Raw genomic sequence first — 115,343 nt, forward strand, 5'->3', positions numbered from 1 at the left:
TGAACGATAAGCCGATAAAAATCAAAAGAATAAGGATGATTTTGTTCATACAAATTGTGATAATTAGGGATAATCAAATTAAATAATAAATTGGTATATTAAATAAATTAAAAAATTTATTCTGCTGATTAATTTTAGGACATTTGCAACCTTTGCATCTCTGAATACTGACAAATGAAATTAAATTTAAAACGCCCCCTGGCTTTCTTTGATCTTGAAACAACAGGTACTAATATTGGTGCCGACCGTATAGTTGAAATATCTGTTATCAAGCTTAATCCTGATGGCAGCGAAGAAGTGAGAACATGGCGTGTTCACCCGGGCATTCCTATCCCGCTCGAGTCATCACTGGTGCACGGCATTTATGACGAGCATATCCAAAACGAAAAACAATTTAAAGAGCTTGGCCAGGAAATAGCCGACTTTATTGGCGACAGCGATTTGGCTGGATATAATTCGAATAAGTTTGATATCCCCATGATCATGGAGGAGTTTTTGCGTGCCGGCGTTGATTTTAACCTGGATGCCCGCCACTTTGTTGATGTACAGAACATATTCCACCAGATGGAGCAGCGCACATTAAAGGCTGCTTACCAGTTTTATTGCAATAAAGTAATTGAAAACGCCCATTCGGCCGAAGCAGATACCCGCGCTACTATGGAAGTTTTGCTGGCGCAGATTGAGCGTTATGAAAATGTAGAGTGGGAAGATAAAAAAGGTAATAAAATAATCCCTGTTGTGGGCGATGTTGAAGCACTGCATGCGTTTACCAACCTAAGCAAGCCGGTTGATTTTGCAGGCCGTATGGTTTACAATGAACAGGGTGAGGAGTTGATCAACTTTGGCAAACATAAAGGTAAACGTGTTGAGGACGTATTGAACGCCGAGCCAAGCTATTATTCATGGATGATGCAGGGCGATTTCCCGCTTTATACCAAGCGCAAACTCGAAGAAATTTATACCCGCTGGAATGCTAAGAAAATAGCCGAGCGCCAGGCAAACAAAGCAGCCCAGCCAAAACCGGCAGATCAACAGCCTGCTGCCTCTAAGCCTGAGTATCAGAAAAAAGAGTACACCAAACCCGACCATACTAAAAATCAGCATTATCAAAACAAACCTTTTAAAAAGAAGGATGAGCCAGCCCAACCGGTTAACGATGATATGCTGCAGCAGCTTGCGTTGAAATTTAAAAAAGGTTGATTAAGTCTGAATCAGAATTTTCAGAATTAAAGAATTTTCAGAATTTTATATTGAAACCCTTGCAGTTATTTATGCAGGGGTTTTTTGTTGATAATATTCTGAAACCTAAGTTTCATGGATTCGTTCCACTTTAGCCTTTAGCCTTTAGCCTTTAGCCTTTAGCCTTTAGCCTTTAGCCTTTAGCCTTTAGCCTTTAGCCTTTAGCCTTTAGCCTTTAAAAAGTCGATATTTCTTTTTAACCCACTAAACTTCGTGCGTTTAACGGCCGAATTTTTAAATACTTTTTGAAAAATATCCTGGGTGATATCGTGCCAGTCGGCAGTTTTTAGGTGCAACAAATCAGGGTGTGGAGTAAAGGCCGGCTCTGTATTTAGTACCGAGAAACGATTCCAGGGGCAAACATCCTGGCAAACGTCGCAGCCAAACATCCAGTTATCCATTTTGCCCTTAAACTCCTGCGGAATCTCGTTTTTAAGCTCGATGGTTAAATAGGAGATGCAACGGCTGCCATCAACCACATACGGGCCTACAATAGCATCAGTAGGGCAGGCATCGATACAATTGGTGCAGGTGCCGCAATGATCGGCTGTGGGTGCTATATCATATTCCAGTTCAAGGTCGATGATCAGTTCGGCCAGGAAAAAGAATGAGCCGGCTTTTTTGTTAAGCAGGTTGCTGTTTTTGCCGATCCAGCCCATACCTGCCTTGCGTGCCCATGCCTTGTCAAGCACCGGAGCCGAATCAACAAATGCACGGCCGCCTACTTCTCCAATTTGATCATTAATGATTTGCAGTAATAGCCTTAGTTTATCTTTAATTACCGTATGATAATCGATACCATAGGCGTATTTGGAAATTTTGGGCGATAAAGGATCATCCTGTTGCTGATCGGTATAGTAATTTATACCAAGCGAGATAACCGATTTTGCTCCATCAACAAGCAAACGAGGATCGAGGCGCTTATCGAAATGGTTTTCCATGTACGTCATTTCGCCATGCATGTTTTTATTTAGCCAGGTTTCAAGGCGCGGGGCTTCATCTTCTAAAAAATCTGCTTTGGCAATGCCACAAAACAAAAAGCCAAGCTTTTGTGCCTCGTTTTTAATGAGTTGACTGTATGTGGCTTTGTGATGCTGCATTTATGCAAAGATAGTATAAATTGAAATTGGTGCGTGTACGGTGATGCGTTTCAATAAGGTTTAATCAACCATGATATATACTTGCACACGGGGATTATTCGTTATTATAGTTTACTCCGTTTCGCTATAAAATAACTATTGGTGCAGTTTTTGTATCTGATTAAAAAGTAGGGATTTATAGCATGCTCGAGCATATCAGATACTTGCCCGCTCATGTATTAGGAATGCATGCGGTTGGCCATGTTACTATTGGGGATTATGAAAAAGCCTTGACACCATTGCTTGAACAACAGGTGAAGCAAACCGGGCGGATAAACTTTTTATTGGTGCTGGAAACTAATATTAAAAATTTTACAGCCGGAGCCTGGTGTGGCAATATCAGGCTCGGACTTAAGTATTTTACCCGGTGGAACAAGGTAGCCGTTGTAACTGACCAGGACGGCGTGCGTGAGTTCAGCCATCTGTTTAAATATATTTTACCCGGCAAGTTTGCAGGTTATAAACTTGAAGAATTGGACGAAGCTGTAAAATGGGTAACAGGAATTAAATAAATATCATTATGGAAACTATAGATGAAAGAGCAGCTATGAATAATGACGATTCAGATCTGCACAACGATGAGTTAGGTGAAAATACCGGTGATGATACCATAATAGCCGAAATAGTTCATTTAAAGCCCGACGAAAAGGATATCAGCAAAATGCCGTCATCAAACAAAGGTCAGGGACCGGCAGGGGAGAACTTGTAATTTGCCCTCCTGCCCCTAAAGGGAGTTTTTGATTTGCATATTGCCTATCTTCATATGGCGATAAACAAAAAACGCCTTACTAAAGAGCAAGGGATTTTTTGTTTAATATTATCGGAACCTCCCCTTCAAGGGGCGGGGGCTAAAAGCTGTTCCTGATGCTGTTGCTTAAAGTTTTAGTGCTCCAGTACCCGCTATCCAAAATACGGCGTACGGTCATTAACGGATCTGTCTGATCGCGTTTATCAGCTAATTGAAAAGCCATTTTGAAACCACGTTTTCTAAGTTCAGGTAAAGCGGCTTTGTTCCAGATGCCAAAGGGATAAGCAAAGTAATCCATTTTTTTACCAGTGATCTCTTCCAAAGTTTTGGTTGGTTTTTCAATTTGGGTAACCCAATCATCAACCGGGCGATTGGTTATTTTGCCGTTTTTACCAATGATTTTAAGGGTTGATGTATGTGAATAACGGTCAACACGGTGGTGGTCCCAGGTGTGGCTGGCGATAACATTACCTTCATCAGATAACTGCTTTACCTGTTCTTTGGTCATGTAATGCGGACGGCCCAATGATACAGTCATCACAAAATAAACTGCTTTAAAACCATATTTTTTTAGGGTAGGGTTGGCGATGGTGAACTGGTCAAGGTCGGTATCATCAAACGTAAGCATGATGGGCTTTTTAGGAAGCGGCGCACCCTTGGTAAGGTATGCATAAAGCTGATCGGGCAATATGGTATGATAACCACTGTCGGCCAGCATTTTGATGTGCTCTTTAAAAGCAGCAACCTGTACTATGTAATCTTTAGCATTTTTTGAATCTGTTGGCTTCCAGTCGCGGATTTGGTGGTAGCAGAGAATAGGTACCTGCTTGCGGGCTAAAATGGCGGCCGCATCACCCTGTGAAGTTGCATTGGCAGTTGGAACTTCAGCAATTGGAACGGCAGTAGTTGATTTATCTGATGGCTTTGACTGGCATGAAACAGCGCCAAAAGCACAAAGGGCCAACATGGCTAACGTTTGTTTTATCATATTATAGGTTGGTTTTATTCCTTAATTAACGCCGGCTAAATTAATAATTATATAATACGCAAGCCCTGCGATGTAAATAAAATTAATTAAGACTTTAAGTATGATATCCGGATAATTATTCGCTTTTACTGATGATCTGCTTAAGGCCCGGTTCGCAGGTAAGCAGGTGCCATCCGCCAAAAACTACAAATACTTTATCATGCGTTTTAAGGAGGTTGTCGATAGTGCGAAGCAGGTTTTGATCCCTGATCTCTTTGGAAGCCCGACCAATTTCCTGGAATTTCCCTTTCGGGTCAAAGGGATTGGTAGGTTCCAGCTCCTCGAGCTTAAAAGGACGGTTAAGCAGTTTCTGATAGCTTGCCTCAAAAAAATTCAGGGTTTGTTCCTCCGGCGAAAGTTTGACGCCTCCTGTTTTCATGATATAGCCTTGTATAAATTTGGCGTAGTTTGCTTTAAAGGCCACACTATCGGTAATTGGAGACCGTTGACCCCACATAAAGCGTTCGGTAACTATATAAGCTAAAAACTCGCCGGTGGTGTATCTTTTCAACAGCTCTTTAAATTCGAGGCTGTCGGTCATGTCGCCGTTAACGGTTTTTATTTTAAGGCTGTCGGCAAGGACTTTGGTAAGTCCTATTTCACCATCCTTTTGTATGGCTTCTTTTTTTGAGCTGAAAACCTTTTTTGAAACATCGCCTCCTTCGTTAACGCATACATCTGGTTTAAATTCAAAAAAAGCTTTTTCGATCGCCTTAAACATCTGGTTTTCGGTATCGTTGTTATCAGGCAGATGGTTAACACCACAAAAAACGATCTCTTTTTTGTGGTGTTTGAATCTTAAAATATACGGGTTTGCAGGCAGATGCCCGGCCGCATCAAGTTTGATCTTTAAGTAACTAACTGTAGGGTAAACCTCAGCAGGTGCTTTGTCCTCTTTACTTCCGCAGCCTAACAGGGCCGAGGAAAATAACAGTAGTAGCGTTATGTATTTCATCGGTCCCATTGTGTTTAATTATAAAACTATGCGTTTTCCTTCTTTTATTGACCGCTTGGCAGCATCCAGGATCTGCATTACTATCATATTGTATTTTAATGATGAACGATCGTCCGGGTGCCTGAGCGGATTTGCAAGGGCCGAAGTAAAATAGGCTACCGGCGCATCGGCAGGGGCTACCAGCGGTGCCGCTTTATAGCCTCTTACGCGGTTATCAACTTTTATTTCAACACTATCCTTGTCAAAAGCATGAATATAGCCTTTAGCGCCAAAAATTTCCATGTCCTTAATGCCAAACGGCCAGTTCCATGAGGCTTCTATCTGCCCGGTGGCATTGGCATATTCAACCAATATAGTAGCGTCATCTTCAACCTTTGGATATACATTGGGTTTGTAATGCCTTGCAATAGCAGTTACCGCTATGGGGCGCTGGCCTTTCATTAACCAGGTCATTAAATCGGCACCATAGCAGCCAAAATCATTAAGTGCGCCTGCTCCATTCAAAACAGGATCTGTAAGCCAGCTCAGGAAATCTTCGCTGCAGCCTATTTCACGCGGGCCCTGGTGACCATCATGTACCACCATTTTACGGATCATGCCTACGCTATCAAGTTTAACCGTGTTGTAAGCATCCTGGAAGGAGGGGTACCAGGTGGTTTCGTAGTTGGTTAAAACTTTAACATAATATTTGAGCGCCAGAAACTCCATGCGTTTGGCCTGCTCTAAAGTGGCTGCTAAAGGTTTTTCAACCATCACTGAGATGCCAAGCGGTGCGCATGTTTCAACAATGTCCACGTGTTTACCCACCTCGTTATAGCCTAATACAATGGCAGGCTTGCGGGTTGTACACATTTTTTTCAGGTCATCAAAAAACAGGGAATCGGGTAGGTTATATGCCTTGCCAAATTTTTCCCAGAGTTTTTTGTTTGGTTCGGCAATGCCTACAATATTTACGTTGCCTTTGCGGTATTCGCTTAATATAAGGTGGATATGGTCATGGTTTAAGCCCATGATGCCTACTTTTAAAGTGGGTACAGGCTTATGTACAACAGGTATAGTATCTTTTTTTGCCTTGTTAGTTGTGTCGGCAGGTAGGGTAACGGACTGGGCTGGTGTAGGCGCAGCAACCGGTGGTGGCGTTGTTTGTGCCCATGTAATAGTCACTCCACTTAAAATAAACGCAGTTGTAGCTAACAGTAGTTTTAATTTGGTTTTCATGATTGGTGGCGATGGATACGTATGTAGATTTATATCAAAATAAGGATGGGTTTCCCCCCAGCTTTATTTTTCCTAAATGTTTGTAGGCGGCTTCGGTAACTTCGCGCCCGCGGGCGGTGCGCATGATAAAACCTTCCTGTATCAAAAACGGTTCATAAACTTCTTCAATGGTACCCTCATCTTCACCAACCGCAGTTGCCACGGTTTTTAAGCCCACAGGTCCTCCTTTAAACTTATCAATGATGGTAAGGAGTATTTTGTTGTCCATTTCATCAAGGCCGTGGCTATCTACGTTGAGGGCGTTGAGGGCATACTGGGCAATTTCGGTATCAATTTTACCATTGCCTTTAATCTGCGCAAAATCGCGCGTGCGGCGAAGTAAGGCATTGGCTATACGTGGTGTACCGCGGCTGCGACGGGCAATTTCGTAAGCGCCTTCATCGGTAATAGGGGTTTTTAATATCGAAGCAGAGCGTAGCACAATGGTGGTAAGCAATTTGGCATCGTAATATTCCAACCGCGAATTTATACCGAACCTCGCCCGTAATGGTGCGGTAAGCAGGCCCGAACGAGTGGTAGCCCCAACCAGGGTGAATGGATTAAGTGAAATCTGTACCGAACGGGCATTGGGGCCGCTTTCCAGCATGATATCTATCTTAAAATCTTCCATGGCCGAGTACAGGTATTCCTCAACCAGCGGACTTAAACGGTGAATCTCGTCAATAAAAAGAATATCGCCGGTTTCGAGGTTGGTAAGCAAGCCGGCCAAATCACCGGGTTTATCCAAAACAGGCCCTGAAGTGATCTTGATGCCCACACCCATTTCATTGGCGATGATGTGGGATAGGGTGGTTTTACCCAAACCCGGAGGGCCATGTAGCAACACATGGTCAAGCGCCTCACCACGCTGGCGGGCCGCCTGTACAAAGATCTTTAAGTTGGCTAATATTTTATGCTGACCGGTAAAATCCTCAAATTGCTGAGGCCGTAACACTTTTTCAATATCACGTTCGGTATTGCTGAGGCGTTCGCGGTTAGGATCAAGATGCTCGTTCATTGCCAACGAAATTAGTAATTTTTGGGGATATGAGATATTAGATTTGAGATGTGAGACAAACTTTTTACCAGATATAAATTCTCATGTCCCAAATCTCATGTCTCATATCTAACCTTCGGGGTATTTCCTGAAAATGCTGTTGATCTTCATCTGGATCACGCCTAAAAATGCTTCGCGGAAAATACTGGTTGACATTTTAGAAGTGCCGGCCGTGCGGTCGGTAAATATAATGGGGACTTCCACCAGCTTAAAGCCATGTTTAACGGTGGTATATTTCATCTCTATCTGGAAGGCATAGCCAACAAACTTGATTTTATCCAGCTTAACAGTTTCAAGTACTCTGCGTTTATAGCACATAAAGCCCGCGGTGGCATCCTGTACCTTCATGCCGGTTATAAAACGCACATAAACTGAAGCGAAATAACTCATAAGCACCCTGCTCATAGGCCAGTTTACTACATTTACACCGGTTACATAACGGGAGCCTATCGCTGCATCGGCGCCATCAATACAGGCTTGCCTAAGTTTCAGCAGATCATCCGGATTGTGCGAAAAATCAGCGTCCATTTCAAAAATATAGTCGTAATGGCGGGCTATACACCATTTAAAACCATGTATGTAGGCGGTACCTAATCCCTGTTTGCCAGCGCGTTCTTCTATAAAAAGGCTGCCATCGTATTCGGCTTGCAGGCTTTTTACTATCTGCGGCGTACCGTCAGGTGATCCGTCGTCAATGATCAGGATATGAAAGTCATGAGGCAAAGAGAATACCTTACGGATCATCCGTTCGATATTTTCCTTTTCATTATAGGTGGGTATGATTACGACGCTATCAGGCACTGAACAGTATTTTAGAAAATGAGTTAAATGTTTAAGCTGCGAAAATAATCAATTTACAGAGCATCAAAACAAAAAAACAGGAAAGCGTACGCAATCCTGTTTTTTCGAAGTTATATTTTAAAGGTTATTCGTATCGGCAATAACCTCATTTTCCACGTAAGGATCGGTAATATAGTTTCTTTCTTTAAGGCGTGGTGCAACAAACATGAAGATGATGATAAACACCGCGATAAAGCTTACAAAAAACCACTCATAATTGGCGCCCGCAAGATTTTTAGCCCACCAGCCGCCGTCTTCGATAAGTCCGTTAACAAGGGCCGTAATCAGGTTCCCGAACGAAACAACCAGGAACCAGATTCCCGACATGGTGCTTTTCATTGATTTTGGAGAATGGGTATAAGCGTATTCCAGGCCGGTAATTGATACCAATACTTCTGCAGCTGATAGTATTAAAAAGGCCAGCACCTGCCACCACATTGACGGTGAGCCACCATGGTCAATGCTAACGTGTGTAAAACCGATAACTACAAATGATAATGCTGTTAAAACCAAACCGGCACCAAGCCTGCGTAAAGGTGTTGTTTTTAGCCCGATCTTATCTAAATTCGGATAAATCACATAGTTAAATAGTGGTATAAATAACAGCAGGAAAATAGTATTAAAGGTTGACATTGAACCTGGTTCTATCTGGAATGAAGTAAAACCAAGATTGATGTTCCGGTCCATTTTTGCAGCATAAAGCGTCCATTCTGAAAGGCACTGATCCCATACAGCCCAAAACGCCAGCGCAAAGAAGAATACGGAAATTACCCGGTATACTGCTTTAACTCCTTCAACCCGTTCAGGATCATAACTCTCTTTGGCTATATCAAGTAATGATTGGCCGGGTTTCTTTTTACTTAAATGGGTGAGCGCGTACCAGGTAATAAACACCAAATTGTTTCGGTTTACGCCCTGAGGAGGCACCTTTACATATTTTTTGCGGCCCATAAAAAATATTAGCGTTGCTAATGCCATCAAAAGCCCGGGAACGCCAAAAGCCCATTTAGGACCATAATATTTGTAAATGGTAGGGATGGCAACCGTTGATAACATAGAGCCGGCATTGATGCTAAAGTAAAACCAACCGTAAACTTTTGAAAGCAAGTCCTGGTTGCTGGCATCAAACTGGTCGCCCACGTTGGCCGAAACACATGATTTGATACCGCCCGCACCGATGGCGACTACAAGCATACCTATCTCAAAACCACTAAGGCTTGTATCAAACATGGCCAGCAACAGGTGCCCGAAGCAATATACTATGGAAATATAAAGGATAAGCTTGTATTTGCCGGTAAACCAGTCGGCTACCATGCCGCCCACAAATGGCAAAGCGTAGGCCACCATAACAAATAAATGGTTCAGTTTATTGGCATGGGCATCAGCCTGTTGGGCTAAAGCAGGGTTAGCTGCAGGGTTAAAGAATTGTTTTACCAAAAAAAGGGTAAGTATGGAACGCATGCCATAAAAGCTAAAACGTTCAGCGGCTTCATTGCCAATAATGTAAGGGACGCTCTTGGGGAATCTTGGTTTTGTTGGAGCAGTTTTTTCTTGCATCAGTTAACTTAAAAATTTGCTAAAGGTAATATAAATCTTACAAACCGAAATTTAATACTGAAAGTGAGATACTTTCTGTAACAAAATGGTTAATTTTTGATTATTGTTGTTATTTAATTTCTTAATGCTTTGCCGGTAACAGTGCCCGATCTTTTGCGGCCTGTTTTTTAGGATCAATATATTGACTATCGGTACCGGTACCATCGGCAATGTTGCGCATGTCAAGGTCTTCTACATACGTCCAGCGGCCATCTTTTAGTTTATAACCGTCGTAACTAAGGTCAGGGCCAAAGGTTTCTGGCTTGTCCTTACTCCGGCCATCAGGTGCCGAAAGATGGTCAAACACAATGATGTTTTGTTCGGGTACAAACCTTAACAACATGGAAACCTGCCGGGCATATTCAAATACCACCCTGTTGCGGGTTTTGCCATTACCATTAAATATAGGCATCCCAAATTGTGGTACACCATTATTAAAAAAAATGACATCAATTACTTTTTTGGTAGATTTTACCGTGTTGCCTTTCCAGCCTAATAATACATAGTAAGGCTTAGGGCCGTACACCGCTATTATCTTATAGTATTGAGCGCCATACCATTTATGGGTGTCTGTTACCGAATCTTCGGGGTTTTTCAATAACGGCGAGTAATCCTCAAGCGGAAACATCTTAAGCGCGCCCCCGGTATTTATTTGCACTGTACCATAAAAGCGATAACTGCCGTCGAGGTTTGTTACGTGCCAGCTCAAGATCCTGAAACGGTTATCGGGTGAGTTAACAATGCTGATACTCTTAACTGAATCAAACGGAAACAGAAAAGAGTTGTTAATTTTTAACGCCTGCACCAATGTTTTAATAAACTGGTAATTGGCGTTTTTGCGCTCCATATCGTTCTCATCATTTACAATCTTTTTGCCGAGACGGGTGAGACTGTCCTGGTATTCGTTAAGTTTTTTGAGCCTTGTACCTTCGTCATAGTATTGCGCAAAAGTTTGCATGCAAAGCAATATGGAGAAGATAGTTAGAAGAGCTTTTTTTGTCACTATTTTAATTTAATTGGTTGAGCTTTTTGTTTTTTATTGCGAGGAACGAAGTAATGAGCCTCACCCAACCCTCTCCTCCGGAAAGGGCTTTGAAAATTTTTAAAGTTTTCCCTTCCGGGGGAGATTTAGAGGGGGGTAATCGCTTCGTGTTTTATTAATTACTTGCTTGTGAGTTTTTGATTATCAATATGTTTTATTATCCATTTTATATAACGTGGGCGTTGCCTGCGGCCCGGGCTTTCCGTTACAAGTCCTCGCTTTTTCTGCCCGCAACCCAAACACACGCTGTGGGCTTTACACTGCAATCCCTAACGCGCCCCTCGCACAACATCATTAAAATATAATTTTGCTTATAATAACGTCTTTATAAAACACTAACGTAAATTTTCGATAACCATTGCGCTGGCGCCACCGCCACCGTTGCAGATACCTGCAGCACCATATTTGCCGTTATTTTGCTTTAGTACGTGTAAAAGGGTAACAATGATTCGTGCACCCGAAGCGCCAAGAGGATGGCCCAATGAAACTGCACCTCCATTAACGTTTACTTTTTCGGGATCGAGATTTAAAGTTTGATTATTTGCTATGGCAACAACCGAAAACGCTTCATTGATCTCAAAAAAGTCGATATCGGAAGTTTGGAGGCCTGCCCTCTGCAAAGCCAGCGGGATAGCTTTTGATGGAGCGGTGGTAAACCATTCGGGGGCCTGCTGAGCGTCGGCATAGGAAATTATTTTTGCCAGGGGAGTTATACCCAGCTCATTGGCTTTTTCAAGGCTCATAAGCACCACAGCTGCGGCACCGTCATTCAGTGTTGATGCGTTGGCAGCCGTAACTGTACCGTCTTTTTTAAATACCGGTTTTAATGATGGGATCTTGTCAAACTTAACTGTTTGGGGTTCTTCATCTTCGGCAAACATGGTTATATCGCCTTTTTTGTCTTTAAGGCCAACAGGTGTTATCTCTTCTTTAAACTTACCGTCTCCCTGAGCTTTTTGAGCTCGTTGATATGATAAAATGGCGTAGGCATCCTGCTCTTCACGGCTGATGTTGCAGTCAGTAGCACAAAGTTCGGCCGCCGAGCCCATATGATAGTCGTTGTAAACATCCCAAAGCCCATCTTTTACCAAGCCGTCAATGATCTGTCCGTTGCCTAACCGGTAGCCGTTACGGGCTTTATCCAGGTAGTAAGGCACATTGCTCATGCTTTCCATACCGCCGGCCACCACAATATCGTTTTGACCTATGGCAATACTTTGAGCAGCCAGCATAATTGCTTTCATGCCCGATGCGCAAACTTTATTAACGGTTGTAGCAGGTAGATAGGGGAGCCCTGCAAATATAGCGGCCTGGGTTGCCGGTGCCTGCCCAACATTGGCCGACATTACATTGCCCATGTAAACTTCCTGTACCTGATCAGGCCTTAAGCCTGCTTTTTCCACTGCCGATTTGATGACTGCTGCGCCCAGTTGTGTGGCGCTGATGGCTGCTAAACTGCCTCCAAAGCTGCCTATTGGAGTACGTGTGGCAGCTACTATTACTACTTCTTTCATGTGTCCCTCATTAAAATTGGTGGGCAAATTTAATGATTTGAACGAAAGAAAATACTATGCATGCATAATAAGATTATTGAGCGAGAGATTAGAGGTTGGAGGTTAGAGATTAGTTGGTTTTGCGCATATCCGAGTCGGCGTTAACGGAATTGAGAACGCCTGTTTGCCTAATCTCTAACCTCCAACCTCTAATCACCATCTTCCTTTTTCTTTTTAGAACTCCCCTTTTTACGCGCATGCAGGGCTTGTTGCATGAGGTATTCGATCTGGCCGTTGGTGCTTCTGAATTCTTCGGCTGCCCAACTCTCAATCTCCTTCAGCATGTCGGGGTTGATACGTAATACAAATGCTTTCTTTTCGGCCATATTAAGTTGTGGCCGCTGCCTCGGCCTGTTTTAACAAAACTAAATTTATGCCCAGTAACGCCAACAGGGGCAGCTCTGGTACTTTTTTGATCATATCCGGATCAATTTTTACAACAAAGGGCTGTTTACGGCTCCAGAGTTTGGCTTCTACGTTTAAAATATCACCCAACTGATCGTTTACCCAGGTGTAGGTACGCGATAGGATCTTTTTGTTATAAAATATTGCGGTAAGGCCATTATTTAACTCAAGGGTTATTTTCCGGCTCCAGATTTCGGGTGTTATTATACCAATTTCTATTCCTTCGGGCTGTTCAATTATAAGTTTTCGGCCTATCCAGCTTTTGCGTTTTACTATCCAGTTTCCGCTATTGGTTTCAAGTGTACAGATACGTTTTAAAGCACCTGTGTACGTGAGCTTGCCGTAGCTGAACTGTCCGTCGCTAAGTTCATACCATGGTCGCCAAAAGCCGTGCCTTAATACCGGTAATTCCGTTAAGCGGAGCTGGTTAAAACTTCTGAATTGGTCCATCATATTAATGGTATAAAGTGCCGGTATTTACAACAGGGTTAACAGCTTTATCACCGCATAATACAACCAATAGATTGCTAACCATGGCCGCCTTGCGTTCTTCATCAAGTTCAACAATGTTCTTTTCAGATAGCTTGTTCAACGCCATTTCAACCATGCCAACGGCGCCTTCAACAATAAGTTTACGGGCAGCTATGATGGCCGATGCCTGCTGTACCTGCAGCATGGAATGTGCAATTTCGGGCGCATATGCCAAATGCGAGATCCGGGCTTCCAATACTTCAATGCCGGCGCGGTCGAGCCTTTCATTCAGTTCTTTTTCCAGCATCGCGCTTACCTGCTCGGCGCCGCCGCGAAGGGTAATGGCGGCGGTTTCGTCTTCCAGATTATCGTACGGGAATGAGTTTGCCAAATGTCTTACCGCAGCTTCGCTTTGGATGTTTACATACTGGATATAATTTTCAACCGCAAATACTGCAGCAGCAGTATCTTTTATCTGCCATACAATAACAGCGGCAATTTCAATAGGGTTACCAATGCTGTCGTTTACTTTTAGTTGCTGTCCGTTAAGGTTAAATGCCTTTAATGATACCTTCTTTTTAACAGTAAAGGGATTAACCCAGAAAAAGCCGTCGGTTTTTACAGTACCAACATACTTGCCAAAAAGGGTAAGCACTTTTGATTCGTTAGGATTAACAACGATGATGCCGGGAAGCAAAAATATGACGCTCACCGGAATTAATATGAAGCCGATAACTTCCAGGCCGCTGCTTAAGCAAAAAACGGCCGCAATTAATAAAACAATAGCCAAAATAAAAACGGAAAATCCGGATGGCGGGTTGATAGTTTTTTCAGGATTCATGATTTAGTTTGATTTTAAAATGATATCATAAAGATATCAAATTTGTTTTTACAAATGCAAGAAAAACTGTACATAACAGAAACTTATATTATTTTTGGCAGGTTAATCATTTAAATGGCAAAACTATCCACTTCGCGCCAAAAGGCTTTACTGCGCAAATACGCCCGTAATGTTAAGTTTTTGATGATGCTGCTCAGTGTCATACTTATTGTTTACTTTTTACCAAAGCAGGCAAAATTTAGCTACGAGCATGAAAAAGGCAGGATCTGGAACCAGAAAGATCTGGTATCCCCCTATAATTTCGCCATATTAAAAACACCTCAGGAAATCATGGCCGATCAGAAATCGGCCCTGGAAAGCATAACGCCAATATACCAGCTGGATGCTGCTATGCAAAACCAGCAAATTGATGGTTTTAAAGCCGATCTGGAAATTAAATGGCATAATGCCGGTATCAATGATAAGTTGAAGCCAAAATATATTGCTGCCGGTACCGATTTATTGACCGAAATTTATCAGACAGGCGTTTTTAAACCCAATGCCAAGTACCAGCAAAGCTCTGAGAATTACCCGGTAAGGATCCTGGATAAAAATGTTGCCACTGATAAAAATACGAGTGAGCTGTTCACTAAAGAAAAGGCGCAGGCATATTGCGACAAAGTGCTTAGCAAACACGCAGACCTGGACAAGGCTTTTCTGCTCGACCTGATCAGTAACCGCCTGCAAAATAACCTTGCTTATGATAATAACCTTACCTCAAGGTTAGAGAAAGAGGTTATTGATGGTCTCTCAGTAACCCGTGGGATGGTGCAAAAGGGGGAGGTGATAGTTTACAAAGGCTCGGTAGTTAATGATGATGTTTATCAAAAGCTGGAATCGTTTAAAAAAGCGTTTGAGGATAATGCCCGGGTTAACGGTAACCGCAACCTGGTGCTGTTGGGGCAGTTTTTCCTGGTAGCTATAGCATTATCATTACTGATGATATTCCTTTACCTGTTCCGAAAAGATATTTATGCAGATAACAGGCTGGTAAGTTTGATATTGTTGGTAATTACCGCCATGCTGGCTACCTTGTCGCTGGCTATTAAGTTGCAATTTCCTACCAATCTGTACTACATTCCTTATTGTATTGTACCTATCATTATCCGCATATTGTTTGATACGCGTTTGGCGCTTGAAATTCATTTGTTGGTTGTACTGATAGCCGGCTTTTTTGTACCCAATAGTTTTGAGTTTGCCTACTATGAGATTACAGCAGGTATGGTATCCATTTACAGTATTAAGAACCTTGTACGCAGGGAGCAATTCCTGATCTCGGCGGTAATTATCATTTTTACCTACTTCGTAGCATTTTTAGGGATTACTTTTATCCGCGAAGGTGATTTCCTGAATATCGACTGGATGGACTTTTTACCGTTTGTAGTGAGCGTGCTGCTTACCTTGTTGGCTTACCCGCTTATTTACCTGTTTGAGAAAGTATTTGCTATTACATCAGAAATTACGCTCATCGAACTTACCAATACCAATGCGCCTTTATTGCGTGAACTTGCCTTTAACGCTCCAGGCACCTTTCAGCATTCATTACAGGTAGCCAACCTGGCCGAAAACGCTATTTATGCCGTTGGGGGTAATGCGCTGCTGGTTAGGGCAGGGGCGCTTTACCATGATATAGGCAAAATGGAGAACCCGTTGTTCTTTATCGAAAACCAAAGCTCGGGCTTTAACCCGCATGATAAGCTGCCTTACGAAGAAAGTGCCCAGATTATCATCCGCCACGTGAGCCGGGGGATTGAAATGGCGCGTAAGGCCAACCTGCCCGAGGTGGTGATCGATTTTATCCGTACCCATCATGGTAATACCCGGGTTGATTATTTTTACCAGTCGTCATTAAAAAATTTTCCTGAAAAGTTCATCAACGAGAATATTTTTCGCTATCCCGGGCCTATTCCTTTCACCAAAGAAGGTGCAGTTTTGATGCTTGCCGACTCGGTTGAGGCCGCTTCGCGCTCATTGAAAGAGCCGGATGAAGAATCAATTAGCGTACTGGTAGATCGCATTGTAAAATACAAGCTTGATCAAAACCAGTTGAAAGACAGTAATATAACTTTGAAAGATATTGAAACTATTAAGGCTATTTTTAAGCGGATGCTGATGAGTATTTACCACGTGAGGATAGATTATTAGAAAAAAAATATTTTTTTTGACGGGAGGCTTGAATTACTATATTTGCAGTCCCTGAAAAACGGGACAATAGCTTAAGAAGCAAAACGGAGAGGTGCCTGAGAGGCCGAAAGGAACAGTTTGCTAAACTGTCGTACTGGAAACGGTACCGAGGGTTCGAATCCCTCCCTCTCCGCAAAAAAGCCCAAACAGGGCTTTTTTTATTTATGATGACATGATCGTAGCATTGAATTAGTTGATGCTATAGATTTTGAAACCCGGAGAGATGCCTGAGAGGCCGAAAGGAACAGTTTGCTAAACTGTCGTACTGGAAACGGTACCGAGGGTTCGAATCCCTCTCTCTCCGCTACCCCAGGAAGACCCGGCTTTTGCCGGGTCTTCCTGTTTCATCAAATGGACAATACATATTACCATTTTACAAGTCTCCTTATCCATTTTAAAGATATGTTGGCAACAGCACAAACAAGAGTGAAAACTGCATAACGATATCAGTGGTTCCAAACAGTGATTTTTTTATGATCAATAGGTGAAGATACTTTCTTTTTCTATTTTAGGATCAACCAGTATGTGGTGTATTACATGGAGAAAATAAAAACTACAATTCCTTATTACACAGAAATAAACGATTTTTTGGACTCTATTCCATGGCCGGGGCGAACAACTGATCCTGATTTTTACTGTTTGAGGTTAAAGCCACTCGATCAGGGTCGGCAGGTATACAGGCCACCTTTTAAACGTTCATTCTATTTTTTTGCCCTGCTATTCAATTCCGGCAGGATCCAAGTTAACTATGGCGATCAGACTATTCATGATCCTGAGTCTTATCTTGTCTTTCATTCGCCTAATCTCGTGTATAGCTTTGCTCATAACAATGCTTTGGAGGGTTATGTGATTTACTTTAAGCCGGAATGCTTTTCGTTCTTCAAACCAGATTTTCATCAGCAATTCCGCCTGTTTGATGTGTTACATACCAACCTGTTTAAGTTTGATCTGGCCACATTTAAACAATTGGTTCCGCATTTTGAAGCTGTATTTGCAGCTTATGAAAGGTCGGCCAAAGTACAGCATATTGAAGCACGGATAAAGTTGCTCGGTTTGCTTTACTATCTGGAAGACTTTGCCCTGGAAAAGAAAGAAGATATCCGCCTGGCTACAACGCAACAAATCCTGTTGCGTAAATTTATTCAGTTAATTGATAACCATTATATCAATAAGCGCACCGTGCAGGAATACGCGGATATGCTTTCTGTTACCGCTAATTACCTCTCCCAATCTGTCAAACATGCTTCGGGAAAAAATGCACTTACTTTTATTGCCGAACGCCTGGCCGCCGAAGCCCGTTCGCTCATTCAATACACCGATTTAGAGGTGACCGAGATCGCTTATCAACTCAACTTTTCAGACCCCGCTAACTTTGGTAAATTTTTCAAAAGGCAGGTAGGCTTGTCGCCCACAGAGTTCCGGAAACAACGCAAGTAATTAAATTGACCTGTTTATCCAAGTTTTAAACCAAATCTTTTGTGACTGGCTAAGTTTCTTTGTTCGATTGAATTAAATGGTAAATATCTAAAAATCAAACTTTATGAATTACAATCCTGCTGTGGATGCTTATATAGCTAATTCCGAAGACTTTGCAAAACCCATTCTTGAGCATTGGCGCCGGCTTATTCACGAAAATTGCCCGGGTGCCGAAGAAGCGATAAAATGGAGTTTTCCGCATTTTGATTATAAAGGCGATAACATGTGTGTAGTGGCATCCTATAAAAAACACTGCTCCTTTACATTTCTGAAAGCCGAACTGATGACAGACTTACGCCTGAAAGCAAACAAGGACTTGAAGCCGATCCAAAGATTTTTGGGGAAGATCAGTAAAATAGGTGACCTGCCTCCTGACGATGAATTTATAGCAATGCTTAAAGAAGCCATGCAGCTAAACGAAAAAGGCATCAAGATAAAAAGGGACAAGCCGGAATCTGATAAACCCAAGGTATTGGAAACCCCCGATTATCTGCTGGCTGCATTAGTAGCTAACCCCAAAGCAAAGGATGTTTTTGAAAGCAAATCCAACTCCTTCCGTAAGGAATATATTATTTGGATAACCGACGCCAAAACTGCCGAAACACGGCAAAAAAGAATAAGTGAAGCTTTAGAATGGATAGCCGAGGGAAAAGGCAGGTTTTGGAAGCATCAAAAATAAAGATTCTAAATTTATTATTGCCAGAATCTCATTTAGGTGTTTTAACCGGCTCTCTTTATCTCCGCCAGGAAAAAGAGCTTTACTCTAAATTAAAAACCTCGCTGCAATAAGGCAACGAGGTTTTTTGCTTTTCTGCATTCTACAGCCAGTTAACGGCTTCCAAATTTTGATTATAGTCATAAAAGAGAATTAGTATACAACTATCCGGTATTTGTATTAACACCAACCCTCATATCCGTCAGACCTTTGTACTATCAATTTGAAATAGCGAAAAAAATGAAAAAAGTAATCTTAGTTACAGGTGCAAGTTCGGGGATGGGTAAAGAAGCTGCCAGGAAGCTTATCAACGAAGGTCATACTGTTTATACCGTTGCACGAAGAATTGACCAGATGCAGGACCTAAAGGCGTTAGGCGGGTATCCAATGAGGATGGATGTAACTAACGAGGAGGATATTCAAACTGTTGTTGACACTATTATTGAAAAAGAAGGGAAGATTGATGTGCTGTGGAACAATGCCGGTTATGGTCTTTATGGTTCGGTAGAAGATGTATCGTTAGCTGAGGCAAGGAAACAAATGGAAGTAAATGTTTTTGGACTTGCCGCGGTATCGCAAATAGTAGTTCCCCACATGCGTAAAGCAAAATCAGGATTAATCAGCGATTTGATTAAAGGCAAATACAACAACCACGTGCCTTATCCTAAAAATATACGGGATGCGAAGGCGTTTGTAGAACAATATAAAAAATATGCAAAGTTCCCGGAGCGATCATGTTAAACTCCTATGCCCGCTTACTAATGATAATAAAGGATAAATAGTTATAGCTCCCCGTTTTGTAACCAAAGTTGAGCTATCTTAGGCAAATGGAAGCGATAATATTTTGCGGTATTCAGGCAACTGGAAAGACTACTTTTTTTAAAGAGAAGTTTTTTAAAACGCATATACGTATCTCATTAGATCAGTTAAATACCAGAAATAAAGAACTCAAGTTTATTGAAACCTGTATCCTTACCTTTCACCCTTTTGTAATAGACAATACTAACCCCTCTCAAGAAGAGAGAGCAAAATATATTGCCATTGCAAAGGCAAATAAGTTTAAAGTGATCGGCTACTATTTTCAATCAAAATTGACCGACGCATTAGAGCGTAATAGCCTGCGTTTTGGTAAAGAGAAGATTCCTGAAATTGGAATAAAAGGAACTTACAGACGATTGAGCTTGCCATCTGTCGACGAGGGTTTCGACGAACTATATATTATGTGACTGCTGAAAATAATACATTCACCGTAAAAGAATGGTCAAATGAAATTTGATGATTTAGATGTTAAAATGAGGGTTTATGAAACCTCGCAAGATCGTTGTGTTTTACCTGAAATGTACATTGTAGCCAGAATTGATGGACGGGGTTTTACCAGGCTAACTAAAGAAGTTCATCAGTTTGAAGCCCCATTTGATGAAAAATTCCGCGACCTGATGGTGGAAACGGTAAAGCATCTTATGAACTGCGGTTTCAATGTGATTTACGGTTATACTGAAAGCGATGAAATATCATTGTTGTTTCATCCTGAAGAAAATCTATTTGGGCGTAAGACCAGAAAGTATATTTCTATTTTGGCAGGTGAAGCCAGTGCTAAATTTTCTTTTCTTCTTGGAAGTGTAGGGGCTTTTGACTGCCGTATTTCTGAGCTTCCAAACAAGAGGTTAGTAGAAGATTATTTCAGATGGCGTAACGAAGATGCGCATAGAAATGCGTTGAATGCACATTGCTATTGGCGTTTGAGGCAAGACGGTTATACTGTAAACGAAGCTACTTCTAAGATTGGAGGTATGAGTATCGCGGCAAAGAACGAACTGCTGTTTCAATATGGTATTAATTTCAACAATACTCCTGCCTGGCAAAAGAGAGGAATAGGCATTTATTGGAAAGATGTGAAAAAAGAAGGGTTTAATCCCAAAACCAACGAACATGTTTTGGTTGACAAGCGAGTCCTGCACGTTGATTTAGAGTTGCCCATGCGCGAAGAATACAATAAATTCATATATGATCTGTTAGGGAAGTACGAAGCGTCTGTCCTATAGCCTATTAATCCCTACTACGAGACCTTTTTAAAACTACAGAATACAAAGTTCTGAGTAGTACCAAATGGTGTAACGTGATCGTGGCGCATACAGCTTAACGGTTTAAACGCTTTTGTAAATGTATTTTGCAAGCCTTGTTCATCATAACGTGACACGGGCAGCCCACTGCATTTTTCTGGTCCCTGGTCCGAAAATGTCCCAACAATCAGGTAGCTGTTAACCCAATTTGTTACCAGTTCCTGGTAGTGTTGAATATCTTTCTGTTCGGTCAGGAAATGAAAAACCGCGCGGTCATGCCACAGGTCAAAACTTTCATTGGGTTCGAAGTTTAAAATATCAGCAACTATCCAGTTGATTTTGTAGGCCTTCTCACCAAGGCGTTTTTTAGCCTTTTCGAGACTGGCGCCTGCTATGTCAAGTACGGTAATATTTTGGTAGCCGGCGGCTAATAAATGATCAGCCAGGGTGCTGTCGCCGCCACCGCAATCAATAATGCGGGCACTTTTTGGCAAATTCAACGCAAGGATCAGGCCGAGCGATGGCTGAGGTACCTGTTGGGTCCAGCTTACTTGTTCTGGTCCTTTGGTTTCATAAGATTTTTGCCAGTGTGATGCTTTTTCATTAGTCATATTGCAAAAAAACAAAATATTTAAATGCCTGTTTTTTCTAATTTAGTGCCGTGAAACGACTATCAGCGATTTTACTTATTCTGTTTTACTCGGTATCTGTTTTTGGGTTTACCATAAACAGGCTCTACTGTTGCGGTAAACTGGCTGATGTATCGCTATCTGCCGCCGCTGTGTGCAAAATGGAGCATAAGACAGGCGATTTATCCTGCTGTAAAAGTGTTAAAACAACGCTCAAGGTAAAGGATAACCACGTTGCGGCCCGTACAGCACAGTCGCTCAAAAATACCTTTGCAATTGTTGCCCCTGTGTTTTTTCTTCCCGCTTCTTCGGAAGGAGTAATACGGAGTGTTTTACATGCTTACAACAGCCAGGCACCGCCCTGCTGGCAACAGCCACTTTATATCCTTTACGCCAACTACAGAATTTGATCCCTTCCCGGTATTTTCCGCCATATCGCCTGACAGGCCCACGCCAATCATTATTCAGGCAATTTTCTCATTAATCAATTTTTTTACTGCTTTATTGCCGGGTGATTTTCGGCAATGAGCATCAACATATTTTCGAAAATGAAAACTATCAAATTTTTAATTGTTTTGTTTGGCCTGTTCCTTTCAGCATCATTGGTTCAGGCAAAACCTTTTAGTGCCAAAAATATTTCTTCTGCACAGGATTTGCCGGTGGCCGTAAAAAATCCCCGCGTATCTGATTATAAAATAGTCGACAACGGCCCGATCATTATTTATGAGCGCAGTCGCCCGGGCGATAAACTGAATCTTTTTAAACCAATTATTACTCACTATTTTAGCGTGAAGGGAACAGACAAAGTTTATTTGCTTACCCTGGATAATTTGAAAAAGATATACAAAAGCAGGCCTCATTTTGATATGCTGGATACGCGTTTCAAAACAGATAGCGACCTGCTCACTTACGACAGTATACACGGGCAATATAGCGTCAATTACTATTTGTCAAAAGCAGATGCTGCCCAACTTTAAAATTTGCAATTAATCATCAAAATCATAACAAATCAAACTCATGAAAAAAGTAATGTTAATGGCTGTGGCCATCCTTTTCTCGGTTACCGGCGCATTTGCCACTCACAACAGTACGATGTTGCCCGACACAACCAAAACCAAAAAGGTGAAGCCGGCAAAAGTGCAATATACCTGTACCATGCACCCGGAAGTACTGAGTGACAAGCCCGGTAAATGCCCTAAATGCGGCATGGCCCTGGTTAAAAAGGAACCTGCAAAGAAGAAAGCAGATACCATGAAGATGAAAATGTAAATAAGCTAAGCCCGGAGCAATTGCTCTCAATCAATAGCTTAAATTTCAATAAAAAAGCGCCCTGGAATTTCTTTTAGGGCGCTTTTTTTATTAAACGGACTTCTGTAATCGCCGGTACCGCAATACTACCCTAAAAATGCTTGTCGACTGTAAATAGTATTACCTGGCAAGCTTTTACCTATCTATGAAACACAAAGCTTCATGGCCGGTTCCATCTGCGTTAAAACCCCTGTGCTTATCTACTTCCAGTCCTGTATGTGAAAGCTGCACCGGCAATCCGGACAATTATTTAAAAAAGTTTGTTTGTATTTAAAAAGTTTCTACTTTTATAAAATAATAGACCAGAATAGACCAATAAAATCAAAATTGAATTATGAAAAGAAAAGTACCTAAAAAACTGGGGCTTGTTATGTTTTGCTGTGTCATGTTATGCAGTATTCAGCAAGCATTTTCCCAACAACTTAAATCAATTTCGGGGAGGGTAAAGGATGAACAGGGTTTACCCATGCCATCGGTAAGCGTTAGTTTAGTTGGAACCTCACAGGGCACCACAACCAATGCCGATGGGGTTTACAAGATCAGCGTACCCGAAAACGCTACGCTGTTGTTTTCCTTTCTCGGTTATGAAAAGCAAACCATAAAGGCTACTGCTAACTGGAATGGGAATGTATCAATGTCGCCCGATAAAAAGGCGAAAGACCTGAACGAGGTTGTTGTGGTGGCTTACGGCACGCAGAAGAAAGCCAACTTAACCGGTTCCGTAGCCGCAATAGGGGCAAAGGAGTTGCAGGACAGGCCCGTTACCAACCTTAATGATGCCTTGCAGGGCACCATGGCCGGCGTTACTGTTACAACAACCGGCGGACAGCCCGGCACAACCGGTAATATTAATGTTCGTGGTATCGGGACATTGAACAATAGTAACCCAATGGTTGTAGTAGACGGAATCATCGGCAGTTTATCGGATGTAAACCCGAACGATGTGCAATCTGTTTCGGTATTGAAGGATGCGGCTTCAGCTGCAATTTATGGATCAAGGGCTGCCAACGGCGTTATACTGATTACCACTAAGCGGGGTAAAAGCGGCAAAATGCAGGTAAATTACACAGGCTACGCCGGTAAGCAAAAAGCAACAAACCTGCCCGACTTTTTACCCTCATGGCAGGCGGCTACCTTGTACAATCAGGCCCTGGCAAACGAAGGGCAGGCCCCTTACTGGACAGCCGAGGATATCACCCTGTTTAAAAATCAAACCGAACCTGATACACATCCCAATACCAATTGGCAGGGTTTCCTTTATAAAGGCAGCGGTTTTCAACAAAACCATGCTGTGAACATCAGCGGCGGTGACGAAAAAACTCAATATGCTTTTTCCTTAGGCTATTTTCAACAGGATGGTATTATCCAGAAATCAACTTTCAAAAGGTATTCCACCCGCATGAATATCAATTCGGCCATAACAAAGAATTTTAGCGTTAATGCTAATCTCTCGTTTTTATATGCGCCAACCCAGGCGCCGGATGGTTTAGGCGGAGGCGACATCGGTGGTATTATCGGAACAACAGCTGCCATGAACAGCACAGTTGTAAACCAGTACAAAAACGGTGTATATAACTATCTGTCGTTCGGTAACCCAATTGCCTGGCTCAATTCGCCAGGTTACAACAATAATCAGAATACGCTTTTTACCGGTAACGTAGGGGCCGACTGGGAATTTGTTAAAGGATTACATTTCAGGCCATCGTTTGCATACCGGTATAATGCAAACCCTGCACAGGAGTTTAAGCCAGCCGATGTTTACTACGATCCAAAAAATCCTTCAACAGTACAGACAACTATCAGCCAAAGCTCATTGGCCAACGCTAATGTTGTGAACAGTTATTACAATCTGCAGGGCCTGCTGGAATACGACAGGCATTTTGGAAAACATGCTATAGATATATTAGCCGGTGCCTCGCAGGAGCTTACCAATTATCAGTATTTATATGCCTACAGGCAAAACTTTCTGAATAGTTCGCTGTCGCAAATCAATGCGGCACCATCGTTAGGGCAACAGAATGCCGGTACAGCAAGTCAGCTGGCGTTGGTTTCATATTTCGGCCGTGCCAGGTATTCATATGATGATAAGTATTTACTGGAGGCTAATATTCGCGATGACGGTTCTTCCCGTTTTGCAGCGGGCCATCAGTGGGGGGTATTCCCGTCTTTCTCTGCCGGCTGGAATATTTCTAAAGAGCCCTTTTTCGAATCATTATCAAATACAATACCCCTGCTTAAGTTAAGGGGCTCATGGGGCAAACTGGGTAACCAAACGCTGGTAAACACCAACAGTGGTAATCAAACGCTGGCAAGTTTGGGTGGTTTAAATATCATTAGCCCTTATCCTGCTATTTCGGTTATTTCGGGCGGGCAAAATTATTCGTTCAACCAAACGCTGGCACCGGGCATAGCGCTTAACAATGGAGCAAACCCGCTTATCACCTGGGAAAAATCGACTACTACAGATGTAGGCTTTGATATGGAACTGCTGAATAGCAAGTTGACTTTCACAGCCGATTACTTTGTTAAAAATACCAACGATATCCTTTTACAATTACCGGCCAGTAAGGTTTATGGCTTTACTACGCCGTACCAAAACGCAGGTGCCGTACGTAACAAAGGCTGGGAATTTGCCGCTGCGTACCGCGACAAGATCGGCGCCGTTTCTTACAATATCGCCATAAACGCATCATTCATCACCAATAAGATAACCGATTTGGCCGGTACGGGGTCTATCTCAAGCGGCCTGGTTGTAGGGGAGCCGATCAAAGCATTTTACGGATACCAGGTCGAGGGTATTTTCCAAACACAACAACAGGTAAATCAGCACGCCAAACAAAGCGGCGGCGTTATAGGCCCAGGCGACCTGATGTATAAAGATATCAGCGGGCCAAACGGTAAACCCGATGGCGTTATTGATGGCAACGATCGTGTATATCTTGGTACACCCTTCCCTAAAACAGCATTTGGCTTTACGCTTGGCGCAGGTTGGAAAGGTTTCAACGTAAGTGGCTTTTTCCAGGGAGCTTTGGGTGTTAAAAACTACGTTCAGGGTTTTGAATTGGGATCATTGCAGCAGGCAAACATTGGCAACCCAACCAGCGCCCTGCTTGATGCCTGGACACCATCCAACACATCAGCTACCTTCCCAAGGTTATGGTCAACTTATTCACAAAATAATCCGCAAAGCTTTGTATCCTCATTTTGGGTGCGGAATGCATCATACCTAAGGTTAAAGAATTTACTGGTGAGCTATAATTTACCTGCCAAATCGCTTGAACGTTTAGGTGTAAAAGGTGTAAGGATTTATTACAGCGGACAGAATATCCTGACGTTCACCAGTTTCTATAAATGGGTGGATCCTGAAACCAATGCCGGAAACAATGCCTACGGCTCGTATCCGCAGTTAAAAACAAATACGCTTGGCCTTGAGGTAACATTCTAATTATTAAAGAAATCGTCGATGAAAAAATTAATCATAACCACAATTATTTTAGGCTCACTGGCAGCATCCGGATGCCGAAAGAGTTTCCTGGACAGGGCACCTTTAGATTCCTATACCAATAATGTACTTTGGAAGTCCTCCAATGATGCAATTGCTGCCTTAAATGGCTGTTACTCCAAATGGGGCGGCGGCAACAATGGCTATTACGGGGTTTTTGCCGATAATAACTCTGACAATACGTTCGATCAGTTCCCCTGGGAAAACTGGCTGTCCCTGTCTGCAGGTATAGCAACACCAACTAATACCGGTTATTCCAAATGGAACTACAGCTGTATCCAAACCTGCAACTGGTTTTTGGACAATGTTAGTGCTACCAATATGGACGCAACGCTGAAAGCCAGACTGATAGCTGAAGCCCGCTTTTTAAGGGCCTATGAGTATTTTACGCTCAGCCAGTTATATGGAGCCGTGCCCCTGGTTGAACATAATATTACGCCTGATGAAGCTAATAAGGTAACACAATCAACCAAGGCTGATGTTGTTGCCTATATATTGAAAGAGCTTACCGCAATTGCACCTGATCTTCCGGTTAAATATTCCGGTTCGGATGTTGGCCGTATAACCAGCGGTGCCGCCATCGCTTTAAAGGCGCGGATAGAGCTGTTCAATAAAATGTATCCGGAATGTATTGCCGATTGTCAGAAACTGATGGCCCCGCCTTATAGCTATGCAATATATCCAAGCTATGTTGATCTGTTCCGTCAGCCTTTTGCCGATAACCAGGAGGTGATCCTCGACGTTCAGTTTAAAGCAAGTGACAACAATTTTGGGTGGGCCAGAAACATGACCATCAATTCGTTGGGAGGGTATAACTCAATAGCGCCAACACAAAGCCTGGTTGATGCCTATGAAACAGCAAACGGTAAAACCATCGATGATCCTGCATCAGGATATGATGCAACGCAGCCTTACAAAAACAGGGACCCGAGGCTTACCGCAACCGTTTTTTACCCAGGTACGCAATACAGCAGTAAATTACCTTATGGCTCATACTACGATCCAATTTCAAGCAGTCCTAAAACTTTAGATCATTGGGGCGATAACAACTGTAGCCCTTCAGCATATGGTTTGCGGAAATATACCCCGGTAATAGCCGATTTTCCTAATATGGACCAGGTAGGTATGGATGTTATCCTGATCCGTTATGCCGAAATAAAACTGATGGATGCTGAAGCTAAGATTGAAAGCAATAAAATTGATGCTACGGTGTATGATGATATCAACTCGGTAAGGAAACGGCCTGATGTAAATATGCCCGCTGTTGATCAGTCGAAATATAACGATCAGGCAAGCTTACGTACATTGTTGCGCCGGGAGCGTAGGGTTGAATTGGCTGTTGAAGGGCTTCGCTGGTTTGATATTCAGCGCTGGCAGATAGGCGCCCAGGTAATGAACGGGCAAGTTACCGGCAGCTTGCTGGGTACTGTAAACCAAACCAATGGTGCAATAGCCCTTACACCGGGAACAACCATTAAAGTAGGCACACCGCGTGTATTTGATGCGGCCAAAAATTACCTGTGGCCAATACCGCAAACAGAGATTGACCTGAATAAAAACCTGAAACAAAATCCGGGTTATTAATTAAAATATAAGCTTGTTTAGCAGCGTAGTTGCTAAACAAGCTTTTCAAATGCCAAAGAGATTTAAACAACCTGACTTTTGATATTAAAGAAAAAGAACAGTAAGCTTGCTGCCTTTTTTCTTACTTTGGCTAAAATGTACCGGTATAATGGATAGAATTTTTCAAGAGATTAAGAAACTGACAGATATTCCCTCATATTCAAAGCATGACAGGTTTGTGCAGGGCATCATTAATGCCATTAACGAAAAGGTTATAGGGCAGGATGAAATGCTGCCCTCTGTAAATAAGCTGATTAAGGAGCTGGGCTTTTCGAGGGAAACGATCATCAAGGGATACCGGGATCTGATTAGCAGGGGTATTGTAGAGTCGAAAAACAGGCATGGTTATTTTGTAGCCAACAGTAATGCTGAGCAGACACTGAACGTTGCCCTGCTGATGTATAACCTGGATAGTTTTGAGGAGCAATTTTATCGGAACTTTCGTCAGGAGCTGGGCCCTAACATCCGTTTGAATCCTTACTTTCATCACGGTGATATTGAGATATTTGAAACTATCCTTAACCAGATAAAGGGGAAATATGGGATGTATGTAATAGCACCCATTCCACACCCAAAAACAAAAGAGTTGCTGGAAGCTATTCCGCGAAATAAATTCCTGATGTTTGACCGTTATGAGCCGCTTGAAGGCGAATTTAACCACATTACCCAGGAGTTTGGGGAATCATCATACCGGATCCTGGCAGAGCTCGCACCTAAGATCAGGAGGTTTGACGAGATCATATTTTACCATTCGCCGGCCTCGCTTGATCCGAAGGAGATTGTGCCGTCTTTCAAAAAATTTCTGAAAGATTTCAATATCAAAGGCCGTATCATTAAGGAATATACACATGGTTCGGTTGAAAAAGGGAAAGTTTACTTTACGCTGGACAACTTTGCACTATGGCAAATCATGCGCGATTGCAAAAGCCAGCAGCTGGTTCCGGGTAAGGACGTTGGTGTGCTTTCAAGTAATGATGAGCCTGCAAAAGAAATTATTGGTGTTACCACATTTTCTGCTGATTTTGCAAGCATGGGGAAACTGGCCGGGCAGGCCATAGTGAATAAGGATAAGATTAGCTTAACAGTTCCGACTATCTTATTTGAACGGAATACACTTTAAAAATTTAACCTAAATCAGGAAAAAGTGAACGGGCTTATACTAACCAGCTTTCTTTTTTTTACAGGTATAGTAGGTTTGGTGTCCTGGATTAAATTGCGAAAAAGCAGGCTTAATACGCTCAATAGCTTTTTTTTGGCCGATAGAAGCCTGAGTTTTTTATTAGTAGGCGGGGGATTGTTGTTTACCAATATCAATACGGCCACCATTATTGGCGAAAATGAGCTTGCCTATTCGCATAACATGTCGGTTATGGCCTGGGGCATAACTTCGGTGCTGGCAATGCTGCTGGTTTCTGAATTTTTGATGCCGCTTTATCTCAAGCTGGGCATCGCCACCACGCCCGATTATCTGACAGCCCGTTACGGACAGGGAATAGGGAAGTTGGTTTCCTGTATCTTTTTACTTAGCTACATTGTTAATCTGTTGCCCTCAGTTTTGTATAGTGGTGCGGTTGCCTTCAATGGCTTGTTCCATTTTTCAGAAGTTTGGAAAACCGATTATTGGACAACCATCTGGATCCTGATTTGGGTGATGGGGACGGTTGGCTGTCTTTATTCATTATTGGGCGGTTTAAAAGCAATATCAGTTTCTGATACTTTACTGGGCTTCGGCATATTCGCGGGCGGGCTTTTGCTGCCGTTTTTTGGCCTGAGATACCTGGGGCAGGGCAATATGATGCAGGGATTGCACATTTTATTGCATAACAAACAGGAACATTTAAACAGTATAGGAGCAGCAACCGACCCTATCCCTTTTGGTACATTATTTACCGGTATGCTGCTGGTTAACCTGTATTACTGGGGTACAGAGCAATATATTGTTCAGCAGGTGCTGGCTTCAAAAGATCTTAAAAATTGCCAAAAGGGGATAGCTGTTGCCTGTGCAGGTAAATTGATATCACCGTTGCTGCTAAATGTGCCCGGGCTTATTGCAGTACATATTTTTACACATCTGGACAACCCGGCCGAAGTATTTCCGAAGCTGGATAGCCTGGTGTCGCCACCTTTTATAGCGGGGTACATAGCTGCAATTATTTTTGGCGCTGCTTTAACAACATTCAATGCGGGGCTAAATAGCTCAAGTACCTTATTTGTATTGAACATCTATAAACCCTGGACTGAGAAACGAGGTAAACCGGCCGACGAAAAACATATGATAAGCACGGCTAAAATGTTCGAGATCCTGATCTGTTTGCTGGCGATGTTCATTGCTCCCTTTATCATTTTTGTTAAAAATGGCTTTTATACCTATGTGCAAATGGTAAACGGTTTTTTCAATGTGCCCATCTTTACCATTATGTTCATTGGTTTTGTAACCAAAAAGGTACCAGCCATAGCTGCCAAAATCGGGTTGATGTTTTTTATTGTTAGTTATGCGCTTACCCAGCTGGTTTTTGATCTGCATATCCATTTTCTGCACATCCTGGCCATATTATTTGTGTTAACATGTGGGCTTATGTTGTTTATCGGCAGGCTTTATCCTATGCCGGTACCTTACAAACAGCAGCTTAATACTATGGTAGATATAAAGCCATGGAAAAACCGGCACATCTATAGCTGCATACTCTTACTGCTTATGATCCTGATGTTTATCATATTTTCTCCACTCGGACTTGTAAAATAAGTTTTGGACAATAAATAAAATTATCTATTTTTATAAAATAGACCAGAATAGACCAAATTAACTCAACTACATGAATACTATGGCTTCATTGGCATGCAGGCTATCTACCACTGTGGTAATGCTGTGTATGTTTCTCACATCTGCGGCTTTTGCTCAGGATGTAAAATTTACCTCATCTGATAAAAAAATAGAACAGGCTTTTGATTGGGCCAAAAGCATGGCCCTGCACTATAAAGGGCATCCTGCCGACCCGGTAGGTCCCTGGTATGAGTCGGCATTGCCGCCGCGTGATGCTTTTTGTATGCGCGATGTATCACACCAAAGCATAGGTGCGGAGATTTTGGGTTTGCAGCGCGAAAACCATAATATGCTTACCTTATTTGCCCGTAATATATCAGCCTCAAAAAACTGGTGTTCTTATTGGGAAATGAACAAATCAGGCAAGCCTGCTCCGGAGGATTACAGAAACGACCGCGAATTCTGGTACAATCTCCCTGCAAATTTTGATGTGCTTTACGCCAGTTGGCGGCTTTATTTATGGACTGGGGATAAGTACTATATTAATGACCCCACATTTGTTCATTTCCAGGAAAAAACGGTTAAAGATTATATTGATGCCTGGGTACTTGCAGCCGACTCCATGCTGAACAGGCCCGCCCATCCAAATGCACCGGTACCTTTTAATGAAAGTGATGCTTTTCATCGCTGCCGCGGTTTACCTTCCTATTCGGAAGGGGTACCTAACCTGAAAACCGGTGCCGATCTCGTAGCCGCACTTTATAGGGGATTGTTAACCTATTCAGCCATACAGGCCAGTAAAGGTAAGCAGGCAGAAGCGTTAAAGTATGCTGCCAAAGCCGAAAAGTACAGGCAACAGTTAGAGGCAGACTGGTGGGATGCAAAAGAGAATTTATACTTTACTTACTACAGTAATGATCATCATTTCGGGAGGGATGAGGGTGAAACTTTTTTGCTTTGGTTTGATGCCCTGAAAGATAGCACACGTATTAAACAAACCCTCGGACACCTCAGTTCTAAAACCTGGAATGTAGAAAATACATCCTACCTGCCGTTGATATTTTATAATAATAGCTCATGGCAAAAGGCCCGGGACTATATACTTTATCTGTCGGATAAAAACACTGAAAGAAGAGAATACCCGGAGGTTTCATTTGGTGTAGTAGAAGGTGTTGTTCAGGGCTTGATGGGGATCACACCCGATGCGCGTTCAGAAAGCGTTAGCACTATTTACAAAACAATTGATAATAGTAACGCTACCATTACCAACTTACCATTGCTTGGCACTGTTGTTAATGTTTCTCATCAAAATGCACAACAATCTTCCCTTACTAATACAGGCAAACGGCAATTGAAATGGAAAGCCATGTTTTATGGCAATTATAAACATGCATTTGTGAATGAAAGGCAAATGCCTGTCAAACAATTTACAGATGGCAGCGGAAAACGTATATCCTTTGTAGAGGTTGTTGTTAAACCGGGACAACAGGTAAAAGTGAGCGTGAAATAATAAAAATCAATAACATCCTTATTCCAACCATATTTAATGAATTCTTATTTGCGTCAATTTTGCTTCGCTTTATTTATATTTTTTGCACAACTGCATTTTGCATCTGCCCAACAATTAGTGCTGCCACAGCAGAGCAACAGATGGAATTTACAACCGGATGGCAGCATCACCTGGAACATTAATGATCGGCTGCCTCATGCCGATCATATTGAAATGTCGGGCGAGAAAGTATCATTGTGGGTAGCCTACCAGGTTGATAAAGCAGGCCTGTGCCATTTGTCACGTACTGTGGTTTTCCCAACATTTCGGATGCTTCCGGATGATACCAGGAGCCATATAGCCTATACTTTTGATGATAATGCCCTGCCGCGAATGTATGTTGATGATGAACTATTGTGGCCGGATGTGGCAAAAGGCGGCGTAGATTTGTCCGCCAAAAGTATCAATCAGCATGGCATCATGCGTATCTCATACCGTACAGATAAGTTAAAGCAGGTTAAAATAGAACATAGTTTATTTCCATCAACAGAAAAGCCACTGGCCCTTGAAACCTATCAATTTACCAACGTGAGCAATAAACCGGTAACAGTGTTTATGGAGCATTTGAAGCGTGAAGTAACAACAGATACACTCAGAAGCAAAGTATCGCCGCATACCGTTGTTGTACAATCTGTAAATGACGGCCGCAGGATCCTTCAGCCTGGTCAGTCATATACTTTTGCGGTTGGTTACCTGGCAACTGATCATCCGCAATCGCTGCAGCCCATTGTGCCCGATTTAGAAGAGAAAGCCAGGCAGCATCGTATTGCCGAAATCGAGGCTCCCTTACAACTGCAAACTCCCGACAGCATTTTAAACGCGATGTTTGCTTTTGCCAAGATCAGGGCTACAGAAAGTATTTTTAAAACAAAGGCCGGCTACATGCACGGGCCAGGCGGTTTATCGTATTATGCCGCTATCTGGGCAAATGACCAGGCGGAATACGTAAGTCCGTATTTTGCTTTTTCGGGCGATAGCATCGGCGTTTTATCGGCCATGAATTGTTACCGCCTTTTTGCAAGTTATATGAACCCGCAATATAAACCGATCCCCAGCTCAATAGTAGCCGAAGGCGATGCCGTTTGGGATGGTGCGGGCGACAGGGGCGATCAGGCTATGATAGCTTATGGCGCATCACGATTTGCATTGGCTTATGGTAAAGCAGATTCGGCCCGGAAATTATGGCCGCTGATAAGCTGGTGCCTGGAATACAGCCGAAGGCATATCAACCCGCAGGGTGTAGTTACGTCTGATGCCGATGAGCTGGAGGGACGGTTCCCGGCGGGTAAAGCCAATCTATCTACCAACTGCCTGTATTATGATGCGCTGATATCAGCCGCTCTGTTGGGCAAACAATTAAATGTTCCTGCTAAAATTACCGATGGATCTCAGAAAGAGGCTGCGCAGCTCAAAACGGCAATTGAAAAATACTTTGGGGCAACCATCGGCGGATACAGTACCTACAAATATTACGAAACCAACAACACGTTACGGGCCTGGATCTGTATGCCTTTGGCCATGGGAATTTATGAACGGAAAGAAGGTACCGTTGAAGCGCTGTTTTCACCGCAACTTTGGACGGCCGACGGGCTCGCCACTGAAGCTGGAAAGGAAACTTTTTGGGACCGCTCAACTTTGTACGCCCTAAGGGGAGTGCTGCAGGCTGGTTTAACCGATAAGGCAATAGCTTATTTGCATTATTATTCTGTCCGCAGGTTATTGGGCGAGCATGTGCCATACCCGGTTGAGGCTTATCCTGAAGGTAACCAACGACATTTATCTGCCGAGAGCGGCCTATATTGCCGGATATTTACCGAAGGTTTGTTCGGCATAAGACCTACTGGCTTCCGGAGTTTTGACTGCACGCCCAGGCTGCCTCAAAGCTGGAATAACATGGCCATGAATAATATCAATGCGTTTGGCAGTACTTTTAATATTGAAGTATCCAGGTTGCCTGGCGGAAAGATGCAGATTAAGGTTATTGAAGGAACCATGCAGCGTACTTATTTAAGTAAGAGCGGTGAAGCTGTTAAAATTACGTTGCGGCATTGATTTGCTGTTCCAATCAGTTTTGGGAATGCCCCGATTATTTTACCTGATGATGGTGACGTTCCCACTATAAGTTTTTTGCCCGTTCCCCGGAATCACAATATAATAGTAGGTACCCGACGGAACATCCCTGCCGTTATACTGCCCGTTCCATGGTTGTGAATAACCGGTACTGCCGTATAATTTTATGCCATACCGGTTAAAAATGGAAACAGTTGCCTTTGGATAATCCTTAAGATTAGGAATTTCCCAAAGATCATTTATACCATCGCCGTTCGGCGTAAAGGTGTTGTAGATGATTGGCGGCAGTAGCACTTTAACATTGATTTGAGCATATGCAGTGCATACTCCATTTGATACCTCAACCTGGTAGGCGGTGGTGCTTACCGGGGCAACCCTTGGGTTGGCAATTGCATAGTCATCAATACTGATAGCCGGGCTCCATCTATAGCTTAGGTTTTGACCCCGGTAAGCTGGTTTTAAAATAAGATCATTTCCTTTAAGGATATAAACTTCGGATGGTAAGGCTGCATCCGGAGTTTCAAGCACATTTATTTGCCTGCTAATGGAACTTGCACATCCTGATCCTGTGACAAAATGATAGGTTAAAGTATGCAATCCTACTCCTGCACGATCTGGATAAAAAACGCCATTTGCTGATGTTCCCGGTCCTGTAAAGGTTGCAGTGCCACCTGTAAGCCCCGTAATTTCTTTAGCTCCGGTAATTTGTATCGGGCCGGCATCTGCGCAAATGTCATTTAATTGATCAAATTGCAGCTTAGGCATTGCAAACAGGTTTATATTTTCTGAATATTCATCATAGCATTTCTCACCCGAATAGGCAACCAATTTAATTCGCCGTGGTACAGAAGCAACGGGGCCGTAAAACTGAGTATAGGTGTGGCTGTAAATTTGCCCTGTCTGGGGATGGATGATCTCAAGTTTGTCGGTAAGGTCTTCTTCAGCATTGAAATACCAAACAAGCCGGGTTATTGTACCAACGTTTGCTACTGTTGACAAATCTTTCAGAAACACCTGTTCCCCGCTGCAAACAGATTGCGGGTTAAGTATTTTGAAACCGGCCTTCGGCGAGCTGTTTACCGTAAATGTTTTGGTAACTGTTGAGTCGCAGCCGTTAGATGACGTAACGGTGAGTGAAATAGTATATGCTTTTGCTGCTGTAAACAGGTGTCCCGGGTTAGTAAGGGTAGATACATCTGGATTCCCTGCGGTGGCATTATCGTCATTGAAATGCCAGGTATAGGTAAGCCCGGTCGTTTCTCCGTTTCCGGGTTTGCTTTTATTAATGAATGTAGCTGTTCCATCGGTAACGCAAATGTCGGGTAAATCAAATTCAGGGATAGGTTTAGCGCTTATCTTAATAGTTTGTTCAGTTGTTTCGCTGATGCAGTTTTGCGTACTTTTCAATACCAGCTTAATTTGGTAACTACCGGCGTTTTTGTAGCGGTGTGTAATTACAGCTGATGCAGAGCTTGTTGATTCGCCATCCCCAAAATCCCAACTGCGGGTAATTATCTCAAAGCCGGGAGTGTTTTGGCTTTTATCGGTGAACAAAACAAGTTCGCCTTCGCAGTTGTTGGGCTCCACCTGCAAAACTGGTGTTAACCTGCTTTTTATAATCACCTGCTTTTTTAAAATTGCATCGCATCCATTAGGTGAACTAACGGTAAGTGTTACAGTATAAGTGCCGGGCTTACTAAAAGTGTGCTGCGGTGCTTCATCGGTTGAGTTATTGGTTGCGGCGTTTAGTTCATCCCCAAAATTCCATAAAAGGGACAAGGGGATACCTGGTTTGTTGCCGGTGTTCTTAAAGCTAACGTCAAAATTGCAGTCATTAGTGATCACGTCGAACGAAGCTGAAGGCAACTCGATTACTTTGAAATTTCCATTTATCACTTGTTTCCCATTGCTGCAATCTATTATAGAGGCAGGATAATCTGCTGTGACCTGGTATTCGTGAACACCTGCTGAAGAATAGGCTGGCGTCTTGGCTAATTTATAAGTATAAGCTTTACGGCCGTTAATGTCAACCATAGTGGCGGCAGGGTTTATTTGTATGACTGGAGCTTCGGAATTATCCATTTTCCAGGATATTTTAGGCGAAATGTAAGGAAGCGTTAGTCTGAAAAAGAAATCGTCATTTAAGCAGGCAGAATCAATCGGTAAACCCGTCGATGTTTTAATGCCAGAAAGCGACTGGTTGGATGCGAGATTGGTACCTGCCGAATAGGCGTACGATTCAACATCGCCAAGGCCATAAGCAATCGCATTAAAGCCTGCATCGGCAGTAAGATGGAAATTGGAGGTGTTGAATTTTTTCAGATCTAATTGAAGGTAACTATACTGCGGTTGTAATGGCATTGCCGAAAACCCCGTCTGGGGCTGTCCGTTAACCCGAAAGCTTGCCGCGGCTGCCGATGAAATCAGGATATTTAAATATTGCTCGCTGATGTTTTCGCGGGTTGATGAATAAACAGTAATATCTTCAATGCTGTAGTTGATAGGGTTCAGGAATACCATATCGGGGTCGCTGAAACCATAATTATTACCATTTATATTGGCGCACGCCTGGGAAAGTGCAAATTGAGCTACCATCACCGGTTCGGAAGCCGATATGATGGCTGGCCCGGGCAGGGGGACAGGCGATGTGTAAAAAGTTCCTGGTTGCAGCGTTGCTACCTGTTGCCCATTAATATTAATATCGGCAGGTTTATCGCCGGCGAGTATCCGGATGTACTGACCGGCTGTTCGTACAGGGTTTGGGAAATTGGAGCTTTTCATACTGAAGGGGATGTACCCATATTGTTTCCCCCAATTTTCGACAGAATAGCATTGCTGAAAAAGCGGATCGAGTGATTTAGGGGAGCAGCCGGCAGGTGAGATATAAACTCCCGAACTGCCGCTGAACATCGCGAAATGTTTACACGGAGAAGAGGTTTCATCAATACTCACACTTACCCCGGTAAGGTCATCGTTAGTTAAGTATTCGTATGTATCGTTTACATTATTTAATGTAATGCCACCGGGAACAAGTTCGGTAGCTCCCCGCCTAATATGTACAGTGGTTTGTGGTTCGGTAGCTATGATAGTGATGTAGTTTTGCCCTTCAGTATCATGCTCCATGTAATTCATGCTGTAGTAGTGGTTGCCTAAACTTTCGGCAGGAAGTATCAGTGAGGCCGCGGATCGCTGGCCTGCAAAAATGTGTGCATATACTACCACTTTGGGTTTCCCTGCATCTACAGTTACATGTATTGCCCGGTTGGGTAGCACCTCACCGTTTTCGGTATCGTTAATGTAAGCCACATTGCGTGGTACCTGAACTTCTGTAACTTTATTAGCACTAACTGTAAAGGAGCCGGAAAAACTACCGCAGGTAACTTTCCCTGAAGACGCCTGGCCACTTGTAATAAAAATGCTGATCTGGGCCGGTAGAACATTAAATTGTTTATCAAAATCAGGCACATGCGTGGGAAATGGCACCCAAAATTCGGTACCCTGATTGGATACCACCTGTGAGAAGGCTAAAGAGTTGCAAAAAAATAATGTTAGGAAACAATTTGCAAAAAAAAAGAATTTTAAGGTATAGGTGTGCACAAAGCTCTGAATAGTTGGTGTTTGTTACGTACAAAAAAGCATTTATTAATTTATTATTAATAATAATGCTCTCAAATTATCAATAAATGTAATGCTGTTTTTATTTGATATCGATTTTTAGTTTATGAAATAGGTGATTTTATCTTCGGCATAAAGATAAGTAGATAGTAAATGAAAATTTAATGTTAATTTTTACATTTATCTTGATAATATAATTTCCATTGCATATTTTCACAGTGATTAAAAAATTAAATATGGCATAATTCTACGCTCTGTTTTTTCTGCATATTGGAGTTTGGGGCTCTTATGGAGTCAATATTTTTTATAAGAAAATGTAATTCTTATACTTATCGGTTTTACGGCTGATATCTATTGTGCGTTATTCAACTGCGTAACCTGTTTAGATTTTATAATTTAAGCCTAGGCGGATATCCTTTTGTTTGGATATTGTTGAAGCAAACCTAAAATATATTTAATTATACCCTTATCACGGGGCTTATTTATGACACCTAAACCGCCTGTTTTATGGCTGCTGGCTCTTTTTATGAGCTTACCAGCCGTTTTGTATGCTCAAAGCAACACTGCCGTTTCTGATACCGGCAAAACTAAACGCATAGCCGATTCTGTCTTTAAGTCAATGGGGGTTTTAAAAACAGCCAACGGCGGGCTGCAAAGCATCAAAGGCGCTCCATCAGCTTTACAATCCAAAGGTTCTGAAAAGTTAACTCAGCTAACAAACAGCTTTAACAAAGGGTTGGGAGCACGCGGCGCTAAATCTGTTATGTTTAATTTAGTTGCCGGAAGTGCCAGCAGGTTGAACCCATTTCCTGCTTTTGCAGGCTTGGGCAACAATTCAAAGTTTCAAAACATATTTAGCTTACAGGGAAATGTCCTTGCCTTTGGCATCCCATTTAATCTTGATTTGTCTACAGATCATTCGCCCGTTACCCAGCAATTTAATCATAGCTCATTATTTAAATTCAATTTTGATTCAAAGCAATATAATAATCTTTTCAGGAGCGATCTTGAAAATTACTACAATTTGAGGCGAAATGCTTTTAATGGTCTTGATCTTACTTCTTATACACATAGCCTGCTTACTGAGCAATTGGCTGCGTCAAAGAACCTGGCTACACAAAATGTAAAAAACAGCGCACTTACAAATTACATTAATGATCCGGATAAGCTAAATGAGCTGTTAACGCTTAATAAACAACAGATCACCGCAAAATTGCGTACCGAACTGGGCACACAAAACCTGCCTGTTTCAAAGCCCGATGCGCTTATACATGACACAGATTTCAATACTGCTGCCGGGATTGAAACAAAAATGAAAGGGGCAGCATTATCAGAACTTGGCAAAAATCAGGATGTAAGCCGTTATTTAAACGATCCCGGCAATATAAATCAGTTAAAAAACTTAAATGAGCAACAGCTTGCATCAAAACTTAATAATCTTCAGAAAGATGAAGGCCAACCGGTTAATTTTTTCCTTGATGGTACCGGCTACCAGGCCTGGTACGGAAAAGCACTCAGCCCTTTTTTAAACCGGATTTCGGATCAGCAATTACAGGCGAAGCAGGAGATCACAAAAAAAACAGCGCATGATCTCTTCATATCACTCCGCCAAACAAATTCATCTCAATTTTCATCCATTATAAACGAGCAGCAAAAAGCACTTGCCGGGTTTAAAACCAATAATGTCATGCCCGGCGCCGATTCTGTAAAAGCTGTCTCTAACAGCAAAATAGATACAGCGCTTTCGGCCGGGATTGATAGTGTTGCCTCGTCAATTACTTCGGTTACTGCTGCCCTTCAAAAACGTGGATATGATGTGCGCAAAATGCTTCAGATGCAGCGATTGCTTAATGATAATAATTTTGATGCTTCGTCGTCCGAGTTTATTAATGGTGTTTTGACAAAACGGCCTGGCAATGGTTTTCAATCATTGTTTTCAAATATTGGAGCATTAAAAGCAGGTTCATATGGTAATATCATGCCAGCTTCAACACAAAATCAGGAACTTTTTGTAAGCGGTACGCACCTTACGGTAAATGCCGACAGGGTGCCTTTAACCTTTGGCTACGGAAGCGTGAGCGATATCAATTCGGCTAAAGATGCAGGTTTCCAAAGTTCTGTTTACAATCAACCGCGTAATATTACCTATATCGGCGCGCAGTTAAGTAAAACCTTCAAGGTTTCGGCTATAAGTTCATTTAGTCACCAGGTACGTACAGATCTGTATACCATTCCGACCATATCAACTAATAACGTAGCCTTCACTTTGTCAAAAGCATTAAGCGTGGGTGCGGCAGGTAGTTTTGGATTAGATATTTCAAAATCTACCACATTATACAACAGCCGGTTCCAGGTGGGGAACGAAGCCGTTTTAGAAAAACTTGGCGGGCTCAATTATAACGACATGTTTTCCACCCTTTCTGTAGGTGTTAACCATCATCTTGATATTAAAGGGCTTGATGCCTCTGATAATGTGTATTTTAATTATGCTGGAATGGGGTACCAAAACCCGGGCAATAACGGTTTTGGCGGAGGGCGTATGAAATACGGAGGAAGCATCCGGAAATCATTTATGCAGCACAAGCTTACGGTTAGCCTTCGGTCTGATCTTACTGCCATGCCTATTAGCTATACTTCTAACGACCGGTGGAAAACTTACCAGGTACAGTTGGATACACGTTATACCATAAGCAGAAAATTTAATATAAGCTTTAAGTATACAGATAATGGTACTGATAAACGCATCGATAACATTTCTTCTCCTGTTTATACCATGCGAAAGCTTCAGCTTGATGGCAATGCGAGTTATAAAATAGGGAAATATTTTTCGGCAAGCCATTTTACGATAGGCCAGCAGGACTTTTCAAATCCATCAACCGTTGTTCGCGGCGATGGCAGTTTAATGATGATAAATTATACCCAGAGTGTTGTAATGAAAAGCACTTCACTTACTGCTTCTGTTTTTTATAACAAGGAGATGTCAACATATCGGCTTATTGGCGACATGCTTAACTCGGATATCACATACCAGTACATGTTGTTTGGAAAACTTAGCCTGGCATCGGCTATCACTTACCTCAATAATGACAAGCTGGCCAACCAGGTTGGTGTGCGGCAGGGAATCCAGCTTTTTAGCCTGTCAAATTTTGAAGTCGACTCTTATGTCGATGTCCGAAAAAATCTGATCAAGCCCGTTTACCCGGACCTGTACGCATCTTACCGGGCCGAACTGAGTTTAAAATACCATCTAAAGAACTAAGCCCATGCGATCAATTTATATAACCGTTATACTATTGTTTTTTGTTTTACCTGGTTTTGCCCAGATCAACTTTGAATTTTTCCCTGAGCTTTACGGGCGCAACATCGATGGGCTTTTTAAATGCCGGCTCGTAAACCTGTCGCAATCCGTGGTTTCGGCAACGCTCAATATCTCGGTAACTGAACGTAAGGGGGGCACTGTATGCGTAATCCAAACTCCCGAATTTACCATTATGCCAGGAGCCAACCCTATACCTGTTAATGCTGCACGCGGTGCTGCCATTAAGTTTGCTGCCGGAAAGCTTAGCCAATTTACCGGTTTCAATAAGTCGTTACCTGAGGGTGATTATGATTATTGTTTTTCTCTTAGTTTTACGCATAGCGATAACCCGCCAGCCGAGCAGTGTTTTTCATATACGCTTGCGCCGTTTGCTGATCTTAACCTTATCGATCCGTATAATAGGGATCACATTTGCGATAAACGACCTCTTTTAACATGGCAGCCACTCATCCCGGCGGTGCCCGGATCTTATTACCAGCTTGTATTAACCGAAATTAAAACCGGACAAAGTGCGCTTGAAGCTTTAAACTACAATTTACCGGTTATCAACCAGCGAAACATAGTTTCACCTATACTGCCTTATCCGGCCATAGCTCCCGAACTTAAAAATCAAAAAAGATATGCCTGGCAGGTAACCGCATATAAAGATCAAACCAAACTAAACAGATCAGAGGTGTGGGAATTTATGATAGAGTGCCAGGACAGTATAAAAAAGGTAATTGACAATATAGGCTATCGCGATATCAATGATTTGCAGCGTGGCAACTTTTACCTGGCTGCAGGATACTTGAGGTTTTCATTGCTAAATGCTAATGAGGAGCAGCGCCTGAAATACGAAATAACACCAATAAATGATGTTGATAAGAAAATAAAGGGTCTGCCGCGGATAACACTTGTTAACGGGCTTAATAAGATTACCATCGATTTGAGTGATAACGGAAAATTTATTAACGGACACTATTATATCATGAAAATATGGCTTACGGACGGCAGCACCAGGAGCTTAAGGTTTTTATATCAGGAGGCAGGGAATGAATAAGCAATTATTGGTATTAGGGGCATTGATAGCCATCATGTTCGGTTGCAGCAAAAAGCCCGCTCATTATGAATACAAAGATGAGGATATCACCATAAAAGCCATGAAAATGGAAAGCCCGGCCGATACAGGCGAAACAATTTTTACAACCCGTGTAATACCGGGTAAACTGGCCTCCCGGATTAATGATAGTTTAAAAACGAAAATGGTTTATAACATGGATAGTTGCTTTTACCTGCAGGCGGGCGGCAAAAAGAGCTATCCTACAATTATACAACCAATAGCCAATGGTATCTCGGGCATGTTTGAGTATATGGTAAGTTTTGATAATAGCATGATGGCGGCACCTGGCATTGAGATTATATACCAGGATAAACACCTGAACCATCATAAATACATTTTAATTCCGGTTAAAGATTAAATAAAATACTAACCCCTGGTTTTGTTATCGTATGACATCCTTGTTTAATAAAAGAAAAAAGAAAATTGCTGTTGCGCTGTTATTCATCTGGTGTTTTAATGCCTTTGCACCCAGTTTATCTTATGCACTAACATCGGGCCCGGTACAGCCGGAGGCGCAGGGTTTTCAACAGGCCGGCATTGCAGATATGGTCGACCTTCAAAACGGCGACTTAAAGTATAATATACCCTTGCTTGATATTGATGGCTACCCGGTTAACTTAAGCTATCAGTCGGGAGCAGGAATAGACGACGAAGCCAGCTGGGTTGGCCTTGGCTGGAGCTTAAACCAGGGCTCTATTAACAGGCAGGTAAGGGGACTGCCTGATGATTTTTCGGGTGATGAACTTACTACAGATCATTCGGTGAAGCCAAAGGTAACTGTTGGGGGCCGTTTAACGGGTAAATTTGAGTTTCGCGGAGGTGCACATGTCGTAGGAGGTGCAAGTTTTGGGATATTCAGCGATAACTATACGGGCATTGGCGCCGAAATGGGGGTAAATGCCGGCATCTCTTTTTCCATGGCCAATGACAACTACCTTACCGCAGGCTTAGGAGTAGGCGTGCTATCCAATACGCAGTCGGGCGCCGATCTCTCGGTTTCGCCATATGTATCTATGTCTATAAAGGCCAAAACCGACCTTAACATCACCGTTAATTCCGGTCTTTCAGGTTCATTCGGATATAATTCACGTTCGGGGCTTAAGGCATTAACATTGGGGCAAAGTTTTGGAGCAACCAGAACTGAAACCAGCTTAGTAACGCGATCTGGAAAACCTGCTCAAAGTTCCGATGGAAACGACTCGCAGGGAGCTGCGGCAACGGGCCAATTGGTAACCAAAACTGCATCATCAAGCTATAGCGTTTTAGGCTCTACCATTACCTATAATACTGAGCCGTTTATGCCATCAATTCAAATTCCTTATGTATCTGAATACACCTCATTCAGCTTTGATGTTGGTCTTGCCGCGGGTCCGGGGTTTACCAGTGTGGGGGGCACAGGTTATCAAAATAAAAGATACGTTAAAACGCCCCATATGGCTAAAAGTGGCTACGGCTTTTTATATGCCGAAAACGGTAAAAATAATAAGGATGCTGTGATGGATTTTATTAGAGAGAAGGATAATCCTGTTATACCCGAGCTGCCCAACCTTGCGCTCCCTGTAGCTACGCCTGATATCTGGTCGTATACAAGCCAGGCGGGGAGCGGTCAGTTCAGGTTATATCGTGGTGGTACAGGTGCTTTTTTTGACAACCAGGCCGAAGATGAGTCACACATGGATTCTAAAGGTGGTGACCTTGGTGTGGGGGCCTGGATGCATGGCGGTATAACCGAGTTCAGGCAAACAACACATAACATAACCCGTAAGTGGACTAATAGTAACAATTATCTGCCCGTTGGTGATTTTCAATCGCCCGATTATACAAACCCGGCTAAACAGCATGTTTATTTCAGGCAGGTTGGTGAAAAAGGGTTAGAAGATCAGCAGGTAAACAGTCAGTTATCTAACGAACAACCCTTATCTGTAGGTATCAGCGGCGCAACCGCAAATGCCAATTTCAGGAACAAGGGCAATAATTTTGGTACTCCGGCAGTAAATATTGCATCGCCTATACAAAAAAGTTCACAGCGGCTTAATCGCACCGTTATTTCATATCTTACAAATGCGGAAGCTGTTAATGGCGCGCTTGATCAAACAATAACAACTTATCCTTTTAAAGATGTGGCAAATTATACACTTAATGCCAATCCTTTTTTTGATCAGGGACGAGTTTCGCAGCCAAGGACTGAAGGTAACGCGAAGCCACACCACATCTCAGAAATAACTGTTACTGATGATGGCGGAAAAAGGACCGTATACGGTATTCCTGTTTACAACACTACCCAGGATGAATACACATTTGCTATAGGTAATACTTCAAGAAACGGAAAAGGGCTGATTGATGTACTTACAGACATGCCATCATCAACTGCCAATCATTATGGTGTAGATCATTATTACCATAAAGAACATAAGGGTCCGTATGCCACCAGCTTCCTAATGAGTGCTATTCTTTCGCCGGATTATGTTGACAGGACAGGTAATGGTGTAACAGATGACGACTTGGGAACTGCTATTAAGTTTAACTATTCAAAACTTGGCTCGCCTTATAAATGGCGTACACCTTATGAAGGCGCTACTCCAAACAAATGCCTCAATGCCGACCCTGATGATGATAAAGCCAGCATTGTTTATGGTGAAAAGGAAGTTTACTACACCCAGTCCATCGAATCAAAAACAAAGATAGCCTATTTTATAACCGAGGATCGCACCGATGCACTTGGCGTGATTGATCCGATTAGTGGCGGCCAGGATACCGGGCACCCACTTAAACGGCTTCGCGAGATCAGGCTGTACTCAAAGGCTGATATGACCCGGCCAATAAAAGTAGTAAAGTTTGCATACACCTATGATCTTTGTCAGCAAACGCCAAACAGCGCAGGCAATGCAGGCAAGCTCACACTTACGAAAGTATGGTTTGAGTATGGAAATTCGGATAAGGGGAAGTATCATAGTTATCTATTTGATTATAACAAGAATACTACTAAATATCCAACTAATCCAGTTTATGGTTACATGACAACAGATCGTTGGGGCAATTATAAGCCGGCTGCAGAAAACGGAAACGGGCTCGACAATGAGCAATATCCGTATACCAACCAGGACGCCTCTTATACTAATGATAACGTGGCGCTCTGGCACCTCAATAAAATTACATTGCCAACAGGAGGGATCATCAACATCGCTTACGAAGCCAAGGATTACGCTTACGTGCAAAACAAAAAGGCGATGGTGATGACAAAGATGCGGTCGCTGATAAAAAGCGCAACCGATACGCTCGACAATTTCAACCTTCCGCTTAACCAGGCCCGGGGACTTAAGATCAACATAGGTAATAATCCTGATGACGTGCCGCCGCCCGGTGTTGATCAAACATCATGGTTTAAAAACACCTTCCTCAACGGGTCAAAGTATTTGTACACTAAAATGTATGTGCAGCTATCCACGCCAAACTATGATCCGTCAAATAACAAGACGCCGTATTATGATATGGTGCCCACTTATTGCGAGATAAGTAATGTATTTATAAAGCAGGGAGTGGCTTATATCATGTTTGTGCCCATAACGGAAAGTGGTGTCACCACTAATCCGATTAGTATTTCGGCATGGCAGCGCCTGAAAAATGAGTACCCAATGTTTGCATATCCTGGGTTCAAAAATAAAGTAGATGGTGCAAAAAACAGCGTTTTGGCTGCGGTTACAGCAATAGTTAGCGCTGCTAAAAATTTAAGTGAACTCGCTGAGAATTTTTACGAAAGAGCTAACCGTAAGGGATATGCCACTAATGTTGACGATAGTAAAAGCTTTGTGCGTATAGCCAAAACCAATGGTTTTAAACTGGGGGGCGGGGCACGCGTGAAACAAATAGCTATGGACGATGAATGGAACGCTTTATCGGGCCCCGGATCTAATGCGGAAACAGCCAATTACGGGCAGGCCTATGATTATACCACCGTTGAAAACGGAAAAACAATAAGCAGCGGGGTGGCTACTTATGAGCCCGCCGTAGGGAACGATGAAAACCCACTGAAACAGCCTGTTCCGTATATTGAACATATTAAGGGCGCTATTAATAACTATTTTGACCTTGAAGAACCCTTTGGTGAGTCATTGTATCCGTCACCGGCTATTGGCTATGGTAAGGTAACAATCAGAGATCTGGACAGGAGTGGTACGCCGACACAGAAAACAGGTTATATAGTTAACGAATTTTACACGGCTAAAGATTTTCCTGTAAAGGTTACCGTATTGCCGATAAGCAGCCCCAATACGGCGCCTAACGTAAGCTATTATTCGCTTACACGGTCATCCAGCGATCAGCAGCTCTGCCTGTCGCAGGGGTACAGTATCGAGTTAAATGATATGCATGGTAAGCTCAAGGCCAATCATGTATTTAATGAAGCCGGGGCCGAATTATCGTCAACAACGTATTATTATGCTTCGCAGGATAATGGTGGTGTACTGTCATTAAATAACACCTTGCCGGTTATCAATAACAGCAGCCCCGTTTTAAGTCAGCGAAATCTTGTAAGTCAGCAGGTGCTGGGGCGCGATATCGACTTTTTTACCGATGTGCGCGAGCAGGAGAGTACCAACAGCGGGCAGGCGGTAAACTTAGGTGTCGATGTATTTCCGATACCTCCATTTTTACCATGGTTCGCCCTCCCGCACAAACCGGTTGATGATAACAGCGACCATAAACTATTCCGGTCGGTATGCGCGGTTAAGGTAATTCAAACCTATGGTATTATTATCAAGGTGGTAAAAATGCAAAACGGATCCACAGTAACTACCGAGAACCTGGCTTATGATGCATTAACCGGCGAGGCTTTGGTAACGCGCACCCAAAACGAGTTTAATAAAAACATATACTCTATTAATATCCCGGCATACTGGGCATATACTGGCATGGGGGGAGCTTACAAAAACCTGGGAATGGTCATGAGCGGCTTCACCACAAATGCCAACGGCGAAATAGGGGCGCTTGCATCAAACACGCAGGCGGGTGATGAACTTATTGATGTAAGCTCGGGCAATAAATACTGGGTTATAGAAAACACGGCAGCTTCGGGCAGTGGTACAAGCAAAAAACTGATTGACCGTGCCGGAATTATGCAGACAAATTATACAGCGGCCGGTTTGGTAAAAATAGTACGCTCGGGCTACCGCAATATACTTGGAGCCAGCGCCACAAGTATTGTATCGCTCATTAACCCTATTGGAACCGATAATAGCCTGAGATTACTTAATAATGCCGATTTGAAAGACTTGCGCGTAATTAATGCCTCGGCAAGTACTTATGATGAGAATTGGGCGGTGGTGAATAATCAGTGTTTAACTACATATAAATATAACCCGCCTCCTCCTCAACCTGTATTTGATCCTTCAGACCTAATACGGAATACAAGTAGGGATTTTTCACTTTCTTTTCCTTCTTCCTCCTCCGCCCCCAATGATGTTGGCGCGTTATTCTGGGTGGAAACTAATGATGGTAACTATATTTTGGCACCGGTTCAAAGTCCCTATTGGGGATTGGGTAATGGAACTCCAGGACGAAGGAAAGCCATCGGCTTTTGGCCAACAATGGCACAGACAAAACTAAGTACTGATCCTGATTATTTTGGATTTGATATATTAGTTAATTTCCCGGAAACAAAAGAGTATTGGTTTGCTTCAACTGGTTACGACAGATGGACGTACTCCATTGATTGTGCTTATTATCCAGGTGGGTGGGGTATGAATGGATATGAAGCAACGGATATTGATTTGAAAAAACTTGTTGTACCCGCAGGTAGGCGAGTGGTTCATTTTATTTTTAAACTTGGTTCATATTCACCTGATAAGGTTGCTGGATTAGAAATCTACAATAATACGTTTGAGCAATTAGTTAATGCGGATGCCGCCGGAACAGGTTTAAATATACTGTTTTCAACGAAAGACTTCGCTGGAACTAATAGCAATATTTACAGTTTTGTTGGAGACATAGATACTTTTGATCCCAATTATCTGGTTTATCAATTTACAAAGCCCGGTGGAAAGCCACCATATTACGGGCTTTCCGGCTGTGAAGTTGGAAGTTATACAACAGTTCCTATAGTTATCAACCCCTATATTTCCGGTTATCTTGGCAACTGGAGGCCATATCAAACGCAGGTATTTCAGCAAAACCGTAATTACTCGTTTGGTAGTAACTTGACAAAAGTGGGCATCGATGTTAAAAATGCCGGTTATTTTGGCGCCTTTAATAGCTACTGGGGCTTTAATAGCAGTTCAGGAACATGGCAGCCAACCACCAATTTAAGCAAATGGGTAACAGCCAATACGGTAACGCTGTATGATAAATACGGTCAGCAATTGGAAAACAAGGATGCCTTAGGCCGGTACAGCGCAGCGAAATTTGATTTTAACGGCGAGCTGCCGTCCGCAGTAGCGTCAAACTCGCGGAACAGGGAAATTTACAATGCAACTTTAGAGGATAATCGTTTTACACCCGGTACAGTAAGTTTACCTGATAGCTGCAACCGCAGGGAATTTATGACTGCCGAGGGTAATAAACTCTCAACAATAGCTGTAAACACTATTGCCCATAGCGGTAATTACAGTGCCCAACTGCCATTGAGTGGAATTACACTATCAACTATAATACATGGTAGTGAACAGAAATCAACCCCTTATTATTTGCTTGATAACCTTAAACAATTCACCACAGTTGCAGCGGCCGGAATATATCCTAATGGTTTTGAGCCGTATTATAACAAAAAGTACATTTTTAATATGTGGGTTAATGATGGGTTTCCGAACGATAAATCAATTAACGCCTCTCTTACTATGAACGATGTAGATGTGCCGATTAACTGTAAGGCTGTTGTAGAGGGCTGGAAATTGTTGGAAGGAGTATTAGATCTGTCAACTGTAGCTACTGGAACTCTTAATATATCAGTCAAAGCTAAATCAACGGGGACTAATGTTTACATCGATGACATCCGCATCCACCCGTTTGATGCGCATATGAAAACGTATGCTTATGATGATAAAACCATGCGCCTGATGGCCGAACTCGATGAAAATGCTTTTGCCACTTTTTATGAATATGATGATGAGGGCTTGCTTATCAGGGTTAAAAAGGAAACAGAGCGCGGGATCAAAACATTGAAGGAAAGTCGCTCGGGTTACAGAAAGAACTAAACTATAAGGAAAGGACATTGCATTAAAATGAAAGCAACGATTATACTATCCATATTATGCATTTTACTGTATAAGCAGCCTGTAGCTGCTGCCGGTCTGCATCCTGTTTTTGCGGATACAGTTGGCAAAAGCCGGGAAGCAGATGCCGCCCTTGTGAATAAATTCAGGGAGGTATGCAAGGGTTTCGGCAGTATTAAAAATGATTATACACTGGCAGGGGTTATCAATATTAAAGATCCTGCCGTTAAACCAGAGAGCGTAAAGTTTACGTTCTGCAAACAGCGCGATGAATTTTATTACCTCTTGGGCAAAACTATCACCCTGAATGGCAAAGGGAGCTATGTTGTTATTGATAACCAGGCACACAGCATCCTGCTGTCGGCTCAAAAGAAAATTGAGTATGGGGCAGATAACCTGAAACAGTTAACAGCAATGGCCGATAATATCCGGTCGGAAAATTACCAGGTAACAAGTACAATAAAAGGGCAGGAGCAAACCATCTCATTGGTTAATGAGCACCATATCAGTTGCAAGCAATACACGGTAACTTTTAACAGGTCGACCTTAAAGGTAAGCCATTTGTATATGCGGCTATCTGACTTCAGCGCACCCCTGAAAAAAGAAAAGGATAAAATAGTAGATGTTGCCATAACACAGTGGGCGCGGACAGCTGATCTGCAAAAATATTTAACGCCAAACCAGGTGATAGTGAATAAAAACGGCACCTGGAAAGGCCTCAATCAATACAAAAATTATAGAATAACCATACTGTAAAGCTGATTTACAAATGCCTAAACTTATCAAAAAACTCCTGTTCCTGGTATTAAGCAATATGTTTGTGTTGCTTGCAAACAATAGCTTTGCACAAATGGAGCCCAGTCAAAACACCTTGCCGGGGCCGTTTACTGTTAATCAAAACTATCCCCTTGCCGATGCTAAATTTGTTGCAGGCACCGCCTGGGATAACACCATCAATAAATCGGTTAAAAGTTCGGTATCACTTGAGGTGCTTGATAACGTACTTATTAAAGATCCGTTTAAATATACCGTTTCGGTTAAAATCGATTATTATACAGATCCATCGGTAAGTACACCTACAACTGTTAATACCTCCTTAACCGTTGATTACACTCCCGGGCAGGGCGCTCCCTATAAAGCAATGGATGTTTATAATATCCCCGGTGGTGCTTATAAAATAATAGTTACGGTTACCGGTGTAAACCTTAATGGTTTTCTTGCTCCTCCGGCCAATTCGGTACAACTGGCAAGCCGTATACTGGTTGATCGTACTTCGTTATTTCAACCTTCGGCGGGGCTTAATACAGCTTTCGCCAATACTGCGGCCAAATATTTAAAAGCTACATGGAACGCCCAGCCCGGTGCCCAGGAATATGATGTTGAATGGACAACCATCAATTCGGGAAACCCCAATTACGCGGTTATTACGGCCAATGCCACACATAGCTCAAATCCTGACTACCCGGCTTTGAGCACGGCCCTTGCCAAAGCCTTTGTAAATAATGCCAGCCGGATAACTACCGACTCAAATTCGTACACGATATCGTTAAACAGTACCGACTCCTATCTTTTATTCAGGATCAGGCAGGTTCAGTATGATGTAACTACGGGGGTACGTAAAGCCGGGGTTTGGGATTATAGCGATTACACTACCTTCGCTGCTCCTAAATACGCTATTTTCCCGCTCACATGGACTGATAACACCATGAACTGGCAGTACTCAGCCGCTTTTGCCGAAGACGGACGAAAAAAGGAGGTGATCAGTTATTTTGATGGCTCATTAAGAAGCAGGCAAACGGTTACCGTAAATAATAGTGATAATGTTGCCCTGGCGCAGGAAAACGTTTTCGACGATTTTGGCCGACCGGTAGTAAGCATATTGCCCGGAACATTTAAAGAAGGTTCGGGCAATGCCTATTTACATTATATTCCCAATTTTAATTTGCTATCGGCAAATACGCCGTACAAGTATGCCAATATTGCAGGCAGCTCGGCACAGGCGTGTGAATTTAACCCCAGCCCGATGAGTACTTCATCAGGTGCTTCGAAGTATTATTCGTCCCAAAATGATTATTTATCCACTATTCCATCTAACAAGTTTTTACCCGATGCCGAAGGTTATCCATTTTCGGTAACTCAATACACCAATGATAACACCGGACGTATCAAATCGCAGGGAGGTGTGGGGCTTGCCTTTCAGCCAGGTAAAAATGGCGGGGCATCATTAAGCAAAACAACCCGGTATTATTACGGCAAGCCCGAACAATGGGAGCTCGACCGTATGTTTGGTAATGATGCAGGTTATGCCGAGCATTATCTCAAAAATATGGTGGTTGACCCTAACGGGCAGGTAAGCGTTAGTTATTTAAACGCCAGCGGTAAAACGGTAGCTACGGCGCTGGCCGGCCCTAATCCCAATTCGCTTGATCCGCTTACTTCTTTTGCAGGATCGGCAACTACGCAAAATATCCACGTCCTTAAACCCGAGCAGTTTACCTATAACAGTTCGGCTTTGGCGTTATCGGCCAGTACTACCTACCTGGCAACTATGCCTGGTTCGGATATCCTGAAATATGATATTGAAAAGCTGATAGATTATTACCCGGGCGGCTCGTTTCAGATTTGCAGCAACTGTTACTACCTCATGACGGTTAAAGTTACCGACGATTGCAGTAACGTTGTAGCTACAACAAGTGCGCCTGTTCAAATAGGTTCGTTGGTTTCAAATTGCAGCGATGTTATTAAATACAGCGGCAGTATCCCGGTAAATATAGCCCTGCCCGGCGAATACAATATCAGTATAACATTTGCATTTGATAATAATGTTATACAAAGCTATACTGATAACTTTATTTCGGAGGGGCTCAAAAATGGTTATATCGAGCAACAGTTTAACTACATTAAAACCCACTACCTGGATAACCTTGATGTAAGCGGCTGTTACAGCGATTGTCATACCTGTAGCACGCTGTTAGGCAGCCAGGCTGATTTTGTGCAGATGCTTAAGGATAAGATGCTGGCATTGGATGTTGATGTGCAAAGCGTTGCCGGATCGTTATTTAACGATTGGGCTGTTGCTCAATACACCACCTTAAAAACTAAATGTACCAGTATGCAGGCCAGTTGCTCATATGACCCTTGCGCAACAACCGAAAATATGATGCTTGCCGATGTGTCGCCGGGAGGTCAGTACGCGCTTTTTGATAATAACGGTGCCGCACTTGAACCCGAAATTAATGTAATTACCCAGGTTAGCGCGGGGCAAACCCAACCTAACTGGCGAATAGCTTTTCCGGTTTTGTCTCCTAATAATCCTGAATATCAGTCAAATGCTATTATTTTGCCTAATAATACTTATATATATCCTAATTCATCTGGTTTTACATTGGCCCAGATGGTGCAGTACTGGAAGCCGGAATGGGCGCAAAGGTTTTTAAGTTATCACCCCGAAAAATGTAAACTCGATTTTTGTTACGCATATTCAGCTTATGAAAGCTGGGATATGTTTTTGCAGGAGCAGATCAATGGCGCGGCTGATGTTGCATCTATCCCAACAACGGGTTCCCCTTTGAGCTATAGCCCTGCAAATGCATATGACTGGTTGCTGAATACCGACCCCTTTTTTAAAACCGGGGCTCCGGGAAATGAATTTTTAAGCTCTGCCCAAATTGATCTTCAGCAATTCTCCAACAGGGTGGCAAAAATTACACCTTCAACTATTGATCCAGTAAAAAGCCTCTCCGCTTTTGTTGATTATATGCTTTATTGCAATGATCCAAATGATAAAACAACGGATAAGTGGGCAACCTGCACTGTTAATCAAAGCTGCCGTGTGCCGGATAGGGAATGGACATCATATCGTGATTATTACCTGCAGATGAAAGCCCAATATTATGATATTCTTCGTACCCGTACATGCGGTGGGCTTTGCGCTGTGGGTAAGCCGGCAACTATACAATTGCCAGGCGCCTGTGCAACACCAGGTGAGTTCAGTATCGGCGAATCAAATGATACAGCACCAATTAATGGTAATAAGACCTTAGTTATTTCGCATGCTACCGGTTCGTTAAGTCAATCGACTACAGTAGTGTTGCATTATCCTTCGGCGCGTGATAATTCCTCATATCCTCATACAATAACTTTTAACAGTGGCGATTCGCAGCAAGCCATTACAGTTCCGGACGATCTGCCGGCAAGTTCGGTAACTGTCACTTCTGTTTATTGCGGTGCACCACCACAAACAGGCACTGGTAATGATCCAACCTATATAGTAAAAGTTGTTGACCAGGTTAATCCCGACGCTCACAACGACTGTAATAACGCAACCTTTGTGCCGTATCGTACAACAGTAACCCTGGTAAATAGCAGCGGAATCCCGGTTAACGCGGTAAATGATGTCAGGTTAACTGTAGGGTATTATCAAACAACCTGTGCCGACTCCGGAACCCCGATCTATTTTAATCATGAATTTTATATTCCTGCCGGTTCAAGTTCTGCAACGTTAACCTATGCTCATCAGGTAAGCAATGAGGTTATTTGTCACTATGGTTATTGCTTTATGGCTATGACCTGTGCACAAAGCCTTATCGGGGCCAGCAATCTGCAAGGAGTGTCAACCTGCTCAGGCTATACGGTTTCAAATCCGCAAACGCCTGTTGATCCGTGCCCGGCAGCTTATGCAGGTAAAACATCGCGGTTCCCGGATGCGTCAATAATATCCGGCAATCTTAATGGGATAACAGATGAATCACAAATAACACAGCCTACCATGGACGCTATCAAAGCGCAGGCAAAAGATATTTGTACAGCCAATGCCGTTAACTGGATAAATGCTTTAACGCCGGGTATTGAAGCGGCCGGAAAACAATCAAGTGTCCCCGCATTAACCGAGGCTTTAATTAATGTTTGCGCAGCAGGTGCGGATAAAGACCATCCAATGGGGGCAAGTTCTGTTATTCCCAATAGCGGCGCCGGGCCTTATGCTGATTTTGGCGCAGCTATCAAAGGTATATTGTTATCGGGAGGTCAATTTACCTCAACTATTAACCCCTTCCTGATTGAATCGCCCGGGCCTTATGCGGTGAAACAGCAGGCGGTACCGCTAACTGTAGGTGTATCAAATAGTACCATATGCAGCAAACTGGCTACTTTAACCGCCGAGGCTGGAAGCACCGATCTGTATACCTATCTCGTTAACAAGTTCGGTGACGCCATGACGCTGACACCGGCCGAAGTTGCCGATCTGGTAAGATCATGTAACACCGGTTGTAATTATATTTTAGCTCATGATATTACCTTACCTGTTTTTCTCGATCCGCGGAATCTCGGTTCCATAACGGCCGATGATTATAAGACTAAAAAGATAGCATTGCTTGGCCTTTTCAGTAACCTGACTCCTGCCGATGATAACTATAGCACTATTCTGAGTAATTACATGAACCAGCAGCTGGGTTTTTCACTCACGTATGATGATTACCTTGCTTTTGAAGCTCTTATAGCACAAGGTGGCTCGCCTGTTTTGTACAATAAAATGCCGTACAAAACAATTCCGATTGATCCGTACGACTGTGTTAAAAATGCGGTGACTAAAATGGTCATAACTGCCAAAGCCGATTATGATGATTATATTGATGATCTCAAACAATCGTTCCAGGCCAGTTATATCAATACCTGCAAGCTTGCCCAGGCTAATGCCAATTTAACAACTACCGAGCAGCTTTATCATTATACGCTTTACTATTATGATCAGGCCGATAACCTGGTGCGCACCATCCCGCCCGAAGGCGTAAGCCTTATTGATCCGAAGTATTTTTATGCTGTTGATAAAGCCCGCGATAATGACCTTCTTCCTGTTCAATATGACGGGCCTACCGTTAATGCGGACAAAACAACAGCATTTAACACGCTTTCAGCAACACTTTCGGCAGCACAGGGTGCCGTTGAAGTATGGATGTATAATAATGGCAAACCTGATATCAATTTACATTTTGTAGAAGCCACTCCCGATAGAAAGTACCTGTTTCAACTGGGGGTAACGGCCAGCAAGTTAAACATTGATATTTACCCTATAAGCCAGCCCGACGCTACAACTGTTAATTTTTTAGCGCCATCCGCGCATTACCGGGCCGATATAAGCAGTTTGCCTGCACTTACCCAATTTACACATGTTGTATTGCAGGGTAATGTGCTTGGCACGGCAACAGGCACGTCGCCACAAATTTATGTAAACGGCGTTAAGGTTACCGCGTTTGTAACCGCAAGCCCGCCGGCGGCAACCGGTTTTTCTGTTATAGCCAACGCCTCCAGCATTACGTACTCCGATGATATCGGAACACTTAAGCACATGAGGTTGTATACGCATTTGCTAACGGCCGCAAATATTGCGACAAATGCAGCCAATCCTTTTTTCAACACAATTGATAACACTTACACGGCATGGTACAGGTTTAACATCCCGGTAGCAGGGGGGCCTACCACTGTTGATCCAACTTCAAACATAGAAACCTCAACCCCAGATATTTTTGGAAGCCATACGCTGCCTACCACGTATGCCTATAATAGTACCAACCAGGTAACCACCCAAAACTCGCCCGATGGTGGTACCAATAATTTTTGGTACGATATGCTGAGCCGCCTGGTAGTATCACAAAATGATAAGCAAAAAAATGCTTCGCCTGTTGCTGTAAGTTATACCAATTATGATGCATTAGGGCGCATTACCGAGGTAGGCCAAAAAGAAGCGAACGGCGTTGCGCTTGGCTCTGCGGGATATCTTGCCGATGCCACAATAACCAGTTTTAACAACTCAGCAAACGGTACTAATAAGCAAATTACCCATACCTGGTACGATGCGCCGGCGCCAACCGTAAGCGGCAATACTGATGGTATAGCAACCCTTACCGGGCAAAGCAACCTGCGCAAACGGGTAGCGGCAAGTACTTTTAAAGAAATACAAACCGACCCGGTACTAAGGGCAACCTATTATGATTATGACCTGGACGGTAACGTAAAAACGCTGTGGCAGCAAATTGACGGCCTTTATCAAAATAGCTCCAATACCGGTTTGAAGCGGATTGATTATGAATACGACCTCATCAGCGGCAAAACAAACTTTGTGCGCTACCAGGACGGCCAGCCCGATGCCTTTTACTACCGGTACCGCTATGATGCCGAAAACCGTTTAACATCGGCCTGGACAGGTACCGAGGCATTGGTTGACCCAACCATAGGTAGCGCGCTGCTGCCTGCTACGGCAAAACAGGATGCGGTTTACTATTACTACCAGCACGGACCATTACGCAGGGTTGAACTGGGCGGTGAGCTTAACCGGGTACAAGGCATTGATTATGCGTACACCCTGCAAGGCTGGTTAAAAGGCGTTAACAGCACATCGGCGGCGGCCAGCGACGATATCAACGGCGATGGTACAGGCCCGACCAAGCTGGTGCCGCGCGATGCTTTTGGTTATCACCTGGATTATTACGGCAGTACCACCCAGCTTGATTATAAGCCTGTAAGTACCATAGTGCATCCTTTTTCAACCACTATGCAAACCAACGGCTTGCTTACTTCGCTATATAACGGTAATATAGCATCCGGCAGCATGAGCATCCCGCAGCTCTCGGCCGACTGGCTGGAGCATATTTATAAGTATGACCAGCTTAACCGCATCAAATCAGCCGGGACCTATCACGTTGCAGCAGCGGGATCGCCTACGTTTAATTCGGATTATAACGAGTTCTTTACTTACGATGGTAACGGTAATATCCTTACAGCCAACCGTACAGGATCAGGTACCGGTTCGGTTACAGACAACCTGATATACACCTATAACAAGGATGCTAACGGCAAGCTGACCAACGACCGTCTTAATTATCTGAATGGCCACGCCGGGGTAGGCAATATGGGCGCCGACCAAACGCTCAACAATTACACGTACGACCAGATAGGCAATTTAACTGCCGATAACCAGGCCGCTACAAGTAATATCAGTTGGTCGGTTTATGGGAAGATCCTTGGCTTTACACAGGGAACGGTTGGTAATGTAACCTATAAATATGACCCATCAGGTAACCGGGTAAGCAAAACAATAGGTGCTCTGTCAACCTATTATGTGCGCGATGCACAGGGTAATACCATGGCGGTATATGATAATAAGGACAACGCCATTAACTGGCGCGAACAACATCTGTACGGCTCATCACGCCTGGGAATCTGGGCACCTGATATTGCGGGTATTAATACTGCTTCCGCTAATACTGCATGGTACACTACCGGCAAAAAGGAATACGAGCTCGATAACCATTTGGGCAACGTAATGGCATCCGTTACTGATAAACGCCTGCAACACCAAAACGGCACATCCGTTGATTACTTTTTGGCTGATGTGGCCACCGCCCAGGATTATTACGCCTTCGGAAGCCTGATGCCGGATCGGACTTATGCTAACCCTAATAATAGCTATTACCGCTATGGTTTTAATGGTAAAGAGAATGATAATGACATAGGGAAGGGAACAGGAAACCAGCAAGACTATGGGATGCGGATTTATGATCCGAGGGTTGGGAAGTTTTTGAGTGTGGACCCGTTAACAGCGAAATATCCTGAATTAACACCTTATCAATTTGCATCAAATAGTCCTACAAAGTTTATTGATTTAGATGGTAAGGAGGCGGTTGAAGGAGAAGCTGAATCTGAAGGAATGCGGGAAATGGAAGAGTTCGACCCAAGGTTGGAGGAGTTACATCGTAGCTTGAAATTTCCAGAAGATGATATTTTAAAACGTAATGAAGAGTTAAAAAGACGAGAAGAAGCTCAGAGGAGAGCTAAAGAAGACGAGATAATCAGGAGACGGCCAGGGGAAAGAGTTCCGAAATTAAGTAATATATTAGGGAATATAAAAGGGCGTTTCGGTCGGTACCTTAACGATTTGCCTGAAAATACCGCAACTGCACTTGGAAATCAGACGTTAGATTTTAAGCGGCTTATCGAAGAAGGCGCAAAAGAAAATTTAGCAGCAAATAGGTATTTACCTGGTACAGCAAGAGGCACAGGAATAAAAATAAATGGTCAATGGTTACGCGGCACACAAGGGAATGCAGGACCTGTTCCAAGCTCAATAGCCGCAAAGTTAAGTGGACGAGGATTCAATAGTTTTGACGAATTTAGAAGCGCGTTTTGGAAAGAGGTTGCTGCGGATAAAGATTTAGCAAGCCAATTTAGTAAAAGTAATATTACCTTGATGAGTAAAGGAAATGCACCGATTGCTGTTAAGGAGCAGGCATTGGGCGGCCAGCAAAGCTATATATTGCATCATATAATACCGATAAGCCGAGGCGGCGATGTTTACGATATGAATAATATTATGATAACAACACCTCTTTACCATAACTCAACATTAACACCACAATATCACTATGGAGGACCAACAAATGGATCGAATTGAATTGATTAAGCTTGTAGAGCGAATATTATCTGCTGAAGATACAGAGAAGAAGTTGCATGAATTGATAGAACTACTTGAAGCCAATATTCCAGATCCGCAAGTAGTTAATTATATGTATTCCAAGGAATATGAGGACTTGACACCCGAACAAATAGTTGATAAAGCCTTAAGTTATAAGCCTTTCTATTTGTGATATTGTTTTATAGTTAAGATTTGAAAAAAAGATTTATTCGTTGTCCTGTCTGCCCAATAGGCGCGCACGGCAAGTCCTTATCTGGCGCACGCGTACTGCGTGTGCCTATTGGAATGTTCTAAATAAGATTATCGAAATGAAGAGGCTTTATTGATTAAAAGAATCACGTCTTTTACTTGACCGGCTAACTGAAAATAGAGAAGCTTGCAATAGCCTTGAACACAAGGCCAATTTGATTCTACACCATAGTATCACCATCATTCAAACCTAAACATCAATGAAAAAAATAATACTTTTTATAATCTTATCCTTAACCTTTTCGCCGCTATTGAGGGCACAATGGGCAACGGATGCTTCCGGCAATATGTCCAATAGCCCCCACCGATACCGCAAGCGTCCTCGCTTGTGGTAAGCATGTTAAGTAACTGTTTATTTAGAAGATATTCTAAATGATAATATTAAAAAGAAAAGTTAAGGGTTCAACCAATATAAATAGCTGAAAAGCATAAATCTATAAAGGGCTACGGTTGCCATAGCATGAATTGCCTAAATCTGGAATAAGAATAACAATGCCATTTAAAATAAACCAAACCATGAGAAAACCTGCTTTTATCATATTTATATTCCTTTGTATATCTAAATTTTTATTTGCTCAATCCGACCAAAATCCAACAACGTTTTATGAATGGAGTGTAACCAATACGGGTACCAACGTCGGAGAGCGGGTTGTAACTACCATAAATTCGGGTACAATTGGAGCCTATACCGGTGCAGCCATTGTTGGGCAGATTATTGATGGCAACAGCAACTGGGGAAATACGCTTCCTACTGTTGCAAACTTTAAGCTTTTTGTGAATTTCAGTAATGCAGCGTACGCCTTACAGCAGGATGTTGTAACGCCGGGTATAATACTTGAGTTAAAATCACTATCATCAACTCAGGTTGCCTTAGTTGCAAACTGTTCTATTCCAAATAGACAGGTGCGCCTTTTTTTGCGGTATACAACTGGCACTGTGCCGGCGCTTACTATGGGCAATCCGGGTATTATTAACACCGATGGTACAACGCTTATTTCGCAACCTACCTATATTGCCCAATGGGCAACGGATGCATCCGGCAATATGTCCAATAGCAACTCTGGTAATGTTAGCGTAAATTTATTAAGCGCCACCTCTAAATTTGTAGTTACGCAAAATACTTACTTAGGTACAGCTGCCCAGAACAATTTGCTGGTCAGCAGTGTAGGGGGGCGGGTTGGAAATGTGCTGCAAAATAATTTATGGCTTGTCAGGAATACAGATGGGACGGACTGGGTTAGCAGCCGATTTCACGACGGAATTTCCATTGATGCGTCATTTTTAACACCCCAGGTAAACACCCGCACCTGGTGGGAGCGTGATCCGTATAACAATGTTCAGTCATGGGGAACTTCGGCAAGCACATATCTTACCATTAATAAGGGTAATGTTGGTATCGGTACAGCGGCCCCTATTTCTACATTTCAGGTAAATTACAATTCTATAAAATTTAGTGCCGGGAGTGCCGCAAGTACTGATCTTTTTTACGGTACGTCATATCTTGGATTCAACGCGGCACGTAGCGTGAATGGTTCAACTGCAAGTTGGACAATTGACGGAGATAACTATCATAACGGCGGCGGGGTTATTTATGGGGATATTTTTGGTAATATCTATTTTGCCCCTATTGTTTCGGCTGGTACTTCACAAAGAACGCTAACCGACCTTGCCATCAAAAGTAATATCACATTTAAAGTTGGCAATAACGGTGTCACCTATGCAAAGGCGATATCTGTACAAACAACCGGCTGGCCCGATTATGTATTTAAAAAGGATTATAAACTGCCCGGGTTGAATTTTGTGAAGGAATTTATCGCTCAAAATCAACATCTTCCTGAAATGCCATCTGCCCAACAAATCGAAAAGGATGGCTTGAATCTTGGTGAAATGAACAGGATCCTTACCCAAAAAGTAGAAGAGCTGACTTTATACTTGATTGATAAGGATAAAGAACTAAAGAAACAGCAGCTTAAAATTAACCGGCAGGAAACCCAACTGGCCGCCCAGCAGGTACAAATAGATGAGCTTAAGCAGCAGTTAACCATAATAATAAAATCGTTAAAGACTAAACCATAAGTTTTATGCGCAAAATTTACTGTTAGTATTTTCTCCCCTGGCTGGCGCATGCGTACCGCGTGTGCCTTGTAATTTATTATCGGAACATTTGTTAAGTATCTCTGAGAGAAATGAAAAATAACCACCTCATCACTATTTTAATCCTGCTGCTATTTTGTAGCAACAAGCTTTCCGCACAGATCAAAGCTTCGGATTTCCGGGCCAAGGCTGATGTAACAACGCTTAAATATCCTACGGGAGTAAACATTGCCGATATGGATGGCGACGGTAAAAAGGATGTGATCATTGCCAATGAAGGCATTGCCTTTTTTTCCGTTTATCGTAACACCGTGGCTGCCAATGCCGATATTTCATCGGCTACATTTGCTTCCAGCGCCAATTTTTCGACCGGGAACAACTCTGTCGAGACGTTGATAGTTGCTGATATGAACCAGGATGGTTTGCCTGATGTCCTCGCCTGCAGCTATAGTAACAACCTTTTATGCCTTTTTCGTAATATCTCAGTACCGGGCGCAGTTGCATTTGCAACACGCACTAATATCAACCTTGGTTATTATATGCATAATATTGCTGCCGGCGATATCAATGGCGATGGCCTGCCCGATCTTGCCGTGGTAAACTCCGATGCCGGTACCGTCACCTTATACCGCAACACGTCAACCTCAACAACGGTGAGCTTTGCTACGGGATACAACATCCCGGTTGGCGGTAATCCTACGTCAGTAACGCTTACCGATCTGGATGGCGACAATAAACTGGATATGGCAGTTTTGCTGCATGACAAGGCGCTTGTTTCTGTTTATCGCAATATTTCGGCGGCAGGTGCCACAACAATTGATTCCACAACCTTTGCTACCCGCCAGGATATTGCAACCGAAGCCGGCGCATATGCCATGGCCGCTGCCGATATGAATAACGACAACAAGCCCGACCTGGCAATTACCAACATCAATGATCAGAACACGGTTTCAATATTTCCAAATACCTCGGTAAGCGGCACTGTAAGCTTTGCAACCCAAGCCAATTTTGCAACCGGGACGCACCCTTTATCAATAAAACTTGCTGATATCAATGGCGATGGCAAACCCGATATCATAACCGGCAACTGGACAAGCGCAGGCACCATTTCGGTATTGCAAAATAGTACAGTCTCCGGAGGTACTATCATGTCGTTTTATCCCCAGGTTAGTTTAACAGCAGGAGGTACACCTCAAGCGGTAGCTGTGGCCGACATGAATGCCGATTCCAAGCCGGATATCGTATCGGCAAACAGTTATAGCAGTACATTTTCGGTGCTGGAATATAAGCCATAGCTTCGAAAAGTGATGTGATCAAAGCAATCCTGAAATTGTTGTCTCAATAAAATGAAGCGAATATCTTAGCTTCTTGTCGGATTTTTTTAAATGCTTAACGCTATTAAACAATGAACAAACTAACCCTAACCTTTATCCTCGTTATTGGAACTTTAAACAATGTGTTTGCCCAACAATGGACAACAAACGGCGACCATATTAGTAACACCAATGTTGGCAGTGTTGTGATAGGCGCCACCACTCCGGCTGCTATAAATAGTGCAGCTGCACTATTTCCCGGGGTTACGCCAAAATTTAATGTTTTAACCGGACAGGGCAGCGGCCCTTTTACCGAACTAATAACCATGTATCACCAGGGAGTGAACATCGATGCTGTTCAGCGGCAGATGGGCTTTTTGATGAAGCTTTCCACCGAATCGACAACCGAGACCAACAAAATGGGAGGGATGATACTCGAAAGCAGTAACGGTTATGCCAATATACCAACACTTAGTTTGGTAACCGGTAATGCCCGTCGGCTTTCTGTTGATTACTATGGTAATGTCGGTATAGGTACTACAACCCCAACAGCTTCTCTTGAGGTTAACGGAGGGGGACGCTTTACCGGTAGTAACCCAATTGGAGGGATTGGCGCTGGGATTGAAGTATTTTATAACACCAATGGTGGGTATTTTCAGGCGTACGATCGTGCCGGAGTTGCTTTTCTTCCACTTAATATCCAGGGTAGCAATATCAATTTCAGCAATATTGGTGCTGCAAGTAACAATCCTTCTTTAACAATAAGAGGTGGAAACGTTGGTATCGGTACAACAACTCCTGTTTCTACATTTCAGACAGGGAATACTTTCCAAAAATTTAGTGCCGGAAATGCCGGAGGGGCTAACCTTGCCTATGGCACATCATATATGGGATTCAATGCCGCCCGTACCGGAAGCGGCTCAACTGCAAGCTGGGTGGTTGATGGGGATAACGTACATAATGGAGGAGGGGTTATCTACGGAGATATTGGCGGCAATATTTACTTTGCCCCTTTGCCTTCTGCCGGTACCTCACAAAGAACGCTCACCGATCTTGATATCAAAAATAGCATTACGTTTAAAATTGCCAATAACGGAGGTGTCTATGCCAAATCAATGACTGTTCAAATAGCAGTAGCGCCCGATTACGTATTTAAAAAAGATTATAAACTGCCCAGGTTGAATGATGTAAAACAGTATATCGATCAAAATCAGCACCTCCCCGAAATACCTTCTGCACGGCAAATGGAAAAAGATGGGATGAATGTTGGCGAAATGAACAAGTTGTTGCTGAAGAAGGTTGAAGAGCTAACGCTGTATATGATAGAAAAAGACAAGCAAATTAATGAGTTGCAAAAAAGGGTATCATCACTGGAAACTCGCCGGAAAAAATGAGTATGCAAAGGACAGCATTTATTTTACGCGAGACCTTATTGCCCGGTAAATGCATTGCCCTGGTATTTCTGCTGCTTATTGGTATGCAGCATTGTTTACGTGCCCAAGCCAGCCAAAATCAAACAACGCTGTATGAGTGGAATGTAACCAATACCGGCAGCTTTCCGGGCGAAAGGATCGTGGCTACTATCAATTCCGGAACAATAGGAACTTATACCGGAGCCGCCTTAGTAGGGCAAATCATAGATGGCAACGGCAACTTGGGATATACACTTCCTATTGTTGCCAACTTTAAACTATTCGTAAATTTTACCAACTCAGTATATTCCCTGCAACAGGATGTTATAACGCCGGGTATTATACTTGGGTTAAAATCAATATCGGCTAATCAGGTTGCTATCGTTGCTAATTGCCCTATCCCAAACAGGCAAATGCGCGTATTTCTCAGATCTACGAACGGCACGACTCCCACATTAACCATGGGAAGTCCGGCGGTTAGTACTACAGACGGAACAATGCTGATATCACAACCTACTTATAATACTATTTTGACTGGGAGGCTCATCGTAAATGTTACGGACAATACGAAAACAACGCCTTACGCTTTCGCAGTTGGGGGCAATGCAATAGCAGAGGGGATGACTGTTAAGCTTCAGGGCACATGGCCGGATTATGTATTTAAAAAAGATTATAAACTCCCCGGATTGAATTACTTAAAACAGTATATCATCCAAAACCAACATTTTCCTGAAATGCCTTCTGCCGAGGATGTAGAAAAAGATGGGATAAATGTTGGCGAAATGAACAAGCTGTTGCTGAAGAAAGTTGAGGAACTGACTTTGTACCTGATAGATCTGAAAGCCGAAGTAAAGGAAAAAAACGATCTTCTGCGGTCACTTCAAACAAGGGTAAGCCAATTGGAAAAACCTGTATCAAACTAAATAAATTTATATGAAAAAAAACATTTTACTTGCTGGAATTTTTTTCTGTTATTCAATGACAGTCCATGCTCAATGGACTACTAATGGTACGGTGACTACCACTACAAATACGGTTGGTATTAATACCAATGCAACACCCGTTTCGGCATTCCAGGTGAACAGTGCTACCTACAAATTTGCTGTTGGTAATGCCCCTGGTGTAAACCTGAATTATGGCACATGTTACATCGGCTTTAACGCGGCCCGTATTGGTGCCGGCGTTCCCGCTTCAACCTGGCAAATAGACTCTGATACTTTTCATAACGGAGCCGGCGTAATTTATAACGATATTTTTGGAAATATTTACTTTGCTCCACTGGCTTCTACCGGAACTACCGCAAGAACGCTGGCCGATCTGGATATTAAAAACAGCATCACTTTCAAGGTAGGGGCAAATGGAGTATGCTATGCCAAGGCGATATCCGTGCAAACAACAGGCTGGCCCGATTATGTTTTCAGGAAGGAATATAAATTACCTGCGTTAACCGATCTGAAAAACTATATATATACATATCAGCATTTGCCGGAAGTGCCTGAAGCGGCCAAAGTAGAACAGGACGGCGTGAATTTAGGGGAAATGAGTAAACTGATGCTTAAGAAAATTGAAGAGCTAACCCTCTATTTGATTGAAAAAGATAAAAAAATAACTGAATTAAGCACTCAACTGTCGGAGCAGCAACAACAGATAGATGTGATCAAAAAAAAATTGGCCGATAAAAAATAATTTTACATGTTATAGTTTTGGCTTGACGAAGTATGGCTGAATAATATCCTGGTCAGTCATTTTGCGCTTTAGAATGAACACGGATAGGGCAATGCATTGATAAGGTGAACGGCATGCCTGGTACTTTTCTCAATGCATTGATATAAAGGCTTCTTCTCAGTTGTACAATATGCTTTACACATCTTATTGTGGCATTTAAACATCTGATAAATTGATTATTTTTAGCCTCCAAAACCTATGATCCATGTTTAGTGTTAAAGCTGCCGTTAGTAAATTTGAATCGGTATTTGAACCTGCTTTGCTGGCCGAACTGGAAACAAATTCCATACTGGTGACGGTAAAAGGCGGCGATACGATGCTTAACCCGGGACAAACTATACGGGCTGTACCGTTATTGCTTAGCGGTACCTTTAAAGTAAGCCGTGTAAATGACGAAGGTCAGGAGATATTACTATATTATGTAAAGGAAGGCGAAAGCTGTGCTATGACATTTACCTGCTGCATGATGTCGCACTTTAGTGTGATCCGCGGAACTGCCGAGGAAGACAGCGAACTGCTTTGCGTGCCTATGGACGTGATGGACGGATGGATGGTAAAGTACCCAACCTGGAAGCGCTTTGTAATGCAAACGATATTAAACCGCTTTACCGAAATCCTAAAAAGTATCGATGACATAGCCTTTAAAAAACTGGATGACCGCCTGGTTAATTATCTCAAGGAAAAGGCAAAGGCAACCGGTTCTTCGCTCATCAATCTCACTCACCAACAAATTGGCGACGATCTGGGCACCAGCAGAGTGGTTGTATCTCGTTTGCTTAAAAAGCTCGAAATGGATAATAAATTACTTCTTTACTATAACCAGGTTAAATTACTGAGCGAATTGTAACTTTTGTTACAGCGGTTTGTATCTTTTGTTACAAAATATGCCTTGTTGTCTGTTGCATCTTTGCTATGTCAAAAGCAACAAGCCATGAAAACACAAACTCTCCAAACCACTGTAAGCTTTAATATAAAACCACTAACAGGATTTAGAAACTCCGGCGGTTTTTACAGGCGTATGCTTATAAAAGTTATTCTTTTTATTGACTCTGTAAACCTTGCGACATGTAAAGACGATCAATTTATTTTTTAACCATTTTAACCAATAAACATCATGAGTATCAGATTAAACGACACAGCCCCAGATTTTCAGGCAGAAACTACTGAAGGCACTATCAATTTTCATAATTGGATAGGGGACGGCTGGGCAATCCTTTTTTCGCATCCTAAAGATTTTACCCCGGTTTGCACTACTGAGCTGGGCTACATGGCTAAACTTGCTCCCGAATTTAAGCAACGTAACTGCAAGGTAATAGGTTTAAGTGTTGACCCCGTAGGCCGTCACGCTGAGTGGGCTAAAGACATAGAGGAAACCCAGGGATACGCCGTAAACTACCCGATGATAGGTGATCCTGACCTGGCCATTGCAAAGTTATATGACATGTTACCGGCTGATGAACCCGGAACTTCGGAAGGTCGTACCGCTGCTACTAACCAAACCGTGCGCTCGGTATTTATTATTGGCCCCGATAAAAAAATTAAGCTGATGCTTACCTATCCAATGGCAACCGGCCGCAACTTTGATGAAATACTGCGGGTGCTGGATTCATTGCAGTTAACAGCCGGCTACAAAGTAGCCACCCCGGTAAATTGGAAAAATGGCGAAGACGTGATCATCGTTCCGGCGGTATCTGACGAGGAAGCAAAAGAAAAATACCCCAACGGCTGGAAAACCGTTAAGCCTTACCTGCGTATTGTAGCACAGCCGGGTGAAACAATTATGAATTGATTTTATCGAAAAAGGGGGTAATATGTTCCTTTGATCAGGCGCAAATCCAACAGGATTTGCGCCTGATTTTTATCTGAGCAGTTTAATTTAGTGAACGGTATTCAATAGGAGAGTACCCAACACGCTGCTTAAATAAGCGCGTAAAGTGCTGCGGATATTTAAACCCTAATCCATAAGCTATCTCGCTCAGCGATTTACTGGTATCAAATATTTTCTCCTTAGCCACATCTATCACTTTTGATTGGATATACTCCTGAGCTGATTTTCCGGTCTCTTTTTTGATCAGGTCGCCGAAGTAATTGGCTGAAAAGTTTAACTGATCGGCGCAATAACCTACCGATGGTAAACCTACGGTAAGCGGTTTGTCGGAAGTCCAATAACTGTCAAGTAAGCTTTCAAACTTTTGTAATACGCCTTTGTGAGCCAGATCACGGGTAATGAACTGTCGGTCGTAAAAACGTTGGCAATAATTCAGGAACAACTCAATGTTGCTTACAATTAAAGTTTTGCTGTGCTTGTCTATCGCATGGCCAAGTTCATATCTGATCTTATCAAAGCAATCGATAATGATCTTTCGTTCACTTTCCGACAGATGGAGGGCTTCATGAACATCGTACGAAAAAAATGTATAGTCCTGGATATGACGGCCAAGTGAAGTGCCTTTGATCAGATCCGGATGGAAAACCAGGGCCGTGCCTTTAGGTTGATAGTACTCGCCATTATCTGAGCCAATTACCTGCCCCGGGCCAACAAAAACCAGTGTGCCTTCTTCATAGTCGTAATAATTGCAGCCGTATTTTAGGTCGCCGCATTTTACTTCTTTTAAAAACACGGTATAAAATCCATAATTGATACGGCGTTTTGTACGTCTGTCAGCTTTTGACATATCAACAATGTTCACCAGCGGATGCAGCGTTTCGTTGTTGTTGTGCGCATTAAACTGGCTTATGGTGTCAATTCGGATGATATTTTCCATTGCTATTCCCTTTTCTATATCAAAGTTACGGCATCTGGAAGCGTTTAAGTTTGGCTTTTGTCTGCAATCAGTAATTTTGGTAAGCAATACCGTAATTGATATAACATTTGCCTCCAAAATACACCTCAACTTTGTGCGGTTAAATTAATAACCATCTGTTAACAATATTAAATATATGAAAACAAGAAAATTAGGTAACAGCGGCCTTGAGGTATCCGAACTGGGATTAGGCTGTATGGGCTTGAGTTTTGCTTATGGTCCGGCAACTGAAATAAAAGAAGCTGTTAAATTTCTTCATGCCGCGGTTGAAAAAGGTGTTACTTTTTTTGACACTGCCGAAGCTTATGGCCCTTTTACAAACGAAGAGCTTTTGGGTGAAGCTCTGGCGCCTTATCGTGATCAACTGGTTATTGCTACTAAATTTGGTTTTAAAGAGGGTAAACCCGCCGACGGTATGGACAGCCGTCCGGAACGCATCCGTGAAGTTGCCGAGGCTTCTTTAAAAAGATTAAAAACAGACCGTATCGACCTTTTTTATCAGCATCGTGTTGATCCCAATGTGCCGATAGAAGACGTAGCCGGAACCGTTAAAGACCTGATACAGGAAGGTAAAGTAAAACACTTTGGTATGTCTGAAGCTGGTGTGCAATCCATCCGCAAGGCGCATGCGGTGCAGCCTGTGGCGGCTTTGCAAAGTGAGTATTCATTATGGTGGCGCGAACCGGAAAACGAGATCATGCCTTTACTGGAAGAATTGGGTATTGGTTTTGTGCCTTTCAGCCCGCTTGGAAAAGGGTTTCTTACCGGTGCCATTAACGAAAATACAACTTTTGCCAAAGATGATTTTCGGAATATAGTCCCTCGTTTTACCCCGGAGGCAAGGAGTGCAAACCAGGCAATGGTTGATTTGCTTGCCCAAATAGCGCAGGAAAAACAGGCAACTCCGGCACAAATAGCCCTGGCCTGGTTGCTGGCACAGAAGCCCTGGATAGTGCCTATTCCGGGAACTACCAAATTACATCGCCTGGAAGAAAATCTTGGCGCCGTAGATATTACATTATCGGCAAATGATCTTAGTCAAATTGAACAAGCAGCTTCGCAAATTAAAATTGAAGGTGCAAGATACCCCGAGCATTTATTGAAAAGAGTAGGCAAGTAATTACGCCGGCTTTCTAAGCATATTTATTGAAGAGGCTGCCACGACAAAGGCAGCCTTTTTGCGTGGTAAGATTTGTATTGTTATAAAACAAACAGTAGCTGGAAAATCGATTTATGTAACAATTGTAACAAATTAAATATATAATCTATAGATTTGGTAGTTTATTTTTTAATTTCTATGTTTGTCGCCGTACTAATAAAAAACAAGGGTGATGAACACTTCTTTTACCAAACAAAGAGTACTTCCTGAACAAGCCGAACGAATGCACGCTTCTCCTAAAGCATGTATGTGCAGTTGTTGTAAATAACGCTATCTATTCGTGAAATTGATTATTGCGGGTTAACAAACCGGCCCTGCATCGCTATGAAAAAAATGATTTGAATTTGTAAGGTACTTTAACACAGCATATGAACTAAACTATACCCCCTATTAAAAAATAACCGGCAAGGAAGCCTTGCCGGTGTGGCAATGACAAACCGGCTACGCAACGCCAATCACTCCACCGGTTTGCATCTGAGCTAAACTAAACGCATTGAACATTTATTTTAACCTCGTTAAATATGGAAATATTTATCCGTAAAAACACAACTGTACTTTCCAAATATATTTTCCTGTTTCTGTTCTTTTTTCCATTGGCGGCAGTGGCCCAGCAGGAGCCGCCTGCAACCGTTAATTCTATTTTAAAAGGACGTGTATTTGATGCTGCCACCCGGGACGTGCTTCCGGGTGCGGTAGTGTCAATTAAAGGCACAACGCACGCCGTTTCAACCAACGCCGAAGGTCGTTTTGATTTTGTAACCGGTCAAAAATTTCCTTATACATTAATTATTCGTTTTATTGGTTACGATCAGCAGGAAATAGTAGTTAACGGCAGCCCTGTTGAAATTTACCTGAAGCCGATTCCACAGCAACTTAATGATGTGGTAGTGGTTGGTTACGGTACCAAAACCCGTAAAGATCTTATCAGCTCGGTATCAACCATAAAGGCCGATGAGGTAAAGAAAACCCCCGTAGCCAGTTTTGACGCTCAATTGCAGGGCAAGGCTTCGGGCGTGCAGATCAATTCAAACACCGGTGTACCCGGTGATGGCATTTTTATCCGCGTGCGTGGTACTACCTCAATCAACGCCAGTAATGATCCTTTATACATCGTTGATGGTGTATTTTTAAATAATACCAGCCTGCAAACGGTTAGTACCGGTGGCAGGGCAACATCGCCAATTGCCGATATTAATCCTGATGATATTGAAAATATCGAGGTATTGAAAGATGCCAGCGCTACGGCCATCTATGGCTCGCGTGGTGCAAATGGTGTAGTTATTGTTACAACCAAACGCGGTAATTACAATAGCCGGCCTAAAATTAACTTCAATGTTTCGCAGGGATTGGCATGGCAGCCTAAAGACAGGCTTTGGAAGCTGACCACCGGCCCTCAGCACGCGGAGATCGTAAATGAGTTTTACCGTAATTCTGAGGCTGACGCTATTGCTGCAGGTAACGCGGCGGGTATTAAAACTTATCAATATCAACCCTTCCGCGCAACTGACGATAATCCTACCGCTTCACCAGCACCAAGGGGCTTACCATCGCAGCAAAATACCTACGACCGTTTGAGCGAGTTGTTCCGTACAGGTAACCTGGCTAACTATGACCTGTCTTTAGAAGGTGGTTCAAAGGACACCAAATATTATATAGGCGCAGGATATACCAAACAGCAGGCCGATATTAAACCTATAGATTTTAGTCGTCTTGGTTTTAAAGTAAACCTCGATCAACGGATCAGCGACAGGGTACAGGTAGGTACAAGTAACAGTGTTTCACGTTCATACCGCAACCAGGCCCGCGCAGGTGATGGTCCGGCGGGTGGTTTGTTCCAGTCTGCTTTGCATACGCCAACCTATCTGCCCGAAACCAATGCCGATGGCACACCCGCGCGCTACGCCGGTTTTGACAACCTGCAGGTGCTGATTGATAACTATAATGTTCACACAACAAGCTTGCGCTACATCGGCAACGTTTATGCTGATATTGAGATTTTGAAAGGATTGAAATTTCGCTCAAGCTGGAGTGTTGATTATAACAACTACAATGAGTCTGAATACTGGAACGATAAAACGCAGTTGGGTGCATCGCCAACCAATGGCCTGGCTACATCTGCCATAACCCAAAGCACCGCCTGGATCAACGAGCAGACTTTGACCTATCACCACCTCTTTGGCGAAAAGCATACTTTGGATGTAGTTGCCGGTAACACGCTGCAAAGTAATATTATACAGCTAACGTCGGCACAAGGAACCGGTTTCCCAAATAATGCCTACACCGATATTTCATCGGCTTCAACCCGTACAGCCAACCAAACCTGGACAAAGGCTAACCTTTCATCATACTTTTCGCGTATTTCATATAATTATGCCAGCAAGTACTATTTGGAGGTAAGTGCCCGTGCCGATGGTTCATCGAAGTTTGGTGCCAATAACAAATGGGGATACTTCCCATCGGTAGGTGCTTCATGGCGTGCTAAAGAAGAAAGCTTTTTGAAAGATGTAAATTCAATCAGCGATCTTAAACTGCGCGTAAGCTACGGCGTTACCGGTAACCAGGCAGGTATCAACAATTTTGCGGCACAAGGTTTATGGAGCGGTGGCGCAGGTTATCCTGATAACACAACCGGTGGAGACAAAGCCGGTACCGCACCACAGCAGTTGGCCAATCCAAACCTGAAATGGGAGCGTACCGCACAGGCTAACGTGGGCTTTGACCTCGGTTTGCTGAACAATCACCTGAACCTGTCTGTCGATCTATACTCTAAACAAACCAGCGATGTATTGCTGCAATTACCCGTTCCGGAGATTACCGGCTACAGCACTTATTACAGCAACGTAGGTAAAATAAGTAACAAAGGTTACGAGGTAAGCATCAGCTCAAATAACATCAAAACAAAGGATTTTAGCTGGAGCAGCAGTTTCAATATCTCGGGCAACGTTAACAAAATTAAATCGCTGCCGGTACCTATTAACCAATACAGCCGCGACTGGATCAGGATGCAGCAGGGATATTCGATGTTCTCGTTCTGGATGTATAAGCAGTTGGGAGTCGATCCGCAAACCGGTAATGCCATATTTGAGGACGTTAACAAAGACGGTGTGATCAATACTGCCGACCGCCAGATAGTTGGCAATGCCCTGCCTAAATACTTTGGCGGCTTAAGCAACACCATTACTTACAAAGGTTTTGATGCCAGCTTCCTGTTCAGCTTTGAAGAGGGTAACAAAGTGCTTAACCTGAACCGCTTTTTTGGCGAAGGCGGCGGTACCCGCGATGCTAACCGTGTAATATTTGCCAGTCAGTTAAACAGGTGGCAAAAGCCAGGCGATATTACCGATGTGCCACGCTTAACTGCCTATGGCAACAACTATACGCTTGAACAAAACAGCCGTTTCCTGGAAGATGGTTCCTTCATTCGCCTTAAATCATTGAGCCTTGGTTATACGCTGCCAAAAACGCTTACTCAAAAAATTGATATCCAATCGCTGCGCATTTATGTAGTAGGTAGTAACCTGCTGCTGTTCACCAAATACACAGGCCCCGACCCGGAGGCTAATGTAGGCGGCGGACAGGATGTGCAGGGCATTGACCTGGGTACACCGCCGCAACCGCGCTCAGTTCAGTTAGGTGTAAATATTACTTTATAAGGAGGGCAACGATCATGAAATTACTTAAAACTTTAAAATATACTATTCCCGCTTTATCGCTTGTGACACTGGCTTCCTGCAAAAAGTTCCTGGAGGTTCAGCCCAAGGATTCGGTGTCTGATTCACAAACCATTGTCGACCGTGCATCGGCCGAAACCGCTGTGCGCGGCATTTATAGGGCTTTATCTGCCGATAATTACTATGGTGTAAACTTTGTTTCGGTAGGCTATTTATCAGGCGATAATATCCAGTGGACAGGTTCACAATCCATAGTACAACAGTTTATTGACCATAATGTAAAGGCCGATAATGCTACGGTATCGGGTATCTGGCTGGCCATTTACACTACGATAAACCGGGCAAACTATGTAATAGCCAAATTACCCGGCGTTACCGATGCTACACTGACAACAGCCGAAAGAAACCAACTGTTAGGTGAGGCATATTTCATCAGGGCCTTATGCTACTTTGACCTTGCCCGTACCTGGGGCGGCGTACAGATCGTGACTACGCCAACCATATCGGCTACAGATAAAAATGGTATTGTACGTAGTACTGTTGAGCAAACCTATGCCCAGGTACTAAGTGACCTGAATGCCGCCGAGCCATTACTACCGTTGCCAACCAGCCAAAACCCGGTAAGGGCAAATAAGGAAACAGTTTATGCTTTAAAAGCAAGGTACTACCTGTACCAAAAAGACTGGACTAATGCCGAAAACTATGCAACGCTGGTATTGGGCGATACACAGAATTATTCGTTATTGAAACCTTACAGCGCGTGGTTTGCCAACAATGTGGTAGGTACTAAAGAGTCGGTGTTTGAACTGGCTTACAGTGCTACTTATACCAATGGCCACCGCGGGCAATGGCAGCCACCGGCTAACAGTGGTACCCGCCAATGGGCACCTAACGCCGTGTTTTTAGCATTGGTAAACGACGCTACCATAGGAGGTAACCGGAGTGCTTTGGTGGCTAAAACATCTGCAGGTTTATGGTATGGCAACCTTTATTACCGCAGCCCGGCAACGGATCCGGCTTACATTATCAGGATTGCCGAAGAATACCTGATTCGCTCAGAGGCCCGCGCACAGCTTAACAAACTTGCCGATGCCAAGGTTGATCTGAACGCCGTACGTGACCGCGCAGGCTTAACAGCCACAACCGCCGTTTCGCAAGCTGATATTTTACTGGCCATTGAAAACGAGCGCCGCATTGAGTTTGCATTGGAAGGGCATCGCTGGTTTGATCTGGTGCGCACAGGTAGGGCAGCTGCCGTGTTGGGCGTTACGGATACTAAAAAGAACATTTTGCCTATCCCGGTTGATCAGCTGAATGTTGACCCGGCACTAACGCAAAATCCAGGTTATTAACGGGCATAAAGCCGGGTGACTGAGTGGCTAAGTAGAGGTCTGCAAAACCTTGTACGGCAGTTCGAACCTGCCCCCGGCGTCTTCTAAATCAATTTAAAAACATAAAACAATGAGCACATTAACCACCAACCAAACCCAATGGAAGGAATACGAAAAGGGGGCTTTTCGGTTCTTCTTCATTTACTTTGTGCTGCAGGCCCTTCCGCTTGACTGGAAGTACTTCGGCAACCTGTTCCGCATTCAGTGGGGCAGCCTCGGCTTTGGCGATATTTTTTACATCAGTCGTTACACGCCGCAATTTATATCTGGCAGCAGCACACCAAGCATATGGGGCATAGGTACCCTTGCCGACTGGGCGTTCATAGCCGCGATTGCTTTTATAGGCACCATAATATGGAGCCTGCGCGATAAAAAAAGCGAGAATTATAACAATCTGTATTACTGGCTGCGAGTGATCCTGCGTTATCGCCTGGCTATAGGTATCATAGCTTACGGTTTTATTAAATTCTTTCCATTACAATCGCCGCTACCATCTATTAGCAACCTGAATACATCTTACGGTGATTTTGATCGTTGGAAACTATTCTCATTAAGCCTGGGTATAGTGCCGGGTTATGAATCGTTTTTGGGCTTGGTGGAGATATTGGTTGGCGTGTTGTTGCTGTTCCGCAAAACCGCTACGCTGGGCGCTATCATTATCCTGGTATTTACCGGCAATGTGTTTATCTCCAATATAGCTTATGATGGCGGCGAAGCAATTTACGCGCTTTACCTCATCAACATTGCCTTGTTCCTTACCATTTACGATATACAACGTATTTATAACCTGGTTGCGCTACGTAAACCAACATCTCCAAATACTGTGAAAGTTTCCCTTAACGGTCAATGGCGTACATCAAGGTTGGTATTAAAAAGCCTGTTCATTTTCTTTTTTGTGTTTCTGTATGGGTATAAAACTTATGCGGCTTATCATCATGATATCTATCAGTATCCGCAGGCTAAAGGATTGGCAGGCGCGGCAGGTTTATATAATGTGAGCGATTTCAGGATCAACAGCAAACAACTGCCGTATTCACAAACCGATACCACCCGCTGGAACGATGTTGTTTTTGAGAAATGGAATACCATCAGCATAGGTTCGTTAAAAAGATATAAAGCTGATATCTCTACAACCGAAGAGATCAGCAGGAACAACGATGACCGTAAATATGAACTTGACGGTACTACCGGCCGGGCTTATTACAGCTATGTGGCCGATACGGTAAAACAGGTTTTACTGCTTAAAAACAGGAACAGCAATTACAAGGCCGATCAGTTTACGCTGCACTATACCAAACCTGAAAATGGCACCATCATCCTGACAGGCATCGATCATAACAAGGATTCCGTTTATGTGCAACTGGACAGGATCAACAAAAAATACCTGTTGCAGGAAGCGGCCCAGGGCAGGAGCAAGGCACTTAAACTTTAAGCTATAAACCTTTAAAAGATATTTATCATGGCAACAACAGTAATAAACCCCGACACCGAACAGGTGGGCAATGTTGTACCCGAAAGCAAACCCCGGCAAGCTGCCCCGGCAACTAATACCGGCGCATCTAAGGAGTGGACAGCAACACAGCGTGTAGCTTTTCGTATCGCTTTCATCTTTTTCATTATCATGTGTATCCCAACCACAGCCGAGTGGTGGAATAACCTGTTAACCATTAACTGGTTCCATCTGCATTACCGCGATTTGTATGATATAGCGCGGTTTTCGCCAAGCATTTACAAATTTCAAACCCCGGCGTATAACCTGTTAGGCTATATTGATTGGGTTGAAGCGCTTGCTATCGGTATCGTAGGCGGTCTGATCTGGACTGCGCTTGATAACAAAAACAAGCAATATCATAACCTGTATTACTGGCTGCGCGTGGTGGTGCGGTACAGGGCAGGTATAGGCATAATCGGGTTCGGCTTTACAAAGCTGTTCCCGGTTCAAATGCCTTATCCTTCGTTGGGTTTACTTAACGCTCATTTCGGCGATCTGACTGCACAGAAGATCTACTGGCTTTCTGTAGGCATTGTACCGTGGTACCAGGTATTTGCCGGTGTTGTTGAGCTGGCTGCAGGTACCATGCTTTTCTTCCGCAAAACCACCACTTTTGGCGCGGTATTGCTGCTGGGAGCTTTGGGGGATATTACTTATGTAAACTTTGCTTATGATGGCGGGGTGCATGTGTACGCTTCATATTTTGTGTTGTTCTCGGCGTTTTTATTATGGTACGATATTGTACCGGTTTATAACCTGCTTATCAAAGAACGCCTTACTGTTCCTCCGGTTTTGATCCCGGAAATTAACCAGAAATGGCTTATAGTTACGCGCGTTGTTTTAAAAACAGGCACCATCGGCATATTCCTGGTTTGGCTGTACTATTTGCAATATGTGAACTTTAAATATGATCCTTACAAGCAACCAGCTACAAGCGGTGTAAAACAGTTAAGGGGTAATTATAATGTGAGCGAATTTAAGCTCAACGGACAGGATATCCCTTACTCGCCTTTAGATTCTGTGCGCTGGCAATGGGTAACGTTCGAGAAATGGTCGTCGTTAACCTTTAACGTTAATAAACCATTAAATCTCGACTTATCCAATGGCGGTGGCGCGGCTATGCGCGATATCAACCGTAACTTCGAGCTTACAGGTGTAGCCGGTGGCAAGCGGGTATTTTATTATGATGCCGATACTGTGAACAAGGTGCTTTACTTACAGGATAAGCTGCCCGAGTTTACCAAACGCAAAGGCAGGCGTGGCAATCGCGGCGAAAATAAAGCCGGCGATAATAAATTAGCCAAATCATTTATCCCTGCCGAAGCAAAAGCCAACATTCGTAACGAGGTAACGGCTATTGATCCGGCGGCGCGTTCAACCCGTCGTGAGCGTGGCATAGCCGAGGAGTTGAAAGATAAGCGGAAGCGTGCGCACATGGTGTTAAGTTACAATGCAGATGCAACAGGATCACACATTGTGTTGACTGGCAAGGACGACAAGAAAAATGATGTGTATATTGTGCTTGACCGCGTAACCCGTCAATACGCGCTTACCGATAGCAAATTAGTGGCGGGCAAATACTAAAAACAGATACCAGATGAAACCGGAAAAACGTGATTATGATGCAGTGATAGTAGGCTCGGGGCCAAACGGCCTTGCTGCGGGTATATTATTGCAGCAGCAAGGACTTTCGGTTTTATTGCTGGAAGGTAAGGACAAAATAGGCGGCGGCTTACGCACAGAAGAACTTACCCTGCCTGGTTTTAAGCATGACGTTTGCTCGGCCATTCATCCGCTGGCCGCAGGATCGCCGTTTTTTGAAACATTGCCTCTGCATGAGTATGGCCTGGAATATATTTATCCGGAGGTTGCAGCGGCGCATCCTTTTGATAACGGAACTGCTGCGGTGCTTAAAAAGTCGATCATCGAAACTGCCGATCTGCTTGGTGAGGACAGGGACACCTACATTAAGCTGATGGCGCACCTGGTGAAATCATGGCCGGGTTTAGCTGCTGATGTATTAGGCCCGCTTACCTTTCCGAAACACCCGGTTGATCTGGCAGTTTTTGGCCTGGATGCCCTGACCTCGTCAACCCATCTTGCCAGGCGGTTTAAAACCGAAGAGGCAAAAGGGCTTTTGGCTGGGATGGCCGCGCATAGCATACAGCCACTAACCAACCTCGCCACATCGGCGATTGCTTTGGTACTGATGGCTAACGGGCATTTAAAAGGCTGGCCGGTACCTAAAGGAGGCTCGGTGAAAATAGCGGATGCGTTGGCATCCTATTTTATATCCATTGGAGGGAAGATAGAGACCAATACCTATATCACCGTTTTTGATCAGCTGCCATCGGCCAATGCGGTTTTGTTTGATGTTACGCCAAAACAACTGCTGCAAATTGCAGGGCATAAGTTTTCATCGCTGTATAAATGGCAGCTGGAACGGTACCGATACGGCATGGGCGTTTTTAAGATAGATTGGGCGCTTGACGACGTTGTGCCATTTAACGCCGAAGGGACAAAGCAAGCAGGTACAGTGCATATTGGCGGTACGTTAAAGGAAATCGCCATCGGCGAACAACAGATCTGGGATGGACATCATCCCGAAAAGCCGTTTGTGTTATTGGCCCAGCAAAGCCTTTTTGATAATACGCGGGCACCCGAAGGCAAGCATACAGCCTGGGCTTATTGCCATGTACCTAACGGATCAAATAAAGACATGACCGAAATTATTGAGAAACAAGTGGAGCGTTTTGCCCCCGGTTTCCGCGAGCGTATCATCGGCAGGCATACTTTTAATACCCGGCAGTTGGAAAACTATAATCCAAATTACATTGGCGGAGATATCAATGGCGGGGTAATTGATATTGGTCAGTTGTTTACCCGGCCGGTTTTGAGGCGTTCGCCTTATCGTACTTCGGCAAAGGGTATTTATATCTGTTCGTCATCTACACCACCGGGGGGAGGGGTACATGGCATGTGCGGCTATCATTCGGCCAAACGCGCATTAAAAGATGTTTTTAACATCAGCATAAAATCATAACATATTATCACACTATAAAATTTAAACTATGTCAACCACCACTACTAAACTAACCCTGCACGAAGACTGGGCAGTAGTTATTTTAGGTTCCCTGATCATTATTCTTTCGTTAGCGGGCCTGCTTTTACCCGTACCAACCTTTGGCTGGAAAAAAGGTGCCGATTTAACCGGTACTGTACTGGGTTCGGCAAACCTGGTTAAAATGCTTTTACAATTTGTGTTTGTAGCCATCATTGGCGGTATAGGTGCATTTATTACCGGCAAATCCGTTAAAAATTATGCTTTGGGTTTCCCTCTGGTTTATGTGGTTACCATACTGGCGCTTGTGCTTGCAGGTAGCAGTCAGGCTAAATCGCTTAACCTCGAGGCCGTGATCTTCAGCCTTGTTTTGGGTTTGCTCATCAGCAATTTTATTAAATTGCCCGAGTGGCTTAAGTCATCCCTGTCAACCGAGTTGTTTGTTAAAATAGGCCTGGTGCTTTTAGGCACCAGTGTTATTTTTGGCGATATTTTAAAGGCGGGTTCATTGGGTCTGATCCAGGCGTTACTGGTAGTAACCTCGGTTTGGTATTTTGCGTTCTGGATTTGCAAAAAACTTAAGGTTGATGACGAGATCGCCATGATGATATCAAGCGCGGTATCTATTTGCGGCGTATCTGCTGCAATAGCTACAGCCGGTGCCATCAAGGGCGATTCAAAAAAGCTTTCCTATGTCATATCTATGGTGTTGATCACGGCTATCCCGATGATGATCTTCATGCCCATCATCGCCCATTACTTCAAATTTTCGGAACCGGTTACGGGTGCATGGCTGGGTGGCAGTATTGATACTACAGGAGCGGTTGTTGCTTCAGGATCACTGGTTGGCGAGGTTGCATTGAAGATCAGCACTATTGTTAAGTTTTCGCAAAATGTGTTGCTTGGTTTGGCTGCTTTTGCCATCTCTATTTACTGGACTTATACCAAGCACCCATCGGCACAGGATAAAGATACCAAACCTACGCTGAAGGTGATCTGGGAGCGTTTTCCAAAGTTTGTATTGGGTTTTATCGGGGCTTCGCTGCTGTTCTCGTTCTTCCTGCCGCCATCGGCTGCCGCTACGGTTAAGGATAGCTTGAAGAACCTGCAGGGGCTTTGGTTTGCGCTGGCGTTTACCAGTATCGGCCTTGAAACCAACTTTGCCGACCTGTTTAACAGGAACAGTAAGAAACCATTGTACGCGTTCCTGATAGCGCAAACCTTTAATATTTTCATTACGCTGGTTATAGCGCTGATATTATTCTAAACAGCTTTTATCATGCTTAAAAAGTTAAAGCTAAGGCGAAGCCATGCCCTGATTTTCGGGGGGGGCACCATAATTGGGATGGTGATCTGGCTTTGGCTTTCTTATCAAAATAAGCAAAAATGGCCCGAAACATTTGGCTATGGCAAAACTGCCACCCAACAGGAGATAGCTAAATGGGATATTGATATACGTCCGGATGGTAAAGGCTTACCGCCGGGCACCGGTAGTGTAGCCGATGGTGCGATAATCTACACAAACAAATGCGCGGCCTGTCATGGCGCTGATGGCAAGGAGATAAAAGGTGTTAAACTGCCAGGTCCGCCATTGGTAGTGGGGGGCGGTAAAACCAAAACTATAGGTAATTACTGGCCTTACGCTACTACTTTGTTTGATTATGTGCGCCGGGCCATGCCCTACAACTCGCCAGGTTCGCTTACTGATGATGAAGTGTACAGCCTTTGCGCCTGGTTGCTGAGCGAGAACAAGATCATTAAAGCCAACCAGGTAATGGACGCTGGTACATTGCCTAAAGTTCAAATGCCGGCGCAAAAACTTTTTATTGTTGACGACCGCAAGGGCGGTCCGGAAGTAAAATGAGTATGGAACAGCAGGATAAGCCGGTAAAAACAACCGAAAAGAAAATAAGTCGCCGTACGTTGCTGGGCGGGGCTTTGGCTACGGCTATTTTGCCGGTAACCTCGGTATTTGCGAAATACGTCCAGGTAGGAGTGTCTGCGGTGCCTGATCCTACAAAGCAGCCTGGCCCGTTGCCGGGAAAGGTTGGCACACGTTCGGCGTTTGAGGTGCCGGTTAAAAAGCCATCAGATATTTCATCACGTACGCCGCTGCAGGATCTGTACAGTACTATTACCCCATCAGATCTGCATTTTGAACGGCATCATGCCGGTGTGCCTTCAATTGACCCAAATCAATATGAGTTGCTGATACACGGCATGGTGGAGCGGCCAATGAAATTTAGCCTGCATGACCTGAAACGCTTTCCCTCGGTAACACGCACTTGTTTTATTGAATGTGCCGGCAACTTCCGCACGGGTAAGGAGGACATGACCGTGCAGGAGATCCTCGGCCTCACCAGTCAAAGTGAATGGACAGGCGTAATGCTTTCAACCCTGTTTCGTGAACTGGGTGTTAGCCCCAAAGCCAGCTGGTTTTTAGCCGAAGGCGGTGATGCCGCCGTGCTTACCCGAAGTATCCCAATTCATAAAGCCTGGGATGATGCCATGATCGTATATGCTCAAAATGGTGAGGCCATCCGGCCCGAACAGGGTTATCCCGCCCGTTTACTGTTGCCCGGATGGGAGGGGAATACCAATGTAAAATGGTTGCGGAGGATAGAAATTTCGGACGCGCCGTATTTTACCCGTGAGGAAACTTCAAATTATACCTACCCTGTAAAAGATAAGATCAGGATGTTCAGCTTTGAGATGGATGCCCGTTCTATCATTACCTATCCTTCATTCCCGCAAAAAGTTGAACGCGGTTGGATTGAGATTCGTGGCATAGCGTGGAGCGGCCGGGGAAAGGTAGATAGAGTAGAAGTGAGCACCGATGCAGGTAAAAGCTGGAACGAGGCGCGGCTGCAAAACCCGATATTGGAAAAGGCGCATACTTATTTTCGGCACCTGTGGCAATGGGATGGTTTGGAAACGGAAATTTTAAGCCGTGTTACTGATGAAACAGGTTATACCCAGCCCACCCTCAAACAACTTATCGACGCCCGCGGAAAAGATATCGGCGGTTATCATATGAACCCTGTTACGGCGTGGCGGGTTAAACGTGATGGCAGTGTGATTTTTAAACCGGAAAGTTATAAATGATCATAAAATCCGGGTTGTAAACCCGGTGTATATATTGCTTTAAAATTAAACAATCTGGTTTACAAATAATGTAAAGTAAGTATGCAGGGATATACAATTTTAAGGTCATTATTTTTCCCTGCTTGCTTCTTTTAAAACATACCTATAACTTGGTTTTGTAATCTAAATATCAGTCACTTTAATATCATTATTGTTTGATTTTTGATGCCGGTTAATGTCCTTCGGGCCTCATTAACATGCCTTTATTTGTCGTTACCTAAGCTGATATAGCCGATTTTAAATGGTTGTTTTGATCACTAAATGAAATTTTAAACCGATTATGATTGAACAGGGCTCTTACCTTAAATCGAAAATTTTTGATTTAATGAACATGTTGGTTAACGACGAGAGTGGTTTATTTGAAGTAGGTGATTTGGATAGTTATATAGATAAGCTTATTGAAAAAGCATGTATTATAACTATTATGGAACAGGATGTTTTACACGGATTTTTAGCTTATTACGCAAATGACTATAACAATAAAGTCGGATTTATTTCAATGCTGATAGTTGATCCTTCTACGAAACGGATGGGATACGGACGCAGGCTTGTTGAATTTGCCCTGAAGGATTTGACGTTGAAAGGGTTTGAAAAATGCCGCACTGAAGTAAATGCCGACAATATAAAAGCTGTAAATATTTGTAAGCGGTTGGGTTTTACTTACGTGGGTAAAAATGATATATATCTTGTGTTTGAAAAACAACTTTAGTAATCAATAACAGCGGTGTGTGACATTGCAGGTAAGCTAATCACAGGTAGTACACAGCCTCGAAACAAACTCGGCCAGGTGTATAACCTTTTCTGCAGAAACAGGATGGGTATTACCTATAATGAGGGTATGCTCAACAATCTCTATCACAAAATCATCCAGCCTGATATCCATTATTACATTGCGGAAGTTACGGTCGGTACCGGCAATTGCTTTTTGACGATCGCTCACCAGCATATAAAAAGTATCGCTGAAAGCCTTGTCTTCGGCAAAATCAAGTTCAACGGGGTGTATCAGTTCTTTGATCTTATCAACAAGTGTTTCGCGCCTGATAAGCACCCTGCCAAAATCGTGTTTTAAATATGCCAGCGCCCAAACGTGCTGCTCATCAGTAATGGTTTTGCCATGGTCGGCGTGTTTGGGTACGGCGGTGGTAAAAAGGATGTAGCTATCGTTGTTTTTATTTTTTATGGCGTATGAGCCACTTACGCTCACGTCACTGTAATTTTTAAATATGCTAAACTGTTCTAAATGAAAATCGATATGTCCGGTTTGCTCCACCCTGAATTTTTGCTTAAGTGTAGCAAGTGCGGCAGGTACCTCTGCAGCTTGCGTTATGATTTGTGCGGTATCAAATGATGATGACACTTTTGTAAAGTTTAGTATTAAAGATTAACACAATAATAACTTTTTCGCAACAAAATTCAAAAAGCTATTAGTTTGGATAAGGCCTCATTTTTCCACATGAACAAGCGCAATTGGCGTCATTAACACCCAGCTTTTTAAGGAAAAACTGGTAAAAGCCAATCCTGTCGTTCATGTTGTACATGTTTTCGCCCTTGTTACATTCAACGTCGCCATTTACGATGTTGATGGTCATACCGAAACCCGGAGTGCGTCCGGCTGCTTTATCTTCGGTATTGGGTTGCCACTTGCCGGTCATTACATCATGTGCCGATGGCTTATGGGTTTGTGGGGTCATCCAAAAATAAATGGCAGTTTTAAAGGCCATTACCGGGTCGGTTTCAACCATTTCTGGGTTTTGGAGCAATATTTTGTCATCGCCCAAAATACAATCAGAAGCATAGCCGTAATTGCCGTTGTAGCTTAGTTGCATTGGCCCGCGGCCATAATATTTTTTACCGGCAACAGGAGGGTATTCGTCATTTTCGGCAACGTATGGTAGGCTGGTATTGCTTTCATGGATCAGCATGAGGCCATCGGTATAAGAAGCATTCATGCCATGGCGGGTTTCATGGGCAATGTGTGCGAAAAAGGCAGCAAGCTCTTTTTTATTTATATCGGCGCTGTATTCGGTACAAAAGTTACCGTAATCGATAGTGTAGGTACTATCGGGTTTAGCTTTGGCCCATTCTTCATTCCAGTCTGCGTCCTGGCGTACTACCGTGCTTTTGCCGTTTTTTTTATCGGTACGTATCAACTGGTAAACAGATGTAGCCCTGCGGGTTACTTTCACCTTGATCATCCCAAGCTCATCGGCAGCTTTAATGAAAGCAGCATAGGTGTAAAACTTATCGCGCTGCGGAAAAAGATCATTAAACTGTTTCTCGCTTAATAAACTGGCCATGATTACTTTAGGGGGGGCTGATTTATCTGCCACCGCCTTGTTACCGTTGCTGCCATCGCTACTTTTACTGTTGCCGCCGCAACTAAAGCCGGTTGAAAGCAGGATAATAAATGATAGGGAGAGTAGCTTGGTTGATAATATAATCGATTTCATGAGTTTTACGCTATTATGTTTGATGATATTACGGATGCAAGTTTAAGCTAACATTTTAAAAATTACACTTCATTAGCAAAAAATATACTAAAGTGTTATGAAATACAAAATTTAAGATGATAGATTTGGAATAACACCAATCACTAAAAAAAGATTTAAGCCGCTATGATTTAATTATCTGGTAATAAGGTTTTGTTAAGTAGATAGTACTTAGCCTTAAGTCGGAAGTCATTATTTCCGACTTAGAACTTAAGACTGGTGACTGTAAACTTGTAGCCGGATTGTTGTGGCATTATTGTTAAATAAAGTATGAAAATATATACTAAAACGGGCGATAAAGGGTTTACCTCATTAATTGGAGGTACGCGTGTGCCCAAGCATCATATCCGCATTGAAAGCTACGGTACTGTTGATGAACTCAACTCGTATATAGGGCTCATTCGTGATCAGGATATTGATGCGCATGATAAGGAGGTATTGAAGCAGATACAGGATAGATTATTTACTATTGGTTCATCACTGGCGGCAGATCCGGAGCGGTCAAAAATGATCATTCCTGACCTGTATATGAGTGATATTGAAACGCTGGAAACAGAAATGGATACGATGAATGAAAATTTGCCACCGCTAAAACATTTTATTTTGCCTGGTGGTAGTAATACCATATCATTTTGCCATATTGCAAGATGCGTTTGCCGCCGTGCCGAAAGGATTACCGTTCAGCTTGCTGAGGAGAGTACAGTTGATGAAAAAGTGAATATTTATCTGAACAGGTTGAGTGATTACCTGTTCACTTTGGCACGCAAAATTGCAAATGTTAATAAAATAGCTGAAAATCAGTGGATACCACGGGTTTGAAAAATTTGAAAAAAAATATTGATATTCAATTTGAAAATGTTATACTTTTGCGAAAAAGTAAATTTTACTGATAATTATAAATATAAATAAAAACGATGTATTGGACACTTGAACTGGCATCGCACCTGGAAGATGCACCATGGCCCGCAACTAAAGATGAATTAATTGATTATGCTATCCGTTCAGGCGCTCCTGTTGAGGTTATCGAAAACCTTCAGGCACTTGAAGACGATGGTGAACCGTACGAAAATATTGAAGAGATCTGGCCGGATTATCCGACTAAAGACGACTTCTTCTTTAACGAAGACGAGTATTAAAACACGATAATGAAACCCTTAGCAATGAGGGTTTTTTTATTATCCACTATTTTTTGGAATGATTTTAGTATAGGTGACTACACATTTACTTAACTAAAAACATACAAAATGAGAGGTTTACTGTACATTATCGCTGTTATCCTGGTTATAGGATGGGCAATTGGATTTTTTGCATACTCTGCACCTGGTTTAATTCACGTTTTACTGGTAATAGCTATTATAGCCCTGCTCTTAGGCGTGATCAGGCGGGCATAAACAATTTTAACCTTGTATTGCAAATAGAAAAAGCCGTGGCCGTTACAGCCATGGCTTTTTGCTTAAAAGTAGTTCGGCAATAGCAATATCTTCCGGAAAAGTGATCTTGATATTACTGTGATCGCCTTCAGTAAGTTTTATCTCAGCGCCGTATTGTTCTACAACGCTGGCATCATCCGTGAATTTAGTATCAAACGGTTGTTCATAAGCCTTTTTTAATAACGAGGCCTTAAAAGTTTGCGGTGTTTGCACCAGGTAGATTTCATCCCTGATCAGGCTTACCGAGCGGCCATCTTTTACCTGGCGTATTGAATCGCGGCTTTTAACGGCCACTACGGCGGTTCCATATTCAGCGGCACATTGGTAAGCTTCGTCGATTATATCGGGCGAAATAAGCGGCCGTACGGCGTCATGTACGGCAACCAGGGCTTCCTGGTTGGTAATTAAATCGAGCCCGTTCTTAACGGAATGGAAACGGGTTTCGCCACCGGTAACCAACTGGTGAGAAATAGTAAAATTGTGCTCGTGAACTAACTGTTGCCAGTAGCCATGGTAAGCTAAAGGTAAAACCAGGATAATGTTAGGTTTGGCTTCCGACCGATCAAAAGCTGCAATGGTATGCATCAGGACAGGTTTGCGGTTGAGCAGCAAAAACTGTTTAGGCACCGCCGATTGCATCCGGCTGCCCGAGCCGCCTGCGACTATGATAACGTAGTTTTTGTTAGATGTGAGATGTGAGATATGAGATGTGAGATTGGAAGTTGTCATTTAAACTTATTACTGAAAATTAAAGACTTATAACCATGTCATTGCGAGCGATAGCGCGGCAATCGCATACCATACAGAGTAAGGTGATGAGCCAAGCGCGGAGAGTTACCAGTCGCTTCTCCGCACAGATTCTTTCGGTTTTTTGTAAAGGTGTGATTGTAAATTATTGATTGTTAGTTGCTTTTGTTGGTTTGTTTATGGATATGGGCGTTGCCTGCGGCCGGGCTTTTCGTTCCAAGTCCTCGCTTTGCTGGCACACAAATCCAGCGCATGCTGTGGGCTTTCCACTGCAATCCCTAACGCGGTCCCCCGCACAGCATCGCTAAAATATATTTTACACGTCATTACGGTTTTTCAGGTTTTCCCCTGATAGCTTCCCGCAATGGCATGGCTCTTTTTTGCATAAAACTACTGCAAAAAAAATGAGATATGAAACCATGGTCTCATATCTCAAATCTTATATCTCACATCTAAAAAAATTAGATGATCAGCATCGCGTCGCCGTAGCTATAAAAGCGATATTTTTCTTTCACGGCTATTTCGTACGCGTTCATTACGTTTTCATAACCGCCAAATGCCGCAATCATCATCAATAGTGTTGATTCTGGTGTGTGGAAGTTGGTGATCATTGAGTTGGCGATGCTAAAGTCGTACGGAGGGAAGATAAACTTGCTGGTCCAGTCGTTAGCAGCTTTTAGTGTTTTGTTTGCAGATACAGCCGATTCGATAGTACGCATTGAAGTAGTACCAACAGCACAGATGCGGGCTTTACGCTCAATCCCACGGTTTACGATATCAGCTTGTTTTTGCTCGATAATGAATTGTTCCGAATCCATTTTGTGCTTGGTTAAATCCTCAACCTCAACCGGGCGGAAGGTACCTAAACCAACATGCAAAGTAACCTCGGCAAAATCAACACCTTTTAATTCAAGGCGTTTCATTAACTCGCGGCTGAAGTGTAAGCCTGCAGTAGGGGCAGCGACAGCACCTTCGTGTTTAGCAAAAATGGTTTGGTAGCGCTCTTTATCTTCGGCTGTAGCCTTACGTTTGATGTATTTTGGAAGCGGTGTTTCTCCCAAAATTTCAACGTTGCGACGGAATTCCTCATCAGTACCGTCAAACAGGAAGCGGATAGTACGGCCACGCGAGGTGGTGTTATCCACAACTTCGGCAATCAGTAAATCGTCATCGCCAAAATATAATTTATTGCCTACGCGTATTTTACGTGCCGGATCAACCAGTACGTCCCATAGGCGCAGCTCTTTGTTCAGTTCGCGAAGCAAAAATACTTCGATGGTAGCACCTGTTTTTTCTTTGTTGCCATATAAACGGGCAGGGAAAACTTTGGTGTTATTAAGGATCATTACATCCTTATCATGAAAGTAATCCAGCACGTCTTTAAATATTTTATGCTCAATTTTGCCTGAATCTTTGTGTAAAACCATTAAACGTGATTCATCGCGGGTAGCTGAAGGTGTATGGGCGATAAGGGAGTCAGGTAAGTTAAATTTAAATTGAGATAATTTCATGCTTGTTTTTATGAATTTTCAAGGGCGCAAATGTACGAATTTTTTTTGTTAATTTAACAGATTTTTTTAAGAAGGGTTTTAATTACACTACTGTTATATTAATTAAAAAATACTGTAACTTAAATCACCAGCCGTTGTCTAAAAAATATTGGCGGTTTTTTTAATATTTTAAGAATAATAACATTAGTTATTTCGTTACCTCCAGACGCTTTTATTGAGCAACACAGGTTGATTAACAAGTAAGATCAAAATAAGTTATATGCTTTTTTTAAAACTTTTAAGGGAAAGTTTTTTGTTTGCCGGGGATGCCCTGAGGCAGAACAAAACACGTACGTTGCTGTCATTACTTGGGGTAACCATTGGTATATTTACCATCATAGCTGTACAGTCGGCTGTTGATACCCTGCGTAATAACCTGCAAAATAGTGTTAATAAGTTGGGTAATAACAGTATTTACGTGCAAAAATGGCCATGGGTAGGGGGGAGTGATTTCCCCTGGTGGAAATACCTGCAAAGGCCAGAATCTGATCTTCGCGATTTTAACGAGCTCTCCCGCCGTATTACAACTGCCGAAGCTTTATCGTACGAAATTAATATCGACAACCGCACCATAAAATATAAAAGCAATACGGTAGAAGGTGCACAGGTTGATGCCGCATCGGCAGATCATGATAAGACCTGGAATTTTGATTTTGAAAGCGGCAGGTACTTCACCGACATGGAATCAAAAACCGGGGCGCCAATAACCAATATAGGTTATGATATAGCCCAAAATCTTTTCCCCGATGGAGATGCCGTGGGCAAGCAGATTAAAGTAATGGGACGTTATGTTACCGTTGTGGGTGTGTTTTCAAAGCAGGGTAAGGACATGTTGGGAATTTCAACAGATAAGGAGGTGTTGCTTCCCCTTAACTTTGCGCGCAACTTAATAGACATCCAAAGTTCAAAATATGGTCCCTCAATTATTGTTCGCGGTAAAAAAGGTATCCCTACCGATGATGTTGAAAGCGAAATCAAAGGCTTGATGCGATCAATCAGGAGGTTAAGGCCCGGTGCTGATGATAATTTTTCATTAAACCGTACCACCATGATCACCCAGCAGCTGGATGATCTTTTTAAAGTGGTTAATATTGCGGGTGCCATTATCGGTGGGTTCTCTATTTTGGTTGGAGGCTTCGGTATAGCCAATATCATGTTTGTATCGGTGAAGGAACGTACCAATATCATCGGCATACAAAAATCATTAGGCGCTAAAAACTATTTCATATTATTGCAGTTCTTAATTGAATCGGTACTGCTTTGTTTTGTGGGTGGGATCATCGGGTTGTTTTTTGTGTATCTCGCTACGTTTGCAGTCAAAGCTGCGTTGGATGTACAGGTGATACTTGATGCCGCCAACATTTCAAGGGGGTTAAGCTATTCAATTATTATAGGTGTAATAGCCGGTATCATCCCTGCTTATTCGGCATCGAGGCTGGATCCGGTGGAAGCCATCCGTACAAACTAATAATGATATGAAAACTATTAAAGGATTTTTCTTCTTAGCTGCTTTAGCTATTGCAACTGCGTGTAATCAACCTGCCAAACAGGAGGATACAGCTAAAGCCGATTCAACTGCAACAGCTGCCGCTAAGCCTGCCGAAACCCAGGTTGCCGCCGATACAACTAACACAAGCGATGTTTTGAAAGCTTATATCGCTTTAAAAGACCAGTTCGTTAAATCTGACATAGCGGGCATTAAAACTGCAGCTACTGATCTGGAAGGTAAACTTTCTGGTATTAAAGGTTGTACCGAAACAGCTACCGTAGCACACCAGATAACTACAGCTGCCGATATCAAAGCTCAGCGCGATGCATTTTTGGTTTTAAGTAAAGATGTAATTGCCTTGGTAAAAGGCGCCAATTTGAAATCGGCCCCAATTTATGTTGACTTTTGCCCTATGGCGGATGGAGGAAAAGGCGGATACTGGCTTTCATCAACCAAGCCTATCGTAAATCCATATTTCCCTGAACACATGAAGGAGTGCGGAACGGTGAAGGAGCAGATTAACTAAGACCGCTGATCTTTTTTGATTACGCTGATTTCGTTGATCATATTTTTAAGGCGATGGGGGGTACTTGTCGCTTTTTTAGTTTGAACCATGATTTTCATGATTGTAGGGTTTCATGATATTTTGACAAAGTTGATTGAACAGGCAAATCCGAAATCGAATATCCGAGATCCGAAATCAAACTCACGCTGATTGCCTGATGTATTTTACCAGTTTGCTGTATAGTACTTCGGGAACAAAAGGTTTGGTGAGATAATCAACCATACCGGCTGCCAGTGCTTTTTGGTAAGTTTCGGGCATGGCGTCGGCCGTGAGAGCTATGATAGGCAGGTTAGGCCATGCTTGTTTAATAACGGCTGTTGCTTCAAAACCGTCCATAACGGGCATTTGCAGGTCCATAATGATAAGATCATAAGCGTTGTGGCTAACCAGGTCGACAGCTATTTGACCGTTCAATGCTTCCTGAACCTGTGCATTCCAGCGTTTTAAAAATTTACCGGCTATCATCAGGTTCATTTTATTGTCGTCAACAACTAAAATGTTCATGCCCTGCAAATTGTTATCTTCAGCATTAACAGGGATAGCAACGGGTTTTGTAATAATAGCTTCGGGGGAGATGGTAAAATTGATGGCGAAGCTAAACGTAGTGCCTTTGCCAAGTTCGCTTGATACAGCAATTGTGCCTTTGTGCAGCTCAACCAGCCGTTTGGTAATTGCCAGGCCCAAACCGGTACCGCCATAGTCATTATCTATAACCTGCTGATCCTGCATAAACGGATCAAAAACAATGTTGAAACTTTCGGGTGCAATGCCGATCCCGGTGTCTGTAACTGCAAACTTAATATTAACAGTATCATTAGTTATCACATCCTTATCCAGCCGGATGGTAACCTTGCCGGCATGTGTAAATTTGATGGCATTGCTAATCAGGTTATTAAGCACCTGGCTCAGGCGCATGGCATCTCCGGTTAAATCGCCTGGAATGGTATCGTCAATTATCAATTCAAGCACTAATTGCTTTTCTGCAGCCCTGGCGTCAAAAGATTGTTTTATTCTGCGAATTAACTGATGGATGTTGAACCTTGAATTGTTCAGTTCCAGTTTACCGGCCTCAATTTTGTTATAATCTAAAATATCATTGATAATAGCCAGCAGGTTTTCGCCCGAAAACTTGAGCGTATTAAGGTATTCCATCTGCTCCGGCCTCGGATTTTCGCCAAGCAGGAGGTTGGTGGTACCAATTACCGCATTCATCGGCGTGCGGATTTCGTGGCTCATGATAGATAGAAATTCCGATTTGAACTTTGATGATTTTTCGGCCATTTCCTTAGCCCATATCAGGTCCATGCGCGCTTTTTCCTTGTCTGTTATATCTTCGCCAAGTGCTGTGGTTTCTTTAAACATGCCGTTTTCATCATAAAACACGGTGTTTTGCCAGCTTATGATCCGCTGCTCACCGTTACGGCAAATAATGGGGTTAGTGTAGTGGGGTAAAAAACTGTCGTTTACAAACCAGCTCTTTAAAAAATCCTTCAAATCATCGGGAATAAAATTGTCCATCCAATTCATCCCTATGATCTCGGCCTGGCTATATCCCACCAGATTTGCCAGGTATTTGTTGCAAAAAGTGACAATGCCATTGCTGTTAACTGTAATGGCTACCATGTTAACGGTTTCCAACACCTGCCGGTATTTGCTTTCAGCCTCCCTGAAATCGAGCTCGGCCTGTTTACGTTCTGTGATATCCTGTAAGGTCCCTATAATTTTGCGTACGCTTCCATCTTCATTATACAAACGTTTACCGGCTATGATGCTCAGGTGTTTTAAATTACCCCGGGGGGTTATGATACGATATTCGTGCGATGGGTCCATGGTGTTTGCATCGCTTTGCAACAGTTTCCTGATGATAAATTTATCGTTGGGATGAACATATTTGAGCAGCAGGTTTACAAACGTTTTCCGGTATAATGAAGTATCTTTCCCAAGTTCATAAATGTTATTTAACTCGTCCGACCAGCTGAGGTTGCCCGTAGCTACATCATATTTCCAGTTGCCTATTTTGGCAATGGCCTGAGCTTCCATCAGTTCAAGCTGACTTAGTTTAACCGCTTTATCGGCCAGGCGGGCTTCAGTGATATCCTGTATAATACCAAATGTACGGGCACCCCCGTCTGCAGATAATTTCTTTTCCCCGCGCTGGATCCTGATGTATTTTAGCGTACCAACCGGCGTAATAAACTTATGTTCAATTTTATTTTGAGCTGTTGTACGAATGGATGCAAGGTATTCATAAACATTGTCCCTGTCGTCAGGATGTACAAGGCTTATGTAGTATTGAAAACGGCTCAAGTTATCGGGGACGTTTCCAATCTCAAGCAGGTCATTCAGATTATCTGACCAAAACGTTTCCTTGCTTTCATGATCATACCACCAGTTTCCTATTTTTGCGATGTTTTGAGCCTCCAATAATAACCCTTCGTTTTCTTTAAGGGCCCGTTCGTATTTTTTTTGCTCTGTTATGTCTACTACAGATGCTGAGATCCTACCGGTGTAACCTGTTATTTTATCAAATATTGGGGTAAAGTTGGCTGTAAACGAATGCCCGCTATCGTAATCAGATGAAAACTCAATTGATACAGGTTTGCGGTTCTCAATTACATAGTTTAAAGCCTTGTCATATTTTTCGGCTTTTTGCGGGCCGACAACCTGGTCAAGTGTTTTTCCTATCGCTATCCGCGGGTTAACCGCACGTTCGGTCAATTCATTAAACCAAACGTTAATGCAGGTTTTGGTTTCGTCAAACTCAAAAATAATATCGTTAAGCGAGTTAATAAGCGCATTAAGATGTCTGCGGCTTTCACGTAGCTTGGCATCGTTAACCATAAGGCTTTGATTTAGCTTCATTACATTATCAACGGCGTTCCTGAGCTGGTATTGATAAGCCATTACCACTAAAAACGAGATATAAGCTATTAATGTAAAAACCAACAAAAGTACGATGAGCATAACAGGCGAAATTGCAAGCCTGGGCGCGGTGAAATACGCAGCTAAAATAGCCGCCAGATTAGCCTGGCTGATAATGATAAACTCTATACGTTTTTTGCAAAAAAGGGTTAAGGCAATAAAAATTGTTATTGCGCTAAACAGGTAAACGTGTTCGAACCCGTTTTTGCCAAGTAAAATGCAGTTGTTTATTACAAGGAATGATAATATGGTTGCAAAAATCCCTGCTTTATAAAATGCCTTGTTGTTTATGAAAGAAAAAAATAAAGAAAGGACACAAAAAACACAGTTTATAGCCCTTAGCCAAAAAGGATCATAAGAATTATTGGAACAAAGATAATGTAAAGATGGGCTTGCAATAAATAAACCTATAAGTAAGAGCCGGTAAACGGTAGCTTCGTTTTGGATCATTACCAATGAGTTACCTTTTAACGACATGTTTGGGAGTAATTTTTTAATCAATTATTAACCTTTATAAACAAAAATACAGGTGTTAAAATAATAAATTTGCCCGAAATTTTTACAAACAGTAAATTATATTAGCGGTTATTAATACGCAGATTTATTTACATTTGTTGCAGATACAAATTTTCTATGGCGGAAACAGCACAACTAAAACTTGGTGATAAAACATTCGAACTCCCGGTAATTGAGGGCACTGAAGGTGAAAAGGCAATCGATATTTCTAAGCTTCGCGATCAAACCGGGTATGTAACACTTGATATCGGGTATAAAAATACAGGCGCTACCAAAAGCGCCATTACTTTTTTAGATGGAGAGCAGGGAATACTCAAATATCGTGGTTACCCAATTGAGCAATTGGCCGAAAAATCATCGTTTATTGAAGTTGCTTATTTGCTGATTTATGGCGAACTGCCAACAGCCGACCAACTGAAAGCTTTTCAGTATGAATTAAGCCGTCATACCCTCGTGCATGAGGATATGAAAAAGTTTTTTGATGGCTTCCCGTCAAAATCGCACCCGATGGGGCAACTGTCATCACTGGTATCTGCATTATCAGCTTTTTATCCCGAATCATTAAAACCGTCGCAAACTACCGAGGAGCTTAACCAGAGCATTATAAAGATGCTTGCCAAAATGGCTACTGTGGTTTCATGGATCTATAAAAAATCATTGGGTCACCCGGTTATTTATCCGCAGAATAAATACGATTACGTTACCAATTTCCTTTACATGACCTTTGGTCAGCGTACTGAAGAAGTAACTATCGACCCGGTTGTGATTGATGCTATGAACAAGCTATTGATCTTACATGCCGATCACGAGCAAAACTGTTCAGCTTCTACTGTACGTATCGTAGGTTCATCTGATTCAAATATTTATGCGTCGGTATCTGCCGGTATTTCGGCATTGTGGGGTCCGCTGCATGGTGGTGCTAACCAGGCCGTGATTGAAATGCTGGAGAAGATTAAGGAGGACGGTGGCGATACCGATAAATGGATTGCTAAAGCTAAAGACAAAAATGATCCTTTCCGCCTGATGGGTTTTGGTCACCGCGTTTATAAAAACTTTGATCCGCGTGCTAAGATCATTAAAAAAGCGTGTGACGATATTTTAGAGAAACTGGGTATCAATGATGAGGTGTTAGAAATAGCCAAAAAACTGGAAGAGGTTGCTCTGAAAGACCCATACTTTGTTGAGCGTAAACTTTACCCTAACGTTGATTTTTACTCTGGTATCATTTACCGCGCGTTAGGCTTCCCAACAGATATGTTCACTGTACTGTTCGCCCTTGGTCGTTTACCGGGATGGATTGCCCAGTGGAAAGAAATGAAGGAAAACAAAGAGCCTATCGGCCGTCCACGCCAGATTTACGTTGGAGCTACATCTAAAGAATACGTTGATATTGCGAACCGGTAAGTTTAATTTGGTTCATGGTTAATGGATCATAGTTCATAGAAAATATCATATTAAAAAGGAAAGCGATGGGGGATGACCTCATCGCTTTTTTTGACCGCTGATTGGCCGTTCATATTGAGAAATGATTTTTATGATTTCGTTGATTGTTTAATCGGTCAATCAGGTAAAATCCAATCAACGAAATCAGCGCAGTCATCAAAGATCAACGGTCAAAAAGAAGCCCCGCAGGTTTTCACCATGCGGGGCCATATAAATAAATCAATCAACTGCAGTTTTTGTGCTTATAGCTTATTAATAGTAAAGGTGTTGGCGTTGGCATTTAATACCACTTTGTATGTTCCGCCGGTTGTTATGGTATAATTAGCTCCACCCGGAGTAAGCGCGCCTGGCGTACCACCCAGGTTTAAATCCCAGCTGTGATTAAATCTGAACTTCATGTCCTTGCCGCCAATTAAGGCAACTGTAACGCTCCATGTTTTGGTGGTAGCATCATAAAGCATGTCGGTATCAGTGCTCCAGCCACCCGGGGTAGCATCACCAATAACACTCCAAAACACAGGCGTAGCAGTAAATGTGCCTTTGGTTTTATCGTTTTGGTCAATAACTGCATGTAACGCATAATATCCTGCGGCCGGTACCGAAAGATTTCCGCCGGTAGTACTTATTTTACCGCTGCCGGCATCGCCGTATGAAACATCCCAGTTCTTTTTAGGTGTAAGTTTAAACTCAAGCTTGCCTGCAGGGAAACCGATATAACCATCATACACACCATCATTGTTTGGCGAAGTAAGGCTGTCGGCGGTTGCAGGGGCCCATCCCTGGTAAGCGCCGGGAACATAAATATAGCCCGTACCCTGATATGGCAATACGGTTAAGGTAATAACATTTGAATAGGTAGCAGCCAGGTTTGGAGCAGCCGACGATTTAATGCGCACATCAACCTGCGATGGGTTATCATAAGATAATTTCAACGCGGTTAACATATCGTTAAGCGCACCTACCTTAATTGTTTGTGTAAGCTTATCGGTACTTACTTCCCTTGCGTTTTTAAAATTATTGCCTTTTACATCTAATTGTATAGTGTATGTAATAGGGGCATTATAGCCCGATACCGGGGTTGCAACCCAGTTAAACGTAATAGCATCATTAGCGGCATTGGGTTTTGATAGTTCGGGGCTTGTTGTTGATGATGATAAAGTGCCTACTTTGCCCACGTTTGCTACAACCTTTACTTCATCCTTTTTACATGACGCCAGCATCAGCAGTGCAAGGCCGCCAAATGCCAGGAGCGTGGTAAATATTTTTTTCATATCCTTTTTTAGGTTTTATGGTTTACGGGAGACACTTTAAGGGTATCTCCCGGTATATTATTAATATCCTGTGTTTTGTTTAAGGTTAGGGTTAGCGGTAACGTCTGCCGATGGTAATGGATATACCGTGCGGAAGCTTTCAACACCCTTACCATCTTTTGAACCGCCTTTAAACGGCCATAAGTAGGTATCCTCAACAAACTTTTTATAACGGATAAGGTCCGTACGGCGGAAACCTTCCCAATACAACTCGCGGCCTCTTTCGTCAAGTAATAGATCGGTTGTCAGGGCGGTTAACTGGCCTGTAGTAGTGCTTTGGTAAGCGCGGGCCCTTAATTTGTTAACATAGCTTAAAGCAAGTGCCGCATCGCCGCCACCGCCACGTGTTGTAGCTTCAGCATAAATAAGGTACTGCTCGGCTAAGCGGAAGATAGGTAAATCCATATCTGCATAATCTAAACTTTGCGGAGCACCGCCGTCTATCTTAACATCTTTAAATTTGCTGATAGCGTAACCATCGGTAAAGGTGCTAATGGTGTTGATATCGATGTTTTGGCCATCGGTATAAAACTGCGCACGTTTATCAGCACTTGAAGCGCCTCCCGGAAACAGGTTTACAAAAGCTTTTGTGGTACGTAAACCGGCCCATCCACCAGCAATACCATAATCAGCGGCAGGCATCGAGCCGCCAACAGGAGCGTGGGTCATAAATGTTGCGCCACCATAGCTTTGTGTGTGCAGGCCATCATAGTTAATGGTTAAAATAAACTCATTTTTATTGAGGTTATTATCAGCACGCATTAACTTGGTATAATCAGAAACCAGGGTATAGCCTGCATCAATTACCTTTTTTGAATAGGTTACAGCATCCTGGTAATGTGCAGTACCGGTATAAACCTCAGCATTAAGATAAATCCTCGCCAGCAAAGCCCAGGCGGCAGCTTTATCCGCGCGGCCATATTCATTGCCCCGGGCATCAGCAAGGCCCCCATCAATAGCTTTAAGTTCGCTTTCTACATAAGCAAATAAATCCTTACGGCTTATTTGCTTCGGCAATGGGCCACCCAACGGATCGTTCTCTGTAACAAAAGGAGGAGCAGCGAACAAGTCCATCAAAATAGAATATTGGTAAGCCCTTAAAAAGCGGACTTCGGCAACATACTGGTGAACTTTGTCAGCATCAGCACCTTTAATACCTCTACTGCTCAGGTTAGCATCAGATGACTGGCGGATGAAATCATTGGCCAATGTGATCTGGTACATACACCTGTAATATAAACCGGTAAGGAAAGTATTGCTCGACGACCAGGTCATGCTGTGAAAATCGGGTAAGCCAACGTCGCCCCAGCCAACAACAGCTTCATCAGTTGGTAATTCTTCAGCGCACCAGTACAGACGGAAAAAGTCTGACGTACCTTCGTCAATACCTTGTACGTCGCCATTACCAGCCGGCCCCGAGTTGCCGGTTAATGCGTACGCGGCGTAAACTTTAGCAAAAGCTTGCTTATATCCTTCGGGGGTACTGTAAACCTGTGCCGAAGTAACATCATTGGTTGGCAGCAGATCAAGCTTTTTAGTGCACGACGTAAGGCCGCCCGCAATTAAAGCTGCTACAGTTATATATTTTATTGAATTTCTTTTCATGTTAATTTCTCTTTACTGTAAATAAAGTGTTATAGCGATAAATTAAGACCTAATACATAGGTACGCGGACGAGGATAAAAGTTATTATCGATACCGCTGTTAACCTCTGGGTCAAGGCCTTTATACTTGGTGATAACAAAAACGTTTTGCACGTTAGCGCTTAATCTAAGGTTGCCGGTGTTATGAAACACTTTACCAAAGTTATAGCCTACGTTAACATTATCCATGCGGATAAATGACGCGTTTTGTACGTAATAGTCTGATAACCTGCTTTTATCAAAAGAGCCTGTCATACCGCTTTCAAGTAAGTTGGTTGAGGCGTTGTTTAGGATGCCTATACCATTAAATATGCTAAGCTGGGTGCCTGAGCCTGAGAAAACGTTATTATAAACGTAGTTGCCAACGCTTGCCCGTGCAACAAAACCAGCCGACCATTTTTTGTAGTTAAGGTTTGAGCTTAAACCGAAATAGCCTTTAGGGTCGGAGCTTTTGTAACGGTACAGGTCATTTTCGTTAACTATGCCATCTTTATTTCTATCAACATAAACGCCATCAAGTGGTTTGCCATCGCTGCCGTAAACCTGCTGATAAACATAGAAGGAGTTGCGCGGGTAACCAACAGAATTGATCTGGATGGTGTTACCGGTACCACCCGAAATACCGCCGGTTGGAGCACCCGGATAGCTTGGATCCGGAGCTAATGTCAATTTGGTGATCTTGTTGGTATTGTAAGTAGCATTAAGGTTAACATTCCAGGTAATATCGCTGGTCCTGATTACGTCTGCACTCAGGTTTAACTCGATACCATTGCTGGTTAAATCACCAATGTTGGCCACAATATAGTTTGAGAAGTTGGTGCCTGCAGGCTGAGGGATCCTGTTCAATAATTTTGAGGTTTTACGATGGTAGTAATCCACGGTACCGGTAATACGGTTATCAAGGAAACCGAAATCAACAGCTAAGTTGGTTGAAGCTGTTTGTTCCCAGGTACGGAGCGCGTAGTAACCACCCGGACGGTACAGGTTGTAGAAAGTATTGCCAAGCTGGTACTGGGCGGTATTTGTACTTAAGTTGTAAAATGAAACCACATCATAATTACCAATACCATCCTGCTGGCCGGTAACACCGTAGCCTGCGCGCAGTTTCAGGTCAGATAAAGCTGTTAAGCCTTTAAACATCGATTCTTCTTTCAGTTTCCATGCAAATGCAACTGATGGGAAAGTACCGAACCTTTGGTTAGGGTTAAATTTAGATGAACCATCGCGGCGTACAGTACCGGTTAAGATATATTTATCTTCAAATACATAATTTAAACGGCCGTAAACTGATATTAACCTGTTTTCTGGTTTATCAAAAGGATAAACCGGCTGGGTTCCTGGCTGTTCGGTACCGTCATGTGCAAAGTTACCGAAGTTGTAGTTGGTGATTGAAAAATCCTGGTAGGAGTAACCTGCTACCGCATCAATGTGGCTGGCTATGCTTTTCAGATCTTTAGCATAGCTCAAATAGCCTTCAAATATGGTATTTGATTGCTTTTGTTTGTATTGGTTGTTTAAACCACGGTGTGTAACACCTTTTGCATCAAGGAAGCCTTTGTAGTTTGAAGCCGCACTGTCAGGGATGATAACATGGCCTGTACCTTTTGATACATCATAACCTAAGTTAACATTGGCATGTAACTCTGGCAAAAAGTGGAATTTATAATCTAACTGTAAGTTGCCTATACTGCGATAAACCGTACTGCGGTTATCCTGCTGCTCCAGTAAACCAAGTGGGTTTAAGGTAGCGAGGTCTTTTAAGCCGCCGCCTGGTTTTGTAGGGTCATTAAGCCATTCCCAGTAACCACCGAAGCGGCTGTTGCCCGAGTAAACCGGTTTTGTAGGATCAAAGCTAACTGCCGAACCTATAGCACCTTCATTGGCAAACCTTTGTTTTACCTGGGCACCTTTAGCATTTAAGTTAACTTTCAGGTGATCTGTAAAAAAGCTTGGGCTTAAATTAATTGCGCCTGTTATACGCTGCATTGAACTGGTTTTTAAAACACCGTCCTGGTCAAGGTAACCGGCGGATACACGGTAGGGCAGGTGTTTTGCGGCACCAGATACGCTGATATTGTTATCGGTAGTAATACCTGTTTGGTAGATCTGTTTTTGCCAGTCGGTGCTTGCGGTACCTAATTGCGCTATCTGGGCAGCAGTACCGTTGGCTTTAACATAATCGCGAATCTGGTCGCCGGTTAGCACAGATGCCTCTTTAGGGATTTTGCTTGCCGAAACCTGTGAGCTGAAATCAATAACCGGTTTACCGCTTTTACCTTTTTTGGTGGTGATCAAAATAACACCGTTTGAAGCCCTGTTACCATAAATGGCTGCTGCAGAAGCGTCTTTTAACACCGAAAACGATTCGATATCATTAGGGTTTATCAAACTTAGCGGGTTGGCTGCACCGGAGATACTACTGTTGCTGATAGGCACACCGTCGATAACAATAAGCGGATCATTGCTGGCGCTTAATGAAGCACCACCGCGGATACGGATAGTGCTACCTGCACCCGGTGCACCGCTGTTTGAAATTACGGATACACCTGCCACCTTACCGGCAATTAACTGCTCGGGGGTAGTAATAACACCTTTTTGAAAATCTTTAGCGGTTACATTGGTAATAGCTCCTGAAAGATCCTTTTTACGTTGTGTACCGTAACCAATAACCACAACCTCGCTCAGGCTTTTGCTTTCGGGCAGAAGGCTGAAGTTTTCAATTGTTGCGCCGTTAACGGTTACTGCTTTTTTAATGGTGATATAACCGATAAACTTTACGCTTAGCGTATAAGTACCGGCTTTTACATTGTTAATGGCGTAGTTACCATTAGGGTCGGTAGTTGAACCAATAGTAGTACCATCGATCGTAACCGTAGCACCGGGGAGGGGCAGGTTAGTTTCGTCAGATACCTTTCCTTTAATACTCCCGGTTTGTGAAAATGCCATGAATGACATCATCAGGAAAGCACAAAGAAGAACATACTTTTTTGAGTAATTTTTTCTCATTTACTTATTGATTTTTATGAATAAAAAAAGGCTTATTTTGCCGGCTATAATTGGTTTATTATTGTGGCCGAAACAGCATGCGACTAATTTACATTTACAAATATCAATTGCAAATTTTATATAAAAGATAATTTTGAAGCGTTTAATTAATGCTTTTTTAATTTAAACGAAATATTAAAATTTATCGAAATCGCAGAGAAAAATTATTGTTTTTATGCGAAATTTGGATTTAAACCCATATTTGTGAAATAAGTAAGTGTCAAGTTTACACAATAGTTGATTTTACTTTTATGCAAACAATTTCCGGGAACGTTCCCGGTAACGTTACCGATTTTAACCGTTTTGTGATGATGAAAAAAATAATTTTCTGCGCGTTTTTACTTTTTGGCCAAAATTTTTTGCTTTTTAGCCAAGTGAAAATATCCTTTTTTACCGGCAAAATAGCCGCCCCGAAAAGCCCTGTTGAACACCTGTTTCTGGCAGGGGATTTTAACGGCTGGAACCCCGTCGATAAGGCCTCCGAACTGGTTAAAAATAACAAAGGAACCTACACCCTAAACAAGGACTTACCTGCCGGAATTATCCATTTTAAAGTAACCCGCGGCGACTGGAACACAGTAGAATGCGATGCCGCAGGCAAGGCTATTGAAAACAGAACTGTCGTGATAAAAGGTGATACGGCTGTTCAGCTTGATATTGCAGGTTGGCAGGACAGTTTTGCACAGCCTGAAAAGAAACACACAGCTACTGCCCGGGTACATGTCATCAGCGAAAACTTTGAGATGCCACAATTAGGCAGGCAGCGCCGGGTTTGGATCTATCTGCCGGCCGGATATGAGTCGGACAAAAAGAAATACCCGGTAATTTACATGCATGACGGACAAAACCTTTTTGATGAATATACCTCCAGCTATGGCGAATGGGGCATTGATGAACTCATGGATAAAGTGCCTGTCAAGCAGGCGAGCATCATAGTAGGTATTGATCATGGCGGCGAGTACCGCATACCCGAATACGATCCATATAACTCAAAATATGGCGAAGGCAGGGGGGATGATTATGTGCAATTTTTGATTAACGACCTTAAGCCATATATTGACGCACATTACCGCACCCAAAGTGATGCCGCGCATACAACCATTGCAGGCAGCTCCATGGGCGGACTGATCTCTATGTATGCCACGCTAAAATACCCTGAAGTGTTTGGAAATGCAGGTGTTTTTTCGCCTGCTTTCTGGATTGCACCGCAAATTTATGACCAGGCGCAGCAGGCTACAATTGGTAAAAAGAGCCGTTTTTATTTTGTTTGCGGTGATGCTGAAAGCGAAAGTATGGTAGCCGACATGCAAAAAATGGCCGATATTGTAAAGGCTAAAGGAATAAATACCGTTAATGCGCCGGTAACAGTGATCAAAGGCGCATCGCACAACGAAAAACAATGGAACGGTGATTGGCCCGGGTTTTATAAATGGTTGATGGGGGTTTGAAAAAGTCTGAAAGTCTGAAGTCTGTAAGTCCGAAGTCGGAAAACTTTTAATAAACTTGCGGACTTGCGGACCTCCGACTTTCGGACTAAATTACGCCCATGACTATCGAAGAAATATTAAAACAGTATTGGAACCATGATACCTTCAGGCCTATGCAGGCCGAGATCATCCAATCTGTTTTATTGGGGAACGATACATTGGCGCTTTTACCTACCGGCGGCGGTAAATCAGTTTGTTTTCAGGTGCCGGCATTGGCCAAAGAAGGCGTATGCATAGTAGTATCGCCATTGATAGCCTTGATGAAAGACCAGGTTGAAAACCTGAAGGCTAAAGGTATCAATGCCATTTCGATAGTATCGGGCATGGGCCGCCGCGAGATAGACCTGGCACTTGATAATTGCATATACGGTTCGGTGAAGTTTCTGTACCTGTCGCCCGAGCGTTTGCTGAGCGAGCTGGTGCGCGAACGGGTGAAGTACATGAAAGTGAATCTCTTCGCCATTGATGAGGCGCATTGTATTTCGCAATGGGGCTATGATTTCAGGCCACCGTATTTGCATATTGCTGATTTGAGGGAACTGCACCCGAATGTGCCCGTACTTGCCCTTACCGCCACAGCTACTGCCGATGTAAAGGCCGACATTCAGGAGAAACTCAAATTTAAAAATCCGGTAGTTTATCAGCAAAGTTTCGAACGGCGCAATATTAGCTACGTGGTACAGCATGAGGAAGATAAGTTTCGAAAGATGCTGAGTATTATCCGCGGCGTTAAGGGTAGCGGCATAGTATATGTACGCAGCCGGAAGGAAACTTTTGAGATAGCGAAGTTTTTGAGCGATAATGGCATCAGGGCCGATTATTACAATGCGGGCCTTTCGGTTGATCAGCGTGCGGAGAAGCAGGAAGCCTGGAAAAATAACCGGGTGCAGGTTATTGTGGCTACCAATGCTTTTGGTATGGGGATAGATAAGCCGGATGTAAGGTTTGTGATCCACAAGGATATCCCTGAGAGCCTGGAGGCTTACTACCAGGAAGCCGGCAGGGGGGGGCGCGATGGTAATAAAGCCTTTGGCGTGCTGTTGTATAACCCTGCCGATAAGCTTAAACAAGAAAAGATGTATGAGCTTAATTTTCCATCTATTGATGAGATTAAGCAGGTGTATCATAACCTGGCCAATTATTATCAGCTGGCTTATGAGGCAGGAGAGGGGCTTAGCTTTGATCTTGACCTCGGTGAATTTTGCGCCCGCTATAAGCTGGACGCCATCAAAACCCTTAATGCTCTTAAGTTTCTGGAGCGCGACGAGTACCTGGCTTTTAATGAGAGTGTGTTTTTGCCATCCCGATTTCAATTTGAGGTTGTTAACGAACAGCTATACAACTTCCAGATCCAGAATGCCGGATGGGATCCTTTTATTAAAACCTTGCTTCGCTCATACGGTGGTGCATTTGAAAGTTATGTGCGTTTAAAGGAATTTGATATTGCAAGGCGTACTGGCTTAAGCGTTCAGCAGGTTATTGAGGGCATGTTGCAATTGCAGCAATACGGCCTGATCAGCTATATGCAACAGACCGATAAGCCACAGGTTACTTATCTAAAACCACGGGTGCAGGGTAGTCATCTCATTATCGACAGGAAGTATATTGAACAACGCAAAGAAGTGTACCGCCAAAAAATGGAAGCTGTTTTCGCCTACGCCATTCATAAACGCTGCCGGAGCCAGATGTTGTTGGCATACTTCGACGAGCCTGATGGTCGTAAATGCGGCATTTGTGATGTTTGTATTGAAGAAAAGCGCCGGGTAAATCAGGATGAGATTTTTGATAACATCACCACAGAAATAGTACAACTGCTCAGTAGCTCAAACCCCGATATCGGCGGACTGATAACCGGGATCAACATTGGTACTGAAAAGGAAAAGATGGAAGCCGTACGCCTGCTCCTTGATGCAGGAAAGATCAAAACCGATGGCGAGGCTTATTATCTGAGTTGATAGGTTGCTTCAACTGGTTCCCCCATACAATTAAAGAGACATTTGTCATGCTGAGAAACGAGGCATCTTCTTCGCCCTTTATAGCTGCTTTAGTTATTGAAGAAGATCCTTCACTATCGTTCAGGATGACAAAGGTTTATTTTATCGTCATCCCTTCTAAATTTTCTCCCCCATTTCACCGGGAAAAACCACCGGCTTACCGATAAAAACCTGCACTCCAGCTAATTGCGGCAAAACCGCTGTAACGTTTTTTATTTGAGATCGTCATATGTATGTATTCATTGAAATAAAATAATAATCACTTGACAATCAAAATATTAATACCATGAAAACTACATTAACCGCCATCGCTACCGTACTGTTTATGGTACTTGGCTTCGCAAACATTGCATCTGCAAACACTGCTAAAAATGATGCCGGTGTCGTTTTAACTGATATCAGCAAAATCAACAAAATTGAAGTTTACGGCAACGTTGAACTTTACATATCAAGCGGCTCTGCCGACCAGGTAAAAGTTTACAACCGTTACTATTCTGAAAACGCACTGGTTCAATCACAAAAAGGTGTATTACGTATATCATCATACAAAGCCGAAAAATTGGTAGTGTGGGTAACAGTAAACCAATTAAATGCTATCAATGCCTATGATAGTGCTGAAATCAAATCCTTTGGTAGTCTTTCAGGCATCGATCTTGATGTTAAACTAAACAACAATGCATCTGCCGAACTTAACCTGGATACTTACAGTGCCGTAATTACCCTAAGCGGAAACGCCAAAGCCGAACTTAAAGGCAACACCAATGAGTATAGCCTAACAAGAAATGCAACTTCAAACGTAAACAGCAACGGTTTGGCCTACACTCACGCTACAGAAACCCTCAATAAAGAAACCAAACCAAGGGTTGATGAATTTGCAACTTTATAACAGCCATTTTTTTGAGTCAATTATATATAGTGTAGCCGCCCCGAAAGGGGCGGCTTTTTTTGTTGTCAGTTACGTTGTAAACGCAAACCCAGGTTGCGCACTCGTTGCAAACGAGCGCGAGATGAATTAAAGAGGGGCATAAAACCATGTCATTGCGAGCGCAGCGCGGCAATCTCGTAACCAATGCATATCCGATTTGCATGAGCTACGAGATTGCCGCGTCGCCCCCAAGGCACTACCCCAGCTGGCTCCTCGCAATGACATGGTTTTATATTAACATCATGATTTTCAATCCTTCTTTCATTCTAATGTCATCAAGTAAAGTATAATTTTCATTTTCGACTTTTTAGTCTATTTTTGATTCGTCAAACAAAAACAACAATGGGCAAAGCAGAAAGAACCAGGCAATTCATTATAGAGACGGCAGCGCCGATCTTCAATGAAAAAGGTATAGCCGGTACTACCATTGATGATATTTTAGCGGCAACAAAAATGGCTAAGGGCGGGCTTTATGGCCATTTTGAAAGCAAGGAGGAGATAGCAAGCGTAATGGTTAACTACCTGCTTGATAAATTAAACGATAAAGTGACCACCGTTATGGCTAAAGAAAAAACAGCCATAAAAAAGATCCTCGCTTTTATTGATATTTATAAAGACCCCATCGACTCATATATAGATGGTGGCTGCCCCATACTTAATTTTGGTGTCGAGGCCGATGATAATAATCCGGCCCTTAAGCAAAGACTTAAAACAATGATCGAGACAGGGCAGGAGGACTTTGTTAAGATTATCAATAAGGGCGTTGCAGATGGTGAAATATCGCCTGAAATAAATGCTGCAGATTATGCACTAAAGATGTTTACACTGCTTGAAGGAGGTATGCTGGTGTCGAGAGTTACAGGGAGCAGCAAATATATGAACAGCCTTGTACGCATGCTTAAAAGCGAATTAAAAGAATATGAACTGAAATAATTTTTTTAAATTAAAAATAGACTTTTTAGTCTTTTTTAATTGGTCGTAATAAAAGAAAGCGTAATAACCGGAAACGGATTTTTTTAACAATAAAAAAAGACTAAAAAGTCTAAAAAAATAAACACTATAAAACAAACAACATCATGAAAACTCAAAAAGTAATATTGGTAACCGGCGCTTCAAAAGGCTTCGGTTTAGAGATAGCTAAAGCAGCATTGGCCGCAGGTGATAAAGTAATTGCCACTGTACGCAGCAAAGCAGATCAGCTTGCTGCTTCATTAAATAACAATCCTAACCTGCTGGTGGTAACTATGGATGTAACCAACGAAGCACAGGTTAAAGCTGCTATAGCCGAAGGTTTGTTACGCTTTGGTAAAATAGACATAGTGATTAACAACGCCGGTTATGGCATTGTAACCGCCATTGAAGAAGCAACCGATGCCGAAGTAAAAGCGCAGTATGATACCAATGTATTTGGCTTGCTGAATGTGTTACGTGCGGCATTGCCCCATCTGCGTGCTCAAAGGTCAGGTCATATCATCAATGTTTCTTCATTATTTGGTTTTGATGCCATTCCTGGCTGGGCTTTATATGGCTCTACCAAGTTTGCGGTGGAGGGTATTTCAAAAGGGCTTGCAGTTGAACTTGCACCACTTAATATTAGAGTAACTGTAGTGGAGCCGGGCTTATTTAGTACCGAATTTCTGAGTGCTGAATCATACAGCGCTTCAAAAAACATCATTGCCGATTATGAAACTACTGTTGGCCCAATGAGGGTGGGTGCAGACCAGTTACATGGTAACCAGCCTGGCGATCCAAAGAAACTGGCCCAGGTGGTAGTTGATATCGTCCATAATGAAAACCCTCCGTTACATCTGCCTATTGGTAAAGATGCTGTAGGCATGTATAAAGCCAATGCCGAAAAAACAAGCAAGGAAATTGATCAATGGATTGAAGTATCAACCAGTACCGATCATGACCATGTTGCTGCAAACTAATTAATCAAAATTCACTCAACTTAATAAATAGAAAATATCATGTCAACTAAAAAAATAGCCTTAATAACAGGCGCAAACCGCGGAATAGGATTTGAAACCGCTAAACAATTAGGCGAAAAAGGCGTGGCTGTAATAGTAGCTGCCCGCAAACTAAACGCTGCTGAAGAAACTGCCGCGCAACTAACAGCTCAAGGTATTGAAGCATACGGCGTTCAGCTGGATGTTACTAATGCAGATGAAAGAACAGCGGTTGCTGCTTATATCCAGGATAAATTCGGTAAACTGGATATCCTGGTAAACAACGCAGGCGTCGGTCCGAAAGAAGATGATCTTTTTGTTAAAAAGACAGCTGCTACAACTGCGGATGAGTTTGAATACATCTTTAACACCAACCTGTTCAGCATTGTATACTTAACTAACGAGTTGTTGCCATTACTTAAAAAGAGCGAAGCCGGTCGTATTGTTAACCTGTCGAGCATTTTAGGTTCACTGACATTGCACGCCACCGAAGGAAGTCCGATAGCTGATTTTAAACGTTTGTCGTACGCTGCTTCAAAAACAGCCTTGAACGTATTCACAGTATTATTGGCCGATGAATTAAAAGGCACCAATATCAAAGTAAACTCTGCACATCCGGGCTGGGTGCAAACAGAACTGGGCAGTGTTGAACACGCACCAATGACTGTGCCTGACGGTGCCAAAACCAGTGTGGAGCTTGCCCTGATAGGCGAAGATGGGCCTAACGGCAGGTTCATCCACCTTGGTGAAGAACTTCCGTGGTAAATTGAACTGACCTCAATTGTTTTCTGGAGCGTCGTTGCCCTTAATAGGGTGGCGGCGTTTTTTGTTGGTTAAATTTTTTTCTGAGAAATACTTGCGCAAGTAAATACTTGCATTTATATTTGCAAGCAAATGCTTGCGCAATTATGAAAGCCAGACGAGACGTTTACCAGGCCATAGCCGACCCGACCCGAAGAGCCATCATTAATATGATTGCCTCTCAGCCATATAATGTAAATACTATAGCCGCAAATTTTGATGTTACACGCCAGGCCATTTCACTGCATATCCAGATTCTGGCCGACTGTGGTTTGATTAATGTTAAACAACAGGGGCGTGACCGGATCTGCGAAGCCAGGCTTGATCAACTCGGCGAAATATCTGCCTGGGTTGACCAATATCGTCAGCATTGGGAAAGTAAATTGGATAGTCTTGAGAAATATGTAGCACAACTTAAAAATGAGAGAAATGGAAAACAATCAAAGTAACACTGCCGATCGCGAACTACGCTTAACACGAACTTTAGATGCCCCTGTGGACTTGGTATGGGAAGTATGGACCCAGCCTGAACATATTGCCCAATGGTGGGGGCCTAACGGTTTCACCAATACCATCAGCAAAATGGAACTTGAACCCGGAGGGGAGTGGGATTTAACAATGCACGGCCCCGACGGCACTGATTATAAAAATAAGAGTGTGTTTAAAGAGGTTGTTCCACTCAAGAAAATAGTGTATGAACATGTGAGCAGCCCTAAGTTTGTTGCAACTATTGAATTTGAAGCAAAAGGCGAGCAAACCTTTCTGAGCTGGCATATGCTTTTTGAATCGCATGAGCAGTTTGTACAGGTAGTGAAAACATTTAAAGCAGATGAAGGATTAAAGCAGAATATCGAAAAATTGAATCAATATTTAAAAGACGTAAGCAAAGGGTGATTCTTTTCGTGGTTATATAATCCTATCTGGAGATTAATCTCTATCATCGAAAGCGTTATTGAACAATAACGCTTTTTGTTTTTTATCGACAAATCACATCTGCACATTTGAAATCTCCACATCCGTAATCCCAGCTTCCGTCTGCACATCTGAAATCTGCACATTTAGAATCAAAAATCCTTCCGCTGTTTACCGATGATATTCCGCTGTTCGCCGACTAAAACCTGCTGTACATCTAATTTGCCCGAAACCCCTGTAACGTTTTAAAAATGGGGGCGTCTTATCTGTGTATTAAATGAAATAACAACACAAATAATTGACAATCAAAATATTAATCATCATGAAAACTACAATATTAACAATGGCAACCTCTTTAGTTTTAGCACTTGGAGTATCAACTGCAGCTAATGCAGCAACCAAAATAGATAACGGCGCAGCCGTAGTTTTAAACAACGTAAGCAAGATCAACAAGATCGAAGTTCGCGGTAATGTTGAGGTATATGTATCAGCGGGAGAGAATGACAATGTTAAAGTTTATAACAAGTATTATTCAGAAAGTGCATTGGTACAAAACAACAACGGCACCTTACGTATCACCTCATACAAAAACGAAAAACTGGTAGTTTGGGTAACTGCAAATGATCTTAAAGCCATCAATGCGTATGACAATGCAGAGGTTAAATCATTCGGAAAGCTTGCAGCCCTTGAGCTTAACGTTAACCTTTATGACAACGCATCTGCTAAATTAAACGTCGAAGCTTATGCTGCAACAGTAAACGTTAACGACAAAGCTAAAGCGGAATTTACAGGTACTGCCGATGTTTACACCCTGAACCACACCCGCGAATCATTTGTAAACAACAACGCTTTTGCCGCAGTAAGCTTTACCGATAAAGTAACCAACGCACCTGCTAAGTACACAGTTGAGAACGAGTTTGCAGGCCTTTAATAACTCACTTTTGCAAAAGTCTATCATATATTCAAAAGCTATCACCTAAAATGTGGTAGCTTTTTTTAATTTTGATGTAACACTAAACCGCCGTTCGGCGTCATAACAACCAAACTATGAAAAAATACCTTTCTACCATCACTATAGCAGGCGCATTATTAATAACTACAGGCATATTGTCATCTTGTAATTACAGATGTGTGCATGGCTCAGGCAATCAAACAACAGAGAAGCGTAAAGCCGAAGATTTTAAAAAAGTTGAGATCTCAGGCGCATTTAAAGTTCACCTGAAGCAGGATAGCTCACTAACAATTGATATCAAAGCCGATGATAACCTGATCAAATATATTTCAACTTCGGTTGAAGGCGGGGTATTGCACATCAAATCAAAAAAGAATTTCTGCGATCCGGGGGAGATGGTGATCAATATCGGCGTAAAAAACCTCGATGAAATAAAAGCAGCCGGAGCAGTTGAAGTTAATTCGGACGGTAAAATTAATGCAAAAGATTTTTCTCTTGATTTATCCGGCGCCACTAAAATTAATCTTGACCTTAATGCCGCCAATGTATCAACCGATGGCAGTGGCGCCACAGAAGTCCATCTTACAGGTCAGGCTGCATCGCACAAAATTGACCTGAGCGGTGCCGGTAAAATAGATGCCTTTGATTTTGTTGTAGGCGATTATGAAATTGAAACATCAGGCATAGCCCATTGCAAGATCAACGTACTTAAAACTTTGAACGTACACACCAGCGGCGCATCCGAAATTCAATATAAAGGTTCTCCATCTACCGTTAATAACGACAAATCGGGTGCTTCATCTATCAAAAAAGTTGACTGATCGACCTTATAAAAATTAACGAAGAGGCCGGGGATATAACTAATTCGCGGCCTTTTTGATTTTACAACTTATCACTAATTAAAAATTTGAATGAAAAAGTTTTTAAAATGGACAGCCTATGCAGTTATAGCGCTTGTTCTGATTGCCATTGCCGGTATATCGTACATCACGCTGGCGCTCCCCAATGTTGGCAAACCTGAAGCTATTAAAGTAGATGCTACACCGCAGCGTATAGCCCGGGGTAAATACCTGGCCAATAATGTTACCGTATGTTTGGATTGCCACTCGGCACGGAGCTGGGATAAATTTGCTGGTCCTTCCGATTCGACGGTATTAGGCGCCGGAGGCGAAAAGTTTGATGCTTCGGCAGGTTTTCCCGGTACCGTTTATTCGCCCAATATTACCCCTTTAAATTTAAGTACCTGGACTGATGGTGAAATCTTCAGGGCGATGACAACTGGTGTTAAAAAAGATGGCTCGGCCATATTCCCAATAATGCCATGGCCTTACTACGCAAAAATGGATAGGGAAGACCTTTACTCCATTATCGCCTATCTGCGTACTTTAAAACCCAGTGGCAAAAACTATCCTGGTCATCAGCTTGATTTTCCGCTGAACATTATAGTTCATACCATGCCTCAAAAAGCAGTATTGGGTAATGCTCCTAATCCGGCAGATACGATAAAATACGGCGCTTATTTATTAAATGCAGCGGCCTGTAAAGAGTGTCACACCGAATCAGATAAAGGTAAATTGAATGAGGCCATGGCTTTTGCAGGTGGACAGGGGTATATTGTACCCGGCGGAAGCAAAGTATTTTCGGCTAACATCACGCCCGATAAGGAAACAGGCATTGGTAGCTGGACAAAGGAGCAATTTGTAAACAGCTTTACTCAATACGCTAATGGAAAAATGCAGCCAACACCGGTAAAACCGGGCGATTTCCAAACCATTATGCCCTGGTGGAAATATGGCCGTATGAAAGTGTCTGACCTGGAAGCAATTTACGCTTATTTAAAAACAATAAAGCCCATCAGTAACCACGTAGTAAAATTTGAAAGGAATAGGAAATAGAGATCAGGGGTTGGAGATTAGAGGTTAGTTGGGTTTAATGCCCGCTTTTATGGGCAGCGCGTTGGCCGCGTTAGGGATTGAAGCGGAAAGCCCGCAGCGAGCGTGGGGATGGCGGGTAGGAAAGGCGAGGACTTGCATCCGCCAGTTGGCGGACGGGCCCGTTAGCTAACGGGAACGCCAATATTGTCTGAATCCGAATTTATTCAATTGAAGAATTTACCAGAAATGATATGCAAGTCTACTTGTTCTCAATCAATTCCTAAAATTCGTATAATTCGGGTTCAGACAAATTTATACGTTATTATCAGGCTACCCTGCCCGTCGACCCGTTTAAAAGCTGTTTCATTTTCCTTGAAAACAATATAAAATCAACCGCTAATTAAAAATAAATTTATACTTTTGCGCCTCGAATTTTGTATAGCACGGATTAGGTTTTAGGCTATATTTCAAAGGATTAAATTAAATACCCGGTAAAAGATGAATATTACACAGGAAAAAATTAATGACCTGAGCGCAGTTGTTAAAATTAATATCAACCCTGAAGACTATCAGCCACGTGTTGAAAAAGCTATAAAGGAAAATGCTAAGAAAGCAAAACTTCCTGGTTTTCGCCCGGGCATGGTGCCTGCATCGCACATCAAAAAAATGTACGGTAAAAGCATTCTTGTTGATGAAATCAACAACCTGTTACAAGATACTTTAAATAACTACATCGACGAGCAAAAACTGGCTGTGTTAGGTCAGCCATTGCCAGCTGCCGATGACAACAAAGAATATAACTGGGATTTTGCCGATAATTTTGAGTTTAGCTATGAATTGGGCTTAGCTCCTGAGTTCAGCATCGAATTTTCATCAGCTGATAAATTAACGCAATACGTAATTAAAGTTGATGACGAAACGCTGGCTTCAAGGATCAAAAATATCCGCAGAAGCTATGGCAAAATGACAAATCCTGACGTATCGGCAGATGATGACGTTCTTTACAGCGAATTGGTTCAACTTTCGGCCGATGGTAGTGTTTTTGAGGGTGGAATTACCAACACCGCGTCTGTACGATTAGATCAGATAAAAGATGAGGCTATCAAAGCTTCATTGATCGGTTTGAAAAAAGACGATGTGTTAACATTCGATATTCGTAAAGCTTTTGATAACGATGCAGCTAAAATTGCAGGTTTATTGAAAATTGAAGAAGACGATGCAGCTGATTTAAGAGGTGATTTTCAATTAACTGTTAAAAACGTTAACCGTTTAGAAGAAAGCGATCTTAATCAGGAGTTCTTTGACAAATTATTTGGTGAAGGTACAGTAACTACCGAAGAGGAATTCAGGACTAAAATCACTGAGGAGCTTGAAAGCATGATGGTTCAGGATGCCGACCGCAAATTACAGGACGACATGTACAAACTGGCTATTGCTAAAGTTGATTTTGCACTTCCTGATGAGTTCCTGAAACGCTGGTTAAAAGCAACCAACGAAAAACTGAGCGACGAGGAGTTAGAAGGCGGTTACAACGATTTTGCTCAAAACCTGAAATGGACTTTGATCGAAAACAAGATCATTACTGATAACACTATCGAAATTAAATACGAAGATGTGTTTGAATTAGCTAAGATCCGTTTAGATCAGCAGTTCAGGATGTACAGCCCAACCCCGATCCCTGAAGATCAGTTAGGTCAATACACTGTTCAATACCTGCAAAACAAAGACAACGCTAACAAAATATTTGAAGAGGTAAAAGCATTAAAGGTATTTGGCTATATCAAAAATGTGATCACTTTAGATAAGCAGGAAATCCTTTACACTGATTTCAGTGCATTGGTTACTGCAGCTCAGTAAGCAGTTTTATCTCCTGTTGGAGATCAGCATATTCACCAAAAGCAACTCATCGGGTTGCTTTTGGTGTTTTCAGGAGTGGCGTTTCTCTTTGCTCTCGCGCTCGTTTGCAACGAGTGCGTAACCTGGGTTTGCGTTTATAACGCATCAGGCCCGCGCAATACAATTGCGAAGCCAATTTAAGCACTCGTTGCAAACGAGCACAAGAAGCATAATTGTCTAAAATAACAGGCCTGTGTAAATGCTATGTAACTTTCGGACTTTACCGACTTTCGGACGTTCGACTTAAAAGAGGCCTCATCAAAAAATTACGTAATAAAAACTATCTTGCAAAAAATCTATTCAACTAAAAACTATATTTATCGCGGGTAAGACGCCCGCATTTCCTAACGAACAACAAACAAAAACCATGAGCAGTAATATCGATAAAAACGAATTCAGAAAATATGCTGTTAAGCATCACCGTATTAACAGCCTTTATGTAGACAAATATATTGCAGGCGTTGAAAGAGGCAATATGCCAACAGGAGGTATCACTACCGTACCAACCGGCATGACCCCTTATATTCTTGAAGAGCGCCAGCTTAATGTGCAGGCCATGGACGTGTTTTCACGTTTAATGATGGACCGTATCATTTTCCTTGGCGATGCTATTTATGATAATATTGCAAACATTATCCAGGCTCAGTTGCTTTTCTTGCAGTCGGCTGATGCTAAACGCGATATCCAGATCTACATCAACTCACCAGGTGGGTCGGTTTATGCAGGTCTAGGTATCTATGATACTATGCAGTTTATATCAAATGATGTGGCTACAATTTGTACAGGTATGGCTGCTTCAATGGCTGCGGTACTGTTGGTAGCTGGTACCGAAGGTAAAAGGGCTGCACTTCCGCATGCAAGGGTGATGATTCACCAGCCATCGGGCGGCGCTCAGGGCCAGCAATCAGATATTGAGATCACTTACCAGGAGATCACCAAATTGAAAAAAGAGTTGTACCAGATCATTGCCGATCATAGTGGTGCACCTTACCAAAAAGTTTGGGATGCATCTGACCGTGACTACTGGATGATTGCAGAAGAAGCCAAAGAATTTGGTATGGTTGACGAGATTTTAAGAGGTAACAAAGGAAAATAATTCCTG

86 protein-coding genes and 3 tRNA genes (1 of these 89 running past the window's edge) are annotated in these 115,343 nt (G+C 42.9%); 65 read left to right on the forward strand and 24 right to left on the reverse strand.

Going from position 1 to position 115,343, the window contains the following annotated elements; all coding sequences use genetic code 11:
* Positions 1-49 carry the beginning of a DUF3857 domain-containing protein gene (locus tag ACEN9X_RS22330; RefSeq protein WP_413667231.1) on the reverse strand. 1,925 nt of this gene lie to the left of the window's left edge, so only the first 49 of its 1,974 coding nucleotides appear in the window; its start codon is at positions 47-49; its stop codon lies beyond the left edge, outside the window.
* Between the two features lie 125 nt (positions 50-174).
* Between ACEN9X_RS22330 and ACEN9X_RS22335 the strand changes: the two genes are divergently transcribed.
* A complete protein-coding gene (locus ACEN9X_RS22335; protein ID WP_413667232.1) occupies positions 175-1,200 on the forward strand; it encodes an exonuclease domain-containing protein in 1,026 nt (341 codons plus the stop codon).
* Between the two features lie 200 nt (positions 1,201-1,400).
* On the opposite strand, the gene queG is transcribed toward ACEN9X_RS22335, so the two are convergent.
* Positions 1,401-2,339 carry a tRNA epoxyqueuosine(34) reductase QueG gene (gene queG / locus ACEN9X_RS22340; protein ID WP_413667233.1) on the reverse strand — a complete coding sequence of 313 codons (939 nt, stop codon included), beginning with the start codon at positions 2,337-2,339 and terminating at the stop codon, positions 1,401-1,403.
* A 182-nt stretch (positions 2,340-2,521) separates the two neighbouring features.
* On the opposite strand from queG, the gene ACEN9X_RS22345 reads away from it, so the two are divergent.
* Both ACEN9X_RS22345 and ACEN9X_RS22350 read left to right on the forward strand, forming a co-directional pair.
* A complete protein-coding gene (locus ACEN9X_RS22345; RefSeq protein WP_413667234.1) occupies positions 2,522-2,890 on the forward strand; it encodes an STAS/SEC14 domain-containing protein in 369 nt (122 codons plus the stop codon).
* Between the two features lie 8 nt (positions 2,891-2,898).
* Positions 2,899-3,087: a hypothetical protein gene (locus ACEN9X_RS22350; RefSeq protein ID WP_413667235.1), complete on the forward strand. Its 189-nt coding sequence runs from the start codon at positions 2,899-2,901 to the stop codon at positions 3,085-3,087.
* A 139-nt stretch (positions 3,088-3,226) separates the two neighbouring features.
* Here ACEN9X_RS22350 and ACEN9X_RS22355 read toward each other — a convergent pair whose 3' ends face one another.
* The 11 genes from ACEN9X_RS22355 to ACEN9X_RS22405 all read right to left on the reverse strand — a co-directional run bounded on the left by ACEN9X_RS22355 (position 3,227) and on the right by ACEN9X_RS22405 (position 14,170).
* On the reverse strand, positions 3,227-4,114 hold the full coding sequence (locus ACEN9X_RS22355) for a polysaccharide deacetylase family protein (RefSeq protein WP_413667236.1): 888 nt from the start codon (positions 4,112-4,114) through the stop codon (positions 3,227-3,229).
* A 115-nt stretch (positions 4,115-4,229) separates the two neighbouring features.
* Positions 4,230-5,108 carry a hypothetical protein gene (locus ACEN9X_RS22360; protein WP_413667237.1) on the reverse strand — a complete coding sequence of 293 codons (879 nt, stop codon included), beginning with the start codon at positions 5,106-5,108 and terminating at the stop codon, positions 4,230-4,232.
* A gap of 18 nt (positions 5,109-5,126) precedes the next feature.
* Positions 5,127-6,326 carry a Gfo/Idh/MocA family protein gene (locus ACEN9X_RS22365; RefSeq protein ID WP_413667238.1) on the reverse strand — a complete coding sequence of 400 codons (1,200 nt, stop codon included), beginning with the start codon at positions 6,324-6,326 and terminating at the stop codon, positions 5,127-5,129.
* Positions 6,327-6,360: 34 nt separating this feature from the next.
* Positions 6,361-7,383: a Holliday junction branch migration DNA helicase RuvB gene (gene ruvB / locus ACEN9X_RS22370; RefSeq protein ID WP_091211359.1), complete on the reverse strand. Its 1,023-nt coding sequence runs from the start codon at positions 7,381-7,383 to the stop codon at positions 6,361-6,363.
* A gap of 108 nt (positions 7,384-7,491) precedes the next feature.
* Positions 7,492-8,223 carry a polyprenol monophosphomannose synthase gene (locus ACEN9X_RS22375; protein WP_413667239.1) on the reverse strand — a complete coding sequence of 244 codons (732 nt, stop codon included), beginning with the start codon at positions 8,221-8,223 and terminating at the stop codon, positions 7,492-7,494.
* Positions 8,224-8,340: 117 nt separating this feature from the next.
* Positions 8,341-9,819 carry an MFS transporter gene (locus tag ACEN9X_RS22380; protein ID WP_413667240.1) on the reverse strand — a complete coding sequence of 493 codons (1,479 nt, stop codon included), beginning with the start codon at positions 9,817-9,819 and terminating at the stop codon, positions 8,341-8,343.
* Positions 9,820-9,940: 121 nt separating this feature from the next.
* On the reverse strand, positions 9,941-10,861 hold the full coding sequence (locus ACEN9X_RS22385) for a hypothetical protein (protein ID WP_413667241.1): 921 nt from the start codon (positions 10,859-10,861) through the stop codon (positions 9,941-9,943).
* Positions 10,862-11,235: 374 nt separating this feature from the next.
* The gene (locus ACEN9X_RS22390; protein WP_413667242.1) at positions 11,236-12,414 is read right to left on the reverse strand and encodes an acetyl-CoA C-acyltransferase; all 1,179 of its coding nucleotides are present in this window, start codon (positions 12,412-12,414) and stop codon (positions 11,236-11,238) included.
* Positions 12,415-12,602: 188 nt separating this feature from the next.
* The gene (locus ACEN9X_RS22395) at positions 12,603-12,779 is read right to left on the reverse strand and encodes a ribbon-helix-helix domain-containing protein (RefSeq protein WP_413667243.1); all 177 of its coding nucleotides are present in this window, start codon (positions 12,777-12,779) and stop codon (positions 12,603-12,605) included.
* A gap of 1 nt (position 12,780) precedes the next feature.
* The gene (locus tag ACEN9X_RS22400; RefSeq protein WP_413667244.1) at positions 12,781-13,308 is read right to left on the reverse strand and encodes a hypothetical protein; all 528 of its coding nucleotides are present in this window, start codon (positions 13,306-13,308) and stop codon (positions 12,781-12,783) included.
* A gap of 4 nt (positions 13,309-13,312) precedes the next feature.
* Positions 13,313-14,170 carry an SPFH domain-containing protein gene (locus ACEN9X_RS22405; protein WP_091211366.1) on the reverse strand — a complete coding sequence of 286 codons (858 nt, stop codon included), beginning with the start codon at positions 14,168-14,170 and terminating at the stop codon, positions 13,313-13,315.
* 114 nt (positions 14,171-14,284) lie between these two features.
* Between ACEN9X_RS22405 and ACEN9X_RS22410 the strand changes: the two genes are divergently transcribed.
* The 8 genes from ACEN9X_RS22410 to ACEN9X_RS22445 all read left to right on the forward strand — a co-directional run bounded on the left by ACEN9X_RS22410 (position 14,285) and on the right by ACEN9X_RS22445 (position 20,626).
* Positions 14,285-16,354 (forward strand): HD family phosphohydrolase, encoded by a 2,070-nt coding sequence (locus ACEN9X_RS22410; protein ID WP_413667245.1) that lies wholly within the window; start codon positions 14,285-14,287, stop codon positions 16,352-16,354.
* 85 nt (positions 16,355-16,439) lie between these two features.
* Positions 16,440-16,526, forward strand: a tRNA-Ser gene (locus ACEN9X_RS22415).
* A gap of 84 nt (positions 16,527-16,610) precedes the next feature.
* Positions 16,611-16,697: transfer RNA gene (locus ACEN9X_RS22420), tRNA-Ser, on the forward strand.
* 233 nt (positions 16,698-16,930) lie between these two features.
* On the forward strand, positions 16,931-17,830 hold the full coding sequence (locus ACEN9X_RS22425) for a helix-turn-helix domain-containing protein (protein WP_413667246.1): 900 nt from the start codon (positions 16,931-16,933) through the stop codon (positions 17,828-17,830).
* Positions 17,831-17,933: 103 nt separating this feature from the next.
* Positions 17,934-18,548, forward strand: a complete 615-nt coding sequence (locus ACEN9X_RS22430; RefSeq protein WP_413667247.1) for a YdeI/OmpD-associated family protein — start codon at positions 17,934-17,936, stop codon at positions 18,546-18,548.
* A gap of 276 nt (positions 18,549-18,824) precedes the next feature.
* The gene (locus tag ACEN9X_RS22435) at positions 18,825-19,325 is read left to right on the forward strand and encodes an SDR family NAD(P)-dependent oxidoreductase (protein WP_413667248.1); all 501 of its coding nucleotides are present in this window, start codon (positions 18,825-18,827) and stop codon (positions 19,323-19,325) included.
* 86 nt (positions 19,326-19,411) lie between these two features.
* Positions 19,412-19,810, forward strand: coding sequence for an ATP-binding protein (locus tag ACEN9X_RS22440; RefSeq protein WP_413667249.1), 399 nt, complete (start codon positions 19,412-19,414; stop codon positions 19,808-19,810).
* A 39-nt stretch (positions 19,811-19,849) separates the two neighbouring features.
* Complete coding sequence (locus ACEN9X_RS22445) at positions 19,850-20,626, forward strand: tRNA(His) guanylyltransferase Thg1 family protein (RefSeq protein ID WP_413667250.1); 777 nt, start codon at positions 19,850-19,852, stop codon at positions 20,624-20,626.
* Between the two features lie 14 nt (positions 20,627-20,640).
* On the opposite strand, the gene ACEN9X_RS22450 is transcribed toward ACEN9X_RS22445, so the two are convergent.
* Positions 20,641-21,255, reverse strand: coding sequence for a class I SAM-dependent methyltransferase (locus ACEN9X_RS22450; protein WP_413667251.1), 615 nt, complete (start codon positions 21,253-21,255; stop codon positions 20,641-20,643).
* A 50-nt stretch (positions 21,256-21,305) separates the two neighbouring features.
* On the opposite strand from ACEN9X_RS22450, the gene ACEN9X_RS22455 reads away from it, so the two are divergent.
* From ACEN9X_RS22455 to ACEN9X_RS22495, 9 genes are all read left to right on the forward strand, one after another.
* Positions 21,306-21,683 carry an HYC_CC_PP family protein gene (locus ACEN9X_RS22455; RefSeq protein WP_413667252.1) on the forward strand — a complete coding sequence of 126 codons (378 nt, stop codon included), beginning with the start codon at positions 21,306-21,308 and terminating at the stop codon, positions 21,681-21,683.
* A 138-nt stretch (positions 21,684-21,821) separates the two neighbouring features.
* The gene (locus ACEN9X_RS22460; RefSeq protein ID WP_413667253.1) at positions 21,822-22,250 is read left to right on the forward strand and encodes a hypothetical protein; all 429 of its coding nucleotides are present in this window, start codon (positions 21,822-21,824) and stop codon (positions 22,248-22,250) included.
* 40 nt (positions 22,251-22,290) lie between these two features.
* The gene (locus tag ACEN9X_RS22465) at positions 22,291-22,542 is read left to right on the forward strand and encodes a heavy metal-binding domain-containing protein (protein WP_413667254.1); all 252 of its coding nucleotides are present in this window, start codon (positions 22,291-22,293) and stop codon (positions 22,540-22,542) included.
* 373 nt (positions 22,543-22,915) lie between these two features.
* A complete protein-coding gene (locus tag ACEN9X_RS22470; RefSeq protein ID WP_413667255.1) occupies positions 22,916-26,026 on the forward strand; it encodes a SusC/RagA family TonB-linked outer membrane protein in 3,111 nt (1,036 codons plus the stop codon).
* Positions 26,027-26,044: 18 nt separating this feature from the next.
* Positions 26,045-27,667 carry a RagB/SusD family nutrient uptake outer membrane protein gene (locus ACEN9X_RS22475; protein WP_413667256.1) on the forward strand — a complete coding sequence of 541 codons (1,623 nt, stop codon included), beginning with the start codon at positions 26,045-26,047 and terminating at the stop codon, positions 27,665-27,667.
* Positions 27,668-27,815: 148 nt separating this feature from the next.
* Entirely contained in the window at positions 27,816-28,826 is a 1,011-nt protein-coding gene (locus ACEN9X_RS22480; RefSeq protein ID WP_413667257.1) for a winged helix-turn-helix domain-containing protein, read from the forward strand.
* A gap of 24 nt (positions 28,827-28,850) precedes the next feature.
* Positions 28,851-30,449 carry a solute:sodium symporter family transporter gene (locus ACEN9X_RS22485; protein ID WP_413667258.1) on the forward strand — a complete coding sequence of 533 codons (1,599 nt, stop codon included), beginning with the start codon at positions 28,851-28,853 and terminating at the stop codon, positions 30,447-30,449.
* Positions 30,450-30,519: 70 nt separating this feature from the next.
* Positions 30,520-31,977: a hypothetical protein gene (locus ACEN9X_RS22490; protein WP_413667259.1), complete on the forward strand. Its 1,458-nt coding sequence runs from the start codon at positions 30,520-30,522 to the stop codon at positions 31,975-31,977.
* Positions 31,978-32,013: 36 nt separating this feature from the next.
* On the forward strand, positions 32,014-34,068 hold the full coding sequence (locus ACEN9X_RS22495; RefSeq protein ID WP_413667260.1) for a hypothetical protein: 2,055 nt from the start codon (positions 32,014-32,016) through the stop codon (positions 34,066-34,068).
* Between the two features lie 39 nt (positions 34,069-34,107).
* Here ACEN9X_RS22495 and ACEN9X_RS22500 read toward each other — a convergent pair whose 3' ends face one another.
* On the reverse strand, positions 34,108-37,599 hold the full coding sequence (locus ACEN9X_RS22500; RefSeq protein ID WP_413667261.1) for a PKD domain-containing protein: 3,492 nt from the start codon (positions 37,597-37,599) through the stop codon (positions 34,108-34,110).
* Between the two features lie 586 nt (positions 37,600-38,185).
* Here ACEN9X_RS22500 and ACEN9X_RS22505 point away from each other — a divergent pair.
* The 14 genes from ACEN9X_RS22505 (at position 38,186) to ACEN9X_RS22570 (ending at position 67,369) form a co-directional block, all read left to right on the forward strand.
* The gene (locus tag ACEN9X_RS22505) at positions 38,186-40,960 is read left to right on the forward strand and encodes a hypothetical protein (RefSeq protein ID WP_413667262.1); all 2,775 of its coding nucleotides are present in this window, start codon (positions 38,186-38,188) and stop codon (positions 40,958-40,960) included.
* 4 nt (positions 40,961-40,964) lie between these two features.
* Positions 40,965-42,059: a DUF928 domain-containing protein gene (locus ACEN9X_RS22510; RefSeq protein ID WP_413667263.1), complete on the forward strand. Its 1,095-nt coding sequence runs from the start codon at positions 40,965-40,967 to the stop codon at positions 42,057-42,059.
* Positions 42,052-42,477 (forward strand): hypothetical protein, encoded by a 426-nt coding sequence (locus ACEN9X_RS22515; RefSeq protein ID WP_413667264.1) that lies wholly within the window; start codon positions 42,052-42,054, stop codon positions 42,475-42,477. Before ACEN9X_RS22510 ends, ACEN9X_RS22515 begins: the two co-directional genes overlap by 8 nt.
* A 31-nt stretch (positions 42,478-42,508) precedes the next feature.
* The gene (locus ACEN9X_RS22520) at positions 42,509-49,303 is read left to right on the forward strand and encodes a hypothetical protein (RefSeq protein WP_413667265.1); all 6,795 of its coding nucleotides are present in this window, start codon (positions 42,509-42,511) and stop codon (positions 49,301-49,303) included.
* A 27-nt stretch (positions 49,304-49,330) separates the two neighbouring features.
* Entirely contained in the window at positions 49,331-50,077 is a 747-nt protein-coding gene (locus ACEN9X_RS22525) for a hypothetical protein (RefSeq protein WP_413667266.1), read from the forward strand.
* A gap of 13 nt (positions 50,078-50,090) precedes the next feature.
* Positions 50,091-58,766, forward strand: coding sequence for an RHS repeat-associated core domain-containing protein (locus ACEN9X_RS22530; RefSeq protein WP_413667267.1), 8,676 nt, complete (start codon positions 50,091-50,093; stop codon positions 58,764-58,766).
* On the forward strand, positions 58,738-58,959 hold the full coding sequence (locus ACEN9X_RS22535) for a hypothetical protein (protein WP_413667268.1): 222 nt from the start codon (positions 58,738-58,740) through the stop codon (positions 58,957-58,959). Before ACEN9X_RS22530 ends, ACEN9X_RS22535 begins: the two co-directional genes overlap by 29 nt.
* Before the next feature lie 593 nt (positions 58,960-59,552).
* A complete protein-coding gene (locus ACEN9X_RS22540) occupies positions 59,553-61,112 on the forward strand; it encodes a hypothetical protein (RefSeq protein ID WP_413667269.1) in 1,560 nt (519 codons plus the stop codon).
* Positions 61,113-61,222: 110 nt separating this feature from the next.
* The gene (locus ACEN9X_RS22545; protein WP_413667270.1) at positions 61,223-62,425 is read left to right on the forward strand and encodes an FG-GAP repeat domain-containing protein; all 1,203 of its coding nucleotides are present in this window, start codon (positions 61,223-61,225) and stop codon (positions 62,423-62,425) included.
* A 110-nt stretch (positions 62,426-62,535) separates the two neighbouring features.
* A complete protein-coding gene (locus tag ACEN9X_RS22550; RefSeq protein ID WP_413667271.1) occupies positions 62,536-63,837 on the forward strand; it encodes a hypothetical protein in 1,302 nt (433 codons plus the stop codon).
* A gap of 2 nt (positions 63,838-63,839) precedes the next feature.
* Positions 63,840-64,778: a hypothetical protein gene (locus ACEN9X_RS22555; RefSeq protein WP_413667272.1), complete on the forward strand. Its 939-nt coding sequence runs from the start codon at positions 63,840-63,842 to the stop codon at positions 64,776-64,778.
* 10 nt (positions 64,779-64,788) lie between these two features.
* Positions 64,789-65,541: a hypothetical protein gene (locus tag ACEN9X_RS22560; protein WP_413667273.1), complete on the forward strand. Its 753-nt coding sequence runs from the start codon at positions 64,789-64,791 to the stop codon at positions 65,539-65,541.
* A 244-nt stretch (positions 65,542-65,785) separates the two neighbouring features.
* Positions 65,786-66,427 carry a Crp/Fnr family transcriptional regulator gene (locus ACEN9X_RS22565; RefSeq protein ID WP_413667274.1) on the forward strand — a complete coding sequence of 214 codons (642 nt, stop codon included), beginning with the start codon at positions 65,786-65,788 and terminating at the stop codon, positions 66,425-66,427.
* Positions 66,428-66,694: 267 nt separating this feature from the next.
* Positions 66,695-67,369: a peroxiredoxin gene (locus ACEN9X_RS22570; protein ID WP_413667275.1), complete on the forward strand. Its 675-nt coding sequence runs from the start codon at positions 66,695-66,697 to the stop codon at positions 67,367-67,369.
* A gap of 82 nt (positions 67,370-67,451) precedes the next feature.
* Here ACEN9X_RS22570 and ACEN9X_RS22575 read toward each other — a convergent pair whose 3' ends face one another.
* Positions 67,452-68,345 (reverse strand): helix-turn-helix domain-containing protein, encoded by an 894-nt coding sequence (locus ACEN9X_RS22575; RefSeq protein WP_413667276.1) that lies wholly within the window; start codon positions 68,343-68,345, stop codon positions 67,452-67,454.
* Positions 68,346-68,520: 175 nt separating this feature from the next.
* Here ACEN9X_RS22575 and ACEN9X_RS22580 point away from each other — a divergent pair, with 175 nt between their 5' ends.
* The 11 genes from ACEN9X_RS22580 (at position 68,521) to ACEN9X_RS22630 (ending at position 83,011) form a co-directional block, all read left to right on the forward strand.
* Complete coding sequence (locus ACEN9X_RS22580) at positions 68,521-69,504, forward strand: aldo/keto reductase (protein WP_413667277.1); 984 nt, start codon at positions 68,521-68,523, stop codon at positions 69,502-69,504.
* Positions 69,505-70,064: 560 nt separating this feature from the next.
* The gene (locus tag ACEN9X_RS22585; protein WP_413667278.1) at positions 70,065-73,196 is read left to right on the forward strand and encodes a SusC/RagA family TonB-linked outer membrane protein; all 3,132 of its coding nucleotides are present in this window, start codon (positions 70,065-70,067) and stop codon (positions 73,194-73,196) included.
* Between the two features lie 14 nt (positions 73,197-73,210).
* Positions 73,211-74,566, forward strand: a complete 1,356-nt coding sequence (locus ACEN9X_RS22590) for a RagB/SusD family nutrient uptake outer membrane protein (RefSeq protein ID WP_413667279.1) — start codon at positions 73,211-73,213, stop codon at positions 74,564-74,566.
* Between the two features lie 9 nt (positions 74,567-74,575).
* A tRNA-Cys gene (locus ACEN9X_RS22595) sits at positions 74,576-74,646 on the forward strand.
* Positions 74,647-74,675: 29 nt separating this feature from the next.
* Positions 74,676-76,037: a DoxX family protein gene (locus ACEN9X_RS22600; RefSeq protein WP_413667280.1), complete on the forward strand. Its 1,362-nt coding sequence runs from the start codon at positions 74,676-74,678 to the stop codon at positions 76,035-76,037.
* A 27-nt stretch (positions 76,038-76,064) separates the two neighbouring features.
* Positions 76,065-77,681, forward strand: a complete 1,617-nt coding sequence (locus ACEN9X_RS22605; RefSeq protein WP_413667281.1) for a hypothetical protein — start codon at positions 76,065-76,067, stop codon at positions 77,679-77,681.
* Between the two features lie 13 nt (positions 77,682-77,694).
* Positions 77,695-79,140, forward strand: coding sequence for a phytoene desaturase family protein (locus ACEN9X_RS22610; protein WP_413667282.1), 1,446 nt, complete (start codon positions 77,695-77,697; stop codon positions 79,138-79,140).
* Positions 79,141-79,168: 28 nt separating this feature from the next.
* Positions 79,169-80,425 carry a YeiH family protein gene (locus ACEN9X_RS22615; protein WP_413667283.1) on the forward strand — a complete coding sequence of 419 codons (1,257 nt, stop codon included), beginning with the start codon at positions 79,169-79,171 and terminating at the stop codon, positions 80,423-80,425.
* A 12-nt stretch (positions 80,426-80,437) separates the two neighbouring features.
* The gene (locus ACEN9X_RS22620; RefSeq protein WP_413667284.1) at positions 80,438-81,022 is read left to right on the forward strand and encodes a c-type cytochrome; all 585 of its coding nucleotides are present in this window, start codon (positions 80,438-80,440) and stop codon (positions 81,020-81,022) included.
* 2 nt (positions 81,023-81,024) lie between these two features.
* Positions 81,025-82,263 carry a sulfite dehydrogenase gene (gene soxC / locus ACEN9X_RS22625; protein WP_413667285.1) on the forward strand — a complete coding sequence of 413 codons (1,239 nt, stop codon included), beginning with the start codon at positions 81,025-81,027 and terminating at the stop codon, positions 82,261-82,263.
* A 319-nt stretch (positions 82,264-82,582) separates the two neighbouring features.
* On the forward strand, positions 82,583-83,011 hold the full coding sequence (locus ACEN9X_RS22630) for a GNAT family N-acetyltransferase (RefSeq protein ID WP_413667286.1): 429 nt from the start codon (positions 82,583-82,585) through the stop codon (positions 83,009-83,011).
* Positions 83,012-83,047: 36 nt separating this feature from the next.
* Here ACEN9X_RS22630 and ACEN9X_RS22635 read toward each other — a convergent pair whose 3' ends face one another.
* Both ACEN9X_RS22635 and ACEN9X_RS22640 read right to left on the reverse strand, forming a co-directional pair.
* The gene (locus ACEN9X_RS22635; protein WP_413667287.1) at positions 83,048-83,659 is read right to left on the reverse strand and encodes a hypothetical protein; all 612 of its coding nucleotides are present in this window, start codon (positions 83,657-83,659) and stop codon (positions 83,048-83,050) included.
* Positions 83,660-83,726: 67 nt separating this feature from the next.
* Positions 83,727-84,752: a chitinase gene (locus ACEN9X_RS22640; RefSeq protein WP_413667288.1), complete on the reverse strand. Its 1,026-nt coding sequence runs from the start codon at positions 84,750-84,752 to the stop codon at positions 83,727-83,729.
* Between the two features lie 309 nt (positions 84,753-85,061).
* Here ACEN9X_RS22640 and ACEN9X_RS22645 point away from each other — a divergent pair, with 309 nt between their 5' ends.
* The 3 genes from ACEN9X_RS22645 to ACEN9X_RS22655 all read left to right on the forward strand — a co-directional run bounded on the left by ACEN9X_RS22645 (position 85,062) and on the right by ACEN9X_RS22655 (position 86,182).
* Positions 85,062-85,610, forward strand: a complete 549-nt coding sequence (locus tag ACEN9X_RS22645; RefSeq protein WP_413667289.1) for a cob(I)yrinic acid a,c-diamide adenosyltransferase — start codon at positions 85,062-85,064, stop codon at positions 85,608-85,610.
* Between the two features lie 95 nt (positions 85,611-85,705).
* The gene (locus tag ACEN9X_RS22650; RefSeq protein ID WP_002996718.1) at positions 85,706-85,927 is read left to right on the forward strand and encodes a DUF2795 domain-containing protein; all 222 of its coding nucleotides are present in this window, start codon (positions 85,706-85,708) and stop codon (positions 85,925-85,927) included.
* A 108-nt stretch (positions 85,928-86,035) separates the two neighbouring features.
* A complete protein-coding gene (locus ACEN9X_RS22655; protein ID WP_114940263.1) occupies positions 86,036-86,182 on the forward strand; it encodes a lmo0937 family membrane protein in 147 nt (48 codons plus the stop codon).
* A 42-nt stretch (positions 86,183-86,224) separates the two neighbouring features.
* Here ACEN9X_RS22655 and ACEN9X_RS22660 read toward each other — a convergent pair whose 3' ends face one another.
* Both ACEN9X_RS22660 and queA read right to left on the reverse strand, forming a co-directional pair.
* Entirely contained in the window at positions 86,225-86,950 is a 726-nt protein-coding gene (locus ACEN9X_RS22660; RefSeq protein ID WP_413667290.1) for a 2-C-methyl-D-erythritol 4-phosphate cytidylyltransferase, read from the reverse strand.
* A gap of 479 nt (positions 86,951-87,429) precedes the next feature.
* Positions 87,430-88,479: a tRNA preQ1(34) S-adenosylmethionine ribosyltransferase-isomerase QueA gene (gene queA / locus ACEN9X_RS22665; RefSeq protein WP_413667291.1), complete on the reverse strand. Its 1,050-nt coding sequence runs from the start codon at positions 88,477-88,479 to the stop codon at positions 87,430-87,432.
* 259 nt (positions 88,480-88,738) lie between these two features.
* On the opposite strand from queA, the gene ACEN9X_RS22670 reads away from it, so the two are divergent.
* Together ACEN9X_RS22670 and ACEN9X_RS22675 are read left to right on the forward strand one after the other, a co-directional pair.
* Positions 88,739-89,986 (forward strand): ABC transporter permease, encoded by a 1,248-nt coding sequence (locus ACEN9X_RS22670; protein WP_413667292.1) that lies wholly within the window; start codon positions 88,739-88,741, stop codon positions 89,984-89,986.
* Between the two features lie 7 nt (positions 89,987-89,993).
* Positions 89,994-90,533 carry a DUF3347 domain-containing protein gene (locus tag ACEN9X_RS22675; protein WP_413667293.1) on the forward strand — a complete coding sequence of 180 codons (540 nt, stop codon included), beginning with the start codon at positions 89,994-89,996 and terminating at the stop codon, positions 90,531-90,533.
* 180 nt (positions 90,534-90,713) lie between these two features.
* On the opposite strand, the gene ACEN9X_RS22680 is transcribed toward ACEN9X_RS22675, so the two are convergent.
* Entirely contained in the window at positions 90,714-93,536 is a 2,823-nt protein-coding gene (locus ACEN9X_RS22680; protein ID WP_413667294.1) for a PAS domain S-box protein, read from the reverse strand.
* A 591-nt stretch (positions 93,537-94,127) separates the two neighbouring features.
* On the opposite strand from ACEN9X_RS22680, the gene ACEN9X_RS22685 reads away from it, so the two are divergent.
* Positions 94,128-95,414, forward strand: coding sequence for a citrate synthase (locus ACEN9X_RS22685; RefSeq protein ID WP_413667295.1), 1,287 nt, complete (start codon positions 94,128-94,130; stop codon positions 95,412-95,414).
* Positions 95,415-95,695: 281 nt separating this feature from the next.
* On the opposite strand, the gene ACEN9X_RS22690 is transcribed toward ACEN9X_RS22685, so the two are convergent.
* From ACEN9X_RS22690 to ACEN9X_RS22700, 3 genes are read right to left on the reverse strand one after another with little or no spacing between them, the layout of a single operon-like run.
* Positions 95,696-96,724, reverse strand: a complete 1,029-nt coding sequence (locus ACEN9X_RS22690) for a SusE domain-containing protein (RefSeq protein WP_413667296.1) — start codon at positions 96,722-96,724, stop codon at positions 95,696-95,698.
* A 60-nt stretch (positions 96,725-96,784) separates the two neighbouring features.
* Complete coding sequence (locus ACEN9X_RS22695; RefSeq protein ID WP_413667297.1) at positions 96,785-98,368, reverse strand: RagB/SusD family nutrient uptake outer membrane protein; 1,584 nt, start codon at positions 98,366-98,368, stop codon at positions 96,785-96,787.
* Between the two features lie 29 nt (positions 98,369-98,397).
* Positions 98,398-101,412 carry a SusC/RagA family TonB-linked outer membrane protein gene (locus tag ACEN9X_RS22700; RefSeq protein ID WP_413667298.1) on the reverse strand — a complete coding sequence of 1,005 codons (3,015 nt, stop codon included), beginning with the start codon at positions 101,410-101,412 and terminating at the stop codon, positions 98,398-98,400.
* 413 nt (positions 101,413-101,825) lie between these two features.
* On the opposite strand from ACEN9X_RS22700, the gene ACEN9X_RS22705 reads away from it, so the two are divergent.
* The 14 genes from ACEN9X_RS22705 (at position 101,826) to ACEN9X_RS22770 (ending at position 115,337) form a co-directional block, all read left to right on the forward strand.
* Positions 101,826-102,899 carry an alpha/beta hydrolase gene (locus ACEN9X_RS22705; RefSeq protein WP_413667299.1) on the forward strand — a complete coding sequence of 358 codons (1,074 nt, stop codon included), beginning with the start codon at positions 101,826-101,828 and terminating at the stop codon, positions 102,897-102,899.
* Positions 102,900-102,997: 98 nt separating this feature from the next.
* Complete coding sequence (locus ACEN9X_RS22710; protein WP_413667300.1) at positions 102,998-104,893, forward strand: ATP-dependent DNA helicase RecQ; 1,896 nt, start codon at positions 102,998-103,000, stop codon at positions 104,891-104,893.
* A gap of 47 nt (positions 104,894-104,940) precedes the next feature.
* Positions 104,941-105,099, forward strand: coding sequence for a hypothetical protein (locus ACEN9X_RS22715; RefSeq protein WP_413667301.1), 159 nt, complete (start codon positions 104,941-104,943; stop codon positions 105,097-105,099).
* Between the two features lie 119 nt (positions 105,100-105,218).
* On the forward strand, positions 105,219-105,818 hold the full coding sequence (locus tag ACEN9X_RS22720) for a GIN domain-containing protein (protein ID WP_413667302.1): 600 nt from the start codon (positions 105,219-105,221) through the stop codon (positions 105,816-105,818).
* A 381-nt stretch (positions 105,819-106,199) separates the two neighbouring features.
* A complete protein-coding gene (locus ACEN9X_RS22725; protein WP_413667303.1) occupies positions 106,200-106,790 on the forward strand; it encodes a TetR/AcrR family transcriptional regulator in 591 nt (196 codons plus the stop codon).
* Between the two features lie 143 nt (positions 106,791-106,933).
* Positions 106,934-107,788, forward strand: a complete 855-nt coding sequence (locus ACEN9X_RS22730; protein WP_413667304.1) for an oxidoreductase — start codon at positions 106,934-106,936, stop codon at positions 107,786-107,788.
* Positions 107,789-107,827: 39 nt separating this feature from the next.
* Complete coding sequence (locus tag ACEN9X_RS22735) at positions 107,828-108,571, forward strand: SDR family oxidoreductase (RefSeq protein ID WP_413667305.1); 744 nt, start codon at positions 107,828-107,830, stop codon at positions 108,569-108,571.
* A gap of 143 nt (positions 108,572-108,714) precedes the next feature.
* Positions 108,715-109,056, forward strand: coding sequence for an ArsR/SmtB family transcription factor (locus ACEN9X_RS22740; RefSeq protein WP_413667306.1), 342 nt, complete (start codon positions 108,715-108,717; stop codon positions 109,054-109,056).
* Complete coding sequence (locus ACEN9X_RS22745; protein WP_091211414.1) at positions 109,037-109,501, forward strand: SRPBCC family protein; 465 nt, start codon at positions 109,037-109,039, stop codon at positions 109,499-109,501. Before ACEN9X_RS22740 ends, ACEN9X_RS22745 begins: the two co-directional genes overlap by 20 nt.
* Positions 109,502-109,841: 340 nt before the next feature.
* The gene (locus ACEN9X_RS22750) at positions 109,842-110,450 is read left to right on the forward strand and encodes a GIN domain-containing protein (protein WP_413667307.1); all 609 of its coding nucleotides are present in this window, start codon (positions 109,842-109,844) and stop codon (positions 110,448-110,450) included.
* A gap of 116 nt (positions 110,451-110,566) precedes the next feature.
* Entirely contained in the window at positions 110,567-111,292 is a 726-nt protein-coding gene (locus tag ACEN9X_RS22755) for a head GIN domain-containing protein (RefSeq protein WP_413667308.1), read from the forward strand.
* Between the two features lie 90 nt (positions 111,293-111,382).
* Positions 111,383-112,366: a c-type cytochrome gene (locus ACEN9X_RS22760; RefSeq protein WP_413667309.1), complete on the forward strand. Its 984-nt coding sequence runs from the start codon at positions 111,383-111,385 to the stop codon at positions 112,364-112,366.
* Positions 112,367-112,843: 477 nt separating this feature from the next.
* The gene (tig, locus tag ACEN9X_RS22765; protein WP_413667310.1) at positions 112,844-114,202 is read left to right on the forward strand and encodes a trigger factor; all 1,359 of its coding nucleotides are present in this window, start codon (positions 112,844-112,846) and stop codon (positions 114,200-114,202) included.
* A gap of 406 nt (positions 114,203-114,608) precedes the next feature.
* Positions 114,609-115,337: an ATP-dependent Clp protease proteolytic subunit gene (locus tag ACEN9X_RS22770; protein WP_090524532.1), complete on the forward strand. Its 729-nt coding sequence runs from the start codon at positions 114,609-114,611 to the stop codon at positions 115,335-115,337.
* Positions 115,338-115,343 lie beyond the last annotated feature (6 nt).

This window comes from Mucilaginibacter sp. Mucisp86 (assembly GCF_047324315.1).
Classification (GTDB): Bacteria; Bacteroidota; Bacteroidia; order Sphingobacteriales; family Sphingobacteriaceae; genus Mucilaginibacter.

Excerpts from the sequence above, each read along its gene's own strand:
- ACEN9X_RS22335 (WP_413667232.1), top strand. The coding sequence starts at position 175 with ATGAAATTAAATTTAAAACGCCCCCTGGCTTTCTTTGATCTTGAAACA.
- queG (WP_413667233.1), bottom strand. The coding sequence starts at position 2,339 with ATGCAGCATCACAAAGCCACATACAGTCAACTCATTAAAAACGAGGCA.
- ACEN9X_RS22345 (WP_413667234.1), top strand. The coding sequence starts at position 2,522 with ATGCTCGAGCATATCAGATACTTGCCCGCTCATGTATTAGGAATGCAT.
- ACEN9X_RS22350 (WP_413667235.1), top strand. The coding sequence starts at position 2,899 with ATGGAAACTATAGATGAAAGAGCAGCTATGAATAATGACGATTCAGAT.
- ACEN9X_RS22355 (WP_413667236.1), bottom strand. The coding sequence starts at position 4,114 with ATGATAAAACAAACGTTAGCCATGTTGGCCCTTTGTGCTTTTGGCGCT.
- ACEN9X_RS22360 (WP_413667237.1), bottom strand. The coding sequence starts at position 5,108 with ATGAAATACATAACGCTACTACTGTTATTTTCCTCGGCCCTGTTAGGC.
- ACEN9X_RS22365 (WP_413667238.1), bottom strand. The coding sequence starts at position 6,326 with ATGAAAACCAAATTAAAACTACTGTTAGCTACAACTGCGTTTATTTTA.
- ruvB (WP_091211359.1), bottom strand. The coding sequence starts at position 7,383 with ATGAACGAGCATCTTGATCCTAACCGCGAACGCCTCAGCAATACCGAA.
- ACEN9X_RS22380 (WP_413667240.1), bottom strand. The coding sequence starts at position 9,819 with ATGCAAGAAAAAACTGCTCCAACAAAACCAAGATTCCCCAAGAGCGTC.
- ACEN9X_RS22390 (WP_413667242.1), bottom strand. The coding sequence starts at position 12,414 with ATGAAAGAAGTAGTAATAGTAGCTGCCACACGTACTCCAATAGGCAGC.
- ACEN9X_RS22395 (WP_413667243.1), bottom strand. The coding sequence starts at position 12,779 with ATGGCCGAAAAGAAAGCATTTGTATTACGTATCAACCCCGACATGCTG.
- ACEN9X_RS22400 (WP_413667244.1), bottom strand. The coding sequence starts at position 13,308 with ATGGACCAATTCAGAAGTTTTAACCAGCTCCGCTTAACGGAATTACCG.
- ACEN9X_RS22405 (WP_091211366.1), bottom strand. The coding sequence starts at position 14,170 with ATGAATCCTGAAAAAACTATCAACCCGCCATCCGGATTTTCCGTTTTT.
- ACEN9X_RS22410 (WP_413667245.1), top strand. The coding sequence starts at position 14,285 with ATGGCAAAACTATCCACTTCGCGCCAAAAGGCTTTACTGCGCAAATAC.
- ACEN9X_RS22425 (WP_413667246.1), top strand. The coding sequence starts at position 16,931 with ATGGAGAAAATAAAAACTACAATTCCTTATTACACAGAAATAAACGAT.
- ACEN9X_RS22430 (WP_413667247.1), top strand. The coding sequence starts at position 17,934 with ATGAATTACAATCCTGCTGTGGATGCTTATATAGCTAATTCCGAAGAC.
- ACEN9X_RS22435 (WP_413667248.1), top strand. The coding sequence starts at position 18,825 with ATGAAAAAAGTAATCTTAGTTACAGGTGCAAGTTCGGGGATGGGTAAA.
- ACEN9X_RS22440 (WP_413667249.1), top strand. The coding sequence starts at position 19,412 with ATGGAAGCGATAATATTTTGCGGTATTCAGGCAACTGGAAAGACTACT.
- ACEN9X_RS22445 (WP_413667250.1), top strand. The coding sequence starts at position 19,850 with ATGAAATTTGATGATTTAGATGTTAAAATGAGGGTTTATGAAACCTCG.
- ACEN9X_RS22450 (WP_413667251.1), bottom strand. The coding sequence starts at position 21,255 with ATGACTAATGAAAAAGCATCACACTGGCAAAAATCTTATGAAACCAAA.
- ACEN9X_RS22460 (WP_413667253.1), top strand. The coding sequence starts at position 21,822 with ATGAAAACTATCAAATTTTTAATTGTTTTGTTTGGCCTGTTCCTTTCA.
- ACEN9X_RS22465 (WP_413667254.1), top strand. The coding sequence starts at position 22,291 with ATGAAAAAAGTAATGTTAATGGCTGTGGCCATCCTTTTCTCGGTTACC.
- ACEN9X_RS22470 (WP_413667255.1), top strand. The coding sequence starts at position 22,916 with ATGAAAAGAAAAGTACCTAAAAAACTGGGGCTTGTTATGTTTTGCTGT.
- ACEN9X_RS22475 (WP_413667256.1), top strand. The coding sequence starts at position 26,045 with ATGAAAAAATTAATCATAACCACAATTATTTTAGGCTCACTGGCAGCA.
- ACEN9X_RS22480 (WP_413667257.1), top strand. The coding sequence starts at position 27,816 with ATGGATAGAATTTTTCAAGAGATTAAGAAACTGACAGATATTCCCTCA.
- ACEN9X_RS22490 (WP_413667259.1), top strand. The coding sequence starts at position 30,520 with ATGAATACTATGGCTTCATTGGCATGCAGGCTATCTACCACTGTGGTA.
- ACEN9X_RS22495 (WP_413667260.1), top strand. The coding sequence starts at position 32,014 with ATGAATTCTTATTTGCGTCAATTTTGCTTCGCTTTATTTATATTTTTT.
- ACEN9X_RS22505 (WP_413667262.1), top strand. The coding sequence starts at position 38,186 with ATGACACCTAAACCGCCTGTTTTATGGCTGCTGGCTCTTTTTATGAGC.
- ACEN9X_RS22510 (WP_413667263.1), top strand. The coding sequence starts at position 40,965 with ATGCGATCAATTTATATAACCGTTATACTATTGTTTTTTGTTTTACCT.
- ACEN9X_RS22515 (WP_413667264.1), top strand. The coding sequence starts at position 42,052 with ATGAATAAGCAATTATTGGTATTAGGGGCATTGATAGCCATCATGTTC.
- ACEN9X_RS22520 (WP_413667265.1), top strand. The coding sequence starts at position 42,509 with ATGACATCCTTGTTTAATAAAAGAAAAAAGAAAATTGCTGTTGCGCTG.
- ACEN9X_RS22525 (WP_413667266.1), top strand. The coding sequence starts at position 49,331 with ATGAAAGCAACGATTATACTATCCATATTATGCATTTTACTGTATAAG.
- ACEN9X_RS22530 (WP_413667267.1), top strand. The coding sequence starts at position 50,091 with ATGCCTAAACTTATCAAAAAACTCCTGTTCCTGGTATTAAGCAATATG.
- ACEN9X_RS22535 (WP_413667268.1), top strand. The coding sequence starts at position 58,738 with ATGGAGGACCAACAAATGGATCGAATTGAATTGATTAAGCTTGTAGAG.
- ACEN9X_RS22540 (WP_413667269.1), top strand. The coding sequence starts at position 59,553 with ATGAGAAAACCTGCTTTTATCATATTTATATTCCTTTGTATATCTAAA.
- ACEN9X_RS22545 (WP_413667270.1), top strand. The coding sequence starts at position 61,223 with ATGAAAAATAACCACCTCATCACTATTTTAATCCTGCTGCTATTTTGT.
- ACEN9X_RS22550 (WP_413667271.1), top strand. The coding sequence starts at position 62,536 with ATGAACAAACTAACCCTAACCTTTATCCTCGTTATTGGAACTTTAAAC.
- ACEN9X_RS22555 (WP_413667272.1), top strand. The coding sequence starts at position 63,840 with ATGCAAAGGACAGCATTTATTTTACGCGAGACCTTATTGCCCGGTAAA.
- ACEN9X_RS22560 (WP_413667273.1), top strand. The coding sequence starts at position 64,789 with ATGAAAAAAAACATTTTACTTGCTGGAATTTTTTTCTGTTATTCAATG.
- ACEN9X_RS22565 (WP_413667274.1), top strand. The coding sequence starts at position 65,786 with ATGTTTAGTGTTAAAGCTGCCGTTAGTAAATTTGAATCGGTATTTGAA.
- ACEN9X_RS22570 (WP_413667275.1), top strand. The coding sequence starts at position 66,695 with ATGAGTATCAGATTAAACGACACAGCCCCAGATTTTCAGGCAGAAACT.
- ACEN9X_RS22575 (WP_413667276.1), bottom strand. The coding sequence starts at position 68,345 with ATGGAAAATATCATCCGAATTGACACCATAAGCCAGTTTAATGCGCAC.
- ACEN9X_RS22580 (WP_413667277.1), top strand. The coding sequence starts at position 68,521 with ATGAAAACAAGAAAATTAGGTAACAGCGGCCTTGAGGTATCCGAACTG.
- ACEN9X_RS22585 (WP_413667278.1), top strand. The coding sequence starts at position 70,065 with ATGGAAATATTTATCCGTAAAAACACAACTGTACTTTCCAAATATATT.
- ACEN9X_RS22590 (WP_413667279.1), top strand. The coding sequence starts at position 73,211 with ATGAAATTACTTAAAACTTTAAAATATACTATTCCCGCTTTATCGCTT.
- ACEN9X_RS22600 (WP_413667280.1), top strand. The coding sequence starts at position 74,676 with ATGAGCACATTAACCACCAACCAAACCCAATGGAAGGAATACGAAAAG.
- ACEN9X_RS22605 (WP_413667281.1), top strand. The coding sequence starts at position 76,065 with ATGGCAACAACAGTAATAAACCCCGACACCGAACAGGTGGGCAATGTT.
- ACEN9X_RS22610 (WP_413667282.1), top strand. The coding sequence starts at position 77,695 with ATGAAACCGGAAAAACGTGATTATGATGCAGTGATAGTAGGCTCGGGG.
- ACEN9X_RS22615 (WP_413667283.1), top strand. The coding sequence starts at position 79,169 with ATGTCAACCACCACTACTAAACTAACCCTGCACGAAGACTGGGCAGTA.
- ACEN9X_RS22620 (WP_413667284.1), top strand. The coding sequence starts at position 80,438 with ATGCTTAAAAAGTTAAAGCTAAGGCGAAGCCATGCCCTGATTTTCGGG.
- soxC (WP_413667285.1), top strand. The coding sequence starts at position 81,025 with ATGGAACAGCAGGATAAGCCGGTAAAAACAACCGAAAAGAAAATAAGT.
- ACEN9X_RS22630 (WP_413667286.1), top strand. The coding sequence starts at position 82,583 with ATGATTGAACAGGGCTCTTACCTTAAATCGAAAATTTTTGATTTAATG.
- ACEN9X_RS22640 (WP_413667288.1), bottom strand. The coding sequence starts at position 84,752 with ATGAAATCGATTATATTATCAACCAAGCTACTCTCCCTATCATTTATT.
- ACEN9X_RS22645 (WP_413667289.1), top strand. The coding sequence starts at position 85,062 with ATGAAAATATATACTAAAACGGGCGATAAAGGGTTTACCTCATTAATT.
- ACEN9X_RS22650 (WP_002996718.1), top strand. The coding sequence starts at position 85,706 with ATGTATTGGACACTTGAACTGGCATCGCACCTGGAAGATGCACCATGG.
- ACEN9X_RS22655 (WP_114940263.1), top strand. The coding sequence starts at position 86,036 with ATGAGAGGTTTACTGTACATTATCGCTGTTATCCTGGTTATAGGATGG.
- ACEN9X_RS22660 (WP_413667290.1), bottom strand. The coding sequence starts at position 86,950 with ATGACAACTTCCAATCTCACATCTCATATCTCACATCTCACATCTAAC.
- queA (WP_413667291.1), bottom strand. The coding sequence starts at position 88,479 with ATGAAATTATCTCAATTTAAATTTAACTTACCTGACTCCCTTATCGCC.
- ACEN9X_RS22670 (WP_413667292.1), top strand. The coding sequence starts at position 88,739 with ATGCTTTTTTTAAAACTTTTAAGGGAAAGTTTTTTGTTTGCCGGGGAT.
- ACEN9X_RS22675 (WP_413667293.1), top strand. The coding sequence starts at position 89,994 with ATGAAAACTATTAAAGGATTTTTCTTCTTAGCTGCTTTAGCTATTGCA.
- ACEN9X_RS22680 (WP_413667294.1), bottom strand. The coding sequence starts at position 93,536 with ATGCTCATCGTACTTTTGTTGGTTTTTACATTAATAGCTTATATCTCG.
- ACEN9X_RS22685 (WP_413667295.1), top strand. The coding sequence starts at position 94,128 with ATGGCGGAAACAGCACAACTAAAACTTGGTGATAAAACATTCGAACTC.
- ACEN9X_RS22690 (WP_413667296.1), bottom strand. The coding sequence starts at position 96,724 with ATGAAAAAAATATTTACCACGCTCCTGGCATTTGGCGGCCTTGCACTG.
- ACEN9X_RS22695 (WP_413667297.1), bottom strand. The coding sequence starts at position 98,368 with ATGAAAAGAAATTCAATAAAATATATAACTGTAGCAGCTTTAATTGCG.
- ACEN9X_RS22700 (WP_413667298.1), bottom strand. The coding sequence starts at position 101,412 with ATGAGAAAAAATTACTCAAAAAAGTATGTTCTTCTTTGTGCTTTCCTG.
- ACEN9X_RS22710 (WP_413667300.1), top strand. The coding sequence starts at position 102,998 with ATGACTATCGAAGAAATATTAAAACAGTATTGGAACCATGATACCTTC.
- ACEN9X_RS22715 (WP_413667301.1), top strand. The coding sequence starts at position 104,941 with ATGCTGAGAAACGAGGCATCTTCTTCGCCCTTTATAGCTGCTTTAGTT.
- ACEN9X_RS22720 (WP_413667302.1), top strand. The coding sequence starts at position 105,219 with ATGAAAACTACATTAACCGCCATCGCTACCGTACTGTTTATGGTACTT.
- ACEN9X_RS22725 (WP_413667303.1), top strand. The coding sequence starts at position 106,200 with ATGGGCAAAGCAGAAAGAACCAGGCAATTCATTATAGAGACGGCAGCG.
- ACEN9X_RS22730 (WP_413667304.1), top strand. The coding sequence starts at position 106,934 with ATGAAAACTCAAAAAGTAATATTGGTAACCGGCGCTTCAAAAGGCTTC.
- ACEN9X_RS22735 (WP_413667305.1), top strand. The coding sequence starts at position 107,828 with ATGTCAACTAAAAAAATAGCCTTAATAACAGGCGCAAACCGCGGAATA.
- ACEN9X_RS22740 (WP_413667306.1), top strand. The coding sequence starts at position 108,715 with ATGAAAGCCAGACGAGACGTTTACCAGGCCATAGCCGACCCGACCCGA.
- ACEN9X_RS22745 (WP_091211414.1), top strand. The coding sequence starts at position 109,037 with ATGGAAAACAATCAAAGTAACACTGCCGATCGCGAACTACGCTTAACA.
- ACEN9X_RS22750 (WP_413667307.1), top strand. The coding sequence starts at position 109,842 with ATGAAAACTACAATATTAACAATGGCAACCTCTTTAGTTTTAGCACTT.
- ACEN9X_RS22755 (WP_413667308.1), top strand. The coding sequence starts at position 110,567 with ATGAAAAAATACCTTTCTACCATCACTATAGCAGGCGCATTATTAATA.
- ACEN9X_RS22760 (WP_413667309.1), top strand. The coding sequence starts at position 111,383 with ATGAAAAAGTTTTTAAAATGGACAGCCTATGCAGTTATAGCGCTTGTT.
- tig (WP_413667310.1), top strand. The coding sequence starts at position 112,844 with ATGAATATTACACAGGAAAAAATTAATGACCTGAGCGCAGTTGTTAAA.
- ACEN9X_RS22770 (WP_090524532.1), top strand. The coding sequence starts at position 114,609 with ATGAGCAGTAATATCGATAAAAACGAATTCAGAAAATATGCTGTTAAG.